This is a genomic window from Pseudomonas sp. GOM7 (assembly GCF_026723825.1).
GTDB lineage: Bacteria > Pseudomonadota > Gammaproteobacteria > Pseudomonadales > Pseudomonadaceae > Aquipseudomonas.
Genome location: NZ_CP113519.1, coordinates 3010790 through 3124268 on the forward strand (window position 1 = coordinate 3010790; position 113479 = coordinate 3124268).

General features: G+C 62.9%; 112 protein-coding genes and 1 pseudogene (2 of these 113 cut by a window edge). 53 read left to right on the forward strand and 60 right to left on the reverse strand.

Annotated features, from left to right (window positions below):
* Together sdhD and sdhC are read right to left on the reverse strand one after the other, a co-directional pair.
* On the reverse strand, positions 1–310 hold the 5' portion of the coding sequence (sdhD, locus tag OU800_RS13160; RefSeq protein WP_268177733.1) for a succinate dehydrogenase, hydrophobic membrane anchor protein. It extends 59 nt beyond the left edge of the window; only the first 310 of its 369 coding nucleotides appear in the window; its start codon is at positions 308–310; its stop codon lies beyond the left edge, outside the window.
* Entirely contained in the window at positions 304–678 is a 375-nt protein-coding gene (gene sdhC / locus OU800_RS13165; RefSeq protein WP_003240853.1) for a succinate dehydrogenase, cytochrome b556 subunit, read from the reverse strand. The genes sdhD and sdhC overlap by 7 nt, the downstream gene beginning before the upstream one ends.
* A 361-nt stretch (positions 679–1039) precedes the next feature.
* On the opposite strand from sdhC, the gene gltA reads away from it, so the two are divergent.
* Complete coding sequence (gene gltA / locus OU800_RS13170; RefSeq protein ID WP_268177734.1) at positions 1040–2320, forward strand: citrate synthase; 1281 nt, start codon at positions 1040–1042, stop codon at positions 2318–2320.
* A gap of 59 nt (positions 2321–2379) precedes the next feature.
* Here the strand turns inward: gltA and OU800_RS13175 are convergent, their stop codons facing one another.
* Together OU800_RS13175 and OU800_RS13180 are read right to left on the reverse strand one after the other, a co-directional pair.
* Positions 2380–2985 (reverse strand): START domain-containing protein, encoded by a 606-nt coding sequence (locus OU800_RS13175; protein WP_268177735.1) that lies wholly within the window; start codon positions 2983–2985, stop codon positions 2380–2382.
* A 59-nt stretch (positions 2986–3044) separates the two neighbouring features.
* Positions 3045–3296: pseudogene (locus tag OU800_RS13180) on the reverse strand (YkgJ family cysteine cluster protein); the annotation flags it as partial.
* A 309-nt stretch (positions 3297–3605) separates the two neighbouring features.
* Here OU800_RS13180 and OU800_RS13185 point away from each other — a divergent pair.
* From OU800_RS13185 to rhtA, 3 genes are all read left to right on the forward strand, one after another.
* Positions 3606–4154 carry an exonuclease domain-containing protein gene (locus tag OU800_RS13185; protein ID WP_268177737.1) on the forward strand — a complete coding sequence of 183 codons (549 nt, stop codon included), beginning with the start codon at positions 3606–3608 and terminating at the stop codon, positions 4152–4154.
* Positions 4155–4271: 117 nt separating this feature from the next.
* Entirely contained in the window at positions 4272–4553 is a 282-nt protein-coding gene (gene ppnP / locus OU800_RS13190) for a pyrimidine/purine nucleoside phosphorylase (RefSeq protein ID WP_268177738.1), read from the forward strand.
* 120 nt (positions 4554–4673) lie between these two features.
* Positions 4674–5525, forward strand: coding sequence for a threonine/homoserine exporter RhtA (gene rhtA / locus OU800_RS13195; RefSeq protein WP_268177739.1), 852 nt, complete (start codon positions 4674–4676; stop codon positions 5523–5525).
* Here rhtA and OU800_RS13200 read toward each other — a convergent pair whose 3' ends face one another.
* Genes OU800_RS13200 through OU800_RS13220 form a run of 5 tightly spaced genes read right to left on the reverse strand, consistent with a single transcriptional unit; the run spans position 5526 to position 9844 of the window.
* Positions 5526–7289 (reverse strand): ABC transporter transmembrane domain-containing protein, encoded by a 1764-nt coding sequence (locus OU800_RS13200; protein WP_268177740.1) that lies wholly within the window; start codon positions 7287–7289, stop codon positions 5526–5528.
* Positions 7290–7297: 8 nt separating this feature from the next.
* Positions 7298–7705 (reverse strand): DoxX-like family protein, encoded by a 408-nt coding sequence (locus OU800_RS13205; protein ID WP_268177741.1) that lies wholly within the window; start codon positions 7703–7705, stop codon positions 7298–7300.
* A complete protein-coding gene (locus OU800_RS13210) occupies positions 7698–8132 on the reverse strand; it encodes a thiol-disulfide oxidoreductase DCC family protein (RefSeq protein ID WP_268177742.1) in 435 nt (144 codons plus the stop codon). The genes OU800_RS13205 and OU800_RS13210 overlap by 8 nt, the downstream gene beginning before the upstream one ends.
* A complete protein-coding gene (locus tag OU800_RS13215) occupies positions 8129–8719 on the reverse strand; it encodes a DUF1287 domain-containing protein (RefSeq protein ID WP_268177743.1) in 591 nt (196 codons plus the stop codon). Before OU800_RS13215 ends, OU800_RS13210 begins: the two co-directional genes overlap by 4 nt.
* Before the next feature lie 9 nt (positions 8720–8728).
* The gene (locus OU800_RS13220; RefSeq protein ID WP_442964703.1) at positions 8729–9844 is read right to left on the reverse strand and encodes an ATP-NAD kinase family protein; all 1116 of its coding nucleotides are present in this window, start codon (positions 9842–9844) and stop codon (positions 8729–8731) included.
* A gap of 144 nt (positions 9845–9988) precedes the next feature.
* Here OU800_RS13220 and OU800_RS13225 point away from each other — a divergent pair, with 144 nt between their 5' ends.
* On the forward strand, positions 9989–10168 hold the full coding sequence (locus tag OU800_RS13225) for a PA1571 family protein (RefSeq protein ID WP_268177744.1): 180 nt from the start codon (positions 9989–9991) through the stop codon (positions 10166–10168).
* Positions 10169–10213: 45 nt separating this feature from the next.
* On the opposite strand, the gene msrB is transcribed toward OU800_RS13225, so the two are convergent.
* Entirely contained in the window at positions 10214–10609 is a 396-nt protein-coding gene (gene msrB, locus OU800_RS13230) for a peptide-methionine (R)-S-oxide reductase MsrB (RefSeq protein WP_268177745.1), read from the reverse strand.
* Positions 10610–10779: 170 nt separating this feature from the next.
* On the opposite strand from msrB, the gene OU800_RS13235 reads away from it, so the two are divergent.
* The 3 genes from OU800_RS13235 (at position 10780) to htpX (ending at position 13412) form a co-directional block, all read left to right on the forward strand.
* Entirely contained in the window at positions 10780–11991 is a 1212-nt protein-coding gene (locus OU800_RS13235) for a pyridoxal phosphate-dependent aminotransferase (protein WP_268177746.1), read from the forward strand.
* Between the two features lie 6 nt (positions 11992–11997).
* The gene (locus tag OU800_RS13240; protein WP_268177747.1) at positions 11998–12450 is read left to right on the forward strand and encodes a hypothetical protein; all 453 of its coding nucleotides are present in this window, start codon (positions 11998–12000) and stop codon (positions 12448–12450) included.
* Between the two features lie 89 nt (positions 12451–12539).
* Entirely contained in the window at positions 12540–13412 is an 873-nt protein-coding gene (gene htpX, locus OU800_RS13245; RefSeq protein WP_268177748.1) for a protease HtpX, read from the forward strand.
* Positions 13413–14210: 798 nt separating this feature from the next.
* Here the strand turns inward: htpX and OU800_RS13250 are convergent.
* Entirely contained in the window at positions 14211–14861 is a 651-nt protein-coding gene (locus OU800_RS13250) for a thiopurine S-methyltransferase (protein ID WP_268177750.1), read from the reverse strand.
* Positions 14862–15048: 187 nt separating this feature from the next.
* Between OU800_RS13250 and OU800_RS13255 the strand changes: the two genes are divergently transcribed.
* Positions 15049–15816: a DODA-type extradiol aromatic ring-opening family dioxygenase gene (locus OU800_RS13255; protein WP_268177751.1), complete on the forward strand. Its 768-nt coding sequence runs from the start codon at positions 15049–15051 to the stop codon at positions 15814–15816.
* An 85-nt stretch (positions 15817–15901) separates the two neighbouring features.
* Positions 15902–16303, forward strand: coding sequence for a transcriptional regulator (locus tag OU800_RS13260; RefSeq protein ID WP_268177752.1), 402 nt, complete (start codon positions 15902–15904; stop codon positions 16301–16303).
* A gap of 88 nt (positions 16304–16391) precedes the next feature.
* Here the strand turns inward: OU800_RS13260 and OU800_RS13265 are convergent, their stop codons facing one another.
* Both OU800_RS13265 and OU800_RS13270 read right to left on the reverse strand, forming a co-directional pair.
* On the reverse strand, positions 16392–18107 hold the full coding sequence (locus OU800_RS13265) for a DEAD/DEAH box helicase (RefSeq protein ID WP_268184315.1): 1716 nt from the start codon (positions 18105–18107) through the stop codon (positions 16392–16394).
* Positions 18108–18335: 228 nt separating this feature from the next.
* On the reverse strand, positions 18336–19115 hold the full coding sequence (locus tag OU800_RS13270) for a spermidine synthase (RefSeq protein WP_268177753.1): 780 nt from the start codon (positions 19113–19115) through the stop codon (positions 18336–18338).
* Positions 19116–19272: 157 nt separating this feature from the next.
* Between OU800_RS13270 and OU800_RS13275 the strand changes: the two genes are divergently transcribed.
* From OU800_RS13275 to OU800_RS13285, 3 genes are all read left to right on the forward strand, one after another.
* Positions 19273–20619, forward strand: a complete 1347-nt coding sequence (locus tag OU800_RS13275) for a class II 3-deoxy-7-phosphoheptulonate synthase (protein ID WP_268177754.1) — start codon at positions 19273–19275, stop codon at positions 20617–20619.
* A 163-nt stretch (positions 20620–20782) separates the two neighbouring features.
* Positions 20783–21538, forward strand: a complete 756-nt coding sequence (locus OU800_RS13280; RefSeq protein ID WP_268177755.1) for a M48 family metallopeptidase — start codon at positions 20783–20785, stop codon at positions 21536–21538.
* 52 nt (positions 21539–21590) lie between these two features.
* Positions 21591–21980, forward strand: a complete 390-nt coding sequence (locus tag OU800_RS13285) for a lysozyme inhibitor LprI family protein (protein WP_268177756.1) — start codon at positions 21591–21593, stop codon at positions 21978–21980.
* On the opposite strand, the gene OU800_RS13290 is transcribed toward OU800_RS13285, so the two are convergent.
* Genes OU800_RS13290 through OU800_RS13305 form a run of 4 tightly spaced genes read right to left on the reverse strand, consistent with a single transcriptional unit; the run spans position 21977 to position 24836 of the window.
* Positions 21977–23170 carry a winged helix-turn-helix domain-containing protein gene (locus tag OU800_RS13290; protein ID WP_268177757.1) on the reverse strand — a complete coding sequence of 398 codons (1194 nt, stop codon included), beginning with the start codon at positions 23168–23170 and terminating at the stop codon, positions 21977–21979. The two genes, OU800_RS13285 and OU800_RS13290, sit on opposite strands and share 4 nt — an antisense overlap.
* Positions 23171–23181: 11 nt before the next feature.
* A complete protein-coding gene (locus OU800_RS13295; RefSeq protein WP_268177758.1) occupies positions 23182–23631 on the reverse strand; it encodes a DUF3291 domain-containing protein in 450 nt (149 codons plus the stop codon).
* 19 nt (positions 23632–23650) lie between these two features.
* Positions 23651–24595: a DMT family transporter gene (locus tag OU800_RS13300; protein WP_268177759.1), complete on the reverse strand. Its 945-nt coding sequence runs from the start codon at positions 24593–24595 to the stop codon at positions 23651–23653.
* Positions 24596–24611: 16 nt separating this feature from the next.
* Positions 24612–24836: a DUF1127 domain-containing protein gene (locus OU800_RS13305; protein ID WP_268177760.1), complete on the reverse strand. Its 225-nt coding sequence runs from the start codon at positions 24834–24836 to the stop codon at positions 24612–24614.
* A 97-nt stretch (positions 24837–24933) separates the two neighbouring features.
* Between OU800_RS13305 and OU800_RS13310 the strand changes: the two genes are divergently transcribed.
* A complete protein-coding gene (locus tag OU800_RS13310) occupies positions 24934–25788 on the forward strand; it encodes a LysR substrate-binding domain-containing protein (RefSeq protein WP_268177761.1) in 855 nt (284 codons plus the stop codon).
* A gap of 18 nt (positions 25789–25806) precedes the next feature.
* Here the strand turns inward: OU800_RS13310 and rloA3 are convergent, their stop codons facing one another.
* The 5 genes from rloA3 to pedF form a co-directional block, all read right to left on the reverse strand.
* Positions 25807–26334 carry a retropepsin-like aspartic peptidase RloA3 gene (gene rloA3 / locus OU800_RS13315; protein WP_442964781.1) on the reverse strand — a complete coding sequence of 176 codons (528 nt, stop codon included), beginning with the start codon at positions 26332–26334 and terminating at the stop codon, positions 25807–25809.
* A gap of 183 nt (positions 26335–26517) precedes the next feature.
* Positions 26518–27447, reverse strand: a complete 930-nt coding sequence (locus tag OU800_RS13320; protein WP_268177763.1) for a quinoprotein relay system zinc metallohydrolase 1 — start codon at positions 27445–27447, stop codon at positions 26518–26520.
* 51 nt (positions 27448–27498) lie between these two features.
* Positions 27499–28248, reverse strand: coding sequence for a quinoprotein dehydrogenase-associated SoxYZ-like carrier (locus tag OU800_RS13325; RefSeq protein WP_268177764.1), 750 nt, complete (start codon positions 28246–28248; stop codon positions 27499–27501).
* A 21-nt stretch (positions 28249–28269) separates the two neighbouring features.
* Complete coding sequence (locus OU800_RS13330) at positions 28270–29142, reverse strand: substrate-binding periplasmic protein (protein WP_268184317.1); 873 nt, start codon at positions 29140–29142, stop codon at positions 28270–28272.
* 49 nt (positions 29143–29191) lie between these two features.
* Positions 29192–29614 carry a cytochrome c-550 PedF gene (pedF, locus tag OU800_RS13335; RefSeq protein ID WP_268177766.1) on the reverse strand — a complete coding sequence of 141 codons (423 nt, stop codon included), beginning with the start codon at positions 29612–29614 and terminating at the stop codon, positions 29192–29194.
* 289 nt (positions 29615–29903) lie between these two features.
* On the opposite strand from pedF, the gene exaA reads away from it, so the two are divergent.
* The 4 genes from exaA to OU800_RS13355 all read left to right on the forward strand — a co-directional run bounded on the left by exaA (position 29904) and on the right by OU800_RS13355 (position 34672).
* Complete coding sequence (gene exaA, locus OU800_RS13340) at positions 29904–31766, forward strand: quinoprotein ethanol dehydrogenase (RefSeq protein WP_442964704.1); 1863 nt, start codon at positions 29904–29906, stop codon at positions 31764–31766.
* Between the two features lie 203 nt (positions 31767–31969).
* A complete protein-coding gene (locus OU800_RS13345) occupies positions 31970–32629 on the forward strand; it encodes a pentapeptide repeat-containing protein (protein WP_268177767.1) in 660 nt (219 codons plus the stop codon).
* Positions 32630–32951: 322 nt separating this feature from the next.
* Positions 32952–33374, forward strand: a complete 423-nt coding sequence (locus OU800_RS13350; protein ID WP_268177768.1) for a DUF2231 domain-containing protein — start codon at positions 32952–32954, stop codon at positions 33372–33374.
* Positions 33371–34672 (forward strand): PQQ-dependent sugar dehydrogenase, encoded by a 1302-nt coding sequence (locus OU800_RS13355; protein WP_268177769.1) that lies wholly within the window; start codon positions 33371–33373, stop codon positions 34670–34672. Before OU800_RS13350 ends, OU800_RS13355 begins: the two co-directional genes overlap by 4 nt.
* A gap of 167 nt (positions 34673–34839) precedes the next feature.
* On the opposite strand, the gene OU800_RS13360 is transcribed toward OU800_RS13355, so the two are convergent.
* The 5 genes from OU800_RS13360 to OU800_RS13380 all read right to left on the reverse strand — a co-directional run bounded on the left by OU800_RS13360 (position 34840) and on the right by OU800_RS13380 (position 39162).
* A complete protein-coding gene (locus tag OU800_RS13360; protein WP_268177770.1) occupies positions 34840–35352 on the reverse strand; it encodes a hypothetical protein in 513 nt (170 codons plus the stop codon).
* 83 nt (positions 35353–35435) lie between these two features.
* The gene (locus OU800_RS13365) at positions 35436–36572 is read right to left on the reverse strand and encodes a protein kinase family protein (protein ID WP_268177771.1); all 1137 of its coding nucleotides are present in this window, start codon (positions 36570–36572) and stop codon (positions 35436–35438) included.
* Between the two features lie 226 nt (positions 36573–36798).
* The gene (locus OU800_RS13370) at positions 36799–37449 is read right to left on the reverse strand and encodes a response regulator transcription factor (RefSeq protein WP_268177772.1); all 651 of its coding nucleotides are present in this window, start codon (positions 37447–37449) and stop codon (positions 36799–36801) included.
* On the reverse strand, positions 37446–38711 hold the full coding sequence (locus tag OU800_RS13375; protein ID WP_268177773.1) for a HAMP domain-containing sensor histidine kinase: 1266 nt from the start codon (positions 38709–38711) through the stop codon (positions 37446–37448). The genes OU800_RS13370 and OU800_RS13375 overlap by 4 nt, the downstream gene beginning before the upstream one ends.
* 13 nt (positions 38712–38724) lie before the next feature.
* Complete coding sequence (locus OU800_RS13380) at positions 38725–39162, reverse strand: copper-binding protein (protein WP_268177774.1); 438 nt, start codon at positions 39160–39162, stop codon at positions 38725–38727.
* Between the two features lie 224 nt (positions 39163–39386).
* Here OU800_RS13380 and OU800_RS13385 point away from each other — a divergent pair, with 224 nt between their 5' ends.
* From OU800_RS13385 to OU800_RS13415, 7 genes are all read left to right on the forward strand, one after another.
* Entirely contained in the window at positions 39387–40571 is a 1185-nt protein-coding gene (locus OU800_RS13385; protein WP_268177775.1) for an ABC transporter substrate-binding protein, read from the forward strand.
* Positions 40572–40663: 92 nt separating this feature from the next.
* Positions 40664–41629: a YVTN family beta-propeller repeat protein gene (locus OU800_RS13390; protein ID WP_268177776.1), complete on the forward strand. Its 966-nt coding sequence runs from the start codon at positions 40664–40666 to the stop codon at positions 41627–41629.
* A complete protein-coding gene (locus OU800_RS13395) occupies positions 41626–42447 on the forward strand; it encodes an ABC transporter ATP-binding protein (RefSeq protein ID WP_268177777.1) in 822 nt (273 codons plus the stop codon). Before OU800_RS13390 ends, OU800_RS13395 begins: the two co-directional genes overlap by 4 nt.
* Positions 42447–43238: an ABC transporter permease gene (locus tag OU800_RS13400; RefSeq protein WP_268177778.1), complete on the forward strand. Its 792-nt coding sequence runs from the start codon at positions 42447–42449 to the stop codon at positions 43236–43238. Before OU800_RS13395 ends, OU800_RS13400 begins: the two co-directional genes overlap by 1 nt.
* Positions 43239–43432: 194 nt before the next feature.
* Positions 43433–44008 carry a PQQ-dependent catabolism-associated CXXCW motif protein gene (locus tag OU800_RS13405; RefSeq protein ID WP_268177779.1) on the forward strand — a complete coding sequence of 192 codons (576 nt, stop codon included), beginning with the start codon at positions 43433–43435 and terminating at the stop codon, positions 44006–44008.
* A gap of 23 nt (positions 44009–44031) precedes the next feature.
* A complete protein-coding gene (locus tag OU800_RS13410) occupies positions 44032–44697 on the forward strand; it encodes a response regulator transcription factor (RefSeq protein WP_268177780.1) in 666 nt (221 codons plus the stop codon).
* 43 nt (positions 44698–44740) lie between these two features.
* Complete coding sequence (locus OU800_RS13415) at positions 44741–45160, forward strand: GNAT family acetyltransferase (RefSeq protein WP_268177781.1); 420 nt, start codon at positions 44741–44743, stop codon at positions 45158–45160.
* 9 nt (positions 45161–45169) lie between these two features.
* Here the strand turns inward: OU800_RS13415 and OU800_RS13420 are convergent, their stop codons facing one another.
* Positions 45170–45874 carry a TetR family transcriptional regulator gene (locus OU800_RS13420; RefSeq protein ID WP_268177782.1) on the reverse strand — a complete coding sequence of 235 codons (705 nt, stop codon included), beginning with the start codon at positions 45872–45874 and terminating at the stop codon, positions 45170–45172.
* Between the two features lie 116 nt (positions 45875–45990).
* Between OU800_RS13420 and OU800_RS13425 the strand changes: the two genes are divergently transcribed.
* The 6 genes from OU800_RS13425 (at position 45991) to alaC (ending at position 53287) form a co-directional block, all read left to right on the forward strand.
* Positions 45991–47547, forward strand: coding sequence for a flavin-containing monooxygenase (locus OU800_RS13425; protein ID WP_268177783.1), 1557 nt, complete (start codon positions 45991–45993; stop codon positions 47545–47547).
* Entirely contained in the window at positions 47544–48425 is an 882-nt protein-coding gene (locus tag OU800_RS13430; RefSeq protein ID WP_268177785.1) for an SDR family NAD(P)-dependent oxidoreductase, read from the forward strand. Before OU800_RS13425 ends, OU800_RS13430 begins: the two co-directional genes overlap by 4 nt.
* A 377-nt stretch (positions 48426–48802) precedes the next feature.
* Positions 48803–50014, forward strand: a complete 1212-nt coding sequence (locus OU800_RS13435; protein WP_268177786.1) for a CmpA/NrtA family ABC transporter substrate-binding protein — start codon at positions 48803–48805, stop codon at positions 50012–50014.
* A gap of 17 nt (positions 50015–50031) precedes the next feature.
* Positions 50032–50610 (forward strand): ANTAR domain-containing response regulator, encoded by a 579-nt coding sequence (locus OU800_RS13440; RefSeq protein ID WP_268177787.1) that lies wholly within the window; start codon positions 50032–50034, stop codon positions 50608–50610.
* 150 nt (positions 50611–50760) lie between these two features.
* The gene (locus tag OU800_RS13445) at positions 50761–51852 is read left to right on the forward strand and encodes a polysaccharide lyase family 7 protein (RefSeq protein WP_268177788.1); all 1092 of its coding nucleotides are present in this window, start codon (positions 50761–50763) and stop codon (positions 51850–51852) included.
* 205 nt (positions 51853–52057) lie between these two features.
* On the forward strand, positions 52058–53287 hold the full coding sequence (gene alaC / locus OU800_RS13450; protein WP_268177789.1) for an alanine transaminase: 1230 nt from the start codon (positions 52058–52060) through the stop codon (positions 53285–53287).
* A 40-nt stretch (positions 53288–53327) separates the two neighbouring features.
* On the opposite strand, the gene OU800_RS13455 is transcribed toward alaC, so the two are convergent.
* Complete coding sequence (locus tag OU800_RS13455; protein ID WP_268177790.1) at positions 53328–53711, reverse strand: hypothetical protein; 384 nt, start codon at positions 53709–53711, stop codon at positions 53328–53330.
* A 155-nt stretch (positions 53712–53866) separates the two neighbouring features.
* Here OU800_RS13455 and OU800_RS13460 point away from each other — a divergent pair, with 155 nt between their 5' ends.
* From OU800_RS13460 to cobA, 11 genes are all read left to right on the forward strand, one after another.
* Positions 53867–54181 (forward strand): transcriptional regulator, encoded by a 315-nt coding sequence (locus tag OU800_RS13460; protein WP_268177791.1) that lies wholly within the window; start codon positions 53867–53869, stop codon positions 54179–54181.
* Positions 54182–54488: 307 nt separating this feature from the next.
* On the forward strand, positions 54489–55772 hold the full coding sequence (locus OU800_RS13465) for a CmpA/NrtA family ABC transporter substrate-binding protein (protein ID WP_268177792.1): 1284 nt from the start codon (positions 54489–54491) through the stop codon (positions 55770–55772).
* 12 nt (positions 55773–55784) lie between these two features.
* Positions 55785–56630 carry a nitrate ABC transporter permease gene (gene ntrB, locus OU800_RS13470; protein ID WP_268177794.1) on the forward strand — a complete coding sequence of 282 codons (846 nt, stop codon included), beginning with the start codon at positions 55785–55787 and terminating at the stop codon, positions 56628–56630.
* A gap of 10 nt (positions 56631–56640) precedes the next feature.
* A complete protein-coding gene (locus OU800_RS13475) occupies positions 56641–57432 on the forward strand; it encodes an ABC transporter ATP-binding protein (protein ID WP_268177795.1) in 792 nt (263 codons plus the stop codon).
* Between the two features lie 98 nt (positions 57433–57530).
* A complete protein-coding gene (locus OU800_RS13480; RefSeq protein ID WP_268177796.1) occupies positions 57531–58220 on the forward strand; it encodes a polysaccharide lyase family 7 protein in 690 nt (229 codons plus the stop codon).
* A 520-nt stretch (positions 58221–58740) separates the two neighbouring features.
* The gene (locus OU800_RS13485) at positions 58741–59952 is read left to right on the forward strand and encodes a nitrate/nitrite transporter (protein ID WP_268177797.1); all 1212 of its coding nucleotides are present in this window, start codon (positions 58741–58743) and stop codon (positions 59950–59952) included.
* A gap of 94 nt (positions 59953–60046) precedes the next feature.
* Complete coding sequence (locus OU800_RS13490) at positions 60047–61717, forward strand: bifunctional protein-serine/threonine kinase/phosphatase (RefSeq protein ID WP_268177798.1); 1671 nt, start codon at positions 60047–60049, stop codon at positions 61715–61717.
* A 342-nt stretch (positions 61718–62059) separates the two neighbouring features.
* Positions 62060–64516: a nitrite reductase large subunit NirB gene (gene nirB, locus OU800_RS13495; RefSeq protein WP_268177799.1), complete on the forward strand. Its 2457-nt coding sequence runs from the start codon at positions 62060–62062 to the stop codon at positions 64514–64516.
* Positions 64513–64839: a nitrite reductase small subunit NirD gene (gene nirD / locus OU800_RS13500; protein WP_268177800.1), complete on the forward strand. Its 327-nt coding sequence runs from the start codon at positions 64513–64515 to the stop codon at positions 64837–64839. Before nirB ends, nirD begins: the two co-directional genes overlap by 4 nt.
* 99 nt (positions 64840–64938) lie before the next feature.
* Complete coding sequence (locus OU800_RS13505; protein WP_268177801.1) at positions 64939–67656, forward strand: nitrate reductase; 2718 nt, start codon at positions 64939–64941, stop codon at positions 67654–67656.
* A 64-nt stretch (positions 67657–67720) separates the two neighbouring features.
* On the forward strand, positions 67721–68464 hold the full coding sequence (gene cobA, locus OU800_RS13510) for a uroporphyrinogen-III C-methyltransferase (protein WP_268177802.1): 744 nt from the start codon (positions 67721–67723) through the stop codon (positions 68462–68464).
* A gap of 112 nt (positions 68465–68576) precedes the next feature.
* Here the strand turns inward: cobA and OU800_RS13515 are convergent, their stop codons facing one another.
* The 8 genes from OU800_RS13515 to ppsA all read right to left on the reverse strand — a co-directional run bounded on the left by OU800_RS13515 (position 68577) and on the right by ppsA (position 76730).
* The gene (locus tag OU800_RS13515; protein WP_268177803.1) at positions 68577–69557 is read right to left on the reverse strand and encodes an OmpA family protein; all 981 of its coding nucleotides are present in this window, start codon (positions 69555–69557) and stop codon (positions 68577–68579) included.
* Between the two features lie 108 nt (positions 69558–69665).
* Positions 69666–70256, reverse strand: a complete 591-nt coding sequence (gene sigX / locus OU800_RS13520) for an RNA polymerase sigma factor SigX (protein ID WP_268177804.1) — start codon at positions 70254–70256, stop codon at positions 69666–69668.
* An 80-nt stretch (positions 70257–70336) separates the two neighbouring features.
* Complete coding sequence (locus OU800_RS13525; protein WP_268177805.1) at positions 70337–71161, reverse strand: mechanosensitive ion channel family protein; 825 nt, start codon at positions 71159–71161, stop codon at positions 70337–70339.
* A 1-nt stretch (position 71162) separates the two neighbouring features.
* The gene (locus OU800_RS13530; RefSeq protein WP_268177806.1) at positions 71163–71414 is read right to left on the reverse strand and encodes a CrfX protein; all 252 of its coding nucleotides are present in this window, start codon (positions 71412–71414) and stop codon (positions 71163–71165) included.
* A 49-nt stretch (positions 71415–71463) separates the two neighbouring features.
* Positions 71464–72450: a zinc transporter ZntB gene (locus OU800_RS13535; protein WP_268177807.1), complete on the reverse strand. Its 987-nt coding sequence runs from the start codon at positions 72448–72450 to the stop codon at positions 71464–71466.
* A gap of 5 nt (positions 72451–72455) precedes the next feature.
* Positions 72456–72944 (reverse strand): ribonuclease E activity regulator RraA, encoded by a 489-nt coding sequence (gene rraA, locus OU800_RS13540; RefSeq protein WP_129482420.1) that lies wholly within the window; start codon positions 72942–72944, stop codon positions 72456–72458.
* 177 nt (positions 72945–73121) lie between these two features.
* A complete protein-coding gene (locus OU800_RS13545; protein ID WP_268177808.1) occupies positions 73122–74090 on the reverse strand; it encodes an alpha/beta fold hydrolase in 969 nt (322 codons plus the stop codon).
* 267 nt (positions 74091–74357) lie between these two features.
* On the reverse strand, positions 74358–76730 hold the full coding sequence (gene ppsA / locus OU800_RS13550; protein ID WP_268177809.1) for a phosphoenolpyruvate synthase: 2373 nt from the start codon (positions 76728–76730) through the stop codon (positions 74358–74360).
* Between the two features lie 182 nt (positions 76731–76912).
* On the opposite strand from ppsA, the gene ppsR reads away from it, so the two are divergent.
* Complete coding sequence (gene ppsR / locus OU800_RS13555) at positions 76913–77731, forward strand: posphoenolpyruvate synthetase regulatory kinase/phosphorylase PpsR (protein WP_268177810.1); 819 nt, start codon at positions 76913–76915, stop codon at positions 77729–77731.
* Between the two features lie 17 nt (positions 77732–77748).
* The gene (locus tag OU800_RS13560) at positions 77749–78378 is read left to right on the forward strand and encodes a LysE family translocator (RefSeq protein WP_268177811.1); all 630 of its coding nucleotides are present in this window, start codon (positions 77749–77751) and stop codon (positions 78376–78378) included.
* A gap of 5 nt (positions 78379–78383) precedes the next feature.
* On the opposite strand, the gene prpF is transcribed toward OU800_RS13560, so the two are convergent.
* From prpF to OU800_RS13585, 5 genes are all read right to left on the reverse strand, one after another.
* On the reverse strand, positions 78384–79571 hold the full coding sequence (gene prpF / locus OU800_RS13565; RefSeq protein ID WP_268177812.1) for a 2-methylaconitate cis-trans isomerase PrpF: 1188 nt from the start codon (positions 79569–79571) through the stop codon (positions 78384–78386).
* A 206-nt stretch (positions 79572–79777) separates the two neighbouring features.
* Positions 79778–82387, reverse strand: coding sequence for a Fe/S-dependent 2-methylisocitrate dehydratase AcnD (acnD, locus tag OU800_RS13570; protein WP_268184322.1), 2610 nt, complete (start codon positions 82385–82387; stop codon positions 79778–79780).
* Positions 82388–82401: 14 nt separating this feature from the next.
* Positions 82402–83559 carry a bifunctional 2-methylcitrate synthase/citrate synthase gene (gene prpC / locus OU800_RS13575; protein WP_268177813.1) on the reverse strand — a complete coding sequence of 386 codons (1158 nt, stop codon included), beginning with the start codon at positions 83557–83559 and terminating at the stop codon, positions 82402–82404.
* A 30-nt stretch (positions 83560–83589) separates the two neighbouring features.
* Positions 83590–84477: a methylisocitrate lyase gene (prpB, locus tag OU800_RS13580; protein ID WP_268177814.1), complete on the reverse strand. Its 888-nt coding sequence runs from the start codon at positions 84475–84477 to the stop codon at positions 83590–83592.
* Positions 84474–85193, reverse strand: a complete 720-nt coding sequence (locus tag OU800_RS13585; protein WP_268177815.1) for a GntR family transcriptional regulator — start codon at positions 85191–85193, stop codon at positions 84474–84476. The genes prpB and OU800_RS13585 overlap by 4 nt, the downstream gene beginning before the upstream one ends.
* Before the next feature lie 397 nt (positions 85194–85590).
* Here OU800_RS13585 and rloA point away from each other — a divergent pair, with 397 nt between their 5' ends.
* From rloA to OU800_RS13600, 3 genes are read left to right on the forward strand one after another with little or no spacing between them, the layout of a single operon-like run.
* On the forward strand, positions 85591–86127 hold the full coding sequence (gene rloA, locus OU800_RS13590) for a retropepsin-like aspartic peptidase RloA (RefSeq protein ID WP_268184323.1): 537 nt from the start codon (positions 85591–85593) through the stop codon (positions 86125–86127).
* 5 nt (positions 86128–86132) lie between these two features.
* Complete coding sequence (rloB, locus tag OU800_RS13595; RefSeq protein ID WP_268177816.1) at positions 86133–87659, forward strand: osmotic stress tolerance membrane protein RloB; 1527 nt, start codon at positions 86133–86135, stop codon at positions 87657–87659.
* A gap of 4 nt (positions 87660–87663) precedes the next feature.
* A complete protein-coding gene (locus OU800_RS13600; protein WP_268177817.1) occupies positions 87664–88653 on the forward strand; it encodes an alpha-L-glutamate ligase-like protein in 990 nt (329 codons plus the stop codon).
* 98 nt (positions 88654–88751) lie between these two features.
* On the opposite strand, the gene OU800_RS13605 is transcribed toward OU800_RS13600, so the two are convergent.
* From OU800_RS13605 to OU800_RS13635, 7 genes are all read right to left on the reverse strand, one after another.
* Positions 88752–89900 (reverse strand): MalM family protein, encoded by a 1149-nt coding sequence (locus OU800_RS13605; RefSeq protein WP_268177818.1) that lies wholly within the window; start codon positions 89898–89900, stop codon positions 88752–88754.
* Between the two features lie 4 nt (positions 89901–89904).
* Positions 89905–91494 carry an outer membrane protein transport protein gene (locus OU800_RS13610; RefSeq protein WP_268177819.1) on the reverse strand — a complete coding sequence of 530 codons (1590 nt, stop codon included), beginning with the start codon at positions 91492–91494 and terminating at the stop codon, positions 89905–89907.
* A gap of 18 nt (positions 91495–91512) precedes the next feature.
* Positions 91513–92523 carry a transporter gene (locus OU800_RS13615; protein WP_268177820.1) on the reverse strand — a complete coding sequence of 337 codons (1011 nt, stop codon included), beginning with the start codon at positions 92521–92523 and terminating at the stop codon, positions 91513–91515.
* Between the two features lie 38 nt (positions 92524–92561).
* Positions 92562–93320, reverse strand: a complete 759-nt coding sequence (locus OU800_RS13620; protein ID WP_268177821.1) for a C39 family peptidase — start codon at positions 93318–93320, stop codon at positions 92562–92564.
* 84 nt (positions 93321–93404) lie between these two features.
* Complete coding sequence (locus OU800_RS13625) at positions 93405–93827, reverse strand: DUF6160 family protein (protein WP_268177822.1); 423 nt, start codon at positions 93825–93827, stop codon at positions 93405–93407.
* A 238-nt stretch (positions 93828–94065) separates the two neighbouring features.
* Complete coding sequence (locus OU800_RS13630; RefSeq protein ID WP_268177823.1) at positions 94066–96789, reverse strand: LuxR C-terminal-related transcriptional regulator; 2724 nt, start codon at positions 96787–96789, stop codon at positions 94066–94068.
* Positions 96786–99368, reverse strand: coding sequence for a LuxR C-terminal-related transcriptional regulator (locus OU800_RS13635; RefSeq protein ID WP_268184325.1), 2583 nt, complete (start codon positions 99366–99368; stop codon positions 96786–96788). The genes OU800_RS13630 and OU800_RS13635 overlap by 4 nt, the downstream gene beginning before the upstream one ends.
* Here OU800_RS13635 and OU800_RS13640 point away from each other — a divergent pair.
* Both OU800_RS13640 and pabB read left to right on the forward strand, forming a co-directional pair.
* Positions 99285–99590, forward strand: coding sequence for a hypothetical protein (locus tag OU800_RS13640; protein WP_268184450.1), 306 nt, complete (start codon positions 99285–99287; stop codon positions 99588–99590). The two genes, OU800_RS13635 and OU800_RS13640, sit on opposite strands and share 84 nt — an antisense overlap.
* 75 nt (positions 99591–99665) lie before the next feature.
* Positions 99666–101009, forward strand: a complete 1344-nt coding sequence (pabB, locus tag OU800_RS13645; protein ID WP_268177825.1) for an aminodeoxychorismate synthase component I — start codon at positions 99666–99668, stop codon at positions 101007–101009.
* 12 nt (positions 101010–101021) lie between these two features.
* Here pabB and thrH read toward each other — a convergent pair whose 3' ends face one another.
* The gene (gene thrH / locus OU800_RS13650) at positions 101022–101639 is read right to left on the reverse strand and encodes a bifunctional phosphoserine phosphatase/homoserine phosphotransferase ThrH (protein ID WP_268177826.1); all 618 of its coding nucleotides are present in this window, start codon (positions 101637–101639) and stop codon (positions 101022–101024) included.
* Positions 101640–101814: 175 nt separating this feature from the next.
* Here thrH and OU800_RS13655 point away from each other — a divergent pair, with 175 nt between their 5' ends.
* Positions 101815–102435 carry a phosphoadenosine phosphosulfate reductase domain-containing protein gene (locus tag OU800_RS13655; protein WP_268177827.1) on the forward strand — a complete coding sequence of 207 codons (621 nt, stop codon included), beginning with the start codon at positions 101815–101817 and terminating at the stop codon, positions 102433–102435.
* Between the two features lie 1005 nt (positions 102436–103440).
* Here the strand turns inward: OU800_RS13655 and cysB are convergent.
* From cysB to OU800_RS13680, 5 genes are all read right to left on the reverse strand, one after another.
* Positions 103441–104415, reverse strand: a complete 975-nt coding sequence (gene cysB, locus OU800_RS13660; RefSeq protein WP_268177828.1) for an HTH-type transcriptional regulator CysB — start codon at positions 104413–104415, stop codon at positions 103441–103443.
* A 270-nt stretch (positions 104416–104685) separates the two neighbouring features.
* Complete coding sequence (locus OU800_RS13665) at positions 104686–105186, reverse strand: universal stress protein (protein WP_268177829.1); 501 nt, start codon at positions 105184–105186, stop codon at positions 104686–104688.
* 169 nt (positions 105187–105355) lie between these two features.
* Complete coding sequence (locus OU800_RS13670) at positions 105356–106261, reverse strand: 5'-nucleotidase (RefSeq protein WP_268177830.1); 906 nt, start codon at positions 106259–106261, stop codon at positions 105356–105358.
* 3 nt (positions 106262–106264) lie between these two features.
* Complete coding sequence (locus tag OU800_RS13675; protein WP_268177831.1) at positions 106265–107221, reverse strand: putative 2-dehydropantoate 2-reductase; 957 nt, start codon at positions 107219–107221, stop codon at positions 106265–106267.
* A complete protein-coding gene (locus tag OU800_RS13680; RefSeq protein WP_268177832.1) occupies positions 107221–107607 on the reverse strand; it encodes a thioredoxin in 387 nt (128 codons plus the stop codon). Before OU800_RS13680 ends, OU800_RS13675 begins: the two co-directional genes overlap by 1 nt.
* Here OU800_RS13680 and OU800_RS13685 point away from each other — a divergent pair.
* The gene (locus tag OU800_RS13685; RefSeq protein ID WP_268177833.1) at positions 107606–108019 is read left to right on the forward strand and encodes a PilZ domain-containing protein; all 414 of its coding nucleotides are present in this window, start codon (positions 107606–107608) and stop codon (positions 108017–108019) included. The genes OU800_RS13680 and OU800_RS13685 overlap by 2 nt on opposite strands.
* Before the next feature lie 164 nt (positions 108020–108183).
* Positions 108184–109260 (forward strand): 3-deoxy-7-phosphoheptulonate synthase, encoded by a 1077-nt coding sequence (locus tag OU800_RS13690; RefSeq protein WP_268177834.1) that lies wholly within the window; start codon positions 108184–108186, stop codon positions 109258–109260.
* Positions 109261–109321: 61 nt separating this feature from the next.
* On the opposite strand, the gene OU800_RS13695 is transcribed toward OU800_RS13690, so the two are convergent.
* Both OU800_RS13695 and OU800_RS13700 read right to left on the reverse strand, forming a co-directional pair.
* Positions 109322–109600 (reverse strand): GNAT family N-acetyltransferase, encoded by a 279-nt coding sequence (locus OU800_RS13695; protein WP_268177835.1) that lies wholly within the window; start codon positions 109598–109600, stop codon positions 109322–109324.
* Positions 109601–109769: 169 nt separating this feature from the next.
* Positions 109770–111146 (reverse strand): GntP family permease, encoded by a 1377-nt coding sequence (locus tag OU800_RS13700; protein ID WP_268177837.1) that lies wholly within the window; start codon positions 111144–111146, stop codon positions 109770–109772.
* Between the two features lie 281 nt (positions 111147–111427).
* On the opposite strand from OU800_RS13700, the gene oprI reads away from it, so the two are divergent.
* Positions 111428–111679 carry an outer membrane lipoprotei OprI gene (oprI, locus tag OU800_RS13705; protein ID WP_003239826.1) on the forward strand — a complete coding sequence of 84 codons (252 nt, stop codon included), beginning with the start codon at positions 111428–111430 and terminating at the stop codon, positions 111677–111679.
* A gap of 418 nt (positions 111680–112097) precedes the next feature.
* On the opposite strand, the gene OU800_RS13710 is transcribed toward oprI, so the two are convergent.
* From OU800_RS13710 to OU800_RS13720, 3 genes are all read right to left on the reverse strand, one after another.
* Positions 112098–113057 carry a L,D-transpeptidase family protein gene (locus OU800_RS13710; protein WP_268177839.1) on the reverse strand — a complete coding sequence of 320 codons (960 nt, stop codon included), beginning with the start codon at positions 113055–113057 and terminating at the stop codon, positions 112098–112100.
* Positions 113058–113128: 71 nt separating this feature from the next.
* Positions 113129–113410: a hypothetical protein gene (locus OU800_RS13715; RefSeq protein WP_268177841.1), complete on the reverse strand. Its 282-nt coding sequence runs from the start codon at positions 113408–113410 to the stop codon at positions 113129–113131.
* A gap of 56 nt (positions 113411–113466) precedes the next feature.
* On the reverse strand, positions 113467–113479 hold the 3' portion of the coding sequence (locus OU800_RS13720; RefSeq protein WP_268177843.1) for an arylesterase. 593 nt of this gene lie beyond the right edge of the window; only the last 13 of its 606 coding nucleotides appear in the window; its start codon lies beyond the right edge, outside the window; its stop codon occupies positions 113467–113469.

A 113479-nucleotide genomic window follows, 5' to 3' on the forward strand; every position in this document is an offset into this window, starting at 1 on the left:
ACGCGGCCTGGAACAGGAAACGCACAATGGTCGCCGACTTGCCCAGCGCCATCGGCGTCAGGTAGTCAGTGGAGATGGTCCACATGCCGACCCAGGCGTGCACGCTCAGTGCAACCAGTGCCAGCAGGCTGAAGATGCGCATTGCGGTATGCGAGAACAGGCCGTGCCATTCGGCGTAGCCCATGCCCGGATTGCAGATCACATAGCCCAGCAGAAACAGCGTATAAGCCGCGAGAACGACCGCAGAAACGCGCTGCGCCATCCAGTCATAGAGGCCCGAACGCGAGAAATTCGTGACATTAGTTACCATATCCACACCCCCAGCAGCACGATCACGATCGCCGCAACGGCGATGACGATTTTCGAGCCCAGCTTGCCGCCTTCCAGCGTCTCACCGATGCCCATGTCCATGATCAGATGGCGCACACCGGCCACCAGGTGGTACAGCAGAGCGGACAACAGACCCCAGATCACGAACTTGGCCAGCGGGCTGGTCAGGCATTCCTTCACCTGGGCGAAGCCCTCTTCGGAAGTCAGCGACTTGTCGAGGCCGAACAGCAGAATGGCGATACCGACGAAGAGGATGACACCGGAGATACGGTGAAGAATGGACGTGTAAGCGGTGATCGGGAGCTTGATAGTCCTAAGGTCTAGGTTTACAGGTCGTTGGCTATTCACGGCTTTTTATCACACTGAGAGCCCCTAACTATCAGGGCAAAGTTGTTGGGAAGTGCACTGGTCAGGTACCCATCACCCAAGGAGTGACGACCGCCATTATATGGCCCTGAAGCCCCTGACGGTCGGGCGCAGAGTATAGACAGTTAGCAGACTAATGACAATGCAATGCCCTCCCCCAAAAAGCGCATTGCAGCCTTCGTACAAATGGCGTAAATAGCCCGCTTTTTTCGTTGAAAACCGCGCCAGAAGCCTTCTGCGACGGGGTTTTCGCAAATTGACATTCGGATTTATCCCACTATAGTGGTGCGGGCCCTGCGTGGGGGGCTGTCTGATGATTTCAAGCATAACTAGGAGGCCACACATGGCTGACAAAAAAGCGCAGTTGATCATCGAGGGCGATGCCCCCGTAGACCTGCCTGTTCTGACCGGCACCGTTGGTCCCGACGTAATCGACGTGCGAGGACTGACCTCCACGGGCCGCTTCACCTTCGACCCCGGCTTCATGTCCACCGCTTCCTGCGAGTCGAAGATCACCTACATCGACGGTGAAAAAGGCATTTTGTTGCACCGCGGCTACCCGATCGAACAGCTTGCCGAGAAATCCGACTACCTGGAAACCTGCTACCTGCTGCTCAACGGCGAACTGCCGACCCAGGCGCAGAAAGCCCAGTTCGTCAGCACCATCAAGAACCACACCATGGTGCACGAGCAACTCAAGACCTTCTTCAATGGCTTCCGCCGCGACGCTCACCCCATGGCCATCATGTGCGGCGTGGTCGGCGCCCTGTCCGCCTTCTATCACGACTCGCTGGACATCAAGAACCCGCAGCATCGCGAAGTTTCCGCCATGCGCCTGGTCGCCAAGATGCCGACCATCGCCGCCATGGCCTACAAGTACTCCATGGGCCAGCCCATGATGTACCCGCGCAATGACCTCAATTACGCGGAAAACTTCCTGCACATGATGTTCAACACCCCGGCCGAGATCAAACCGATCAGCCCGGTACTGGCCAAGGCGATGGACAAGATCTTCATCCTCCACGCCGACCACGAGCAGAACGCCTCCACCTCCACCGTGCGCCTGGCTGGCTCCTCGGGCGCCAACCCCTTCGCCTGTATCGCAGCCGGCATCGCCGCCCTCTGGGGCCCGGCACACGGCGGCGCCAACGAAGCGGTGCTGACCATGCTCGACGAAATCGGCAGCGTGGAGAACATCGACAAGTTCGTGGCCAAGGCCAAGGACAAGGACGACCCGTTCAAGCTGATGGGCTTCGGCCACCGTGTGTACAAGAACTTCGACCCGCGCGCCAAGGTCATGAAGCAGACCTGCGACGAAGTCCTGGCCGAGCTGGGCATCAACGACCCGCAACTGGAACTGGCGATGAAGCTGGAAGAGATCGCGCGCAACGATCCTTACTTCAAGGAGCGCAACCTCTACCCGAACGTGGACTTCTACTCGGGCATCATCCTCAAGGCCATCGGCATTCCCACCTCGATGTTCACCGTGATCTTCGCCCTGGCGCGCACCGTCGGCTGGATCTCGCACTGGAAGGAAATGCTCTCTGGCCCGTACAAGATCGGCCGCCCGCGCCAGCTCTACACTGGCCATGCCAAGCGCGACCTGCCCGACGACCGGGGCTGATCGCCGCTGAAAGAAAAAGGGCTGCCAATGGCAGCCCTTTTCATTTGTACCCTGGAAAACTACTTTGCCTCCGCCTTGGCCCGTAGCGCCTTGAGCGTCTGCAAGGGCGCATCGACCACGAAGCTGTTGGCCAGCCAGGACGGCACGCTGCCACCCGGCTCGGTATGGGCTTCGTAGGTCACTTCCACCCGATGCTCGCCTTCCGGTTTGAGCAGCCACTCCCCCTCCAGGCTGGGTACACGCACGTAGCCCTTCTCCTTGGGCAAACGCCCTGGGTCGCCTTCGAGCATGCGCGTCACACTGCCGTCCGCCTCCTTGCGCGTCGTCACCTCGATCACCGAGTCACGCGCCTCTACCGGCCAGGGCATCTTGAAACGGGTGTACAGCCAGCTCTTGTCGCCCTCACGTTGCAACAAGCGTTGTTCCTGGCAGCTATAGACCCAGGCACAGGCACCTGGGACATCTTCCTGCAGGGCAAGCACCTTGGGCAGATCGGCATCGATGGTCACTACGCCACGATAAGCCTTGTACTTGGAGCCCGGCACATCGGCCAGATAGACCTTGATGCCCTCCTCCTCACGCTCTAGCTGCCATTTGCGCTCGGCCGCCTGAACGCCCGAGGCGCAGATCAACACGGCCAGCAATGCGATACGGGACTTGCTCATGACCACTCCTGAATGCTGTTTTCGTTTCGACCCGCGCACGCCGACACGAGTTCATGGGGCGAGGCGGTGGCTTGTTCGAGCCAGCCCAGCAGGCGGATCGCAGCCTCACGGCTGTCGCCGCACACCGCCTCGTCGGGCTTGAAGCCACCACACACCGCCGGACGCTCGGCGCGCCCGAACAGGGCGCACAGATGCTCGGCGGACAGATGAATGCAACGCACGCCGGCCGGCTTGCCTGCAGGCATACCGGGAATCGGCGAGCTGATGGAAGGCGCGATGCAGCAGGCACCACAACCGGCACGGCAATTCACGGCCAAAACTCCTCGGCAGACCAGATCGACGGCGGCGATAGTAGCGCCTGCCGAAGCCCGATGGGAGATTTGCTGTACGCGTTGCCGCTTCAAAATCGCGTTGCAGGCACTCCACACGAACCGCTCAGAGTCTTCAGCGATCGCTGGTCAGCCATCGGATGGATCATTACGCCCAAAGGGCATGCAACCTTCGCCACGAATGTCCCTCTGATACACAGACGCCAGAGCCCATACGCCGTTTGCCGGTAGTAGAAAGCTTTTCCATACTGGCGTACCGCGACGCACGCCCCAAACCGCTAAGGAGCGCCAATGGGACACTGGCTGGTCATCGACCTGGAAGCCACCACCGATGAGGGTGGCTGGCCACTGGAAGAAATGGAGATCATCGAGATCGGTGCCAGCCTGGTAACCGCCGCTGGCCACGAATGCGACCATTTCCAGCGTTTCGTGCGTCCACAGCGCCGGCCCTGCCTGACCGATTTCTGCCGTCAGCTCACCCATATCAACCAGAGCGACATCGATGCCGCCACCTCGCTGCCGCAGGTCTGGGCGCAATTCGAGCGCTGGCTCGGCCAGCATGCGCCACGCCTGGCTGGCTGGGGGAGCTGGGGCGACTACGATCGCCGGCAATTGCTGCACGAGTGGCAACAACATGGGCTTCACAGCCTGCTCAGCGCCACGCCGCACCTGAACCTCAAGCAGGCGTTCGCCAAGGCCCGGCAACTGTCACGCCAGGTCGGCCTGAACCAGGCCCTGCAATTGTCCGGCCTGCAGTTTCAGGGGCAACAGCACCGCGCCTTGATGGATGCCCGCAACACGGCGCGCCTGCTGCCTCTGGTACTGCCCATCAAAGGGTGATGACGACACCAGAGCGCTTGGGCATACTGTCGGGCCTTTTCAGCCCAGCGGCGAGCGGTGCGTCAGCGCTGCTGTCGATTGCCTGGCCCCTTTCGCCCCCTTTCCGAGGAATCGCAGATGTTCAAGGTCAACGAGTACTTCGACGGCACCGTCAAATCCATCGGCTTCACCATGGCTGAAGGCCCTGCCACCATCGGTGTGATGGCGCCGGGTGAATACGAATTCGGCACCAGCCAACTGGAAGTCATGCACGTCGTCGCCGGTGCCCTGACCGTCAAGCTGCCGGGCAGCGAGAGCTGGGACACCTTCGCCGCTGGCAGCCAGTTCACCGTACCGGCCAACAGCAAGTTCCAGCTGAAGGTGGCCGTGGACACCGCCTATCTCTGCGAATACCGCTAAGTCATAGGGCGCCACGAAGAACCGGCCCCAGCGGCCGGTTTTTTCTTATCAGCATTACAGTTTCGGTGCGCGCGGCGCACCCTACTTCTGACACCCATTGACCCGCCAAGGACAGCCTCCATGCCCCGCACCGCCCTCTTCGCCCCTATCGCCCTGCTGGTGGTGGCCATGGTCTCGATCCAGAGCGGCGCCTCCCTGGCCAAGCATCTGTTCCCCCTGGTGGGCGCCGAAGGCACCACGACCCTGCGCCTGGTGCTCGGCGCGATCATTCTGTCGCTGGTGATGCAGCCCTGGCGGGCCAAGCTGGATCTGCGCAAATGCCAGGCCCTGTTCGCCTATGGCCTGGCGCTGGGCGGCATGAACCTGCTGTTCTACATGTCGCTGCAGCGCATTCCACTGGGCATCGCCGTGGCCCTGGAATTCACCGGGCCACTGGCCCTGGCGCTGTTTTCCTCACGTCGCCCGCTGGATTTCGTCTGGGTGATCCTGGCCATCGTCGGCCTGTGGATTCTGTTGCCGACCGGCGCCACGCAGAGCGCCATCGACCCGCTGGGCGCAGCGCTGGCCCTGGCCGCCGGTGCGTGCTGGTCGCTGTACATCGTCTTTGGGCAGAAAGCCGGCGCCCAACATGGCCGGCATACCGTCGCCCTGGGCACCTGGGTCGCGGTGCTGCTGGTGCTGCCCATCGGCGCCTGGCGTGTCGGCAGCGACCTGCTCAACGTCGATCTGCTACCCATCGCCCTGGGCGTGGCGGTGCTTTCCTCTGCCCTGCCCTATAGCCTGGAAATGGTCGCATTGACCCGCCTGCCAGCGCGCACCTTCAGCGTCCTGATGAGTATGGAGCCCGCCATCGCCGCCCTCTGCGGCCTGGCGTTTCTCGGCGAGAAGCTGCTCTGGGGTCAGTGGCTGGCCGTCGGCGCCATCATCCTCGCCTCGGCCGGCGCCGCCGCCACCATCCGCCCCCAGCGCTGATCAGGCATTCTGGCCGAACTGCAGCTCGGCCAGGCGCGCATACAGCGGGCTGCTCTCGATCAGCTCGGCATGAGTGCCAATGGCCGCCAGACGTCCCTGTTCGATCACCGCGATACGATCCGCCTGCTTGATCGTGGCCAGACGGTGGGCGATCACCAGCGTGGTGCGCCCGGCCATCAGCGACGGCAGTGCCTGCTGGATCAGGTGCTCGCTCTCGGCATCCAACGCACTGGTGGCTTCGTCGAGCAGCAGGATCGGCGCATCGGCGAGCAACGCGCGGGCAATTGCCAGGCGTTGACGCTGCCCACCGGAAAGCCCCAGGCCAGCCTCGCCCAGGTGGGTCTGATAACCCTGCGGCAGGCGCTGGATGAACTCATGGGCGTGTGCCGCTCTAGCAGCGGCCTCCACCTCCGCCTGGCTGGCATCGAGGCGGCCATAGCGGATATTGTCCTCGACCGAACCGAAGAACAGCGCCGGATTCTGCGACACCAGGGCGAAGCAGCTACGCAGCGCATCGGGATCGAGCTGATCGATGGCCACGCCGTCCACCAGAATGCGCCCGGCCTGTGGGTCGAAGAAGCGCAGCAGCAGGTCGAACAGTGTCGACTTGCCAGCCCCGGACGGCCCCACCAGCGCCAGGGTTTCACCCGCCGCCACCTGCAGGTCGATGCCATCGATGGCGTAGCTGTCCGAGCGCGACGGATAGGCGAAGCGCACACCCTGCAACTCGATGCGTCCCTGCACCGGCTGCGGCAGCGGTTGCGGCTGCTGCGGCGCGACTATGGCATTGCCGGCACGCAACAGCTCGGCGATGCGCTCGGCGGCGCCTGCGGCGCGCTGCAGCTCGCCGATCACCTCACTGAGGGTGCCGAAGGACGAGCCGACGATCAGGGCGTAGAAGACGAAGGCCGCCAGTTCGCCACCGGAAATGCGCCCGGCGATCACATCCATGCCACCGACCCAGAGCATCACCCCCACCGCCCCGAGCACCAGCACGATGACCACGGTGATCAGCCAGGAGCGCTGGGCGATGCGCTTGCGCGCCACCTCGAACGCCGCCTCGACGGACGTGGCGAAACGACGCTTGTCCTCGTCCTGGTGGTTGTAGGCCTGCACCGTCTTGATCTGCCCGAGCACCTCGCCGACATAGCTGCCGACATCGGCCACGCGATCCTGGCTCTGCCGCGACAGCGCGCGCACACGGCGGCCGAACAGCAGGATTGGCGCCACCACCAGCGGCAAGGCCAGCAGCACGATGCCGCTGAGCTTGGGATTGGTCACCACCAGCAGCACGCTGCCGCCGATGAGCATGATCAGATTACGCAGCGCCATCGACAGCGACGAGCCGATCACCGACTGCAGCAAGGTGGTGTCGGCGGTCAGCCGCGACTGGATTTCCGAACTGCGGTTGCTTTCGTAGAAGCCTGGATGCAGCTCGATCAAATGATCGAACACGCGCCGGCGGATATCGGCCACCACCCGCTCGCCGATCCAGGACACCAGGTAGAAGCGCATATAGGTGCCCGCCGCCAGTGCCAGCACCAGCACGAAGAACAGCCCCAGGGAGTGGCGCAGCGCCGCCGGCGACTGCGTGGCCAGGCCCTGATCCACCAGCAACTTGATGCCCTGGCCCATGGACAGAGTAATGGCCGCCGTGAACATCAGCGCCAGCATTGCGCCCAACACCCGCCCGCGATAGGGCGCGATGAAACGCCAAGCCAGGCGTATGGCGCCGCGCTGGCGGGAAGAAAGCATCGATGTCATGGCAGGTCTCAGGAGTCAGCAGTCGAGGGGGCTTCCGCCAGCCAGGCCACGGCGCACAGCGCCAGGGCAGCCAGGTTGGTGGAAAGCGGATTGAACGCCTGAAGCAACAGATGGGGACTCAATAGCGCGACATCAAGCAGCAGCACCAGCAATATCAAGCCCGCGACCAGCAACGGCCAGCGCTGGCGGCGTACCGTCAGCAGGGCGATACCCAGCAGGATCTCGGCAGTGCCCCCGACAGCGGCGATCAGCCCTGGCGCGAACCAGGGATGATCCGGCAAGCCATGGGCGCCAATCATCGCCACTTCGTCAGGGCTGAGCCAGAGGATCTTCGGCACCAGGCCATGCCAGAGGAATACCGCTGCCAGCGCCAGGCGAGCGAGCCAGGCAATCCGTACCAGGCGCTGCTCAGTCATGCAGAAAGCGCTCGGCGTGGTCGGCGCTGGGCAGCAGGCAGACCTCATGGCGGCCGAACAGGTGGTAGCGGTTCAGGGCAATACGCTCATAGCACCAGTCGCGCAGCGAGCGCGGAACTAGACGCAGCCAGGCCAACACCCGCCAAGGCCGGGGCAAGCGCGCAAGAATGCGCAGCAACGCGGTCGAGCGCAGATGCAGGCCCTGCTCGTCGATCAACGCCATGGTGTCGAAGTGATCGGTCGGTAAACCGTACCAGGCCAGCAACGCCTGCCCTTGGGCGGACTGCACGGACGCCAGGCGAAACTGCCGCGCAGGGTCGTGGCGGATAAGGAACTTCGCCCAGCCATTGCACAGCTTGCAGACGCCGTCGAACAGCACGACGCGCTCGCCTGCCGACAAGCCGGGTGGTAGCGATGGCTCCGTCATCGTAGGGCACTCGCCTGTTGCGCCTGCGGGCGGTATTGGCCAGTGATGCGGTAGGTGAAGAGGATGTCTTCCTCCTGCGTGCCGCGGCCGATGTTATGCAGGATCAGCGGCGCACCATTTGACGCCTGACGATCACTGACGATGCCGATATGAGTCAGGCCGCGCCCCAGATCCCAGGTGACGATATCGCCAGCCTGGTAAGCCGCAGGATCCTGACTGACCGGCAGCGACCAGCCCTGACGCTTGAACCAGGTCATCAAGTTGGGCACGCGACGGTGGTCGATATTGCTGTCCGGCCGGCTCAGGCCCCAGTTTCTCGGGTAGACGGCAAAATTGCCGCGCATGTCGCGATGCACTGCCTCCTGCAGGTCAAGCCCCTGCTGGCGCAGCGCGCGGATCACCACGTCGGTGCACACGCCGGTGGCCAGGGGCACGTCGCCGCCCGGATAGTTCAACTGGCGGTAGGCCGGGTCATAGCTCAGGGTCACGCCGACCTGCTTGCGCGCATCCAGCACCAGCCTGTCAGCCTCGATGGCCTGCGCAGCCAGGGCCAGCGCCCAGGCCAGCAGTACGACCAGCATGCGCATTGCGATCTCCTATCGACTCAGGGGGTAGAGCAACTCTTCCTTGTAACCTGCCCAGACCCGCACGGCATCGGGAAAGGCATCGTCCAGGGTCACGTCGCCGCTGTCCACCAGCAACGGCCTGCCCTCCAGCGTCGCCAGCTTGCGCTTAGTGGCGACCACGCGCAGGCGCTCCAGGCCGACGGCGCGCAGCACGCGCGGGCTGATCTGCTGGTTGCCACGGCCGATGATATGGCCCTGACCGCCAATCGCGGTCACCAGCAGATAACTCGGCCACCCCTCCACCAGGGCAAACAGCTCGGCTTCGTTGACGTCGCAGGCGATCACCTGGCCATCCTCGATCACATCCACGCCGAGCAAGGCGGTGTCCAGCCCCAGGTTCTGCGCCAGACCGTGCAAGGTCGAGCCGGGCCCGAACACATAGCGCGTGCCCGGCTCCCATTCGCTCTCCAGCCAGGCGGCCAGATCGGCCAGCACCAGCTCCTCGGACTCCATACCGCCCTGCTTGACCGCCTGCACGTAACCGCCCTCCTGCGGCACGCACAGCTCGCCATACCAACGCGCGGTCACGCGCCCCTCGCGCAGGGCAGCTTCGTCTATATCACGCACCTCGCCGCTGGCCAGACGCACCAGACCGCCCTCGACCAGGCGCGCGGTCAGTTCACCTGCTGCCCGCGGGCTGATGGCATAGACACCGGACTGGATCTTCACCCCGGCCGGAATGCCCAGCACCGGCTGCCCTTCCCTGACCACGGCACACACATCCCGAGCGGTGCCATCGCCACCGGCGAAGAGGATCAGCGCCACACCGGCATCCTGCAATTGCTGCACGGCGCGTCGGGTATCGTCAGCAGTGCTCGCGCCCTCGCCCAACTCCCCCAGCAGGCGATGCTCGAAGCCCATCTGCGCCAGAAGATCGCCCCCCATGGCGCCCGGGTAGCTGACGAACTCGATGCGCTCGCGCAGCGCCAGCAGTTGTTCCAGCGCCGTGCGCGTGCGCTGCGCGGCCTTGGGCTCGATACCCAGGGCCAGTGCCTGCTCGGCCACGCCGTCGCTGCCCTTGAGGGCAGCCGGGCCACCCAGACCTGCCAGCGGGTTGATGATCAGACCTATACGAAAACGCGACATGTATTCCTCGTTGCTCACAGGCTGGCATGCCGCCTGCTTGTACCCGTTGCGCGCTGCCAGAGTGACGGTTTTCCGTACACCACTGTCACCGCACGTTCATCCGGCGCCACTAGACTGCGCGCAGAACCGATGAGGAGACAGGCCATGAGCTTGCACAACACTGCCAATCAGCCGCAACACTCGAACAACCGTCCGCTGCCGACGCCGGTGGGCGGCTTCATCATCGATGCGCAGGGCCGCGAAGTACCGATCACCGAAGAGATGATCCAGCGTGCCTGCCAGTCGCTGGAGCAGAGCCTGCAAGGTCGCCCACAGAAACGCTGAACATCACCTTCCAGGGCTGCCGCGCCCGGCAGCCCTTTTTCCTGCCTACTCGCGCGGCACCAACTTGAGCGAGACGGAGTTGATGCAATAGCGCAGCCCGGTCGGGCGTGGCCCATCGGGAAACACATGGCCCAGATGGGCATCGCACTTGGCGCATTTCACCTCGACACGGTGCATGCCGTGGCTGAAATCATCCAGCTCGCGGATCACCCCGTCGCTGACCGGCTGGAAATAGCTCGGCCAGCCGCTGCCGGAGTCGTACTTGGCGTCGGAATCGAACAGTGCTTCACCGCAGCAGGCGCAGTGATAGACACCCGGCACCTTGCTGTCGTGGTACTGCCCGGTGAAGGGGCGCTCCGTGCCGCCCAGGCGGCAGACGTGGAACTGTTCATCCGACAGCTCATCTCGCCAGGCATCCAGGGGTTTATCGAGCTTGTCCACGGACGGCTTCCTCCTCGTAAAAAAGCCCGACCGAAACCTTTGCCAGGGTCAGGCTGCAACGTATCATTCGTGCGCAGTCTGTCACCCGTCCTGCACGCTGCCAAGGCTCGCCCCGGCGATACTTTTTGCAGCGTGATTCAGCGGGCTCTCCATCGATCGGGATTTCTCACATGCAGGTCAGCAAATCGAACAAGCTCGCCAACGTCTGCTACGACATTCGCGGGCCGGTGCTCAAGCACGCCAAGCGTCTGGAAGAGGAAGGCCACCGCATCCTCAAGCTGAATATCGGCAATCCGGCGCCGTTCGGTTTCGAGGCGCCCGAGGAAATCCTTCAGGACGTCATCCGCAACCTGCCCACCGCCCAGGGCTACAGCGACTCCAAGGGACTGTTCAGCGCGCGCAAGGCGGTGATGCAGTACTACCAGCAGAAGCAGGTTGAAGGCGTCGGCATCGAGGACATCTACCTGGGCAATGGCGTGTCCGAGCTGATCGTCATGGCCATGCAGGCGCTGCTCAACAATGGTGACGAGGTGCTGATCCCGGCTCCGGACTACCCGCTGTGGACCGCCGCCGTGGCGCTCTCCGGTGGCAAGCCGGTGCACTACCTGTGCGACGAGCAGGCCGGCTGGTTCCCCGACATCGCCGACATGCGCGCCAAGATCACGCCGAACACCAAGGCGCTGGTGCTGATCAACCCGAACAACCCCACCGGTGCGGTGTACTCGAAGGAAGTGCTACAGGACATCGTCGAACTGGCGCGCCAGCACAACCTGGTGATCTTCTCCGACGAGATCTACGACAAGATCCTCTACGACGAAGCCGTGCACATCAGCACCGCGTCACTGGCCCCGGACGTGCTCTGCCTGACCTTCAACGGCCTGTCCAAGAGCTACCGCGTGGCCGGTTTCCGCTCCGGCTGGGTGGCCATCTCCGGGCCCAAGCACAAGGCGCAGAGCTATATCGAAGGCCTGGACATCCTGGCCAACATGCGCCTGTGCGCCAACGTGCCGAGCCAGCACGCGATCCAGACCGCCCTCGGCGGCTACCAGAGCATCAATGACCTGGTGCTGCCCAACGGCCGCCTGCTGGAGCAGCGTAACCGCGCCTGGGAACTGCTCAACGACATTCCGGGGGTCAGTTGCGTCAAACCCATGGGCGCGCTCTACGCCTTCCCGAAGATCGACCCGAAGGTCTGCCCGATCCACAACGACGAGAAGTTCGTCCTCGACCTGCTGCTGTCGGAGAAACTGCTGATCGTCCAGGGCACCGCCTTCAACTGGCCCTGGCCGGATCACTTCCGCGTGGTCACCCTGCCCCGCGTCGACGACCTGGAGCAGGCCATCGGCCGTATCGGCAACTTCCTCAAGGGTTACAGCCAGTAAGCCGACATGGATCTGCAGATCGACGACTTCTACAAGGATGCGGCCAGCGGCCTGCTCATGCTCTATCAGGCCTTCCCGCGCAAGATGGCGCTGTACGTGGAAGACCTGATCGGCCGCGAGGAGCCTGACGAATTCGGCCTGCCCAGCAAGCGCCACCAGGCCTGCCTGGGTGCCCTGCTGTGGCTGGCCGAGGAAGGCTACCTGCGCTACGAGTCGACCATCGCCTATGACGCACTGGATCAGGCGGTACTCAGCGAAAAGGGCTTCCTGCGCCTGTCACGGGGCATTCCTCACGCCCTGCGTGAAGGCGAAGCACTGCCGCCGAGCGTGCGCCGGGTGCATGCCACCCTGGCCTTTCAACTGCGTGAAGCCCTGGCACAACAGCATGGGGAACGAATCGCCCGTCTCACCCGTCTGTTGTTCGAAAGCCAAGCGGGCAAGGCAAGCGACATAGTTTGAAATAGTCGCCAGTTGAAAGCCCAAGGGGTGCGCCCTTATATAGCCCGCATCGCTCGTACGTCTTTTCCCGTGAGGAGTCCGTTCACACCATGATGCGCATTATGTTGTTCCTGGCCACCAACCTGGCGGTGCTGATCATAGCCAGCATCACCCTCAAACTGCTGGGGGTCGACCGCTTCACTGGCCAGAACCATGGCAGCCTGCTGATCTTCTGCGCCGTGTTCGGTTTCGCCGGTTCGCTGGTATCGCTGTTCCTCTCCAAGTGGATGGCGAAGATGAGCACCGGCACCCAGATCATCACCCAGCCACGCACCCGCCACGAACAGTGGCTGCTGCAGACCGTCGAAGAACTGTCGCGCGAAGCCGGCATCAAGATGCCGGAGGTCGGTATCTTCCCGGCCTACGAGTCCAACGCCTTCGCCACCGGCTGGAACAAGAACGACGCCCTGGTGGCCGTAAGTCAGGGCCTGCTGGAGCGCTTCTCGCCCGATGAAGTACGTGCGGTGCTGGCCCACGAGATCGGCCACGTGGCCAACGGCGACATGGTCACTCTGGCGCTGATCCAGGGCGTGGTGAACACCTTCGTGATGTTCTTCGCGCGCATCTTCGGCAACTTCGTCGACAAGGCCATCCTCAAGAACGAGGAAGGCCATGGCATTGGCTACTTCGTCGCGACCATCTTCGCCGAGCTGGTGCTGGGTATCCTGGCCAGCATCATCGTCATGTGGTTCTCGCGCAAACGTGAGTACAAGGCTGACGAGGCCGGCGCCCGCCTGGCCGGCACTGGCGCGATGATCGCCGCCCTGCAGCGCCTGCGCGCTGAACAGGGCGTGCCGGTGCAGATGCCCGACAGCCTGGCTGCCTTCGGCATCAACGGCAACCTGAAGAACGGCCTGGCCGGCCTGCTGATGAGCCACCCGCCGCTGGAAGACCGCATCGAGGCGCTGCGCCGCCGCGGCTGATACCTCTCTCGCTACGCACAGGGCGACCCTCGGGTCGCCCTTTTTCATGGTTCTTCGGATTTCTGGGGAATGCTTGGTTGATACCGGACTGGCAATACGGCCTGTTCCGGATTGCCGCGTTTTTGCTGATATTTTTGGTTTCGCCCTCCCGGGCGAGTCACTTTTGTGGGGCAAAAGTAAGCAAACCCTCCGCCCGATCATCCGAGCTAGGCGCCCCCGCCCTGCTGCGCGAGGGTTCGTTACTCGCTTCGCTCGCCCTCCTGGGCGGGCTCTGCACGCGCCTGAACCCGAGGTAACCCAGAAGTAGCATGGAGTGCTTGAACATGGGTCAGCCTTAGGGCTGACCAAAACAACAGCCGCAAGAATGAAACTAGGCGAATGAAAGTTTTGGTTTAACTCGACAGCCACATCGCGCCTTCACAGCTACCAGAACACGCCGGGCGTACCTTGGAATGCCGGTTCGTTCAGGCGCGCGAATGGCCCCTTCAGGAGGGTGAGTGGAATCGTTGCGCAGAGGGGCGAGCGGCATGGATGCCGCGAGAGGCTTAAAGGGCCAGGGATGGCCCTTGTAAGCCGACCCTCGGAGCAGCGATGGAGCGAACGAACCCCGGCGCAGCCGGGGCCGGATGGCGGGGCCAAGCCTTTTTGCCTTCTTTTGTGGCGTTTGACAAAAGAAGGTCGCCGGGGGGCGAAACGGGAGACATCAGCAGAACGCCGATAAGCAACCTGAGCATCGAAAATCAAAACTCACTCACACAATTCTGCCAGTCCAGTGTGAGCATCTCACACAGAACCTTTTCACCGCAGATGGTAGACCACCTCATCCAACGCCTTGAGATCATGGCGAATGAACTTCCAGTTCCCCGCCAACACATCCTCACGCTGCAACTCGTCGACCACCCAGCGCCCCGAGAAATGCTCGCGCACCTCAGCATCGCCGACCGAGAACGGCGGGCCGTCCATGCGTGACTGCTCGTAGTCCAGGGTCACCAGCAGGCCCTGGCAGCCCTCCGGCAGAATCGCTCGCAGATGCGCCACATAGCGTTCACGCATGGCCGCCGGCAAGGCGATCAGTGCGGCACGATCATAAAAGGCCTGGCAGTCGAGCACATCCTCAGCACTCAGGGCGAAGAAATCGCCGCACCAGAGTTCGATATCGGCGGCACGGTAACGCTCGAATGCGCCATGAACCTCTATCTGGGGCTGCAAGCCGTGCTCGGCGAAGAACTCGCAAACGGCCTTCTGCGCCAGCTCTACCCCCAGCACCGCATGCCCCTGCCCAGCCAACCAGGCCAGGTCGAGACTCTTGCCGCACAGCGGCACCAGCACTTTCGCGCTGCTCTTTACGCCCAGGTTGGGCCAATGGCGCTGCAGATAGGGATTGACCTGGGCCTGGTGAAAGCCAATCTGATCGCGCGCCCAGCGCTCCTGCCAGAAAGCTTCGTGCATCTTTCCCTCTCAAATGGATGAACATTCACAACGGTAACGCCCAGACGCCTCGCCGGGGAAACCCTAACAGACGACGCCCGCAGGCGCCGACCAAAAGCATCGAAACAGCCGATAAGAATAGCGCAGAATATGCGTTATTCATCGATAGATAGCTCGGCGAGAATGAAGCCTCGTCACGGAGGTTTCCATGTTACCTGCGCTCTTCATCTCTCACGGCTCCCCCATGCTGGCGCTGGATTCCGGTGCCAGCGGTACGGCACTGGCACGCCTGGCCGCCGAATTGCCGCGTCCGCGCGCCATCCTGGTGGTGTCCGCGCATTGGGAGAGCGAGCAACTGCTGCTCACCGGCGCTGCCCAGCCGCAAACCTGGCATGACTTCTACGGCTTCCCGCCCGCCTTGTACGCGCTGCGTTACCCGGCCCCAGGCGCTCCCGAGCTCGCTGGCGAAGTGGCCGAGCTGCTCGGCGTGGCCGGCCTCAGCGCCGCCCTCGACCCACAGCGCCCATTCGATCACGGTGTCTGGGTACCGCTGTCGCTGATGTATCCGGCGGCCGACATCCCAGTGATCCAGCTCTCCCTGCCCAGCCGCCATGGACCGGCGCTGCAGACGCGCATCGGGCAGGCCCTGACCAGCCTGCGCGAACGCGACATCCTGTTGATCGGCTCCGGCAGCATCACCCACAACCTGCGCGAGCTGGACTGGCACGCCGGGCCGGACGAGGGCACGCCCTGGGCCAAGGCGTTTCGCCAATGGATGGTGCAACAGCTCGCTGCGAACGACGAGCAGGCACTGCATGACTACCGGCAACGGGCACCGGAGGCGGTGCGCAACCATCCGAGCGACGAGCATCTGCTGCCGCTGTTCTTCGCCCGTGCGGCTGGTGGTGCCTTCGCCATCGAGCACAGCGGCTTCACCCACGGCGCGCTGGGCATGGATATCTACCGTTTCGGCTGAACAAGGTCAGACTGCAAGCAGGTCGAACCTCTGCGGCAATGCCAGGGTCGATACCCATAGACCCTGCGCATACGGAGGTAGCGACATGAGTTTTCACTGGGATCTGATCGAACGCCTGCTGCACGAGGCACAGAACTCCGCCGGCCAGCCCTTCGCGCCACGGCGTTATGCCGAGGAGCTGGCCGAAGAGCTCAGCCAGGCCGGAAAAGGCGTCGACGACCTCGACCATTTCCGCGCGGAGGCAACCCATTACGAGGCCAGCCTGCTCAAAGGCGACTTCATCGCACCACGCCCGGAAAGTGAAGGCGGCAACGGCGAGAACTTCGTCCTGACCACTCGCGGCGCGCAGCTCCTGAGCCTGCTCGACAGCAGCATTCCCGGCAGCGAACGACCGCGTGAAGTGCTCGACCAGGCTGGCGAAGCAGCGCTGACACCCGAGGTGTTCGACCGCCTCGCCCAAGAGGCCACCCTCGGCGAAACGCAGTAAACGGCGCACCATGAAAAACGCCGCGCCCGGTCAACCGGGCGCGGCGTTCTGTGCAAGCAGCAGACCCGGCGCTACGCCGGGTAATGCCTCAGTCTTCGCGGTAGCGGCGCAGCTTCAGGGCCTTGCCGGCGACGCGAGTGTCCTTGAGCTTGCCGAGCAGGCGATCCAGGCCATCTTCCGGCAGCTCTACCAGGCTGAAGGTCTCACGGATCTGGATGCGACCGATGGCTTCGCGGGCCAGGCCGCCCTCGTTGAGGATGGCGCCGAGCAGGTTCTTCGCGGCGATGCCGTCACGAGTGCCCAGGGCGGTACGGCAACGCACGCGACCTTCGGCCAGCGGCAGCGGCGCACGACGCTCACGGTATTCACCGCGCTCGCCACCGCGTTCACCGTCACGCTCGCGACGCTCACGCGGCGCACCGCCAACACCCGGCACCAGCGGCTGCTCACGCTCCACGGTAGCCAGATCGAGCGCTTGGCCGTTGGTGGCCTTCTTCAGCAGCGCAGCGGCCAAGGCACGCGGGCTGCAGCCGATGTCAGCGGTCAGACGGTCGAGCAGATCGCCATGACTGGCTTCGGCCTCGGCCACCAGCGGCGCCAGGCTGTTGGTCAGCTTCTTGATGCGCGCATCGAGCACCTGCTGCGGGTTGGGCAGCTTGGCCTCGCCGACCTTCTGCCCGGTAACGCGCTCGATCACCTGCAGCATGCGCCGCTCACGCGGGGTCACCAGCAGCAGCGCACGGCCTTCGCGGCCGGCACGGCCGGTACGGCCGATACGGTGCACGTAGGATTCCGGGTCGTAGGGCATGTCGACGTTGAACACATGGGTGATGCGCGGCACGTCGATACCACGGGCAGCCACGTCAGTGGCGACGACGATGTCCAGGCGGCCATCCTTGAGCGAGTCGATCACGCGCTCGCGCTGGTTCTGCGCGATGTCGCCGTTCAGTGCGGCAGCCTTGTAGCCCTTGGCTTCCAGCGCGGCGGCCAGATCCAGGGTGGCCTGCTTGGTGCGCACGAAGGCGATCAGCGCGTCGAACTCTTCCACTTCCAGCAGGCGCAGCACGGCGTTGATCTTCTGATCGGCGTGGATCATCAGGTGCGCCTGCTCGATGCGCGAGACGGTCTGGGTCTTGGCGGCGATCTTGATGTGTTGCGGCTCGCGCAGGTGCTTCTCGGCGATGGCACGGATCGAATGCGGCAGGGTGGCGGAGAACAAAACGCTCTGGCGGCTTTCCGGCATGGCCTCGAAGATGATCTCCAGATCGTCCATGAAGCCCAGCTTGAGCATCTCATCAGCCTCATCGAGCACCAGGTGCTGGATGGTGGACAGCACTTTTTCATCACGACGCAGGTGATCGACCAGGCGACCCGGCGTGGCGACGATGACCTGTGCACCCTGGCGAATGGCCTTGAGTTGCGGCCCCATCGGCGCGCCGCCGTAAACGGCAACCACGCTGACACCCGGCATTTGCTTGGAGTAAGTCTCGAAGGCGGTGGCAACCTGCAGAGCCAGCTCGCGAGTCGGGGCGAGGATCAGTACCTGCGGCTCACGCTTGGCCGGGTCGATCTTCGACAGCAGCGGCAGGGCAAAGGCGGCGGTCTTGCCGGTGCCGGTCTGGGCCTGGCCGATCATGTCATGGCCGGCGAGGATCACCGGAATGGCCTGCGACTGGATCGGCGACGGCTCTTCGTAACCGACGGCGGTCAGAGCGGCGAGAATATTGGGGTGAAGTCCGAGTGCGGCGAAGCCGCCGATTTCCTGGGTCATGGGGTCTGCCTCTGTGCATCCGCAAAGACCCAGGAACAAAGGCTGCACGTGCCATGTAGGACCTTGTGGGTCACCCTGGCAGCCGATAGACGGGCATTTGCGAAAACGATGGATGAAACGTCAAGAGTAGTTCGCCGCAGCGAACCAGCAACGAAGCGGGGCTTCGCAGTAGTGACGAGGCCGTTTTGGCCGGGCGCGGATCATACAGGATTTTTTAGCCTGAGGGACAGGTTTTTCCGACGCCAAGCTGCTGTCGCTGCGTTAACTGGCCGGGCGCAGCAGATCGATCAATGGCTGCAACGAATAGCCCAGCCGGGGCGCCATCTCGCCAGCACGCAGTTGCAGCAGACCCAGATCCAGCTCCTGATCCAGGTCGGCGGGAATCAGCATCACCACGTTGCCCTCCTTCACCGGGCACTCCCAGTAATGGCGATGGAACAGGCCACGCAGCAGCGCCGCGCCCAGAGGCTTGCCGTCGTTGCCGGCCCACTGGTTGATGATCAGCCAACCGCCGGGGTTGAGCTTGGTCTGGCACTGCTCGAGAAAATTCCAGGCCAGGTGGCCAACACCCGGACCCTGGTCGGTATAGAGGTCGAGGAAGATCAGATCGGCGGTTTCCGCGCTGGGCAACAGCTCGATGGCGTCGCCGATGCGGATGGTCAGTCGCGGGTCGTCGTCGAGGCCGAGAAATTCCATGGCCAGGCGCGGCACGTCCGGGCGCAGCTCGATGGCCTCGACATCTTCCAGAGGCAGGAACTTCAGGCAGGCCTGAGTCAGGTTGCCCGCGCCCAGGCCGAGGAACAGGGCGGTCTCAGGCTTCTCATGAGCCAGGGCACCGAGCAGCATGGCGCGGGTGTAGTCGTACTCCAGCCAGGTCGGGTCGGCAGGAAAGACGCAGCTCTGCTCGATGGCATCGCCGAATTCGAGGAAACGATAGGCTCCGATCTGCACCACACGGATCACCCCGAAGGCATCGCGCACTTCGGCCAGCAGGACTTCGTCCAGCTTCTGCATCTCTTCGCTCGGCGGCAATCCCGGCATGTCCTTGCTCCTGAATGTCGTCCCTGAGCCACGCGGCCGGGTCACCGCTGCGATTGTCGGCCAAGCACTGCCGATGGTCACGCGATAATTACACGGCGAGCCGGCCGCCTTATCGGTTACCATGCGCGGCGCCTCAATCAGCCGCTAGAGATGCACCATGTCGCACGCCTGGAGCCCCGAAAGCTGGAGGGCCAAGCCCATCCAGCAACAGCCCGAATACCCCGACGCTGCCCACCTGGCACAGGTCGAACGAACCCTGGCCGGCTATCCGCCGCTGGTGTTCGCAGGTGAAGCACGCGAGTTGCGCCGCCAGTTCGCCGAAGTCACCCAGGGCCGCGCCTTCCTGCTCCAGGGCGGCGACTGCGCCGAAAGCTTCGCCGAGTTCTCCGCCGCGAAAATCCGCGACACCTTCAAGGTGCTGCTGCAGATGGCCATCGTCATGACCTTCGCCGCCGGCTGCCCGGTAGTCAAGGTCGGGCGCATGGCCGGCCAGTTCGCCAAGCCGCGCTCGTCCGGCAGCGAAACCCTCGATGGTGTCACCCTGCCCGCCTACCGGGGCGATATCGTCAACGGCATCGGCTTCGACGCCGCCAGTCGCGTGCCCGATCCCGAGCGCCTGCTGCAGGCCTATCATCAGGCCACCGCCAGCCTCAACCTGCTGCGTGCCTTCGCCCAGGGCGGCTTCGCCGACCTGCATCAGGTGCATCAGTGGAACCTCGACTTCATCGCCAACTCGGCGCTGGCCGAGAAGTACCACCAGCTCGCCGACCGCATCGACGAAACCCTGGCCTTCATGCGCGCGGTGGGCATGGACAGCGCACCACAGTTGCGCGAAACCAGCTTCTTCACCGCCCACGAGGCACTGCTGCTGAATTACGAGCAAGCCTTCGTCCGTCGCGACAGCCTCAGCGGTCGCTGGTACGACTGTTCCGCACACATGCTGTGGATCGGTGACCGCACCCGCCAGCTCGATGGTGCGCATGTCGAGTTCATGCGCGGCATCGAGAACCCCATCGGCGTCAAGGTCGGCCCGAGCATGGATGCGGACGAGCTGATCCGTCTGATCGACGTGCTCAACCCGGACAACGATCCGGGTCGCCTCAACCTGATCGTGCGCATGGGCGCGGACAAGGTCGAAGCGCACTTCCCGCGCCTGCTGCGCAAGGTACAGAGCGAAGGCCGCCAGGTGCTGTGGAGCTCCGACCCCATGCACGGCAACACCATCAAGGCCAGCAGCGGCTACAAGACCCGCGACTTCGCGCAGATTCTCGCCGAGGTGCGGCAGTTCTTCGCCGTGCACCAGGCCGAAGGCACATATGCCGGCGGTATCCATATCGAGATGACCGGGCAGAACGTCACCGAGTGCATCGGCGGCTCGCGACCGATCACCGAGGACGGCCTGTCCGACCGCTACCACACCCACTGCGACCCGCGCATGAACGCCGACCAGTCCCTGGAACTGGCCTTCATGATCGCCGAGACGCTGAAACAGGTGCGCCGCTGACTCAGCGCGCCCTGGCCAACGGCCAGGGCGCGAACCACCTCGCACTTCTTTCGTGCGATATCCGGCATAATGCCACCCCCTACGCGAGCACCCCAGCCGGTGCCTAAGACGCTACCAGCCGGAAAGGACTCGCGGCCAACACCTCCAACAAGGACGATGACCCATGCAACTGCGCACCACCCTCTCCGCTTTCGCCCTCTCCAGCGCCGTACTGCTGAGCGGCTGCCAAAACATGTCCCCCGACGCCATGCTGCAATCGGGCATGATGGCAGTGCAGGCCGCCACCCTCAGCGATGCCGAAGTCAAAAGCATGTCCGACAAGGCCTGCGCGCAAATGGATGCTTCCAACAGCATCGCCGGCCCGGACACCTCCTACGGCAAGCGCCTGAACAAGATCGCCGCCAACCTCGGCAACCAGGTCAATGGCACGCCGGTCAACTACAAGGTCTACCTCAATGACGAGGTCAACGCCTGGGCCATGGCCAACGGCTGCGTGCGCGTCTACAGCGGCCTGATGGACGCCATGAACGACAACGAGGTGGAAGGCGTGCTGGGCCACGAAATGGGCCACGTCGCCCTCGGCCACACCAAGAAGGCCATGCAGACCGCCTACGCCACCTCTGCCGCACGCAATGCCGCGGCTGCCTCGGGCAATGGCACCGTCGCCGCACTGTCATCCTCGCAACTGGGTGCACTGGGCGAACAACTGGTCAATGCGCAGTTCTCGCAAAGCCAGGAAAGCGCGGCCGACAACTTCTCCTTCGACCTGCTGACCGAACGCAACATCCCCCGCGAAGGCCTGGTCAGTGCTTTCGAGAAACTGGCCAAACTCAGTGGCGGTGAGAGCAGCATGTTCGACTCGCACCCAAGCTCCGCCGAGCGCGCCGAGAATATGCGCAATCGCCTGGCGGCCAAGTAAGGGCAAGGCTCAGGGGCTGCGCCGTGGCCCCTGAGCCCACAGGGAGACAGTCATGTCGACGCTGAGCAAATATCTGATCGCCGCTCTGCCACTCCTGCCGCTGAACACATGGGCCGATTACGACAAGCAATACCAGGACTGCCTGGACGCCAATGGCACGGTCAACAACTCCGTCGTCGCAATCTGCGCGGAAGGCGTATCGAACAAGGCGAAGCAGGAGATGAACCGCATCTATCAACAGCTTTTCCTGAAGTTCCAGGCAAGCGCGCAAGAAGATGCCCAGCAGTTGGAAGCGGCGCAAAAGGCCTGGCTGATCTATCGCAACGGCCAATGTGAATTGCAGGGCCGCCGTGTCGGCTCACCGATGTATCACTATTGCCCGATGAAGATGAATATCGAGCGCGTCAACGAACTGCAATTCCTGCTGGATAACGGCATCTAGCCGAACACCCCTCGCTGGCTAACACTCGGCGCCAACCACACCTCATCCAGCCCCAGCCAATGCGCCAGCACTTGCAGCGAATCGCTCAGCGCCTGGCGCGCCTCCTCACTCAATACCGCCTCTTCCAGATGCACGGCATGCACCGCCAGGCGTCCGGCCGCGCGCTCGCTGCGCAGATCCACTCGCGCCAGCAGGCGTTCGTGATGCAGAAATGGCAGCACGTAGTAGCCATACACGCGCTTGGCCTGCGGGGTGTAGATCTCCAGGCGATAGCGGAAGCCGAACAGCCGCTCGGTACGCTCGCGCTCCCAGATCAGAGAATCGAAGGGCGACAGTAACGCGCTGTGGCGCACGCGCCGTGGGATGTGCGGCTCACCACGACAGTAGGCAGTCTGTCGCCAGCCTTGCACCGTTACCGGCAATAGCTCGCCGGCTTCCACCAGCTCGGCGATACGCCGCTTGCTGTCACCGACCTCGAGCCGGTAGTAGTCGCGCAGATCCTTCTCGGTGGCCACGCCAAGGGCATCGGCCGAACGCAACAAGAGTTGGCGCTGCGCTTCATCTTCGGCCAGGTCGGTGTGGTTCAGCAGTTCGTTCGGGATGACCCGCTCCGGCAGGTCGTACAAACGCTCGAAGCCACGCCGCCCCGCTACCGTCACCTCGCCAGCAGCGAACAGCCATTCCAGCGCCGTCTTTTCCGCGCTCCAGTCCCACCAGGGCCCGGCCTTCTCCGTGCGCGTGCTGAGGCTGCCGGCGCCTAATGCGCCACGCTCGCGCACTGCCTGCAGCACGGCTTCTATCACATCGCGCCGTTCCACGCCGAAGCGCGCCAGGCCTGGATAGATGCCCTGTCCGTCCGCCGCTCGGCGCATGCGCCAGCGCAGCAGCGGGTAGAGTTCCAGCGGCAGTAGAGACGCTTCATGCCCCCAGTACTCGAACAAGCGTCGGCGCCGCGCACGGCCCCAGGCCAGCTCATCAAGGTGCTGCGCCTGGTAATGGCCCAGGCGGGAGAACGCCGGCAAGTAATGCGAGCGCACCAGAGCATTGACCGAGTCGATCTGCAGCACGCCCAGACGCTCGATCTGCGCCTGCAATTGCTTGTGGGCGATGGTGCCACGCGGCACACGACCGAAGCCCTGAGCTGCCAGGGCCAGGCGACGGGCTTCGGCGAGGGAAAGTGAGAGGGTCATGGCGAACCAGCCTAGCAGGCCGGCGCCGCGAACGCATGGCGAAAGCTGAAGGCCTGTTGTGTAGCACCATGCTCGCGAAGATGAGCCAGACGCTCGGCCGCCTCCACTACACTCGGACGATGCCCGGCCGGCACCCACCACAGCACCTGATGCGCCTGCTCGACACGCTCGAACCATTCACGGCGGCGCTTGAGCATCTCGGTATGGGCCGACTTGTAGACGTAATCGCTGAGGGATTGCACATCCTGCCAGACCGACATATTGACCAAGACTTCCTCACCGAAGGGGCGGATGGCCGTGGCATCCCCCGCCTCGTCCTGCAGGCGCCAGACATAGCCGGGCGCGGCTTCGGCCAGCGCATTGATACGTTCCAGATTGGCGACGAAGTCGGCCATCTCCGGCGACTCCAGCGGCGCTTTCATCCAGGCAATATTCAGTTGGGCCAAGTGATAAGTGGACAATCTCCAGCCTCCTTGCGGATCAGGGTTGCTGCGGTACACCGCGCCAGCCGGCCAGGCGTCGGCGCAGCCAGGCCTCGCTGCTGACCAGGGTAATGCCGCTGAGTACCAGCGCCGCGCCGATGACGAAGTTCAGGGTCAGCGGCTCGTCCAGCACCAGCACGCCGAAGGTCACTCCGAACAGCGGGGTCATGAAGGAGAACACCGCCATGTTCGAGGCCAGGTAGCGACGCAGCAGCCAGAACCAGGCCAGGTAGGTGAAGAACGACACCACCACGCCCTGCAACAGGATGCTGCCGATGGCCACGGGGCTCCAGCGCACCTGGCCGAGGTCGACCACCGCCAGCGCATAAGCGAACAGCAGGACGAAAGCCACTGCCAGTTGGTAGAACAGGGTCAGCCCGGCCGGCGCCTCGGACAGCCGCGAGCCGCGCACCACCACGGTGGTGGCGCCCCAGGCCATGCCCGCGCACAGCGCCAGCGCATCGCCAAGCAGAATGCCGCGGTCGATCCCGGCCCAGTTGCCGCCGACGCCGAAAGCCATCACCACGCCGCCGAAGCACAACGCGATGCCCAGCCACTGCAGGCGCCGCAGGCGTTCGCTGGGTAGCAGCAGGTGCAGGCCCAGCGCCGAGAAGATCGGCGCAGTATAGAGAAACACCGCCATGTGCGAGGCCGAGGTATGGCGCAGGCCGAGGGCGATAAAGAAGAACTCCAGCGCGAACAGCACCCCGGCCAACACGCCCGCGCGCCAGGTACAGCCCACCCAGCCCTGCCAGCCGCGCTGCCAGAGCAGCAGCAGGCCGACCAGCAAGGCGGCGATGCCCGAACGCAGGGCCACCTGCAGCATGGGCGCGATATCGGGGGCCGCCAGCTTGATCGCCACCTGCTGGCTACCCCAGATGGCACAGAGCAACAGCATCAACTGGAACAGAAACAGGTCGGCGCCCTTGCGTACCGCAGTCATCACTTCACTCCTTGGTTCATTTGCGCAGCGGATCATCCCAGAATGGCCGCTCGCTTTCCTGTATCACGTCCGCGCGGCTCAAGCCCAGATCCTTCAGCGCCGCCATATCCAGCGCGGCCAACTGACGGCGCTCACGTGCCAGTTGCTGCCAGCGACGCAGCACGCGCCAGACATTGAGCAACTTCGGCAAGCGCCCGGACGGCATGGCCGAAGCCATCGCATAACCTTTCTGACCTTTCATCTCATCGCCCTCCCTGTGGGGTTGGCGCTAGTCTCACGCCGGGCTTATGATCAATCCAACGAATGTTTCTTATGCAATCCATCTCGAGAGTTGATGAATGGCTTACCATCCCAGCATTGATACCGAATTGCTGCGCAGCTTCGTCGCCATCGCCGACACCGGCGGTTTCACCCGCGCCGCCGATGCGGTGAACCGCACCCAATCAGCGATCAGCATGCAGATGAAGCGATTGGAGGAAGACGTGGTGCAGCGCCCCTTGTTCGAGCGCGACGGCCGCCAGGTTCGGCTCACGCCCGAAGGCCAGGTGCTGCTGGGTTATGCGCGACGCATCCTCAAGCTGCATGGCGAGGTGCTCAACACCCTGCGCGAGCCACATATGGTCGGCGCCGTGCGCATCGGCACACCGGACGATTACGTGATGCGCTTTCTGCCGGAGATTCTCTCGCGCTTCGCCCAGGCCTACCCGCTGGTGCAGGTTGAGGTGCACTGCGAACCCTCCGGGCAATTGCTGCAGCGCCAGGATCTGGATCTGACCATCGTCACCCGCCAACCGGGCAAGGAGATCGGCCAGCTACTGCGCCAGGAGCGCTTTGCCTGGGCGGTGGCGCAGGGTTTCGCCCCGCACGAGCAGACGCCCATGCCGCTGGCGATGTTCAATGCCGACTGTTTCTGTCGCGAATGGGCGTGCAATGCGCTGGACGCGATGAGCCGCCCCTACCGCATCGCCTATACCAGCCCCAGCCTGTCGGCGATCTTCGCCGTGGTGCGCGCAGGATTGGCAGTGACCGCGCAACTGCAGAGCCTGATCACCCCCGATCTGCGCATTCTCGGCGAAGCCGAGGGCCTGCCGACGCTGCCGCTGACCAGCATCGTGCTGCTACGCAAGCAAGGCAGCCAGTCGCCAGTGACCGAGTGCCTGGCCGAGCATATCGTCGAGGGGTTCAGGCTCTAGCGCAGGGGGCAGCACAGCCTAAGACTTGCCGCTCGAGCACTTGGGCTCGACGGTGAACGTCCTGGAAACATCAACGGCGCCCAGGTGCTCCAGCGTGCGCCGGCCGATCAATACCGGATAGATCATCTTGCCGCGATTCTTCAGCGAGAACTCCTCGTTGTAGATGCGATCACCAATGCACATCTTCAATTTGACCACCGGGCGCCTTTCCGCACCGCCGGCGCCCCTGACCTTGACGTTCCTTTCGACACGCCGCTCGAAGGGAATGCTCAGCGTTTTTCCGCTCTTGCTGTCATTGGCTTCCACATTGAAACGCACCCAGTCCTCGCCATCCTTCTCGAAGCGCTCGAGATCCTTGGCATCCATCGACGACGTCAGGGCGCCGGTATCCAGCTTGATCTTCAGCGAAGCCCTTTCAGGCAACAGCAGCCCCTCCTCTACCCACCCATAGACGCGGGGAGATGGCGAGTTCGTCTTCGAGTGCACCGCTGGCGAAGACATCATTGCCAGCATCAGCGCTACAGCGGAAGCGGTTACAGGGGGCATGGCCATCGACAGCTACCTCGGTTGTGAAAAGTCCACCCTACTCGGGTGCAGGTCAATTTTTCGTCAAATGGCCTGCTCGCTTGTCACAAGCAAAGTAGAACCACCCTCTTGAGAGTGGCAGGGTCAGATTTCAGTTCAGTGCGGAGCGGGACGCCCTACACGCTGCCCAAAAGGCCACGCTCGTTACTCGGCGCGATCCACCCGGCTCATGGCCTGACGCTCATAGCGCGGGTAGAGATGGCTGACGCTGCGGATCAGCTCGTAGCGGCTCAGATTCACCTGGGCGAAACGCGTGGGGATTGGCGTGCGGATCAGCTCGTTCATCTCGGCGCCCTGCTCCGCGCCCTGGCGCAGCAGGCCATCGAGCCAACCCAGGTAGTCGCGCATCTGCACGAAAGGCGCGGCGTCCCTGGCCAGTGGCCCGTGACCAGGCACGAGCTGCTTCCAGGGCAGCGCTTGCAGGCGATCCAGGTCGGCCAGCCAGACGTCCAGCCCCGGCGTGTTCGGCGTGGTCAGGGCGCGCTGGTAGAACAGGATGTCGCCCGCGAACAACACCCCTGTGCGCTCGTCGAGAATGGCCAGATCCGCGCCGGTATGGCCGCTCAGCGCCAGTAGCTGCAGGCGCCGACCACCGATCTCAAGCACGCCCTCCTGCGCCTCTTCGGTGGGCAACACCACCTCGGTACCACGCATCCAGTCGCCCACCAGGCGGTACATGTTTTCCGCCATGGCATCGCCCTGCTCGGCTAGACGTTTCGTGGTGCCCGGCAAGGCGACGATAGGTACGTCGGTGAAGGCCTGGTTACCCAGCACGTGATCGGGGTGATGGTGAGTCAGCAGCACACGCAGCACCGGCTTGCCGGTGACCTTTTCGATAGCCTGATGCAGTGCCTCGCCATAGCGGCGCGAGGGGCCAGTGTCGATCACCACCACGCCGTCGGCGGTTTCGATAAAGCCGACATTGACGATATTGCCGCCGTTGTCCGCGGCGAAATTGTCGGTGCTGCCTTCCAGCAGCCAGACGCCTTCGGCGATCTGCCGGGGTAGCAGGTGGTAATCGAGGGCCTGGGCCAGGTTGGCGAGCAGGCAGGTCATCAATAGTATCCAGCGCATGGGGAGCACCCTTGGTGACTGGTGCGCGCAGCGCACCCTACGCCGCATCGTTCAGAACGCGGCCTGGAATTCGTTGCCGTTGTTGTCGCGCAGCCACAGCTCGGCGTGCTGGTCGCCACGCAGGTCGAAGGTCAGCGTCGGGTTCTCGCTGACCGCCGGGAACAGCTCCAGACGCCCCAGCACCTGGCCGTCAGGATCGCGCAGCTCGGCCCGTTCGATATAGAACTCGGGGATGCCACCGACCAGGCCGTTGTCCATCGGGTGCGACACCTGCAGGCGCAGGCGGCTGTCCTCGCCGCGCTGGAAGCGCTTGCCCAGCACCTGGCCCAGGCGCTCCTGCCAGCCGGCTTCGGCGCGCACCACACTGGGCGCGGTGCAGCCACCGCCGGCCGCCTCCACCCGTGCCGAGCCGATATGCCAGAGGCCGTCCTCGGTGAGCACCGCCGCACGAATCGGCGTGGCCTGTTCGACGCGGATGCGAATGGCCAAAGTCGGCTCCAGCGCGGCGCTGGGGGTGAAGTCGACAATACGCGGGATGGGGTTGAGCTCGGCCCAGGCGAGGATGCGTCTGACCTTGCCGCGATAGGCGCTGGCGTCGATCTGGATCGGCACCTGGCGCGCGTCCTCGGCGAAGGGCGGTACCTCGAGGCGTACCAGCTCGTCGAAGACGAAGGGTTCGCCATCGAGCAAGCGCTGGTGGTAGTAGTCCCACATCACCGAGGCCACCGGATCGGGCTCCGCCGCCTGCGTCTCCCAACTCCAGACGCACAGCGCCAGTACTATCAGGCCACGCCAATCCATCGCCCACCTCCGGCTCGCGCCCTATTGGTATTGTTCGGGCTTCTCGAAGCGCAGACCGTACTGCCCGTAGAGGCGCTCCAGCGAACCATCGAGAATCAGGTTTTCCAGTTGTTCTTCCAGGGCATAGGCCAGTTGTCGATTGGTCTCGTGCACCGCCATGCCGATTTCCCAGATCTGCCGGCCCATGTCTGGGTAGGCGTTCTCGGCCAGCGCCAGTTGCGGATCATTGGCCTCGTGCAGCAGCCAGTCCACCTCGCCGCGCAGGGCCATCACCGCGTCCACCTCACCGGCACGCATGGCAGCGCAGGCCAAGGTCGGCGACGGATAGTGACGAGCCTGCGAGCGCAGCAAGCCGTCCATCGCGGAGCTGAGGTAGAACGACGGCACGCTGTCCACCTCGACGCCAATGGGATGCTGCTGCAGGGCATTGATGCTCGGCACCTCGGCCAGGCGACGGCGGTCGAAGGCCAGTTGCCAGCGCTCGCGCTGATAGGGGCCGAACATCACCACGCGTTCGTTGACCAGCTCACCCAGTTCGTTGCGCATCTGCGCGTAGTCACGGTCGTAGGGCACGCGCAGCATCAGGTCGGCCAGCTCGCCCTGGGCGGTGACCCGGCCACGCCAGATGTAGTCGCGCAGGTCGTCGTCGAGCTTCTCGCCGGGCGGCGCCCAGATCACCTGCAGCGTTAGGCCTAACCCTTCAGCCAGCGCCTTGGCCAGCTCGTAGTCGACCCCACGCGGCTGGCCCTCCTGCTCGAAGCTGTAGGGCGGAAAGTTCTGGTACAGCGCCACGCGCAACACGCCCTCTTCCATGATGCGGTCGTAGTCGCGCACCTGTGCCTGGGCGCTACCCAGGCACAGCAACAGGCCGCTCAGCAGGATCAGGCGGCGAATGACCGCGAAGATCGTGAAGCACGAGCGCAGCAGATTTGGCATGAATCTCTCACTCCTCGACGTGCACGCTCTCCAGATAGCTGCGCACCGCCCACAGGGCTTCCTGGCTCAGGTAATCGGCCATCTTCGGCATGTACACCCGGCCATCGCGCACCGCGCCATTGATTACCCGCTCCTTGAACCACTCATCACCACTGGCTCCCGTTTCGAGCAGACGCAGGTCGGGGGCGATACCGCCGGACTTGGCTTCCAGGCCGTGGCAGGCGGCGCAGTTCTGGTTGTAGGCCGAGGCGCCGATCTCGATGGCGCGCGGGTTGCCACGGTAGGGGTTTTCTTCCAGCCATTCTTCACCCAGGGGTTCCAGGCCATCGGTGTTGACCGCCTGGGGCACCACGTCGCCGTGCGCCCAGAGCTGGGTGGACGCGGCCAGCAGCATCAGGGCCAGGGTGGATTGGATCTTCTTCTTGTTCATGGCTAGGACCTCATCGAATGCACGCCGAACAGCCCGTTTCGAGCTTGTGGCGTCCATCTTAGAAAGGCCCCCGCGCGCACCGAATCCTGCTTTGGTGGCCGCGTTCTAGTCCCTTGGTAGTAGGGCTTGGGTGGGGGTTTGGCTGATGCCTTGGCAGCAAGGCCAAGTCATGGGGCGACTGGGAAATCCTCCCGGCGAAGTCGGGAATTTTTCCGTAGGCGCGGAGGTGGCCGGGCACCACCATCGGCTTGCCACTGCGGCACTTTCAACTCCAACGGGAAGCACGACCATGACAACAAGAAACCTACCCAGCAGCCCTCGCCCCCTGGCCCTCGCCCTGATGCTGGCCGGCGGCCTGGCGCTGAGCCAGGGCGCGCTGGCCAAGCCGGTCACCTGGGAAGACATCGCCAATGACCACGCCACCACCAACAACGTGCTGCAGTACGGCATGGGCACCAACGCCCAGCGCTGGAGCCCGCTCACCCAGGTCAACGCCGACAACGTGTTCAAGCTCACCCCGGCCTGGAGCTATTCCTTCGGTGACGAGAAGCAGCGCGGCCAGGAATCGCAGGCCATCATCCATGACGGCGTGATCTACGTGACCGGCTCCTACTCGCGGGTGTTCGCCCTCGACGCCAAGACCGGCAAGCGCCTGTGGACCTACAGCCACCGCCTGCCCGACAACATTCGCCCGTGCTGCGACGTGGTCAACCGTGGCGCCGCCATCTACGGCGACAAGATCTACTTCGGCACCCTCGACGCCCGCGTCGTGGCGCTGAACAAGGACACCGGCAAGGTGGTCTGGAACAAGAAGTTCGCCGACCATGCCGCCGGCTACACCATGACCGGCGCCCCGACGCTGGTGAAGGACGGCAAGAGCGGTAAGGTACTGCTGATCCACGGCAGCTCCGGCGACGAGTTCGGCGTGGTCGGCAAGCTGTTTGCCCGCGACCCGGACACCGGCGAAGAAGTCTGGATGCGTCCCTTCGTCGAAGGTCACATGGGCCGCCTCAACGGCAAGGACAGCACCCCCACCGGCGACATCAAGGCACCGAGCTGGCCGGACGATCCCAACTCGCCCACCGGCAAGAAAGAGGCCTGGAGCCAGGGCGGTGGCGCACCGTGGCAGAGCGCCAGCTTCGATGCCGAAACCAACACCATCATCGTCGGCGCTGGCAATCCGGCCCCCTGGAACGGCTGGGCACGTACTGCCGACGGCGGCAACCCGCACGACTACGACAGCCTCTACACCTCCGGTCAGGTCGGCGTCGACCCCACCACTGGCGAAGTGAAGTGGTTCTACCAGCACACCCCCAACGACACCTGGGACTTCTCCGGCAACAACGAACTGGTGCTGTTCGACTACAAGGACAAGGACGGCAAGGTCACCAAGGCCACCGCCCACGCCGACCGTAACGGTTTCTTCTACGTGGTCGACCGCGCCAACGGCAAGCTGAAGAATGCCTTCCCCTTCGTCGACAAGATCACCTGGGCCAGCCATATCGACCTGGAAACCGGCCGCCCAGTGGAAAACGAAGGCCAGCGCCCACCCAAGCCCAAGCCGGGTGAAAGCAAGGGTGAAGTGGTGGAAGTCTCGCCGCCCTTCCTCGGCGGCAAGAACTGGAACCCCATGGCCTACAGCCAGGACACCGGCCTGTTCTACGTGCCAGCCAACCACTGGAAGGAGGACTACTGGGCCGAGGAGCCGCACTACAAGAAAGGCTCCGCCTACCTGGGCATGGGCTTCCGCATCAAGCGCCTGTTCGACGATCACGTCGGCATCCTGCGCGCCATGAACCCCACCACCGGCAAGGTCGTGTGGGAGCACAAGGAGCGCCTGCCGCTGTGGGCCGGGGTTCTGGCCACCAAGGGCAACCTGGTGTTCACCGGCACCGGCGATGGCTACTTCAAGGCCTTCGACGCCAAGAACGGCAAGGAGCTGTGGAAGTTCCAGGTCGGCACCGGGATCATCTCCCCGCCCATCACCTGGGAGCAGGATGGCGAGCAGTATATCGGCGTGACCGCCGGCTACGGCGGCGCCGTACCGCTGTGGGGCGGCGACATGGCCGAGCTGACCAAGCCGGTGGCCCAGGGTGGTTCCTTCTGGGTGTTCAAGCTGCCGAGCTGGGACAAGGCCAGCGCCCAGCGCTAAAGGCTGAACGCATGGCGCACGTAGGGTGCGCCATGCGCACCAGCTTCTCGCGTTGCAATCTCGCCCTCTGCACAGCGCCGTAGCCTGGGTTGAGCACGGCGAAACCCAGGGGCCTATTCCCCGGGTTTCGCGCCGCTCTACCCAGGCTACACAACTGCACTGCCCCATTGGTGCGCACAGCGCACCCTACATGAGGACTCGCCATGAACTACCTGCCTCTGCTTGTCCCGGTTCTGCTGCTGGTACTCGGCAGCCACGCCATCGGCGCCGAGACCGACAACGACGGCGTGCCGCAGATCAACGGCTGCCGCCTCGAACCCGACAGCAAATGCCCCAAGGCCGATCTGCGCGGTGCTGACCTACGCAACCTCGACCTGCGCCGCATGGACTTGTCCGGTGCCGATCTTTCCGGCGCCGACTTGCGCCACGCCAACCTCGACCTGGCCAATCTGGAAAAGGCCAAACTGCGCGGTGCCAACCTCACCCGCGCAAGCCTGCAACAAAGCAACCTGCGCCTGGCCGACTTCTCTGGCGCCAGCCTGGTGGCCATCGCCGGCTGGGGCCTGTTCGCCCAGGCTGCGCAATTCGAGGGGGCCGACCTGCGCGCCGCCAACCTGGAATTTGCCCGCCTCTCCGGGGCCAAGCTGCACGACGTGCAACTGCAGGCCGCCAACCTGGAAATGACCTGGCTGAGCAAGGCCGACCTCAAGGGTGCGCATCTGCAGGACGCCAACCTGCAGGAGGTGAAGCTCGGCGGCTCCAATCTGGAGAACGCCAACCTCAGCGGCGCACGAGTGCGCTTCGGCAACTTTCAGGATGCCAATATGCCCGGCTGTGTCGAGTGCCCCAAAGGCTGGGACTAAAACCCACCGTCCCCACACCCCGTAGGAGCGGCTGGGCGGCATTGCGCTTCAGCCGCGATCACACCTGAATATCGCGGCTAAAGCCGCTCCTACGCCCCACGCGAGCCCCAGGCTGAACCCCATCAGCCCCAGCGCGTAGGGTGGGCTTCAGCCCACCGACAGAGAGCACGGCTAACGGCAATCAGCACTCGCAGTGCGGTCTAACCGCGCCCCCGGCACAAAACACACTGAACCATGCCCCTTCGGGGCAATCCCTTCTTAGGTCAGAGCGAGGCCGTTCCAGGTGAGCGGCCATCCATCAACGACCCAAGAGGGATCTTCCGTGACCACCACTTCAAGCATCCACCTGAGTCCACCCAACCGCCTGCATGCCATTCTGCTTTGCGGCCAGATGCCGTTGTTTCTCGGTGCCCTGCTCAGTGATTTCGCCTACTACCGCAGCTATCAGATCCAATGGAGCAACTTCGCCTCCTGGCTGATCGCCGGCGGCATGGTCTTCGCCGGCCTGGCCCTGCTGTTCGCCCTCATCGACCTGTTCCGCGAACGCGGTAACGGACATGCCAGCACCTACTTCCTGCTGCTTCTGGCCACCTGGCTCGTTGGCCTGGTCAATGCCCTGGAGCATGCCAAGGACGCCTGGGCCGCCATGCCCTGGGGGCTGCTGCTCTCGCTCATCGTCGCCCTGCTGGCCTGCGTCGCCACCTGGGTCGGCCTCGCCCAACCACGCCTGGGAGATGACCGATGAACCTCGCCAAGCTACTACCCACCCTGCCCCTCGCCCTGCTGCTCAGCGCCTGCGGTGAAGACCCTGGCAGCCCGCAACAGACCACCGGCGCCCAACCGCAACTGCCCGAGCCCGCACGCGGGCTGCTACCGAGCATGAGCATCGCCGAACCAACGCCCTGGGGCGATCAGCAGCCGACCGTGCCGGAAGGCTTCAGCATCAGCGCCATCGCCACCGACCTGAAGATTCCCCGGCAGACCCTGGTGCTGCCCAATGGCGACATCCTCGTCGCCGAAGGCCGTGGCGGCAACGCGCCCAAGCTCAAGCCCAAGGACGTGATCGCCGGCATGATCAAGTCGCGCGGCACCACCTCGGTGGAAAGCGGCAATCGCCTGACCCTGCTGCGCGACGCCGACGGTGACGGCGCCTATGAACTGCAGACCGTCTTTGCGGAAAACCTCAACGCCCCTTACGGCCTGGCTTTGTATGAAGGCAATCTGTACGTGGCCAATCAGGACGCCCTGGTGCGCTTCGACTACAGCGAAGGCCAGACCCAGGCCATGGGCCCGCCCAGCAAGGTCACCGACCTGCCCTCGGAGATCAACCACCACTGGACCAAGGCGCTGACCGTCAGTGAGGACGGCCGCTACCTCTACGTCGGCATCGGCTCCAACAGCAACATCACCGAGCGCGGCATGGAGGTGGAAGCCGACCGCGCCATGGTCTGGCAGATCGACGCCGCAACCGGTGCCCACAAGCCCTACGCCACCGGCCTGCGCAACCCCACCGCGCTGGCCATCCAGCCGGGCACCGGCACCCTGTGGACAGTGGTCAACGAGCGCGACGAACTGGGCGAGAACCTGGTGCCCGACTACCTCACCTCGGTCAAGGAAGGCGCCTTCTACGGCTGGCCCTACAGCTACTGGGGGCAGAACGTCGACCCACGGATGAAACCGCAGAACCCGGACAAGGTGGCCAGCGCCATCGCCCCGGACTACGCCCTCGGCGCCCACGTCGCCGCACTGGGCCTGGACTTCTCCAGCGAAGTGATGGGCGAACGCTATGCCGACGGCGTATTCATCGGCGAGCACGGCAGTTGGAACCGTGAGGATCCGGTGGGTTACAAGGTGGTCTTCGTGCCCTTTGAGAATGGCCGCCCCTCGGGCGGCCCCATCGACTTCGTCACCGGCTTTCGCGGCGAAGACGGCAAGACCCGAGGCCGTCCGGTGGGCGTAACGGTCGATCCGCGCGGCGCGCTGATCGTCGCGGATGATCTGGCGAATACGGTTTGGCGGGTGGTGCGAAAAGGCGGCGAATAAGGCTGTGAGGGTGGAAACGGCAAAGCGTTTCCACCCTCGGCATCTGAGCTGCGGACATGGTGGACAAGCTTCGCGTTGTCCACCCTACATATCCCTTGCGTAGGGTGGATGACGCTTTTTTCATCCACCATTGGCGAGGCCAATGTCCGGGCTACCTGCTGCGATTGTTAGGAATCCTTTGCACTGACGAACTCCAAAATGTAGCTACCGTCATCTAAAAAGCCGAGAAGATCCTGTGCCGCATTTTGGAAGATCTCTTGAATAATGCCCTCAATGCCGTACCACTGTTCAGATCTTTCACGATCCAGATAAATTGCTTCATCCGAGAATTCTATACCTCCTTCTGCTGCGAGCTTGGCAAGCGAAAAGGCTTCCGCAAAGGTAATTGGAGTATCGAGCTTATGAGCCAAACGATTTCTAACATCATTTAAACCACGCAAAAAATCAGCTACACCTTTGCTAATTATCCCCCTAGACTCTGATGCATCAACCTTCCGCCTGAAGCTCCAATCAAAGTAACGTCCACCGTCACCCTCTTTGGGTTGAGTCTCTAGCATTTGTACTAAAATTGACTCAAGGACTAAATGTCCAGACATGAAAGCACCTAAAACCTCGTTTTCAAATAGCGAGGTTATGTGTTCAAGCTCAGGACGAACCCGATTCTCCCACGGATCTTTCACTCGAGGCTTCCTAATAATTATTAGATCACCGCCCACACCAATCCAACAGCAGAGAAGGCGACACAACTAACCACAGACATTCTTCAGAACGGAATATCATCGCTAAAAGTTGGTTCTGTATATCTCGTTATAGCATCAAGTCTTGAATGGAGGTTAGCTAGCGCAATTCTCTGTTTTTCCAAAGGCGCGCTGCGTAGAAAATGAAGAAAGGTGCGCAAAACGGATGTTGGAAAATTAGCTCGCCGGTAGTAATACTGCCCCTCAACCAATATGCGCAGAAGCGGCGCACAGTTAGGTAGTTCATCCTCCAGCATACAGTTACGATGAACTGTTTCGAGCTGAGCACGAATGCGATCTAAATCAACTGCATACTTAGCCCCTTCGGCAATTTTCGTAATATGCCCACTAACCTCATCTGCGAAATTTTTGTAAGCCTTGCGCTCTTCAAAATCAAACTCGATATCTTCAGAGAGCCGAAGACTAAGCTCATTTTTTGCATCAAAGAACGAACGCACACGCTCAGCTGGATTGCTACGACACATTCGCTCTAGGAGCGCTGCATGCTTGAACTGCTCAATTCCATTTTCAGCAATAATTTTCTGGAAGAGCTTTGCAACAAAATAAACCTCAGTCGCATGATCGTATATACCATCCGAAAACTCACCCGGCGGCTCACACCACCAGTTAAGACTAATACTCTTATCAAAATCGATGGTTGCACCTATACGCTTCCCGAAGCCCAGATCAATAATTTTTAAGGTGCCATCATTACGCACAAGAATATTCTGCGGCCTGATATCTCGATGCAAAATCCTGGTTGACTCAAGATACGCAAATCCATCAATTGCCTGAGCAAAAAGCTCATTAACAGTTTCAGGCCGAGAACTTAAATGATCCTCTATATCCAAACCCTGAACATATTCCATAAGAATATAGCCAGTCAATTTATCCGGATATAAATAATAATTAAACACACGAACCACGTTATGATGATGCACTTCGTGAAGGAGCTTAATCTCCCTAAGAAAATTTTTAAAAAGCTCTTGACGAAGCGACTCCGAGATAGGCGAATACTTCTTACAAACAAAGTCACTATCAATGAGATCATCATGAAGCAAAACGGTTTCTCCGCATGCTCCCTGCCCCAAGTGCTCTAAAAAAATATAATCCCGTCGACGAAGAAACGGAATCATTGATCCAGCGGAAGGTGATGATGCCATGGCAGCATATCTCGGGTTCTAAAAATTTATTAAAGGGCGACAGTGATTTGACACAGAATTTGCTCTAACACACCACACGGCAAAGCACAGCTTATTGCAATCAATTTACACCTAACCAACAGCTTGCGGCGAGCCTGCGGAGGATGTTCGATTTAGACCGAGCAGTAGAGTTAAAGCTATAGCAGAAAACACCTCAGCAAGCAGACCATTGCAGCCCGCCCCTCCCTCAAGCACTCTCCATCCCCACCCTTACCACCCCACTATCAATCGCCAAATGCACCAACTCCGCCTGCGAAGCGATCTGCAGTTTGTTCTTGACCAGCGTCTGGTAGTTGGACAGGGTCTTGGCGCTGATGCACAGCTTCTCGGCGATCTGCCTTGGTGGCAGGCCGCGGGCGAGCATGACGAAGATCTCGAATTCGCGCTGGGTCAGCTCGCGTAGGCGTGGGTCGAGGCCATCTGCGCTGGTGGGGTTGCAAGCAAGCTGGGTGGCCAGGGGTTGTTCGATATAGGCGTGGCCGGCGGCGGTGCGTTTGACCGCCTCCACCAGCACTTCCGGCGACGAGTTCTTGGTCAGGTAGCCGATGGCGCCGGCGTCCAGTGCCTGGCGCACCAGGGGCAGTTCGTCGTGCATGCTGAAGAACAGGATGCGCAGTTGCGGCAGGCGCTGGCGCAGGCGGCGGGTGGTTTCCAGGCCGCTGATGCCGGGCAGGCCAATGTCCATGATCACCAGGTTGGGTATCTCCTCCTGCACCCGCTGCAGGGCCTGTTCGCCGTCGCAGGCCTCACGCAATTGCACGTCCGGCAACAGCGCACGCAGCAGGCTTGCGTAGCCCTGGCGCACCACGGCGTGGTCGTCTACCAGCAAAACTTTCATGACGTTGCCTCCAGGGGAATGTTCAGGCACAACGCCCAGCCCGCTTGCGGGCGACTATGCAGGCGTAGCTCGCCGCCCAGGCTGCGGCTGCGTTCGCGCATCGAGCGCAGGCCGATGCCGGGGCGCAGCGGCAGCGCAGTGCCCTGGCCGTTGTCGCGCACCAGCAGGCGCAGGCCCTGGCCACGGCGTTGCAGGCGAATGCGCACTTCGCTGGCGTCGGCATGGCGGGCCACATTGGTCAGCGCCTCCTGCACCAGGCGATAGAGATGGGCCTTGCTCGCCAGCGGCAGGCTCGGCAGTCGCTCGCCCAGTTGCAGGCGGCAGCGAATGCCTTGCGCCTGCTGCCAGTCGGCGGCCAGTTGTTGCAACGCCGGGCCGAGTTCCAGGCGCTCCAGCACCACCGGGTAGAGGTCGCGGATCAGGCTGCGAAAGCCCTGCTGCAGGCGCTCGCAGTTGTCGTCCAGCAGTCGCGCGGTGTCCTCCACCTGTTGCGGGCGGTCGGCTATGACCTTGAGCAGGCAGGCCTGGGCGCGAATACCGCTGAGGTACTGGCCGAGGTCGTCATGCAGGGTCTGGCCGAGGCGTGTGCGCTCGCGCTCCTGCAGTTCCAATAAGGATTGGGTCAGCTCGGCGTTATCCGCCTGCACCTGCTGCAGGGTGATGGCCATGTCGTTGAAGTGCCCGGCCAGGCGCTTGGCCTCGGCCAGGCCGTGATCGCGCAGGCGGGTATCGAAGTGGCCGGCACCGACCTGGCGCAGGCCGGCGAGCAGTTCGTCCAGCACGCGGCGGGCGCGGCGCACGGCAAAGCGGATGGTGAGCAGGCTGAGGATCAGGGCGAAGGCGCTGAGCAACAGCAGTTGCAGCAGCGAGTCCTGGATTTCCTCGATTTCGTCATAGGGGTCGAGGGCAATATGCAGCTCACGGCCATCGGCCAGCGGCCAGGCATCGCTCACCAGCGTCGTCGAACCCAGCAGGCGTTCGGCGATCCAGCGCTCGACCAGACTCTTGCTCTGCGCCCTGGGCTGCTCGCCGGGGCGCAGCCAGCTCACGCGAATATGCCGCAGGTTGTCGGTCAGCTCCGGGCGCAGGCTGCCGGGGTTGGTGCGCGCCACTTCGCCGAGGTACTCGACCACTGCCTCGGCAGCCTGCAGCTCGCGCTGCACGTCGTGGCTGGCCTGGCGCAGCAGCAGCGCCAACCCGGCCAGGGTCACCAGCGCGAAGAGCAGGCTGACCACCAGGTTGATGCGACCGAGGGCGCTCATCTGCTTGACCCGGCTACTTGACCACGAAGTAGCCGAGCATGCCCTTGCCTTCCATGCCCTTGGCGTAGAAGCGGTATTTGCCCGGTTTGACCGGCAGGAAGAAGATTTCCGCCTGGCCGGCGTCCTCGAACTCCAGTTCGGTGAGGGTCATGGCCTTGACCTCCACGCCACCGGCCTCGACCTTGCGCAGGTAGATCGATGTGGCGAACTCTGGCGCCTGGAAGGCGTATTCCTTCTGCCCGTTGGAGATGATCTTGAGCTGATAGGCCTGGCCGGTTTCCAACTGGTACTCGCTCTGCGACATGAAGTAGTCACTGTCGTCGTTGCCCAGCACCAGGTCGGGCAGCGCCACCGGGCGGCGGGTCATATCGCCGGCGGCGTGCAACTGGTCGATGCCGAGCAGGCTGATGATCAGCAACAAAGGCAGCAGCAGGGCCTTGAAAATACGCATGAAGGTCACCGTTATTGTTATTGGGCGGTGCCTGCCATGCTAGGAAGTAAAGCCCCACACCGGGTTACTACCTTGGTACTACCAGGCTGGTACTTTGGGCAGGTTGGCCGCGCCAATTGGCGTGACGGACTACGACCTTCGTAGGTGGCGGGCGCTACCTTGGGCATATTTCCCGAGCTGGCCGCCCTTCCTATGCTGGCGGCATCCTCCGATGGAGCCACCCCATGCGCCTGCTCAGCCACGCCCTGCTCTGCCTGTTCGCCAGCCTCGGCCTGAGCCTGAGCCTGAGCGCCAGCGCGGACGAGCTGCAGGTGCGCATCGGCTACCTGGCGCATCAGCCACTGCGTGGCCCGCTACTGTCCAACGTCATCCCCGAACCCACCGACGCAGGGCGCCGTGGCGCCGAACTGGCGATCATCGACAGCAACAGCACCGGGCGCTTTCTCAAACAGCAGTTCGAGTTGCACAGTGCCGAGAGCGACCAGGCCGATGAGTTGCTCGCCGCTGCCGAGCAGCAGCACCAGGCCGGCATTCGCCTGTTCGTGGTCAACGCCCCGGTCGCCACCCTGCGCCTGCTCAGCGAACGCCTGCCGGACAGCCTACTGTTCAATGCCGGCAGCGCCGACGATGGCCTGCGCCGCGAGCAATGCCTGGGCAACGTGCTGCATACCCTGCCCAGCCGCGCCATGCTGGCCGATGCCCTGGCACAGTTTCTCGCCGTGCGCAAATGGACGCGCTGGCTGCTGGTGACCGGCACCACCGCAGACGACAGCGCCTACGCCGACGCGCTCAAACGCGCGGCCAAACGCTTCGGCCACAAGATCGTCGCCGAGAAGCCGTGGAGCTTCGACAACGACCAGCGCCGCAGCGCCCAGGCGGAGATGCCGCTGTTCACCCAGGCTGGCGAATACGACGTGGTGCTGGTGGCCGACGAGCGCGGCGACTTCGGCGAATACCTGCCCTACAACACCTGGCTGCCGCGCCCGGTAGCCGGCACCCAGGGCCTGACCCCCACCGCCTGGCACAAGACGGTGGAAACCTTCGGCGCCGCGCAATTGCAGAAGCGCTTCGAGGCACTGGCCGGGCGCTGGATGAACGACCGCGACTTCGCCGCCTGGATGGCCGTACGCAGCATCGCCGCTGCCGTGACCAAGCTACGCGCCGCCGAGCCACAGGCGATTCGCACTCTGGCGCTGTCCGCCGACCTGCCGCTGGACGGCTTCAAGGGCCGCAAGCTGAGCTTCCGCCCGTGGAACGGCGAGCTGCGCCAGCCTATTCCGCTGGTGCACCCGCGCGCGCTGGTGAGCACCTCGCCACAGGACGGTTTTCTCCACCCCAGCAACGAGATGGACAGCCTCGGCTATGACCGGCCTGAAGTGAGCTGCGATCTGGCGAGTACATCTGACTGATGGTGCGCACAGCGCACCCTACCCACACCGAGCCGTAGGGTGCGCCGCGCGCACCAAATGCCGCCCAAGACAACAACAAGAGGATCAACCCCATGCGCCTGACCCGTCTCGCCTGCGCCGTCGCCTTCGGCCTGGCCTGCCACTCGGCCCTTGCCGCCACCGCCTACGTGTCCAACGAGAAGGATGACAGCATCAGCGTCATCGACCTGGACAGCCTCGAGGTCACCGCCACCCTGGACGTCGGCATGCGCCCGCGCGGCCTGTTGCTGTCTTCCGACAACAAGCTCTTGTACATCTGCGCCAGCGACTCGGATCGCGTGCAGGTGATGGATCTGGCCACACGCAAGATCATCAAGGAGCTACCCTCCGGCGCCGACCCCGAGCAGTTCGCCCTGCACCCCAACGACCGCTGGCTGTACATCTCCAACGAGGACGATGCGCTGGTCACGGTGGTCGACACCCAGAGCGACGAGGTGCTGGCGCAGATCGACGTGGGCGTGGAACCCGAAGGCATGGCGGTGAGCCCGGACGGCAAGTGGGCGGTCAACACCAGCGAAACCACCAACATGCTGCACTGGATCGACACCAGCACCCAGCAACTGGTGGACAACACCCTGGTCGACCAGCGCCCGCGCCACGTCGAGTTCGACAAGGATGGCAAGCGTCTGTGGGCCTCGGCAGAGATCGGTGGCACGGTAACGGTGCTGGACGTGGACTCGCGCCAGGTGCTCAAGGTGCTGAAGTTCGCCATCAAGGGCGTGCACCCGGACAAGGTGCAGCCGGTGGGGGTCAAGCTGACCGACGACGGCAAATACGCCTTTATCGCCCTCGGACCGGCCAACCATGTGGCCGTGGTGGATGCCAAGACCTACGAGATTCTCGACTACCTGCTGGTGGGCCGGCGCGTCTGGCACCTGGAATTCACCCCGGATCAGAAGCGCCTGCTGACCACCAACGGCGTCAGCGGCGACGTGTCGGTGATCGACATCGACAACCTCAAGGTGAGCAAGTCGATCAAGGTCGGCCGCTACCCCTGGGGCGTAGTGGTGACGCCATGAACGCCCTCGAGGTGAGCGGCGTCGGTTTCGCCTATGGCGCGCGCCAGGCACTCGACGGGCTGGACTTCGAGCTGGCGCCGGGGCGCTTCGGCGCCCTGCTCGGCCCCAACGGCGCTGGCAAATCCACGCTGATCGCCCTGCTCACGCGCCTCTACGACCTGCAGCAGGGCGATATCCGTATCTTCGGCCACAGCCTGCGCGACGAACCGCGCCAGGCGTTGCGCCAGCTCGGTGTGGTATTCCAGCAGAGCACGCTGGATCTCGACCTGTCGGTGCAGCAGAACCTCGCCTACCACGCGGCATTGCATGGCATGCCGCGTCGCCAGGCACAGGCGCGTATCGACGAAGAGCTACTGCGCCAGGATCTCGCCGAGCGCCGTCACGACAAGGTGCGCACGCTCAATGGCGGCCACCGCCGCCGCGTGGAGATCGCCCGCGCCCTGCTCCATCAACCGCGCCTGCTGCTGCTCGACGAGGCCAGCGCTGGGCTCGATCCGGCCAGCCGCCTGGCGCTGGGCCGGCACGTGCGCAACCTGTGCCGTGAGCAAGGCCTGTGCGTGCTGTGGACGACCCACCTGCTGGACGAGATCGAGTCCAGCGACGACCTGCTGATCCTCCATCGTGGCGAGCGCGTGGCCTGGGGCAAGGCCAGCCAGTTCGGCGATGACCTGGCCATCAGCTTCGCCCGCCTGACCGGCGACGAGGCGCTGGGTCGGGGGCATGTGCGCGAGGCGTTGCGGCCGAAACGTGGCGGCGACCACGACGATGATGAAACAGCCGCGGTGCGCACGGCGCACCCTACGCGAGGTGCGCGCTGATGAGTGCCTACTGGGAATGCCTGCGCGGCATCGTCCTGCGCGAATGGCTGCGCTTCGTCCTGCAGCGCTCACGCTTTCTCAGCGCCCTGGTGCGCCCGCTGCTCTGGCTGCTGGTGTTCGCCGCCGGCTTTCGCGCCGCGCTGGGCATCGCCATCATCGAGCCGTACGACACCTACATCACCTACGACACCTACATCGTGCCGGGCCTGGCCTGCATGATCCTGCTGTTCAACGGCATGCAGGGCTCGCTGTCGATGGTCTACGACCGTGAGATGGGCAGCATGCGCGTGCTGCTCACCAGCCCGCTGCCACGGGCCTTCCTGCTCTCTGCCAAGCTGCTGGCCACGGCGCTGATCTCGCTGTTGCAGGTCTACGCCTTCCTCGCCATCGCCTGGGTGTATGGCGTGCAACCGCCAGCCTGGGGCCTGCTCGCCGCATTGCCGGCGCTGCTCTTGGTGGCGCTGCTGCTCAGCGCCCTTGGCTTGCTGCTGTCCAACGGCATACGGCAACTGGAGAACTTCGCCGGGGTGATGAATTTCGTCATCTTCCCCATGTTCTTCCTGTCATCGGCGCTGTACCCACTGTGGAAGATGCGCGAGTCCAGCGAGTGGCTGTACTGGCTGTGCGCGGTCAACCCCTTCACCCATGCCGTGGAATTGGTGCGCAACACGCTGTATCTGCGCCTGCATGTCGAGGCACTGCTGATCTGTGTCGGCCTGACGCTGCTGCTCACCCTGCTCGCAGTGGTCAGCTTCAATCCGCAGCACGCGGCGCTGCGCAAGGCGGGATAGGTGCGCATCCATTGGCGCCTGTGCGGTCAGGATCGCCAATGAATTCGCGCCTGCAAAAACACCGGCACGCCCCATGACAGGCTCAGCTGCCATCCCCCTACTACTTTGGTACTGCTTTTCCTCTCCATCGTCGAATTCCCAAGCCTGCGACCATGGCCTGTAATACCCGCACAAGAATAAGTAGAGAACTCGCCATGAAGTACCGTCTGCCTGTGCCTGCAGGCCTGATGCTCGTCTCGCTGCTATTGGCCAACCTGGTGCACGCCGAAGCCCTGTTCGATGCCGAGGGCTATCGCAGCGGCCAGTACCGCAGCCCCACCCCGACTCATCTGGAAGGCGTGCAGGTCCTCGATACCCCCGCGTTGCAGAAACTGCTCGCCGCACGCCCCGCTACCCGCCTGATCGATGTCTACCGCCGCCCCTGGGTGCAGAACCGCTTCGTCGAGGACACACCCCACGCCAACTTGCCCGGCAGTCTGTGGCTAGCCAATGCCGGCGACGGCAATCTGGGAAGCCTCTGGCAGCGCTATTTCGCGCACCATCTGCAGCAGGCAAGTCAAGGCGACATGCGCCAACCCTTCGTGTTCTACTGCCGCTCCGATTGCTGGCTGAGCTGGAACGCCGCGCGCCGCGCCCAGGCCCTGGGCTATCGCGAGCTGTACTGGTACCGCGACGGCGTCGATGCCTGGGAACAGGCCGGCCTGCCCCTGGTGCCGGCGCAACCGGCCGAGATGCCGCACGCTTTCCTCACGCCCGCCGCCACACCATAATCACGACAACGAGGTGCAAGGCCATGTACAAGATTCTGATTGCCGACGACCATCCGCTGTTTCGTGAAGCCATCCATAACGTCATCGCCGACGGCTTTCCCGGCAGCGAGATCATGGAAACAGCCGACCTGGACAGCGCCCTGGCGCTGACCCAGGAACACGATGACCTGGATCTGATCCTGCTCGACCTGAACATGCCCGGCATGCACGGCCTGGGCGGCCTGATGAACCTGCGCAACGAGGCACCGACCATCCCGGTGGTGATCGTCTCCGCCGAGCAGGACAAACAGGTGGTGTTGCAGGCCATCACCTACGGCGCGGTGGGTTTCATCACCAAGTCCTCGCCTCGGGCGCAGATGACCGATGCCATCGGCCAGATCCTCGACGGCAACGTCTACCTGCCGCCGGACATCATCCGCACGCAGAAGAGCGGCAGCTCGCGCCCACACCACGATAACCCTAGCATCGCCCCGGAGCTGTTGCAGGCGCTGACGCGCAAGCAATTGCTGGTGCTCGAACGCATGACCAAGGGTGAATCGAACAAGCAGATCGCCTACAGCCTGGATATCGCCGAAACCACGGTCAAGGCGCATGTCTCGGCCATCCTGCGCAAGCTGGGGGTGCACAACCGGGTGCAGGCGATCCTCTCGGCCGGTGACATCGATTTCGCCGCCTACCTGCGGCGCTGAGCGCTGTGCTAAAACGGCGGCTTCCTCATCAGGAGCCGTCTCTATGCTGATCCGCCCCTTCCAACTGGCCGACCAAGCCGCCGTCATCGATCTCTGGCGGCGCTGCGACCTGATTCGTCCCTGGAACGATCCGTACAAGGACATCCAGCGCAAGCTCGCGGTGCAACCCGAGCTGTTTCTCGTCGGCGAACTCGATGGTGCCCTGGTCGCCTCGGCCATGGCCGGCTACGAAGGGCATCGCGGTTGGGTCAACTACCTGGCGGTGTGCCCCGACAGGCGCAAGCAGGGCCTGGCGCGACAACTGATGCAGTATATCGAGGAAAAGATGCTTGCCCTGGGTTGCCCCAAGCTGAGCCTGCTGGTGCGCAATACCAACCAGCAGGCCCTGGCCTTCTACGAGCGCCTCGGCTACCAGGTCGATGCTTCGGTAAGCCTGGGCAAGCGCCTGATCAGCGACGAGTGATGGGCTGCTTCATATACGCAACTGGCCCAGGCTCTGCAGCACGCTGGCGCCAGTGAACAGCATCAGTACCTGTTCCTCGGCCAGTGCGCGAATGGCCTCGCGCCGCTGCGGCTGGCCGATGTAGTCCAGCGATAGCTCGAACAGGTTGCGGCTGATCAGCCCCGACACCTGGCGCACGGTGTCAGCACTGACGATCCCCGGCAGCAGCTCCAGCTCGAGCAGATCCTCGGCCATGTCACTGGCGAAATCGTCCATCACCTGGCGCAGCGCCTCGCGCAACACCGGCGAAGCACCATGCAGTTCACGCACGCCGATGATGAAGGCCTCGGGGTGCTCGGCGGCAAAGTCGAAGAACAGCTTCACCGTCTCGTGGCAGACCCGCCGTCCACGCCCGAGGTCGATGCCCAGCAGCTTGGGCAGCATCGCCCCCTTGTCGCTCACGGCCCGCTGCGCCGCTTCGCGGCGCAGGTCGCGCAGTGGCTGGCGCAACAGCGTGTTGATCTCTTCGATGATGGTCAGACCGAGGTCGTCGACATCGCGAAAGTGCCGGTAGAAGGTGTTGGGGTTGAGCCCCGCCTCGCGCGCCAACTCGCGCAGGCCCAAGCTGCTCAGGCTGCGATGGGTCGAGGTAAGGCGTAACGCCGCCTCCAGCAACAGACGCTTGCCAGGTGCGGCCACGGCCCGTTCGCGCAGTGAGGTATCGTCGTCCTGCATGCTGACCCCTACCTAAAGTTGGTTTGTCGATTGGCTGGATTGCCAAGGAGTATACACATGTCTACCTTGGTAGACAGATGTAGACACCCACAATAACGACAAGCAGGAGTCACTCCATGAACGCGTCCGTGTCACCGCTCCCGGCGACCCGCCACTGCAAGATCGCCATTCTCGGCAGCGGTTTTTCCGGCCTTGGCATGGCCATTCGCCTCAAGCAGGAGGGCGAAGAGAATTTCCTGCTGTTCGAGAAAGAGGCCGGCGTTGGCGGTACCTGGCGGGTGAACAACTATCCGGGGTGCGGCTGCGACGTGCAATCGCACCTGTACTCCTTCTCCTTCGAGCCGAACCCGAACTGGACGCGGATGTTCGCCAGGCAGCCGGAAATCAAGGCCTATCTCGAAGGGTGCTGGGAAAAATACCGCCTGCAGGACAAGACCCTGCTGGGCACCGAAGTGGTGGAGATTCGCTGGGACGAGCAGGCCGAACTGTGGCACCTGAAGGATCGCGCCGGCCAGCGCTACAGCGCGCAATTCGTGGTGTCCGGCATGGGCGCCCTGTCCACTCCCTCGATCCCCAAGCTCAAGGGTCTGGAAAATTTCACCGGTGAGGTCTTCCACTCGCAGCAGTGGAACCACGACTATGACCTGAGCGGCAAGCGCGTGGCGGTGATCGGCACCGGCGCCTCGGCCATTCAGTTCGTGCCGCAGATCCAGAAGCAGGTGGCGCGCCTCGACCTCTACCAGCGCACTGCGCCGTGGATCATGCCCAAGCCGGATCGCGCCATTCGCGACGACGAACGCAGCCGCTTCAAGCGCTTCCCACTGGCGCAGAAACTCTGGCGCGGCGCGCTCTACAGCATGCTCGAAAGCCGCGTGATCGCCTTCGCCTTCGCCCCGCGCCTGCTACGCCTGGCCCAGAACATCGCCAAGCGCTACATCCACAAGCAGATCAAGGATCCGGTGCTGCGTGCCAAGGTCACCCCGGACTACACCATGGGCTGCAAGCGCGTGCTGATCTCCAACGACTACTACCCGGCGCTGGTTCAGCCCAACGTCGAGGTGATCACCGACGGTATCGCCGAGATCCTGCCCCATGGCGTGCGCACCGCCGACGGCCAGGAGCGCGAGGTGGACGCCATCATCTTCGGCACCGGCTTCACCCCCAGCGACCCGCTGCCGCGCGGCACGGTGTTCGGCCGTGGTGGCGTCGACCTGCTCGACACCTGGCCCGAAGGCCCGGAAGCCTACAAGGGCACCATGACCGCCGGCTTCCCCAACCTGTTCTTCCTCATGGGGCCGAACACCGGCCTCGGCCATAACTCGATGGTGTACATGATCGAGTCGCAGATCCACTACGTGCTCGGCGCCCTGCGCCTGCTCGAAGAAGGCCAGTTGCAGAGCCTGGAACCCAAGCGCGCGGTGCAGGACGCCTTCAACCACAAGATCCAGGGCGCGGCCCGCAATACCGTGTGGAATGCCGGTGGCTGCATGAGCTGGTACCTGCACCCGGTCAGCGGACGCAACTGCACGGTATGGCCTGGTTTCACCTGGCGCTTCCGCATGCTCACCCGTCACTTCGATGCACCGGCCTACCACTTCAGCCGCAAGAACGCTGCACATCCAGCGCAGAGCAATGCCATTCACAGCCAGGAAGCCCAGGAGGCCAGCGCATGAAATCCTTCGAGAACAAGGTTGCCGCCATCACGGGTGCCGGCTCCGGCATCGGCCGAGCCCTGGCCTATCATCTGGCGCGCCAGGGCTGCCATCTGGCCCTGTCGGACGTGAATGTCGAGGGCCTGCACGAAACCGCCGAACAGGCACGCAAGCTTGGCGTCACCGTCAGCGCAACGCGGGTCGACGTCGCCGACCGCACCGCCGTCGAAGCCTGGGCTGGGCAGGTAGTAAGCGAGTTCGGCCGGGTCAACGCCATCTTCAACAATGCCGGCGTGGCCCAGGGTGGCACCGTGGAAGGCAACGACTACGCCGACTACGAGTGGATCATGGGCATCAACTTCTGGGGTGTGGTCAACGGCACCAAGGCCTTCCTGCCACACATCAAGGCCAGCGGCCAGGGCCATGTGATCAACGTTTCCAGCGTCTTCGGGCTGTTCTCCCAACCGGGCATGAGTGGCTACAACGCCAGCAAGTTCGCCGTGCGCGGCTTTACCGAATCGCTGCGTCAGGAACTGGACATGGCGCGCTGTGGGGTTTCCGCCAGTTGCGTGCACCCTGGCGGCATTCGCACCAACATCGCCAAGACCGCACGGATGAACGACAGCCTGGCCAATGTCACCGGACAGGACATCGAGAAGGCGCGCCAGCAGTTCAACGATCAGTTGCTGCGCACCACGCCGGAACAGGCGGCCAAGGTCATCGTCAATGGCGTACTGGCCAACAAGCGGCGCATCCTCATCGGTGGCGACGCCCATGCCCTGGACTGGATGCAACGCAGCATGCCGGCGGCGTACCAGCGCCTGGTCACCTTCAGCATGGGCCTGGCCGCTCGCTTCGCGCCCAAAGGCGCGCGCAAGGCACGCGAAGCGACCGAGTAACACACTGGCAACCGCTTGACCGTTCAGCTAAGCGGTATGACCTTAGGGCCCGTTGAGTAACGGGCCTTCAAAATCTTCACCGTCCCTGGTCATGATGACCTTGGACGGTGAGGTCTCAATACATGGGATTTCCCAACACACCGCAGACACCCAGCACAGCAGCTTGTCAGGCCCGGCTCCCTTAGTTTCACCTCCGAGATCCATCCCAATCACTGGCACATGCCTTGCTTCGCCAGAGGGTAAAGCGTCCTCCAATGGCGGAAAGACGCATTCGACAATGGCGTCGTACCCGCCGGCCGTGACAGGCTGGCTGGACGACGCTTTTTTATGGCCTGGCCATCCAGGTCACCCCGGATGTCGAGCAGGAACGATGCCTCATGAGTGAACATGACACCCCGCGCAATGACGCCCTGGCCTGGAGCCATGGCAGCGATGCACCGGAAAAGAGCGCCCTGAACATCGGTTTCATGGCCTTGAGCGATTCCGCCTCGGTGATCGTCGCCGCGACTCAAGGCTTTGCCGAAAAGCATGGCCTGAGCCTGCGACTGCAACGCCAGGCATCCTGGTCTGCCCTGCGTGATCGCCTGGTCAACGGCGAGCTGGATGCAGCCCACAGCCTCTACGGCCTGATCTATGGCGTGCAACTGGGCCTCGGCGGCGCACCGGCCACCGACATGGCGGTGCTCATGGGGCTGAACCAGAACGGCCAGAGCATCAACCTCTCGCATGGGCTGCAACAGGCCGGCGTGACCAGCAGTGAGGCACTGCGCAAGTACGTGCACCAGCATGAAGCAAAACTCACCTTCGCCCAGACCTTCCCCACCGGCACCCATGCCATGTGGCTGTATTACTGGCTGGCCAGCCAGGGCATCCACCCGCTGCGCGACGTGCGCAGCGTCGTGGTGCCGCCGCCGCAGATGGTCGAGCACCTCAAGGCCAGGCGTATCGACGGTTTCTGCGTCGGTGAACCCTGGACGGCCAAGGCCGTGGAAGACAATCTCGGCTGCATGCTCACTACCACCCAGGCGATCTGGCCGGATCATCCGGAAAAGGTACTGGGCTGCACGCGCAGCTTCGTCGAAGAGAACCCCAAGACGGCACGGGCCCTGATCAGCGCGGTACTGGAGGCCAGCCGCTTCATCGACGAGAGCGAGGAGAACCGCCGTGGCACGGCGCAACTGCTGAGCGGCAGTGCCTATGTCGACGCGCCGCTGTCGGCAATCCTGCCGCGTTTTCTTGGCCAGTATCAGGACGGCCTCGGCAATGCCTGGCAGGACGCCCATCGCCTGCGCTTCCACGCCGATGGCGCGGTCAACCTGCCCTATCTGTCGGATGCCATGTGGTTCATGACCCAGTTCCGTCGCTGGGGCCTGCTGCGTGATGACCCGGATTACCTGGGAGTCGCCCAGGCCGTTCAGCAACTGCAGATCTATCGCCAGGCGGCGGAAGCACTGGGCGTCGCCTGCCCCGAGCCCATGCGCGGTTGCGCTTTGCAGGGCGGCCCCTACTGGGACGGCAGTGATCCGGCCGGTTACGCCCGTAGCTTCGCCCTGCATGCCCTGGCCGACGCGCCAGCGCTCAGCGCCTGATCATCTGGAGAGCTGCCATGCTGCGTATCCTGCTGATCAATGACACACCGAAAAAGGTCGGCCGCCTCAAGAGCGCCCTGACCGAAGCCGGCTTCGAGGTGATCGACGAGTCCGGCCTGACCATCGACCTGCCGGCGCGGGTGGAAGCCGTGCGCCCCGATGTCATCCTCATCGACACCGAGTCTCCGGGGCGTGACGTGATGGAACAGGTGGTACTGGTCAGCCGCGACCAGCCTCGGCCCATCGTCATGTTCACCGACGAGCACGACCCCGGCGTGATGCGCCAGGCGATCCAGAGCGGTGTCAGCGCCTACATAGTCGAGGGCATTCACGCCCAGCGCCTGCAACCGATCCTCGACGTGGCCATGGCCCGCTTCGAGAGCGACCAGGCCCTGCGTGCCCAGTTGCAGGCCCGCGAGGCGCAACTGGCCGAACGCAAGCGCATCGAATTGGCAAAGGGCCTGCTGATGAAGATGAAGAGCTGCAACGAGGAAGAGGCCTACACCCTGATGCGCCGCCAAGCCATGAGTCGCCAGCAGAAGCTGATCCAGGTGGCCGAACAGATCATCGCCATGCACGACATGCTGGGGGGCTGAGACCTGACGGTCGGGTAAAAAACAGTCGAACCTTGCGTACCTCTCGCCACTCTCTGACTAGGCCTGTTCAGGCAGGCCTTTTCATTCAGGGAGCGTAGAGTTGCAGTCGCCACAGGCGAGCATGCGCGGCCCGGCAACGAGGACGAAAGCATGCAAGCACTCCCGTCACGCGCATTGAGCATCCAGTGGTTCGGCACTGCCCTGTGTGGCTGCCTGCTGGCCGGAAACGGCCATGCCGAGCTGTACAGAAGCGTTTCTCCGGGCGGCAACTTCGCCCTGGACAACTGGAATCTCACCGTCCCCCAGGACGCCGATGGCAGCACCGAAGGCACCGCGATCACCGCTCGCCCCGACCAGTTGACCGGCCCCTATGGTTACAAATCGCGCTGGTTTCGCACCGATGCGCAAGATGGCGCCATGACCTTCTGGGCTCCCATCAATGGCGCCACAGCCGGCGGTTCCAGCAGCCCACGCGCGGAACTGCGCGAGATGCTCGACCCCAGTAACCTGTCCATGACCTGGAGCGGCGCGGGCGAGTCGGTGCAGGACGCCATGCTCAGGGTGACGCAGGTTCCGCAGGACGGCATCGTCATCGTCGGCCAGGTTCATGGCTACCGTAGCGCGCCCTTGATCATGGTCTATTACCGCTACGATGCCGCCCGCCAGACCGGCCGGGTCATCGCCAAGCTGCAGGGACTACCGGAACAGGGGCCACCCTTTACCACCCATACGCTGGCCAACGACATCGACCTAGGCGAAACCTTCAGCTACCAGATGAGGGTCAGCAAGAACGTGGCGACGGCCTCGGCCAATGGCGGGCCGAGCGCCCGCATGCCAATGGATCCGGCCTGGAACAGTCACACCTTCTACTTCAAGGCCGGCGCCTACCTGCATATGCATGGCGACAGCGCCAGCGAAGGTGCCCGCGTCAAGTTCTATCGCCTGGCTGCCAGCCACCCCAACGATGGGCTTGCGATCACCAGCGTTGCAGCCCTGCCCAACGCCCGTGCAGGCCAGGCCTATCAAGCCCGCCTCCATAGCAGCGGCGGGCGTGGTGGAGCCACCTGGCGCCTGGTCAGCGGCCATCCCCCTGCCGGCATACAGTTGTCCCGCGACGGCACGATCAGCGGCAGCCCCGAGGCTTCGGCAGTCTCCGCCACGGCGCACTGGTTCGTGGCCCAGGTGCGCGATGTGAACGGCAATACCCTGCACAAGAAGTTCTCCATTCTGGTCGGAAACTGAGCAACGCCATCTGGTTCGGCCCGCGCCTTTGGCAGGGCCGCCCTGCTGCTGCATGTGAAGCAAGCGCTGACAAGCAACTCCCACCGTTCCACTTGCGGCTTGGCGCTTGAAGCTTGCGGCTAAAAAGGCTTATCTTCGCCGTCGGCCACAGCAGTGGCCAACGTCGCTCGGACGGTTCCGGGCGCTTACGTACCCCGAGGAAATCATGGCCGAAAACGCCAAGCGCCGCTTTGCGCGCATAGATCGTCTCCCCCCTTATGTCTTCAACATCACCGCCGAACTGAAGATGGCCGCGCGCCGTCGCGGTGAGGACATCATCGACTTCTCCATGGGCAACCCCGACGGGGCGACACCGCCGCACATCGTCGAGAAGCTGGTGCAGGTCGCCCAGCGTGAAGACACCCATGGCTATTCCACCTCCCGCGGCATTCCCCGCCTGCGTCGCGCCATCTCGCGCTGGTACCAGGAACGCTACGACGTGGGGATCGATCCGGAAAGCGAAGCGATCGTCACCATCGGTTCCAAGGAAGGCCTGGCACACCTGATGCTGGCCACTCTGGATCATGGCGATACCGTGCTGGTACCCAACCCCAGCTACCCCATCCACATCTACGGTGCGGTGATCGCCGGCGCCCAGGTGCGTTCGGTGCCGCTGGTACCGGGGGTGGATTTCTTCAACGAGCTGGAACGCGCCATCCGCGAATCGATCCCCAAGCCGAAGATGATGATTCTCGGCTTCCCCTCCAACCCCACCGCGCAGTGCGTGGAGCTGGACTTCTTCGAGCGCGTGGTGGCCCTGGCCAAGCAGTACGACGTGCTGGTGGTGCACGACCTGGCCTATGCCGATATCGTCTACGACGGCTGGAAGGCACCCTCGATCATGCAGGTGCCGGGCGCCAAGGACATTGCGGTGGAGTTCTTCACCCTCTCCAAGAGCTACAACATGGCCGGTTGGCGCATCGGCTTCATGGTCGGCAACCCGGAACTGGTCAGCGCCCTGGCGCGGATCAAGAGCTACCACGACTACGGTACCTTCACCCCGCTGCAGGTGGCAGCCATCGCCGCCCTGGAGGGCGACCAGCAATGCGTGCGCGATATCGCCGAGCAGTACCGCCAGCGCCGCAACCTGCTGGTCAAGGGCCTGCACGAAATCGGCTGGATGGTGGAGAAACCCAAGGCGTCGATGTACGTCTGGGCCAAGATACCCGAGGCCTACGCACACCTGGGCTCGCTGGAATTCGCCAAGAAGTTGCTGGCCGAGGCCAAGGTCTGCGTATCACCCGGCCTGGGTTTCGGCGACTATGGCGATGACCACGTGCGCTTCGCCCTGATCGAGAATCAGGATCGCACCCGTCAGGCACTGCGCGGCATCAAGGCCATGTTCAGGGCCGATGGCCTGCTGCCGGCGAAGAAGGCCAAGGCCGAGCAGGAGTGATGTGGAAGGGGCGCCAGCGATGGCGCCCCTTTCGTTTTGTTCAGCCGGAATAGTCCAGCGCCGTCCAGTTACGGCTAAGCCCCTGCGACAACACACACTGTGGGCTATCCAGTTCCTGATTGTGCAGCAGCGTGGTATCCCCTTCCGCTTCGCCAAGACGCTCGGTGAGCCACTGCAACCTGCCGCAATTGGGGGTTTCGATCACATAGCTGGCCGCGATGCTGGAGTGATGCCCCGGCAGATGGACCACATCCAGCACACGCCCCGCCTCTTCCACGCGTCTCCCGTCGGAAACCAACACGGCCCAGGCCTGTTTGCCGTCGATCACCAGGTAGGCGCCATTGGCCTGTGGCCGCTCCATCTGCGGCTGCGCACAACCGCCGAGCAGGGCCAATAGCACAATCGTCACAAGCATCTGTTGCATTGTTCATTCTCCTTTACCAGAACGCCCGTCAGGGGGATTGGGCGGGTGGATGTCGCTGCGATGGCCTAACTATTACGCGATACTGTTTATTTGTACAGTACTTTTCGGATAGGCTTGCAACCACTGATAAACGAGCAAGGCACAGGAGCATCATCATGCTGGACGTACTGCAAGTGAAACATCAGGTCAATCGCATGCCGCTGGAGCGCGTGCGCGCCATGGTCGAAGAGCTGCAGCGTGAAGGCCTGGTGATGGAGGGGCGCACCCCCTTCAACCGTACCCATTTCAATACCTGCTTCGCCGAAATCGAGGCGCTGCTGCAACGCGCCGGCTATCACCGGCAACTGGACGTGGTCGGCTATCAGGGCCTGGCCTATGCCCTGTTCGACCCTGCGCGCTGGGAGGCGGTGGAGGTGTTGCGCTGGCTGCGCGACTTCGTCGAGGAGTCGCGCAGCGTCCCGGCCTCCTGAACGCGCCTCAAAAACGTTCAGCGCAGGCATCGGGTGCACGGCATTGGCCCCGCACAGGGCCTTCTCGGGCGCTGCCCGCTGCGCCTCGTGCGGCGCAGGTGACTGATTTGCAAGGCAATCGCCTCGCTTATCGGGGCTGGCGGAAAAACTGGCAAGCACTTTGCTAATTCCCCTTCAGCATCCTGCGTAGCGCGCCAACGGCGGCGGGCCGAGGATCACGGACAACGGCGTCCGTCGGATCACCTTCCTCCCAGCGAGGCGATCTGACGCACGCCGTTTTTTTGCGCCCGAAAAAAGAGATCAGCCCATGACCGATCGTGATTCGAAAAAAGCCGTAGACAGCAGCCGCCGTAATTTCCTCAAGCAATCCATCGCCATGGCCGGGGCCATCGGCGGTATCGCCGCCCTGGGGCTGTCGGCCCCGGCCTCGTTGCGTAGCGCCGCCTGGGCGGCCGGCTCCGACGCGCCGGAGAAGGCCGCGCTGAAGGTGGGTTTCATCCCGCTGACCGACTGCGCCTCGGTGGTGGTGGCCGCCACCCAGGGCTTCGGCGAGAAATACGGCCTGACCATCACCCCGAGCAAGGAGGCGTCCTGGGCCGGTGTGCGTGACAAGCTCAACACCGGCGAACTGGATGCTGCCCATGTGCTCTACGGCATGATGTACGGCGCCCAGCTCGGCCTGGCCGGCCCGCAGAAGGACATGGCCGTGCTCATGAGCCTGAACCAGAACGGCCAGGCCATCACCCTCTCCAAACAACTGCGCGAGGCCGGCGTGAGCAACGGCGCGCAACTGGCCGAACACATCAAGAAAGGCGGCAGCCCGCTGACATTCGCCCAGACCTTTCCCACCGGCACCCACGCCATGTGGCTGTACTACTGGCTCGGCAGCCTGGGCATCAACCCCATGAGCGACGTGAAGACCATCGTTGTGCCGCCACCGCAGATGGTCGCCAACATGCGCGTCGGCAACATGGACGGCTTCTGCGTCGGCGAGCCTTGGGGTGCGCGGGCGATCTTCGACAAGATCGGCTTCACCGCCACCACCACCCAGCAGATCTGGCCGGATCACCCGGAGAAGGTGCTCGGCACCACCCGCGCCTTCATCGAGCAGTATCCCAACGCCGCTCGCGCGCTGATCATGGCCGTGCTCGACGCCAGCCGGTTCATCGAGGCCAGCGAGGAGAACCGCAAGAGCACGGCCAAGCTGATTGCCGGCAAGGCCTACGTCAACGCGCCGGTACAGGTGATCGAGCCGCGCTTTCTCGCCCACTACGAGGACGGCCTCGGCAACAGTTGGCAGGACGAGCACGCCATGGCCTTCTGCAAGGACGGCAGCGTCAACTTCCCCTACCACTCCGACGGCATGTGGTTCCTCACCCAGTTCAAGCGCTGGGGCCTGCTCAAGGAGGCCCCGGATTACGCCGCCGTGGCCGCCCAGATCAACCAGACCGTGCTTTACGCCGAAGCCGCCGGCGCGCTCAAGCTGGCCGTGCCCGGCAGCCCGCTGCGCAGCAGCACGCTGATCGACGGCGTGGTTTGGGACGGCAGCAACCCGGCTGCCTACGCCGACTCCTTCGCCATCAAGGCCTGACCGGAGGTGGACATGAATGCGCCCCTGAAAACACCCCTGCAGCCCGTCGCCAAGCCGCGCCTGTCGTCGCGGCTGCCCAGCGCCGCGGCCCTGGGCAACCTGTGCAAGGCCGGCATCGCGCCGCTGCTGGGTATCCTTGCCTTCATAGGCTTCTGGTCGTTGCTGGCGCAGTACAGCGAGGGCCTGCCCGGGCCGTTGAGTACCTGGCAATCGGCGCTGGTGCTGTTCGCCGATCCCTTCTACGACAACGGCCCCAACGACATGGGCATCGGCTGGAACATCCTCAACTCGCTCGGCCGCGTCGGGGTCGGTTTCGGCCTGGCGGCGCTGGTGGGCATCCCGCTGGGCTTCGCCATCGGCCGCTTCGCCTTCCTTGCCGGCATGCTCGCGCCGATCATCAGCCTGTTGCGTCCGGTCTCGCCACTGGCCTGGCTGCCCATTGGCCTGCTGGTGTTCGAGGCCGCCGGCCCGGCCTCGATCTGGGTGATCTTCATCAGCTCGATCTGGCCAATCATCCTCAATACCGCCGCCGGCGTGGCCAGCGTGCCGCAGGACTACCTCAACGTTGCCCGCGTGCTCAAGCTGTCGGAGTTCAAGGTGCTGACGCGCATCCTCTTCCCCGCCGTGCTGCCGCACTTGATGACCGGCATCCGCCTGGCCATCGGCGTGGCCTGGCTGGTGATCGTCGCCGCGGAGATGCTCACCGGCGGCATCGGCCTGGGTTTCTGGGTGTGGGACGAATGGAACAACCTCAACGTCGAGCACATTCTCATCGCCATCATCATCGTCGGCCTGGTGGGCCTGGCACTGGAGCAGACACTGCTGCTGATCGCCAAGCGCTTCGACTACGCCAGCTAAGGAGACGAACATGGACAAATTCGTGGAGCTGACCGGCGTCAGCAAGCACTTCGACACCAGGAAAGGCCGCTTCCAGGCGCTGACAGACGTCAACCTGAGCATCGCCCGCGGCGAGTTCGTGGCGCTGATCGGCCACTCCGGCTGCGGCAAGTCGACGGTGCTCAACCTGATCGCCGGCCTGCTGGAAGCCAACGAGGGCGGGCTGATCTGCAACGGCCGCGAGATCGACGGCCCCGGCCCCGAACGCGCCGTGGTGTTCCAGAACCACAGTCTGCTGCCCTGGATGACCTGCTTCGGCAACGTGCATCTGGCCGTGGAACGGGTGTTCGGCGCACGCGAAGGCAAGGCCCAGCTCAAGGCCCGCACCGAACAGGCGCTGAACATGGTCGGCCTGGGTCATGCCATGCACAAGCACCCGAACGAGATCTCCGGCGGCATGAAGCAGCGCGTCGGCATCGCCCGCGCCCTGGCCATGGAACCCAAGGTGCTGCTGATGGACGAGCCGTTCGGCGCCCTCGACGCCCTGACCCGTGCGCACCTGCAGGACGAGTTGCTGCGCATCGTCGCCCAGACCCGCAGCACCGTGGTGATGGTCACCCATGATGTGGACGAGGCGGTGCTGCTGTCCGATCGCATCGTGATGATGACCAACGGCCCGGCGGCGACCGTGGGCGAAACGCTCAGCGTCGAGCTGCCGCGCCCGCGCGATCGCCTGGCCCTGGCCAGCGACCCGCAGTACCACGCCTATCGCAGTGCCGTGCTGGAGTTCCTCTACCAGCGCCAGCAGCGCCCGGCCGCCTGACCCGATGCAACCGCCCCGGCTCATGGGCCGGGGCGGCGGAACCAATCGCTTCGCTTGTACACGAACAGGGATCCTCAACAACCAGGCAGGCAACTCCCGTGTTAGACCTCTCCACCTGGAATCTGTCGATTCCCACCGAACCGACTCCCACCACCATCAGCACCCAGCGCCTGAACAATGGCTATCAGAGCCGTTACTTTCGACGCAACGACGACGGCAGCGTGACCTTCTGGGTACCCGTCACCGGCTCCACCACCGAAGATGCCCGCTATCCACGCAGCGAGCTGCGCGAAACCCAGCGCGATGGCAGCCTCGACAACTGGCAGCATGCCAGTTCGGACAGTTACCTCAGTGCGGTACTGCAGGTCGATCAGGTGCCCAGCAAGGGCAAGGTGGTGATCGGCCAGGTGCACAGCACCGACGTGCCCGGCAGCGAGAACGACCCTCTGCTCAAGCTGCAGTATCACTATCGCCGTGGCGTCGGTCGCGTCGAACTGCTGCTGCGCGCCCGTCCGGGCGACAGCGAGGTGCAGAACATCCTGCTGGCCGACAACGTGCAGCTCGGCGAGCGCTTCGGCTACGACCTGCGGGTCACGCCCAGCGGGCGTATCGGCATCAGCGTGGCCAGTGTCGATGGCGACGAAGGCTCGCTATACCGTCAGTTGAGCAGCCGCTGGAGCACCCAGAGCCTGTACTTCAAGGCCGGCGCCTACGTGCAGGACAACTATGGGCCGGACAAGGAAGGAGGCCGAGTGACCTTCTACCACCTCAACAGTCAGCACCGCTGAGCAACTGCGTGATCCCAGCATCTGCACGATTGCGCAGCGCCATGCCCGTCAAGGCCGAAGCCACAGAGGCCCCCGCCACATACGGCTGATCATCCGCCCCGTGAGCACGCCCCGTTGCGGTGCACCGGCCTCGCCAGCGCCTCCTTTTGCGCCAGGCACGGGTGCGCCGAACGCCCTCGAACCCGCAACCGCCGGGCTTTACCCTGCTTGGCGCAGCTCTTGCTAGATCACGGCACAAGGTAGCCAACGGCGGCCACCTCCTTCACGACAAAGACGTCGCCTCACCTCGCCCTCACGGGCCGTGGTGAAGCGACGTTTTTTTTCGTGTTCGCCCCAGTGTCCGGGGCTGGCGCAGACCTCGCGATCCGAACCTGCGCTGCAACCGCTCGAACCTGCTTGCGGCCCAGGCCGCAGGGCTCTGCATCACAAGTGCGGGGCCTCCCCGGCAGGCGCGGCCGCCGTGTCCACGACCACGGTTCGCCGCGCGCTGTCGGGCTCCTTCTCGCTGATGAGGTGATCGATGAATACAAGTTTCTGGAAAGCCGGGCACGCCCCCACCCTGTTCGCCGCCTTTCTCTACTTCGACCTGAGCTTCATGGTCTGGTACCTGCTCGGGCCACTGGCGGTACAGATCGCCACCGATCTGGAGCTGAACGCCCAGCAACGCGGCCTGATGGTGGCCACGCCGATTCTGGCAGGCGCCGTGCTGCGCCTGCTGATGGGCTTTCTCGCCGATCGTCTGTCGCCCAAGACCGCCGGCCTGCTCGGCCAGGTGGTGGTCATCGTGGCGCTGTTCTGCGCCTGGCGAATCGGTATCGGCAGCTACGAACAGGCCTTGCTGCTGGGCCTGTTCCTCGGCTTCGCCGGTGCCGCCTTCGCCGTGGCGCTGCCGCTGGCCTCGCAGTGGTATCCGCCGCAGCACCAGGGCAAGGCCATGGGCATCGCCGGCGCCGGCAACTCCGGCACGGTACTGGCGGCGCTGTTCGCCCCGGGCCTGGCCGCACTCTCGGGCTGGCAGAACGTGTTCGGCTGGGCGCTGATCCCGCTGCTGGCGGCCCTGGCGATCTTCGCCCTGGTGGCCAGAAACGCCCCGCAGCGCCCCAAGCCCAAGGCCTTCGCCGATTACCTCAGGGCCCTCGGCGACCGCGATAGCTGGTGGTTCATGTTCTTCTACAGCATTACCTTCGGTGGCTTCATCGGCCTGGCCAGCGCCCTGCCCGGCTACTTCAGCGACCAGTACGGGCTGAACCCGGTCACCGCCGGCTATTACACCGCCGCCTGCGTCTTCGCCGGCAGCCTGCTGCGCCCGCTCGGCGGCGCCCTGGCCGACCGCATCGGCGGCATCCGCACCCTGCTGATGATGTACGGCATCGCTTCACTGTGCATTGCCGTGGTGGGCTTCAACCTGCCCAGCTCGAGTGCGGCGCTGGCCTTGTTCGTCGCTGCGATGCTCGGCCTGGGTGCCGGCAACGGCGCGGTGTTCCAGCTAGTACCGCAGCGCTTTCGCGCGGAAATCGGCGTGATGACCGGGTTGATCGGCATGGCCGGTGGTATCGGCGGCTTCCTCCTCGCCGCCGGCCTCGGCGCCATCAAGCAGCACACGGGGGATTACCAGCTTGGCCTGTGGCTGTTCGCCAGCCTCGGCGTGCTGGCCTGGATCGGCCTGCATGGGGTCAAGCAGCGCTGGCGCACCACCTGGGGCAGTGCCGCAGTGAGCGCTGCGCGGGTGTGAGCGAACCCTCGCTGGTTCACCTATCGTAGGGTGCGCACGGCGCACCCTACGATCCACAGCGCTTACCCAATCAACCATTTGCGGAAACCACCCCATGGCCCTGCAACTGAGCACCGGCGAAGCCAGCGCCACCGGCCCGCGCAGCGAGAATCAGGACGCCCTGCGTGTGGTCACCCCGGCGCCGGCCCTGGCCGCCAGCCGGGGCTACCTGCTGAGCCTGGCCGACGGCGTCAGCCAGTGCGCCGATGGTGGCCTGGCGGCCCGCGCGACTCTGCAGGCACTGGCGCTGGATTATTACGCCACGCCGGAAACCTGGCCCGTGCAGTACAGCCTGGATCGCCTGCTCACCGCGCACAACCGCTGGCTGCAGGCCAACGGCGGCGGTCAGCCGCTACTCACCACCCTCACCGCCCTGGTGCTGCGCGGCCGGCGCTATACCTTGGCGCATATCGGCGACAGTCGCGCCTACCTCTGGCGTGACGGCCAACTCATGCGCCTGACCGAGGATCATGTCTGGGAACAGCCGGGCATGCAGCATGTGCTCAAGCGCGCCATGGGTCTCGACCAACATCTGGTGGTGGATTACCGGGAAGGTGAGCTGCAGGTCGCCGACGCCTTCCTGCTGATCAGCGATGGCGTCTGGAGCGCACTCAGCGACGCGCGTATCGCTCAATTGCTACAGAGCAGCAACGATGTCCAAGGCCTATGCCAGGCGCTGATCGCCGAAGCGCACCGCGCCGGCAGCCAGGACAACGCCAGTGCCCTACTGGTGCGAATCGAGCGACTCCCCGAGGAAGCGGCCCTGGCCGACACCCTGGCGCAATTGGCGCACTGGCCGTTGCCACCGCGCCTGCGTGCCGGGCAACACTTCGAGGGCTGGCGGGTCGAAGGGCTGCTGGGCGAGTCGCGCCAGTCGCTGATCTATCGGGTCAGCGATGCCGATGGCCAGCCCTGGCTGCTCAAGACCCTGCCCACCAGCCGCGCCAGCGAAGAACAGGCTGGCCCGGCACTGTTGCAAGAAGAATGGCTGCTGCGCCGCGTCGCCGGTCGCCACTTCCCCGAAGTGCACGCCCTGCCACAACGCCAGCATCTGTATTACGTACAGCGCGAATACAAGGGGCAAACCCTGGAGGCACGCCTACGCCAGACGGGCCCGCTGAGCCTGGCGCAGTGGCAGGATCTGGCTCCACGCCTGATCAAGGCACTGGGGCTGCTGCACCGGCGCAATATCGTCCATCGCGATATCAAGCCGGAGAACCTGCTGCTCAGCGACGACGGTGAACTGCGCGTACTCGACTTCGGCCTGGCCTACTGCCCAGGCCTGAGCCACGACGAGGTCCATAGCCTGCCCGGCACACCCAGCTATATCGCCCCGGAAGCCTTCGCCGGCAGCCCGCCCAACCCACAGCACGATCTTTACGCCGCCGGCGTGACGCTCTATCACCTGCTGTGCGGGCACTATCCCCATGGCGAGATCGAAGCCTTCCAGCGCCCGCGTTTCGCTCAACCCGTGCCGGTCAGCCGTTACCGCCCGGACATCCCGACCTGGCTCGACGAATTGCTCGCTCGCGCCGTCGACGCCAGCCCGGAACAGCGCTTCGAGACCGCCGAGGAATGGCTGCTGGCGCTGGACATGGGCGAGCGCAGATCGCTCGACAAGCGGCCACGGCCCTTGCTGGAACGCGAGCCACTGCGGGTCTGGCGCACGGTGGCGTTGCTGTCGCTGCTCATCAATCTGCTGCTGGCGGTACTGCTGCTCAAGTAATGCACGCACCAAGGCAAGGCATTGCGCCCTAGAAAGAGGCATCCATCGGTGAAAAAAGCGCCAACTATCGCTGCCGAGAGCCTGTAAACGGGCCACTCGGCGAGTTGGCACAAGCACTGCATTGGTATTGCCACAAGGTAAACAAGGCGCCTCCTTCAACGAAGAAGGTGGCGCCCCCCGATAGAACGGGATCTGGACAAAGGCGTCCTCGCTAGGTGACTAGCGGGACGCCTTTTTTGTTTTCCGGTTCGCCATTGCTGGCGACCACGCTCAGAGCCGTCGCGGCGCGAGATCGCACCCGACAACCTTTTACCGTGATCAACGAATCAGGAGACAGCCGGCATGCAGAAACTCAAGCTGGTGATGATCGGCAACGGCATGGCGGGTGTGCGCACCCTCGAAGAGCTGCTCAAGCTCGCCCCCGATCTTTATGACATCACGGTGTTCGGCGCCGAGCCGCACCCCAACTACAACCGCATCCTGCTTTCGCCGGTGCTGGCTGGCGAACAGACCTTCGAGGAGATCGTGCTCAACGATCTCAACTGGTACGCCGACAACGGCATCAAGCTGCTGCTCGGGCGCAAGGTAGTGAAGATCGACCGCAAGGCACGCCGGGTGATCGCCGATGACGGTAGCGAGGCCGAGTATGACCGCCTGCTGATCGCCACCGGTTCCACGCCCTTCATCCTGCCGATTCCGGGCAAGGATCTGGACGGCGTGATCGGCTACCGCGACATCGCCGACACCCAGACCATGATGGACACCGCCAAGACCCACAAGCATGCAGTGGTCATCGGTGGCGGCCTGCTCGGCCTGGAAGCGGCCAATGGCCTCAAGTTGCGCGGCATGGACGTGACCGTGGTGCACCTCGGCGATTGGCTGCTGGAGCGCCAGCTGGACCGTACCGCAGGCGAGCTGCTGCAGAAGTCGCTGGAAGACCGCGGCCTGAAGTTCCTCCTGCCCAAGCACACCGCTGAATTGCTGGATAACGGCGAAGGCCGAGTGTGCGCGGTGAAGTTCAAGGATGGCGAAGTGATTCCCGCCGACCTGGTAGTGATGGCCGCCGGCATCCGCCCCAACACCGAACTGGCGGAGAGCGCCGGCATCGCCTGCAACCGTGGCATCCTGGTCAACGACACCCTGCAGACCTATGACCCGCGCGTCTATGCCATCGGCGAATGCGCCAGCCACCGTGGCATCGCCTACGGTCTGGTGGCGCCGCTGTTCGAGCAGGCCAAGGTCTGCGCCAACCACCTGGCCCAGCTCGGTTTCTCCCGCTATCAGGGCTCGGTGACCTCCACCAAGCTCAAGGTTACCGGCATCGACCTGTTCTCCGCCGGGGAATTCATGGGCGGCGAAGGCACCGAAACCATCACCCTCTCCGACCCCATCGGCGGCGTGTACAAGAAGCTGGTGATCAAGGACGACGTACTGGTCGGCGCCTGCCTGTACGGCGACACCGCCGATGGCGGCTGGTACTTCCGCCAAATCCGCGAGAACCACAACGTCAGCGAAATTCGTGACCATTTGATGTTCGGCGAAGGCGCCATCGGCGACGTCGGCCACCAGGGCGCGGACAAGACCGCCAACATGCCCGACAGCATGGAAATCTGCGGCTGCAACGGCGTGTGCAAGGGCACCATCGTCAAGGCCATCCAGGAGAACGGCCTGTTCTCCGTCGACGAGGTCAAGAAGCACACCAAGGCGGCCAGCTCCTGCGGCTCCTGCGCCGGCCTGGTGGAGCAGATCCTGATCAGCACCGTGGGCGGTGCGGCAGACGTCAAGCCCAAGAGCGAGAAGGCCATCTGCGGCTGCTCCGACCTCAATCATGGGCAGATCCGCAAGGCCATCCGTGAACAGCACCTGACCTCCATGGCGCAGACCATGGAGTACCTGAACTGGAGCACGCCCAACGGCTGCGCCACCTGCCGCCCGGCGCTGAACTACTACCTGATTTCCACCTGGCCGGGCGAGGCTCAGGACGACCCGCAGTCGCGCCTGATCAACGAACGCGCCCACGCCAATATCCAGAAGGACGGCACCTACTCGGTGGTGCCGCGCATGTGGGGCGGCGTGACCAACCCGTCGGAGCTGCGCCGCATCGCCGACGTTGCCGACAAGTACAACGTGCCCATGGTCAAGGTCACCGGCGGCCAGCGCATCGACCTGCTGGGGATCAAGAAGGAAGACCTGCCGGCGGTGTGGAAGGAGCTGGACATGCCCTCCGGCCACGCCTACGGCAAATCCATCCGCACCGTGAAGACCTGCGTGGGCAGCGAGTTCTGCCGCTTCGGCACGCAGAACTCGACCCAGCTCGGCATCGACCTGGAGCACGACCTGTTCAACATGTGGTCGCCGCACAAGGTCAAGCTGGCGGTTTCCGGTTGCCCACGCAACTGCGCCGAGGCTGGCATCAAGGACGTCGGCATCATCGGCGTGGACTCCGGCTTCGAGATCTACATCGGCGGCAACGGCGGCATCAAGACCGAGGTGGCCGAGTTCTTCGTCAAGGTCAAGACAGCCGAAGAGGTGCGCGAATACAACGCTGCCTTCCTCCAGCTCTACCGCGAGGAAGCCTTCTACCTGGAGCGCACCGTGCACTACCTGCAGCGTGTCGGCATGGAATACATCAAGAAGGCGGTGATCGACGACGAGGCCAACCGCAAGGCGCTGGCCGCGCGCCTGCACTATGCCCTGTCGTTCGAGCAGGATCCGTGGAAGCAGCGCATCGAGACGCCACAACTGAAGAAGGAATTCGACACCATCAAGGTCGTGCAACTCGAGGAGGCCACGGTATGAGCTGGCTGGATATCTGCGCCCTGGATGAGATCAACCCGCTGGGCTCGCGCATCGTCGAAGGCCCCAAGGGCGATATCGCCATCTTTCGTACCGCGGCCGACGAGGTCTTCGCCCTCGACGATCGATGCCCGCACAAGGGCGGCCCGCTGTCCCAGGGGCTGATCTACGGCAAGCGCGTGGCCTGCCCGTTGCACAACTGGCAGATCGAACTGGAATCCGGCGAGGCCGTGGCACCGGACGTCGGCTGCGCCCACCGGCACCACGTCCGGGTCGAGAACGGCCGCGTGCTGCTGGCCCTGAATACCACCGAGAAATGTGCGTAAGCCGTAGGGAGGAAAATCGCTAAGCATTTTCCACCGACACAAATGCGCAGCGGAGGACAAAACACAGCGTTGTTCACCCTGCGCCTGTAGGAGCCCGATATGGCCAGCCCCACGCAAATTACCGCCTCCACCTGCTGCTACTGCGGCGTCGGCTGCGGCGTGCTGATCGAGCACGACGGCGAGCAGATCCTCGGCGTCGCCGGCGACCCCAGCCACCCGGCCAACTTCGGCAAGCTGTGCAGCAAGGGCTCGACCTTGCACCTGACCGGCGATCTCGACGCCCGCGGCCTGTACCCCGAGCTGCGTCTGGGCAAGAGCCTGGCCCGTACCCGCACGGACTGGAACAGCGCCCTGGATCACGCCGCGGCCGTGTTCGCCGAAACCATCCGCGAACACGGCCCGAACAGCGTCGCCTTCTACATTTCCGGGCAACTGCTGACCGAGGACTACTACGCCTTCAACAAGCTGGCCCGCGCCCTGGTCGGTACCCACAATATCGACTCCAACTCGCGGCTGTGCATGTCCAGCGCTGTGGTGGGCTACAAACGCAGCCTCGGCGCCGACGCGCCGCCCTGCTCCTACGAAGACATCGAACAGAGCGAGTGCGTGCTGATCGCCGGCTCCAACATGGCCTACGCCCACCCCGTGCTGTTCCGCCGCCTGGAAGAAGCCAAGGCGCGCCGGCCGGACATGAAAGTGATCGTCATCGACCCGCGGCGCACCGATACCTGCGAGTTGGCCGACCTCCATCTGGCGATACTGCCTGGCACCGATGTCGCCCTGTTCCACGGCATCCTGCATATCCTGCTGTGGGAAGGCTTGATCGACCGCGCCTACATCGACGCCCATACCGAAGGCTTCGAGGCGCTGAAGGATCTGGTACGCGACTACAGCCCCGCTGCCGTCGCGGAAATCTGCGGTATCAGTCGTGAGGCGCTGCAGACCTGCGCGCAATGGATCGGCCAGGCACCCAGCTTTCTCTCGCTCTGGTGCATGGGGCTCAATCAGTCATCCTCCGGCAGCGCCAAGAACAGCGCGCTGATCAACCTGCACCTGGCCACCGGACAGATCGGCAAACCCGGTGCAGGCCCCTTCTCCCTGACTGGCCAGCCCAACGCCATGGGCGGTCGCGAGACCGGCAGCCTGAGTAACCTGCTGCCCGGCCATCGCGAAGCCGGCGATGCCGAACACCGCGCCGAAGTCGCTGCCTACTGGGGTATCGATGCCCTGCCGGAGACGCCCGGCCTGTCCGCTATCGAACTCTTCGATGCGGTGCACGACGGGCGCATCAAGGCGCTGTGGATCGCCTGCACCAACCCGGCACAATCGCTGCCGAACCAGAACAAGGTGCACGAAGCCCTGGCCGCCTGCCCCTTCGTGGTGGTGCAGGAAGCCTTCTTCACCACCGAGACCTGCCACTACGCCGACCTGCTGCTACCCGCCGCCAGTTGGGGCGAGAAGGAAGGCACGGTGACCAACTCCGAGCGCCGCGTCAGCCATGTACGCCCGGCCGTGCCAGCGCCCGCAGAGGCGCGGCCCGACTGGTCGATCACCTGCGACTTCGCTCGTCGCCTGGAAACCCTGCTCCGCCCCGGCCTGCCCAGCCTGTTCGACTTCACCAGCAGCGAATCGCTGTTCGAGGAATACAAACACCTGACCGCCCAGCGCGATCTCGACCTCTCGGGGCTGAGCTACGCCCTGCTGGATGGCCAGGGCCCGCAGCAATGGCCGTTTCCGGCCGATGCCAGCCAGGGCACCGCGCGCCTCTATGCCGACGGCCGCTTCCCCACCACCAGCGGCCGCGCACAGTTCCATGCCGATCCCTACCGCGCACCGAAGGAAAGGCGCGAGGCGCGCTATTCGCTGAGCCTCAACACCGGCCGCCTGCGCGACCAGTGGCACGGCATGAGTCGTACCGGTACGGCCGCGCAACTGTTCGGCCACGTCGAAGGCCCCTTGCTGGGTCTACACCCGGATGAATTGCGACGCAGGCGCCTGCAGGACGGCGATCTGGTCAGGCTGCACAGCCGTCGCGGCAGTCTGATCCTGCCGGTGCAGAGCGACGACAGTGTGCGGCCTGGCCAGGCCTGGCTACCGATGCACTGGGGCAATCGTTTCCTGCGAGGTCTGGGCACCAATGTGCTGACCCAGCCGGCCTGCGATCCACTGTCCAAGCAGCCAGAGCTCAAGCATGCCGGCGTCGAGGTGGATAAGGTCGAGCTGCCCTGGCAGTTCTTCGCCCTGGTCGAAGGCCAAGTGCAGCAACGCCTCGAGGCGCTTCGCCCGCTATTCGAGGGCTTCGCCTTCGCCAGCCTCACGCCCACAGGGCGCGAGCGCCCCGCCCTGCTGATTCGTGCCGCCAGTACCGTAGCGCCGCAGCCCGAGTTGCTGGCGCAGATCGACCGGCTGCTGCACCTGAACGAAGGCCCGGTGCTGGCCTATGACGACCCACGCCGCACCGTCGGCAAGCGTGTGCGTATCGAGGAAGGCCGCATCGTCAGCATCCGCCTGGCCGGAGAAACCGCCGCCAGCGAATGGCTCAGAAGCTTGTGGCTGGATGGCCAGGCCGACGCCGATCTGCGTCGCTGGCTGCTCGCCCCGGTCTCGGCACCGCCGGGCAGCGCCAGCACTGCGCTGCGCGGCAAGACCCTGTGCAACTGCCTGAACGTCAGCGAAAGCGCGGTGTGCGCCGGCATCGAACGCGGCCTGGATCTGAACGGCCTCAAGCAGGAACTCAAGTGCGGCACCAGTTGCGGCTCCTGCGTCCCTGAAATCAGACGCCTGCTGGCTCGACAGCCAGCGGTGACACACGCGTAGGGTGCGCTGTGCGCACCGCTGCAAAATCATTCGGTGCGCACAGCGCACCCTACGAGGTAGCAATATGAGCGCAAAAGTCTGGCTGGTGGGCGCTGGCCCTGGTGATCCCGAGCTGCTGACCCTCAAGGCGGTGAAAGCCCTGAGCCAGGCCGATATCGTGATGATCGACGATCTGGTCAACCCCGCAGTACTGGAGCACTGCCCAGGGGCGCGCATCGTAGCAGTGGGCAAACGCGGCGGTTGCCGCTCCACCCCACAGGTCTTCATTCATCGCCTGATGCTGCGTTATGCGCGCCAGGGCAAATGCGTGGTGCGCCTCAAGGGGGGCGACCCGTGCATCTTTGGTCGTGGCAGCGAAGAAGCCGACTGGCTGAACGCCCATGGCATCGAGGTGGAACTGGTCAACGGCATCACCGCCGGCCTGGCCGGTGCTACCCAGTGCGGCATCCCCCTGACCCTGCGCGGTGTCGCCCGTGGCGTCACCCTGGTCACAGCACATACGCAGGACGACAGCGGCCTGAACTGGCAAGCGCTGGCGCAGAGCGGTACGACCTTGGTGGTGTACATGGGCGTGGCCAAGCTGGACGAGATTCAGGCTGGCCTGCTCGCCGGCGGCATGAATGGCGATATGCCGGTGGCAATGATCGAAAACGCCTCGCTGCCCGCGCAGCGCGAATGTCGCAGCCGGCTCGCGGCGCTGCAGAACGATGCTGCGGCCTTTTCCCTGAAGAGCCCGGCCATCCTAGTGATTGGCGAAGTGGCCCGCGCCAGCGCCCAGATCAGCATGCCCCAGCTCCTGCATGCCTGACCGCTTCGCGCTCCTGCGAAGCCGTTGTTTGCCCGCTGTCTTCGGCGGGCTTTTTTATTTCAGAAAAAGAAAAACCCGGCCGAGGCCGGGTTCTTCGCGAAGCATCAGGGCATTACTGCTTGACCTGAGCTTCCACTTCCGCTTCAACGCGACGGTTGATGGCACGACCTGCATCGGTGGCGTTGTCGGCAACCGGGCGGGTTTCGCCGTAACCAACAGTATTTACACGGCTGCCGTCTACGCCGTACTGGTTGACCAGCACGTTACGCACGGCGTTGGCACGACGCTCGGACAGTTTCTGGTTGTAGGCATCGGTACCGACGGAGTCGGTGTGACCTTCAACGGTGGTGGTGGTCTGCGGATACTGGTTCATGAAGTCAGCCAGGTTCTTGATGTCGCCATAGCTTTCTTCTTTCACGCGATCCTTGTCGAAGTCGAACTTGACGTCCAGCTCGACGCGAACGGTTTCCATGGCCGGTTCCGGAGCAGGCTCAGGCATCGGTTCCGGCGCTGCGGCAACGACCGGAGCCGGAGCCGGCTTGCTGCCGCCACCGAAGTTCAGACCAACACCCACGCCAGCTTGCCACTCGGTGTCGCCCTGATCGATGTTGTACAGAGCGTCGACGCCGGCACGGGCGTAGAACATATCGGTGAAGTAGTACTTGGCGCCGGCACCTGCGATGGCCAGAGTCGAGTGGTTACGACCACCGCTGTTGGCGTCGCCGATGCTCTGATGGCCGAAACCGGCAGACACGTAAGGACGCAGCCCTGCACCCGGCTGACCGAAGTGGTAGATGGCCTTCAGATCGCTCAAGTTGCCTTTGATGTTCTTGCTGCCCTGAGTGCCTTCACCACGCAGGTCGTGGTACTCACCGTAGGACAGTGCCAACTCGACATCATCGGTCAGGTAGTAGCCGATGCTACCGCCGAACAGGTTACCTTCGTCATGCGCGAAATCACGCTGAGAATCGGTGAAGTAGCGATTGACGAAGCCTTCCACCTCGACTGCGCCTTGGCCTTGCGCCAGCGCGCCGAAGGAAGTAGCGGCAACGATAGAACCAATGACTACGCCCAAGGTGTTTTTTACTTTCATCCGTTAAATCCCCATCTTGATGGTTAATAAGTTCCCGTGTAACTCAAAGCGGCAACTTGGCGGCGATTTTATCAGATCTCGCCACTGCTTTAGTGTCAGTTTGCTGAATTAAGTTTCGGAATTGTCCGAAAATTTCTCCCGCAACCGATCCAGCGCACGCTTGTAGCGCATTTTCGTCGCGCTCAAGCCCATGTGCATGATGTCGGCGATCTCCTGGAACTCCAGTTCCGCAACGAAGCGCAATACCAGAATTTCCCGGTCGATCGGATTAACGTGTACCAACCAGCGATCGAGCCCGCCGCGCTCTTCGACTTTGGGGGTCTTCTCGTCGGAGGCTTCCTCCAACGGATCCAAACTCAAGGCGTCAATCAGTCGGCGCTTTCTTCGCTCTTTACGGTACTGGGTGATGCACTCGTTATAAGTGATGCTATAGAGCCAGGTCTTGAACTTGGACTTGCCCTCGAAGTTCTTCAGGCCGTAGAGCACTTTCAGCATCACTTCCTGACAGACATCGTCAGCGTCTCTTTCGTTCCCCAGGTAACGTGCGCAGACATTGAACAGCGTGCGCTGATAGCGGCGCATCAGCTCTTCGTAGGCACGGGTGATGTGAAACAGCTCGTCATGGGCGCGCGCCACCAGCTCCTCATCGGTGAGCTCGCGGGGATCGTAACGCGTGGGCAGGGTTTGAGCTTTGTTCAAAACGGGTCAGGCCGACGGACAGGACGAAAGTGCCCGGCGGGTCTACCGGCCGGGCAGCTATATAAAATAACAGATTGGCGTCAGCGACTGTTCACCCGTTGTTCGAGCATCACGCGATTGGCCACCGAAACCAGCTCGCCGGAGTCGGTCAGCAGAATGGTCTTCACCGTGCCGATCTCTTCGATCTGTCCTTCGACCTCGCCGATCTGCACTTGTTGCCCAACCTGGTACAACTCGCGCACGTAGATACCCGCCAGGATCTGGCTGGCGATCTCACGGCTCCCCAGCCCCAGGGCCAGCGCGACCGCCAGACCGACGGAAATCAGCACGATGGCGATGACGTTGTTGAGCAGGTCGGTCTTGATTTCCAGTTGGCCGATGGCCACCGAGATGCTGATGATGATCACCAGCCCCTGGGCGACGCGTCCCAGGCCGTGGGCATACTCCAGGCCCACACCTTCGGCAGCGCCACGCACCAGGCTGCTGACCAGTTGTGCCAGCAGCACGCCAGCGAGCAGCACTAGGGCCGCCCCGAACACCTTGGGCAGATACAGCGCCAGCACGTCGAGGGTTGCAGACACGCGCTGCAGGCCGAGCGATTCAGCGGCCGAAACCAGGAAGATCAGCAGTACGAACCAGTAGACGATCTTGCCGATCAGGGTGGAGACCGATACCTGGATACCGACACGCCCCAGCAGCTTGGTCATCCCGGTGCCCATCATCAGGCGATCCAGCCCCACCTTGCCTAGCAACTTGGACAGGAGGGTATCGAGCAGCTTGGCCACGACGAAGCCCAGCAACACCAGCACCAGCGCCACGAACAGATTGGGAATGAAGCCTGCCACCTTGTTCCACAGGGCGCTCATGGCGGCAATCAGGCTTTGGGTCCAGGGGTCGAGTTCCATTTCAATCGGCCTTGTCAGCGGAAGCGGAGGGTTGGGTACGGCGCGAAACCGGCGCGACATGCGCCGAGCCGTTGTTCAGGGCGATCATCAGTGCTTGTAGCCAATGCCCCATCAGGCTGAACAGATCGCCCGCACCGACCTGGCGGTTGGCGGTCTTCAGCACGCGATGCAGGCAAGCGTCGTCATCGCGGCTCGCCGGCGTCGTCTTGAGCAGATCGCGCAGGGATTCTTCAAATGGGTCGTGCATGGGCACCTCACTGGATGTCTGGGCTAGACGCCCTTGCCATGGGCCAGGTCACAGTTCATAGCCAGCGCCAACGCCGAAACAGCAGCAGTTGCGCGACAGCCAGAACCACCATCAGGCCGCAGGCAACGAAGAACCCGGTCGGGCTTTCTGCCCCCGGAATACCGCCCACGTTGATGCCGAGCAGGCCGGTCAGGAACGTCAACGGCAGGAACATGCCGGTGATCACCGTGAAACGATACATGATGCGATCCATGCGCTCACGCAAACGCTGGCTCTCTGCTTCGAGCACCAGGCTGACGCGTTCGCGAACCAGTTCCAGCTCTTCCAGGTAACGGGTCAGGCTGTTGTTCAGCTCGTTCCAGTAATCACCGTCATCCTCTACGAACCAGGGCTGCCGGCTGCGGACAAGCTGCGCATAGAGGTCTCGCTGCGGCGCCAGGAAGCGCCGCAGGCTGGCCGCACGGCGACGCACTTGCAGCATCAGGCCATGATCGGGACGATAGCGTTCGTCGCTGTCGAGACGGTCCTCTTCGGCTTCCAGTTGCTCGCTCAGCTCGGCCACCAGATCGTCGACCCGGTCAGTCAGGTGCCGGGCCAGTTCCAGCAGCAACTCGGAAGAGGTGCGCGGCCCTTTGCCAGCACACAGATCGGCGATCAGGGCGTCGGTGGCCAGCAGCGGGCGCAGGCGCAGCGAGATGACCCGCTGAGCATCAGCGAAGATGCGCACCGAGACCATGTCTTCCGGCTCGGCCCCCGGATTTCGGTTAATGCCACGCAGGAATACCAGCAGTTCGTTGTCTGGCAGCGGTAACAGGCGTGGGCGGGTGTTTTCCTCCAGCAGCAGGTCGCAACTGAATTCGTCCAGCCCGCTGCTTTCACGCAACCAGCGCTGCGCCTGCGCCTGGCCACGATCCCAGTGCAGCCAGAGGCTTTCCTGGGCGCCGAGCTGCAGTTCGTCCAGCTCGCGCCGGTCGATGCTGCGCGCCCCCCCCTGCCCGTCGAGCACGAAGGCGTGCAGCAACGCCGAATCCTGATCGACCATCGGGCTTATTCCGGCATGCTCAAGGCTTGCGGGGAGACGATGATGCCGTTGTTGTCGGCATACAGGTACTCGCCTGGCTTGAAGGTCACGCCGCCGAAAGTCACCGGTACGTTGAGGTCGCCGATACCACGCTTGTCGGTCTTCATCGGATGGCTGGCCAGGGCCTGTACGCCAAGATCGGTCTGCGCGATCACGTCGACGTCGCGAATGCAGCCGTACACGACTATTCCCGCCCAGCCATTCTTCGCTGCCTTCTCGGCCAGCATGTCGCCGAGCAACGCACGACGCAGCGAACCACCACCATCGACCACCAGCACACGGCCTTCACCGGGCAGATCGACCTGCTCCTTGACCAGCGAGTTGTCCTCATGGCACTTGATGGTGACCATCTGCCCACCGAAGGAATCACGGCCACCGTAGTTGGCGAACATCGGCTCGACCACCTGCACCAGTTCCGGGTAGGCATCGCACAGGTCTGGGGTGATGTAGTGCATGGCAAAACTCCTTTGAGCAGGGATGGGAGCAGCTAGCCTTGAGCAGGCCGCTTGATTGCGACAGCGAAAAGCGAACGTCGCCCGGCACGCAGGCCGGAGAATGACCAAAGCGCCTGGAGGCGTCACATCTTACCGGGATGCCGCCTGTGATGAAACGCCCGGCATCGCCTAGAGGCTCTACTCCGAGATATCTGGCGGTAACTGCAGATGTTGCAACCAATGCTTTACCAACGGCCAGACTTCGGTTTGCGCCTCCTTGCTGACCAGCATTTCAATATGGCCGAAGTCGCTGGAAAAGCCATTGGCCTTGCTCAGCAACAGGAAGGTCGTGCTGGCCTGGCCGCACTGCTGCAGCAACTTGCGACAGGCCCAGGCAGGATCCTGCCGATCGCCGACAGCGCTGACCGCCAGTACCGGCAGTCTGACCTCGGCCAGTCCCGCCCACCAGTCGCGCTCCGGCTCGCCGAAGCGCCCGAACAATCTCTGCCAGTGCAGGAATTCCCGCACAATGCCGATGGGTTCATCTTCCGGCCCACGCTTGAGCCGCCGCCCCGACAGGTAAGGGAACAGGCGCAGGGCCAGGCGTGCGCTCCATTGTACCGGCGGCAGCTTGAGCGGCCAGTGACCACGGCTTACCTGGCTGCCGAAAAGGCTGGCCGAACGTACCCGCCCGCCATCCAGATACCAGCCGCCGAGCGCCGCCGCCAAAACAACACCACCCAGTGAGTGACCGAGCCAATGCGCGGCCTGCCCCGTCTGCTCGAAAACGAAATCGGCGATGGCGGGCAGGTCGTACCGGGCATACTGCGCCACGCTGTTGTTGCGGTAGTCAGTGTTACGTGGCGACAAACCATGGCCACGCATCTCGGCGATCCATACATCAAAACCGGCGCGCGCCAGGTAGGCGCCCAGCCCCAGCCCCCTGGGTGAATACCAGAAACGCCGGTTGGAGAAGCTGCCATGCAACAGCACCACCGGCACACCACGCGGCGTGTCTGCAGCAGCCAGCCCCAGACGGGTCAGCGCCAGCTCGACGCTGGTATCGGGGCTGTTGTTGGGTTTGAGGCGGTAGACATCCTCGCTGAGGTCACCACGAAGCTCAGCGCTGACCAGGGCGACGGGAAAAAGCTCACTGCTGCTTTGCATGAATCGGACGACCACATGGGCAATTTGCCATGAAAAACGAAACACGAAACGGGCTGCACGCCCAGTAGGCCAAGCACGAAAAAGGGCGGGCTAACAGACCGCGTGAAAACGTAGCGAGCGAAGGTCAGGCAAGGCAAAGAACGGCGAAAAAGCGCAGTTTACGCGCTGTAAATGAGCATTTTGAGCCGTTCTTTAACGCAGCATGGCCGAGCGCAGTAGTTTTCTCGCGGTTTGTAACCCGCCCTTTCGTCACCTATTGGTGCCGCCTCAGGCAGCGCCACCCTCGGCGAGGAAGAACCAGGTGTCGAGTACCGAGTCCGGGTTCAGCGAAACGCTCTCGATGCCCTGCTCCATCAGCCACTTGGCCAGATCCGGGTGATCCGAGGGCCCCTGGCCGCAGATGCCGATGTACTTGCCGGCCTTGTTGCACGCGGCGATGGCGTTGGCCAGCAGCTTCTTGACCGCCGGGTTACGCTCGTCGAACAGGTGAGCGACGATGCCGGAGTCGCGATCCAGGCCCAGGGTTAGCTGGGTCAGATCGTTGGAGCCAATGGAGAAACCGTCGAAGAACTCGAGGAACTCCTCGGCCAGGATGGCGTTGGACGGCAGCTCGCACATCATGATGACCTTCAGGCCATCCTGACCGCGGGCCAGGCCGTTGCTGGCCAGCAGCTCGACCACTTGCGAGGCCTCACCCAGGGTACGCACGAAGGGCACCATGATCTCGACGTTGCTCAGGCCCATCTCACCACGCACCTTCTTCAGTGCACGGCATTCCAGCTCGAAGCAGTCGCGGAAACTCTCGCTGATGTAGCGCGAGGCGCCACGGAAACCCAGCATCGGGTTCTCTTCTTCCGGCTCGTACAGCTTGCCGCCGATCAGGTTGGCGTACTCGTTGGACTTGAAGTCCGACAGGCGCACGATGACCTTCTTCGGCCAGAAAGCGGCGGCCAGGGTGCTGATGCCCTCGACCAGCTTCTCGACGTAGAAGTCGACCGGATCACCGTAACCGGCGATACGTTTCTCGACGCTATCCTTGATCTCCGCCGGCAGGCTGGCGAAGTTCAGCAGCGCCTTGGGGTGCACGCCGATCATGCGGTTGATGATGAACTCCAGGCGGGCCAGACCCACGCCTTCGTTCGGCAGTTGGGCGAAGTCGAAGGCACGATCCGGGTTACCGACGTTCATCATGATCTTGAACGGCAGTTCGGGCATGGCATCGACCGAATTCTTGCGGATGTCGAAGCCCAGTTCGCCCTCGAAAATGAAGCCGGTATCCCCTTCGGCGCAGGACACGGTGACGCCCTGGCCGTCCTTGAGCACGCTGGTGGCGTTGCCGCAACCGACCACAGCCGGGATACCCAGCTCACGGGCGATGATCGCCGCGTGACAGGTACGCCCGCCGCGGTTGGTGACGATGGCGCTGGCGCGTTTCATCACCGGCTCCCAGTCCGGATCGGTCATGTCGGAAACCAGCACGTCGCCTGGCTGCACCTTGTCCATCTCGGACACGTCGTGGATCACCCGCACCTTGCCGGCGCCGATGCGCTGACCGATGGCGCGGCCTTCCACCAGTACGGTGCCCTTCTCTTTCAGCAGGTAGCGCTCCATGACGGTGGCGCTGGAACGGCTCTTCACGGTTTCCGGACGAGCCTGGACGATGTACAGCTTGCCGTCGTCACCGTCCTTGGCCCACTCGATGTCCATCGGGCGGCCATAGTGCTTCTCGATGATAAGCGCCTGTTTGGCCAGCTCGCTGACCTCTGCGTCGGTGATGCAGAAACGCGCACGCTCGGCGCGGTCGACGTCGACAGTCTTGACCGAACGACCGGCCTTGGCCTCGTCGCCGTAGACCATCTTGATCGCCTTGCTGCCCAGGTTGCGACGCAGGATCGCCGGACGGCCCGCTTCCAGGGTCGGCTTGTGCACGTAGAATTCGTCGGGGTTCACCGCGCCCTGCACCACGGTCTCGCCGAGGCCGTAGGCGCCGGTGATGAACACCACGTCACGAAAGCCGGACTCGGTGTCCAGAGTGAACATCACCCCGGCGGTGCCGGTTTCCGAACGCACCATGCGCTGCACACCAGCAGACAGGGCGACCAGCTTGTGGTCGAAGCCCTGGTGCACGCGGTAGGCGATGGCACGGTCGTTGAACAGGGAAGCGAACACTTCCTTGGTGGCGCGGATCACGTTGTCCACGCCGCGGATGTTGAGGAAGGTTTCCTGCTGACCGGCGAAGGAGGCGTCCGGCAGGTCTTCGGCGGTGGCAGAGGAACGTACCGCCACGGCCATGTTGTCGTTGCCGGCGCTCATGGTGGCGAAGGCTTCGCGAATCTGCTTGTCCAGCTCGGCCGGGAAGTCGGCTTCCATGACCCACTGGCGAATCTGCGCGCCGGTCTTGGCCAGGGCGTTGACGTCGTCGACGTCGAGCGCATCGAGGGCCGCGTGGATCTGGGCATTCAGGCCGCTCTGCTCGAGGAAGTCGCGATAGGCCTGAGCCGTAGTGGCGAAACCGCCGGGAACCGAGACGCCGGCGCCAGCCAGGTTGCTGATCATCTCGCCGAGGGATGCGTTTTTGCCCCCCACATGCTCTACATCGTGGACGCCGAGCTTATCGAGGGAAACTACGTACTCTACCAAGGTGATCTCTCCACTAACGGTGTTGGAAAAGCTCAGTGGGCTGCGCAATGTCGAACGACCAGAGTCGCGCGATTGTGGCCTTGCCCTTGAATAAGTAACAATGCCGAAACCCCCATGGGCCCGGCGAAAAACGCGGCCTATCATAGCCAAGAATCGATCTCAGCTTAAGGCCTTTGGCGCAAATGAAACGAACCGCTTTCTTCATCTCCGACGGCACCGGCATCACCGCCGAAACCCTGGGCCAGAGCTTGCTCGCGCAGTTCGAGAATATCCAATTCACCAAACTCACGCGTCCTTATATCGACAGCGTCGATAAAGCGCGCGCCATGGTACAACAAATCGATGCGGCCGCCGAAAGGGACGGCGCACGTCCGATCATCTTCGACACCATCGTCAATCGCGATATCCGTGCGATCCTCGATACGGCAAATGGTTTCATGATCGACATCTTCTCCACCTTTCTCTCGCCACTGGAACAGGAGCTGAGCTCGCACTCCTCCTACTCCGTCGGCAAGTCGCACTCCATCGGCCAGAACTCCAACTACATGGAGCGTATCGAGGCGGTCAACTTCGCCCTGGACAACGATGACGGTGCGCGCACTCACTATTACGACAAGGCCGACCTGATCCTGGTCGGCGTGTCGCGCTGCGGCAAGACGCCCACCTGCCTGTACATGGCCATGCAGTACGGCATCCGCGCCGCCAACTACCCGTTGACCGAAGACGACATGGAGCGCCTGCAACTGCCCGAGTCGTTGAAGAAGTACCGCGACAAACTGTTCGGCCTGACCATCGACCCGGATCGTCTCACCGCCATCCGCCACGAGCGCAAACCCAACAGCCGCTATGCCAGCTACGCCCAGTGCGAGTTCGAGGTGCGCGAAGTAGAGAACCTGTTCCGCCGCGAAAACATCGCCTTCATCAACTCCACGCATTTCTCGGTGGAGGAAATTTCGGCCAAGATTCTGGTGGAAAAAGGCGTGGAGCGCCGTCTCAAGTAACCTCGCGCGAGCCCAACATGACACTCAACGACGCCCTGCTGTTCGCCCCGGTCGCCCTGCTGATCGCTATAACACCGGGGCCCAACAATTTCTGCTCGATGAACAATGGCATCCGCCATGGTGTGGGCACCGCAGTGCTGGCCACCACTGGGCGAGTCGCCGCCTTTGCCTTTTTCCTCTCGATTTCGGCTGTCGGCCTCGGCGCGATGCTGCTGGCATCCGAGCGAGTATTCACTGCAATCAAATGGATCGGCGCCGCCTACCTGCTGTACCTGGGCATCAGCGCTTGGCGCAGCCACGCCTTCGCCCCGAGCGAGCAGCAAGGAGCGCTACCCTCACGGCGCAACTTGTGGCTGGCGACACGCCAAGAGTTCCTCATCGGCATCAGCAATCCCAAGGCGATCTTGTTGTTCGCGGCGATCTTTCCGCAATTCATCCGCACCGATCAGCCAGCCACCGAACAGTTTCTCTACCTCGGGGCGACCTACCTGCTGGCTGAATACGTGGCCTCGCTGCTATACGCACTATTCGGTCTGCAGATTCGCCGCCTGATCCGTACCGCTCGCGGTGTACGCAACCTCAACCGCACCACCGGCGCCTTCTTCGTGGGTGCCGGTGGCCTGTTGCTGGGCACCAGCCAGCACTGAGCGACTCAGAAGCTGTCGCCCGGCACCCGCACCCAGCCTTCCATCAGAATGCGCGCACTGCGACTCATCACCGCCTTGGTCACTGTCCACTGACCATCGACCCGCTTGGCCTGGGCGCCGACACGCAGGGTGCCGGAAGGATGGCCGAAACGCACCGCCTCGCGTTCGCCGCCACCGGCAGCCAGGTTGACCAGCGTGCCGGGAATCGCCGCCGCCGTGCCGATGGCCACCGCGCAGGTGCCCATCATGGCGTGGTGCAACTTGCCCATGGACAGCGCGCGCACCAACAGGTCGATATCACTGGCCTTGACGTCCTTGCCGCTTGAGGTGCAGTAATCCTTGGGTGGGCTGACGAAGGCGATCTTCGGGGTGTGCTGACGGGTCGCGGCCTCCTCGGCCGTCTTGATCAGCCCCATGCGCAGTGCGCCGGCAATGCGGATCTGCTCGAAGCGCGCCAGTTGCGCCGGGTCGCCATTGATATCCTCGCGCAGCTCGGTGCCCCGATAGCCGATGTCCTCTGCATTGACGAAGATGGTCGGGATGCCGGCGGTGATCATGGTGGCCTTGAAGGTGCCGATGCCAGGTACCTCCAGATCGTCCACCAGGTTGCCGGTGGGGAACATCGAGCCGCCCTCCTCGCCGTCATCGGACGGGTCGAGGAATTCCAGCACGATCTCGGCCGCCGGGAAGGTCACGCCGTCCAGCTCGAAGTCGCCAGTTTCCTGCACCTGCCCATTGCTGACCGGCACATGAGCGATGATGGTCTTGTGGATGTTGGCCTGCCAGATGCGCACCACGCAGGTGCCGTCCTCGGGAATTCGCGTGGGGTCGACCAGGCCGGCATGAATGGCGAAGGCGCCAGCCGCGGTGGACAGGTTGCCGCAGTTACCGCTCCAGTCGACGAAGGCCTTATCGATGGAGACCTGGCCGTAGAGGTAGTCGACATCGTGATCGGGCTGAGTGCTTTTCGACAGGATCACGCACTTGGAGGTGCTTGAGGTTGCGCCGCCCATGCCGTCGATCTGCGCGGCGTACGGATCGGGGCTACCGATCACGCGCATGAACAGTTTGTCACGGGCCTCGCCAGGCACCTGGCAGGACTCGGGCAGATCCTGCAGGCGGAAGAATACGCCCTTGCTGGTGCCGCCACGGATATAGGTGGCGGGGATTTTCACTTGAGGCAGATGAGCCATGAGTGCAGTCCTGAAGTAGCCCGGATGCAATCCGGGGAGAATCATTCAACCTTGCCCCGGATTTCATCCGGGCTACGCGCTTGTCTCCCCTCTCCCGCTTGCGGGAGAGGGGCCGGGGGAGAGGGTCTATCAGACAACACCGAGCCGCCTGCACCACCCTCTCCCCAGCCCTTTCCCATGAATGGGAGAGGGAGCAGACCGCGTCATCACGCCACCGCGCCTTCGAGGAAGTCCTTTGCAAAGCGCTGCAGCACGCCGCCAGCCTGGTACACGCTGACATCGGCAGCGGTATCCAGGCGGCAGGTCACCGGCACCTTGACCGTCTCGCCGTTACGGCGATTGACCACCAGGGTCAGGTCGCAGCACGGCGAGATCTCGCCCTCGATGTCATAGGTTTCAGTGCCATCCAACCCCAGGGTCAGACGCGTGGTGCCCGGCTTGAACTCCACCGGCAGCACGCCCATGCCCACCAGGTTGGTGCGATGGATGCGCTCGAAACCTTCGGCGACTATCACTTCCACACCCGCCAGACGCACGCCCTTGGCCGCCCAGTCACGGGACGAGCCCTGGCCGTAGTCAGCACCGGCAACGATGATCAGGTTCTGCTTGCGGTTCATGTAGGTCTCGATGGCTTCCCACATTCGCATCACCTTGCCTTCGGGCTCCACCCGGGCCAGCGAGCCCTGCTTCACCTGCCCGTCGACCACGGCCATTTCGTTGACCAGTTGCGGGTTGGCGAAGGTGGCGCGTTGCGCAGTCAAATGGTCGCCACGGTGGGTGGCGTAGGAGTTGAAGTCTTCTTCCGGCAGGCCCATTTTCGCCAGGTACTCGCCAGCGGCCGAATCCGCCAGGATAGCGTTGGACGGCGACAGGTGATCGGTGGTGATGTTGTCCGGCAGGATCGCCAGCGGGCGCATGCCCTTGAGCGTACGCTCGCCGGCCAGCGCGCCTTCCCAATATGGCGGGCGGCGGATGTAGGTGGACATCGGCCGCCAGTCGTACAGCGGGCTCTCTGCCTCCTGCACGCTGCCCAGGTCAAACATCGGAATATAGATCTGCTTAAACTGCTCGGGCTTCACGCTCGCCGCGACTATGGCGTCGATTTCCTCGTCGCTCGGCCACAGATCCTTCAACGTAATCGGGTTGCCATCGGCATCGGTGCCCAACGCGTCCTGCTCTATATCAAAGCGCACGGTGCCGGCAATCGCATAGGCCACAACCAGCGGTGGCGAAGCGAGGAAGGCCTGCTTGGCATAGGGATGGATACGCCCGTCGAAGTTGCGGTTGCCCGAGAGCACGGCGGTGGCGTACAGGTCGCGATCGATGATTTCCTTCTGGATCTTTGGTTCCAGCGCGCCAGACATGCCATTACAGGTGGTGCAGGCGTAGGCGACGATGCCGAAGCCGAGCTTCTCCAGCTCCGGCAGCAAACCAGCCTCTTCAAGATACAACTTGGCGACCTTTGAGCCCGGCGCGAACGACGTCTTCACCCAGGGCTTGCGCACCAGGCCCAGCGCATTGGCCTTCTTCGCCACCAGGCCAGCAGCGATGACGTTGCGCGGGTTGGAGGTATTGGTGCAACTGGTGATAGCGGCGATGATCACCGCGCCGTCAGGCATCAGGCCCTGGGCTTCTTCGCCCTTGCCGGCCTGCAGCTTGTCTTCGTCGGCGATACCACGCTCGGCTAGCGCCGAGGTCGGCAGGCGGCGATGCGGGTTGCTCGGGCCAGCCATATTGCGCACCACGCTGCCCAGATCAAAACGCAGCACGCGCTCGTACTCGGCGGTTTTCAGCGCGTCGCTCCACAGGCCGAGGGTCTTGGCGTAATTCTCCACCAACGCCACCTGCTCCGGTTCACGCCCGGTGAGCTTGAGGTAGTCGATGGTCTGGCCGTCGATATAGAACATCGAGGCCGTCGCACCATACTCGGGGCACATATTGGAGATGGTGGCGCGGTCGCCGATGGACAGGCTGTCGGCGCCCTCGCCGAAGAACTCGACCCAGGCACCGACCACGCGCTCCTTGCGCAGGAACTCGGTCAGTGCCAGGACGATATCGGTGGCGGTGATGCCAGGCTGGCGCTTGCCGGTCAGCTCGACGCCGACGATATCAGGCAGACGCATCATCGATGGATGGCCAAGCATCACCGCCTCGGCCTCCAGGCCGCCGACGCCGATGGCGATCACGCCAAGAGCATCCACGTGCGGTGTATGCGAGTCGGTGCCGACGCAGGTGTCGGGGAAGGCGATGCCGCCGCGCGCCTGGATCACCGGGCTCATCTTCTCCAGGTTGATCTGGTGCATGATGCCGTTGCCGGCGGGAATCACGTCGACGTTCTTGAACGCGGTCTTGGTCCAGTCGATGAAGTGGAAGCGATCCTCGTTGCGGCGATCCTCGATGGCACGGTTCTTCTCGAAGGCGTCCGGGTCGAAGCCCGGCGCCTCGACGGCCAGGGAGTGGTCGACGATCAGCTGGGTCGGCACCACCGGGTTGACCTTGGCCGGGTCACCACCTTTTTCTGCGATGGCGTCACGCAGGCCGGCCAGGTCGACCAGTGCGGTCTGGCCAAGGATGTCGTGGCAGACCACGCGCGCCGGGTACCAGGGAAAGTCAAGGTCGCGCTTGCGGTGGACTAGCTGCTCCAGCGAGGCGGTCAGATCCTGCGGATCGCAGCGGCGCACCAGCTGCTCGGCGAGCACGCGCGAGGTGTAGGGGAGCCTCGCCCAGGCGCCGGCCTGGATCGCCTCGACCGCCTCACGGGCGTCGAAGTAATCCAGCGCGGTGCCGGGCAGGCGCTTGCGGTATTGGCTATTCACGGTGTCATTCATGGTTATTTACGATCCTTGAGCGGCACGAACTTCAGGTCTTCGGGGCCTGTGTAGTTGGCGCTCGGGCGGATGATCTTGCCGTCGATGCGTTGCTCGATAACGTGCGCGGACCAGCCGGCGGTACGGGCGATAACGAACAGCGGAGTGAACATGGCGGTGGGCACGCCCATCATGTGGTAGCTCACGGCGCTGAACCAGTCGAGGTTGGGGAACATCTTCTTGATCTCCCACATCACGCTTTCCAGTCGCTCGGCGATGTCATACATCTTGGTGTTGCCCTGCTCCATGGACAGCTCGCGGGCCACTTCCTTGATCACCTTGTTGCGTGGGTCGCTGACGGTGTAGACCGGGTGACCGAAGCCGATCACCACTTCCTTGCGCCCTACCCGCTCACGGATGTCAGCCTCGGCCTCGTCCGGGCTGTCGTAGCGCTTCTGCACCTCGAAGGCCACCTCGTTGGCGCCGCCGTGCTTCGGGCCGCGCAGCGCGCCGATGGCGCCGGCGATGCAGGAAAACAGATCGGAACCGGTACCGGCGATCACCCGCGAGGTGAAGGTCGAGGCGTTGAACTCGTGTTCGGCGTAGAGGTTGAGCGAGGTGTGCATGGCGCGCACCCAGGACTCGCGCGGCTTCTCGCCATGCAGTAGATGCAGGAAGTGGCCGCCGATGGAGTCGTCGTCGGTATCCACCTCGATGCGCTTGCCGTTGTGGCTGTAGTGGTACCAGTACAGCAGCGCCGAACCCAGGGAAGCCATCAGCTTGTCGGCGATATCGCGGGCACCCGGGTGGTTGTGGTCATCCTTTTCCGGCGCCAGGCAACCGAGCACCGATACGGCGGTGCGCATCACGTCCATCGGATGCGCCGAGGGCGGCAGTTGTTCCAGAGCCGCCTTCACCCCGGCCGGCAGGCCGCGCAGGGCCTTGAGCTTGGCCTTGTAGCCGGCCAGCTCGGCGACGTTGGGCAACTTGCCGTGTACCAGCAGGTGGGCAATTTCCTCGAACTCGCAGCGGTTGGCGAAGTCGAGCACGTCATAGCCACGGTAGTGCAGGTCGTTGCCGGTACGGCCAACGGTGCACAGCGCGGTGTTACCAGCGGCGGTACCGCTCAGAGCGACGGATTTCTTAGGCTTGAAGCCAGGGGTGGTTTCGGTGGCACTCATGGTTATCTCCTCGAATCCTTGTTCTTGTCTTTATTTCTTGCCGGCAGCGAACAGCGCGTCGAGCTTCTGCTCGAAGGCGTGGTAGCCGATGCGGTCGTAGAGTTCGGCGCGGGTCTGCATCAGCTCGATCACGTCCTTCTGATGGCCGTTCTGGCGGATCGAGGTGTAGACACTTTCCGCCGCCTTGTTCGCCGCACGGAAGGCCGACAGCGGATAAAGCTGGATGGCCACGCCGACCGAGGCCAGTTCGTCGCGGGTGAACAGCGGCGTGGCACCGAATTCGGTGATGTTGGCCAGCACAGGCACCTTCAGCGCCTCGACGAAGCGCTGGTAAGTGGGCAGGTCATAGGCCGCCTCGGCGAAGATACCGTCGGCACCCGCCTCGACGTAGGCTTGGCAGCGCTCGATGGCGGCGTCCACCCCCTCGGCCTGAATAGCGTCGGTACGGGCGATAAGGAAGAAGTCAGGATCGGTCTTGGCATCAGCGGCAGCCTTCACGCGGTCGCACATTTCCTCGGTGGAAACGATCTCCTTGCCCGGACGGTGGCCGCAGCGCTTGGCACCGACCTGATCCTCGATATGCGCGGCAGCGGCACCTGCCTTGATCAGGTTCTTGATGGTGCGCTCGATGTTGAAGGCACTTGGGCCGAAGCCGGTGTCGATGTCCACCAGCAGCGGCAGGTCGCAGACATCGGTGATGCGGCGCACATCGGTCAGCACGTCATCCAGGGTGTTGATGCCCAGGTCTGGCAGGCCCAGGGAGCCGGCCGCCACGCCACCACCGGACAGGTAGATAGCGCGGAAACCGGCACGCTTGGCCAGCAATGCATGGTTGGCGTTGATCGCGCCGATCACCTGCAGCGGTTGCTCTTCGGCGAGGGCCTGGCGGAAACGCTGGCCGGCGGAAAGCTGGGTCATGAATCACCTCGGGTCTGGGATGAAGTGACGAGCGCCTCCTGATAGTGGCGCTCGATATTACGCTTGGAGGCGCCGATATGACGGCGCATCAGCAGTTCGGCCAGTTCGCCGTCACGTTCGGCGATGGCATCGAGAATGCGGTGGTGTTCGGCGAAAGCCTGGTGCGGTCGATTGGGCGTAGCGGAAAACTGCAGGCGGTACATGCGCACCAGTTGGTACAGCTCGTCGCACAGCAACTTGGCCAGAGTGCGATTGCCGCTGCCCTGGATGATCCGGTAGTGGAAATCGAAATCGCCTTCCTGCTGGTAGTAGCCGACGCCGGCCTTGAACGCGGCGTCCTGCTCGTGCAGCTCCAGCACCCGGCGCAGTTCGTCGATCTCGCCCTGGCTCATGCGCTCGGCGGCCAGGCGGCAGGCCATGCCTTCGAGGGACTCGCGAATCTCGTACAGCTCGATCAGCTCGCAATGGCTGAGCGACACCACCCGCGCCCCCACATGTGGCACCCGCACCAGCAACTTCTGCCCTTCCAGGCGATGGATCGCCTCGCGCAACGGGCCACGGCTGATGCCATAGGTGCGTGCCAGTTCGGGCTCGGAGATCTTGCTGCCAGGGGCGATCTCGCCGCGCACGATAGCTGACTGGATCAACCGGAAGACATGCTCGGCCAGGGTTCCAGAGTCTTCCTGCGCTTCTTGAGCCTCAATGACATTAAGCATATTGTCGACACTAAATTCTGAAAACAGCCAAATAGATACGCCAAACCAGCAGCCACGTCAAAGAAAAAAGCACTATTGTCGACAATGATGCAGATGCGTAGCCCCTTCCCCGTATCATGCCCATCGCCCTGTCGAAGCCTCGCCCTGATAGCTGCCCAGCCCGCCACAAGGCAACAAGCCCTGGCCTGGTTTCTTGAAGCCAACGACATGGCAGTTGCGCAATCGGTTACACCACCTGCGTTACAAGCAATTGTCAGCGGTCTTGCAGCACATGCTAGAATTCCTCGCATTTCGCCGCTGGCCCAGTGCCACTGCCTGCATCAATACGGCAGACTTGCGCTGCGACCGTTGCTCACTGGCGTATGGACAGTCCATCGCTTTACCTACTCAAGGACTCATGAGACTCCAGCTTCTAGCCTCCCTGCCCTGTCTGTTTGCACTGCTCAGCCCAAGCATGGCCGTGGGCAAGTCCATCTATGGCCTGAACGAGTACGTCCATATCGAAGAACTGGATTTGCTGGTTGCCGCCAAGCTCGACACCGGCGCCAAGACCGCCTCGCTCAGCGCTCGCGACATCAAACGCTTCAAGCGTGATGGCGAAACCTGGGTCAGCTTCATCCTGGCCATCGACGATACCCACGAGCGCACCTTCGAGCGCCCGCTGGCCAGGATCAGCAAGATCAAACGCCGCGCCGGCGACTATGATCCCGATGAAGACAAAACCTATACCGCACGCCCCGTAATCGACCTCGAACTGTGCCTGGGCCAGACCCTGCGCACGATAGAAGTGAACTTGACCGACCGAAGCGCATTCCAATACCCGCTTCTGATCGGCTCCGAAGCACTCAAACGCTTCGGTGCCATGGTCGATCCAAGCCTTAAATATGCCGCCGGCAAGCCTGGCTGCATCAACGACGCAACCCCTGGCGAGTAATTCCCATGCGCTCTCTGAACCTGCATCTGAAAGTCCTGATCACCCTGTTGGTGACCCTGGGCGTTCTGATTACGGCATATCAAATCTTCATTCTCGGCATCCCGGTCACCGAGGATGAAACCGATGACCTGTGGAACATCGACGCCAAGGTCGAATTCCAGGCCAACCCGCGCGAGCCGGTGAAGTTGCAGATGTTCGTGCCGCCGCTGAGCCAGGATTACGTCAGCCTCAACGAGAGCTTCATCTCCAACAATTACGGGGTCAGCGTCAACCGTGTCGACGGCAACCGCCGCGTGACCTGGTCGGCCCGACGTGCCAGCGGCAAGCAGACTCTTTACTACCGTCTGGTGCTGACCAAGCGCTACAGCGGCGAACAGACTCAGGTCAAAGGCCCTATCTTCCGTGACAGCATGGTGGTCGAAGGCCCCGAGAAGATCGCCGCCGAAGCCCTGCTGGCGCCGATCCGCCAGCACTCGGCGGATGTCGAAACCTTCATCAGCGAGACCATCAAGCGCGTCAACAATAGCAATGACGACAACGTCAAGCTGCTACTCGGCGGCGACGCCTCCACCGCCAACAAGGCCAAGGTGGTCGACCTGCTGCTGTCCATCGCCCACGTACCTATGGAGCGCGTGCACACCATCCGCCTGCAGGCCGAGGTGGCGCAGTCGCCGGAACTGTGGCTGCGCAGCTTCAACGGCCAGAAATGGCTATACTTCAACCCGGAAACTGGCGAGCAGGGCCTGCCGGCAGACCGACTGGTGTGGTGGATCGGCGACGACGATCTGATCAACCTCGAGGGCGGCAAGCAGGTGCAAGTCAGCTTCAGCCTGAACAACAGCGAGATGAACGCCATCCGCCTGGCCAAGCTGACCGACGAGAACACCGACGCGAGCTTCCTCGAATACTCGCTCTACGGCCTGCCGCTGCAGACCCAGCAGACCTTTATGATCATGGTGATGATCCCCATTGGCGTGCTGGTCATCCTCATCTTGCGTAACCTCGGCGGCCTGCAGACCCTCGGCACCTTCACCCCGGTGCTGATCGCCCTCGCCTTCCGTGAAACCCAGCTAGGCTTCGGTATCTTCCTATTCACCGTGATCACCGCGCTAGGCCTGTCGCTACGCTCCTATCTGGAGCACCTCAAGCTGCAGATGCTGCCGCGCCTGTCGGTGGTGCTGACCTTCGTTGTGGTGTTGATCGCCACCATCAGCCTGTTAAGCCACAAGCTGGGTCTGGAACGCGGCCTGTCGGTGGCCCTGTTCCCGATGGTGATTCTGACCATGACCATCGAGCGCCTGTCGATCACCTGGGAAGAGCGCGGTGGTAGCCATGCCTTCAAGGTCGCCATCGGCACCCTGTTCGCCGCCACCATCGCGCACCTGCTGATGACCGTGCCGGAACTGGTCTACTTCGTGTTCACCTTCCCGGCCATCCTGCTGATCCTGGTGGGCTTCATGCTGGCGATGGGACGCTACCGCGGCTACCGCCTGACCGAACTGTTCCGCTTCAAAGCCTTCCTCAAGGACTAAGACCATGTTCGGCCTGATCAAGACGTGGAAGGCCCTTGAAGCCAAGGGCATCATGGGCATCAACCGACGCAATGCGGACTACGTGCTGAAGTACAACAAACGGCACCTGTACCCCATCGTCGACGACAAGATCATCACCAAGGAGCGGGCCATCGAGGCCGGCATCGACGTACCGGAGCTGTACGGCATCATTGAAACCGAGAAAGGCATCGACAAGCTCGACGAGATCATCGCCGGGCGCAACGACTTCGTCATCAAGCCGGCGCAGGGTGCCGGCGGTGACGGCATCATGGTGATCGCCGATCGTTTCGAGGATCGCTTCAAGACGGTATCCGGCAAGATCGTCAGCCACGAGGAGCTGGAACAGCAGATTTCCAGCATCCTGTCCGGCCTGTACTCCCTTGGCGGGCACCGCGACCGCGCGCTGATCGAGTACCGCGTGACCCCAGATACCATCTTCAAGAGCATCAGCTACGAAGGTGTGCCGGACATCCGCATCATCGTGCTGATGGGCTACCCGGTGATGGCCATGCTGCGTCTGCCTACCCGGCAGTCCAACGGCAAGGCCAACCTGCACCAGGGCGCCATCGGTGTCGGCGTGGATCTGGCCACCGGCGTCACTCTGCGCGGCACCTGGCTGAACAACAAGATCAGCAAGCACCCGGACACCACCAATGCGGTGGATGGCGTGCAACTGCCTAACTGGGACGGTTTCATGAAGCTCGCCGCTGGCTGCTACGAGCTGTGTGGTCTGGGCTACATTGGCGTGGACATGGTGCTGGATCAGGACAAGGGCCCGCTGATTCTCGAGCTCAACGCCCGCCCTGGCCTGAACATCCAGATCGCCAACGACTGCGGCCTCACCAAGCGGACTCATGCCGTCGAAGCGCGCCTGGAAGAACTGAAAGCCAAGGGCATTCAAGAGAACGCCGAGGAGCGTGTACGCTTCTCCCAGGAGCTGTTCGGCAACATCGTGCTCAAGCAGGACGATTGACCCCTGTGGAGCGGGTTGCCCCTCGCCAGAGCCTGCAACCCGCCGTAGCCCGGATGCAATCCGGGACCTGCAAGCGCCCCTCCCCTTAGGCTCAGCCCCTAACGCACGATCGCCAGCTCGAATTCACCTTCGTCGCCATGGGCATGTCGCTGCATGCCCGCCTCGTCCACGGCCAGCGCCTGCAGAGGCCGTTTGAACGGCTTGTTGTCGAGGGTCTGCAGACTGCGATCCTCGTCCGTGGTGAGCAGCAACACGTAGCGCTCGCCCTGCTCGGCGCGCACCTTGACCGTGCCCTCGATGAAAGCATAGCGGTACCAGGTTTCCGGATGGAGCTGGTACACCGCATCACTGACCAGGCGCGTCGGTCGCTTGGCCTCATCGAGAAACAACAGTGAGGGATACACCACCTGGCGATTGGCGAAACTGCGTACGCGCAGACCGTAGGTCTGGCGCGACGCCGGTAGACTCAAGGCCGCGTAATAACTGCGCCCCATGGGAAAGTCGAAGCTCGGCGAATAGCGGCTCAACTCTTCGTAACGCGGTTCCTCGACAGACAAGGGAGTGAAATCACTCTCGCGCATCTGCCCACAGCAACGCTGCAGCAACTCGGCATACAGGCCTTCACCGCGGGTCTCGCTGCCCTCCAACAGCGCCTGCATCGCCGCACTAGGCTGGCCATCGAGCGTCGGCAGTTTGCTCGCCACAGGCTCGAACTTAACCTGCCGTCCTTCGCTGTAATGCACCGCCTGCGCCCCGCTCGGCTTATTCTGCCGACCAGGTGCCAACACCGGCGAGTTGTGCATCTGCCCCTTCTCATCGACCCAGGTGTAGTAACGGCTGTCGGACTGGCTGCGGGCGAAACCACGCCCCTCCAGCTCATCGGCGTCGATGTAGTCGCCGACTCGCTCTCCCGTACCCAACAACTGGTCACGCTCCCCGCCTTCGCGGTTGCGCTCGCCCAGATAGAAGCTGTTGTGCAACTGGCCACCGCTGTCGACCCAGGTGTAGTAGCGCCGCTTGCTCTCGCCCGTGTCCGGTGCACTGCCAGGCCACTTGCCACTCTCCCCCAGCCGCGCCTGATCGCTGAGTTCGGCACGACGCTGCGCGCTGCGCTGCTGCTCGGCGAAGCGTTCGTCGACGAAGGTGTTGTGCACCCGACCGTGGTCATCCACCCAGGTCAGGTAACGGCTGGCTGCCAATGACGGCAGGCAGGCCAGCAACAGCCAGGCCAACAGCAGCAGGCGCATGATGTCAGAACCTCGTGGTGTAACTGAGGGAGAAGATATAGGCCTTCACCGTCGTCTCGATGTTGAGCCCCGCATAAGGGTTATAGACGAGATTGTCCAGACCTTCGCAGTTGGCGTTGCAGCTACTGCCCGCCGGGATGCTCTGCTTGGAGACGAAGTAGTTGAAACCCGCCTCGATGGTGGTGTCCTTGTCCCAGCGATAAGCGAAACCGAGCCCATAGAGATCGGCGTCGCCCACAGGGGCCAGCACGTCGGCCTTGTTCTTGGGAATCGCCGAGGGGCGGTACTCGTAACCAGCGCGCAAAGCCAGACGGTCGTTGACCTCGTACTGCACGCCGACGCCCCAGCTCCAAGTGTCACGATAACCTCGGTCGAGAATGATGGTGCGGTCGGTAGCGTATTCACTGCTGAAGGTCTTGGCGATGCGCAGGATATCCAGCTCACGATCGAACTCGATTTCAAAATTGTTCCAGTCGCTGTAACCGACCCAGCGCAGGTCGAAGTTGAACTGCCACTTGTCGAAGGGCCGCACCTTGATGCCGGTGCTGAAGGAATCCGGATAGGTCAGCTTCAACGAAGCGTTACCGCTCTCCTCATTGGCACCATAGGGAAACAGAGGGCTGAAGATGGCTCCGAACAATGAACCTTGCAAACCGCTCCAGAAGCCTGCCCAGTCCTGAGAGTACTCGATGCGATACTTGCCCTGCAGATGCATCCGCGCTTCACTCTGGTAGGTCGCGCCCCAAGCGAACCAGTCGGTGGGCTCCCAGAGAATGCCCAGATTGTAGGTGGGTGACAGGCTCTGCTGCAGGTCGAGCTGGAGATTGGCCAGGGAGTCGAATGGACCGACCTTACCACCACAGACGTTGATGATCGGCCCCACCAGTTCGCCCAGACCAGGCAGGCACAGCGTCTCCTTGAGCATGCGGGTCAGGCCAGTGAGCAGGCCAGGGTTGCGGAAATCCTGATTGAGTGCCATGGCCTGGTGCGAGAAGCCAATCGATAGCCCCAGCGACAGCTCGTCGTTGACCTGATAGGCCAGCGATGGCGAGAAGTAGGTAATGCGCTGCAAGGATACCTGACGGCCCTGGAAGCGCCCCGGATCGCTGTCGGAGTCTCGCGAATAACCCAACGCCATGGGAGCATAGACGTTGGTGGCGAAAGTGAACTTGGAACCCGGTGGGTTGATCGAAAGCCCTGCCAGCGGCGCCGCCAGCAGCGGCATCTCGGTCATCCCCCCGAGGCCTGGCAGATACATGGCCGGCGTCGTGGTGCGGGTGCTGGAGTTCTTGTATGGATCGTCGTCGTAACCAAGGAAATTATAGCCTTCACGCGGATCGAACTTGGCGCGGATGTCCATGACGCCGCTGATCATCTTCAGCGTGGTCATCCGCCCCTTGAGTTTGCTCAAGGCAGCCGGGTTGTAATGCACTGCGTCGATGCCAGTCGAGTCGGCCGTTACGGCGTTGCCCATGGCCATGGCTTTGGGGTTGCCGATGGTGAGGTTATTGGCCAGTTGCGCCTGCGCCGGCAACCACCAGCCAAGCGTCAGACCCGCCAACAGCAGGGGCTGCAGCATTGCACGAGAAGTCATGAGAGTCGTACTCGCTGCTTATTGTGGCTTCAGGCCCTTGATGTCCAGAGGCAGGGAGAACCCCAGCAGGACATCGGGGGAATCTTCAGTCATACCGAAGCCGGCGTTGATGTTGACGATACGATCCGGCGAGGTACGCAGGCCAAGAGAGAAGTTCATCACCGCGCTGGTCTGCTCGGTGCCCTCGAACTTGGCGTCGGCGAAGGTGAAAGTCGGTGCCAGGTTGTGCGACATCTGGAACGAGGTGGCCAGGGACACATCGTAGGACAAGGCATAGGCGAAGCCCATGCTGAGCGCCAGGCTCGCCCCCGGATCTACCGAACGCAACAGACGCCCACCGCGCACCTGATCGACGTTGCGCACCGGCATGTTGTAGGTGTAGCCGAGCGAGCCGAACAGCACCACCGGATCAACCACGTAGGACAGGTTGGCGCCAAACCCCAGGTTGTAATAGCCGTTTCCGGTAGACAGGCCGCTATCCGTCTTCACGTCGTAAGGGCTGTCCCCAGTGGGCAGGCCGAGCGTGGCGAACAGGGTGGTGACCGGCTTGCCCCGCTCCGACGACCAGGGCTGCCAACGCAGACTGAGCGACAGGTCACCCAGGCTGTGGGTATCGATGTCGCGCTCGGTGTCATATTTGGCGACGAAGGGCACGCGCATGCTGAACGTCAGATTGTCCCAGACGCCATAGTCGAAGGTGAAGGAGTTGGTGAAGGTGTGCTGCGCTTCGCTCTGGCCGACGACACTGAACACGTTGTTACCAGTACGCACCGTCTGGATCTGCGTGTCGCGCAGCAACGAATAATCGAAACCGTAGGTCAGGGTGCGCTCACCCTTCTTGAGCAGGGTGTAGCTCTTTTCCGCCGCCTGGAATACTTGCTCCAGCGCCTTGGCGCTGTCGGCGTCATCCTCTTTCTTGGTCAGCGCCTCACGCGCGTCGTCGACCGTAGCCTGCTCCGCAAACACCTGCTGCGTCTGTGCAGCGAGCAGTAGCACGAATGCCAGCCGCGCATATACCGAAAATCCCATGACGCTGCTCCCAGATCGTTATTGTTATGCCGGGTAAATCACTTGCGGCGGATGTACTGAATATCCCCTCCCGAGCCCAACTGGTCGGCTTGGTTGGTGGAGAACTTGGCCATTTGTGGAAACTCGCGAAAGGCCAGCAGGCTGATGGTGCGATCATCGATGATACGTAGATCGCGCTCACTCAGAGCCAGTGCATTGGGCGGCTCGTTACCGCTGGGAAAGATCACGAACAAGACGTTCTGATCCCAGATTTCCTCGAAGCGCACCCGGGTGAAACTGATGTTGCCCAAAGCCGGGTCGGCCACGAAAACATGATCGTTATAGACGTCACGCACCACGACGAAATGCTTGAAGCCCGCATAATGGATCGGCACGATGGCCGGATTTTCCAAGGATTCCAGATCACTGAAGGAAGCACGAAAGCCACCGCTCTTGTAACCCAGCGCCGTCACGAAACGCTTCATGTCGAGCAAGGAAAAGCCGCGGCGTTCGACGATCTTTTCCGCTTCGCCGAAACGCAGCAAACCTTCCATCACCTGGCGTTCCTGCAGGTTGCGCCCCAGGAAGTAGTCGAGCAGCGTGGTCAAGGCAGCGGAACCACAGCTATAGTCGTAGGCTTGGCGGGTAACGTTACGAAACTGCAGCTGGCTCATCGGTTCCAGTACCACCGATTCACGCTGCACGGGATTCAGGGCGGCCTGGCCGATATTGACGGTGCCGGCGGGTGGCGGCTTGGTGTCGACAGCCTCGGTAAAACCGAACAGGCCGATCAGGCTGCCCACGAGGATTTCGATCATCTTGCTATCCGACGACTAGCAAACAGAAGTGGCGACCCGAGCCACACCTTGCACTCAGGTCGCCGCATACCATTCAAGCAGAGATCAATGACCCCAGACCTTGACGGTAGAACCAGCCATGTTGAGGTTGTTGATGGCGAGGCCACCGATGGTGCTATCGCCCACCTTCACAGCACCAACGCTGACCTGACCATTGATGGTCGGCAGGCCGATCTGCAGCTTGTTGTCAGCCACGTCGATGGTCAACGGCGCGTTGTCGTCGATGTTGAAGCCCGACAGGGTGACGGTATTCAGGCTCAGGGTGTTGCTGCCGTCGGTCACGTTGTCTGCGGTGTCGGTGTAGACGACGGAGCCGATGGTGGCATTGAAGTTACCGGAGATGCTGATGCCTGCCTGACCGGTGACGTCTGCCAGGGCAGAATCATCCAGCGCTTTCAGGTCAGCATGAGCGGCGAAGGGGAGCGCCACGACGGCAACGGCAAGAGCGATTTTCTTCAGGGTCATCATTGTTGTTATCTCCACAGTTCAAATGGGGGTTCCCCGGGCTCTGCCGGTGACGTCCTGTCACGAGCAGCCTGACCGGCAGATGCCGGTCTCCAGACCTGCCACGACTTCCCTAGGTGTGCCAGGCTTGGACTCTCGAAGCACATTGCGCTTCGCGATGGCTACAAGCTACTAATCTGCCGGCGCCCTGCCAGCCCATCCAACGAATGGCGCGAAGGCTTTGCCGCGCGCCTTACAGAACTCAGGCCTCACTGAGCAACCCCAGACTTTTGCCCTTGAGTACGGCCTGGGTTCGGCTGCGCACCCCGAGCTTGGCGAACAGATTGTGCAGGTGCCACTTGATGGTGGCTTCCGACAGGTGCACGGCCTGGGCGATATCACGATTCGACAATCCAGCCGCCACGAGCCGCAGGATCTCTCGTTCGCGCGGGCTAATATCTTGATTTTCCTCGAAATCATGAGGATCTACAGCCAGGCGGCGACATTGCTCACGCATCAGTTCAGGCACCTGCGGCCAGGCGGCGGCACGTTTGGGTAGCGCCTCGCTCCAGGCGTCCCACAGGGGCAGCAGCCACAGGGCTTCGTCCTGGAACAAGCGACGGTAACCGCACTGCCAGGCTTCTTCCAGAGTGTTGCCGAACAGCTCGAAAGCCTTGTCGCTGTTACCTTTTCGCCAGTACGCAACAGAAAGTAACAGCGCCAGACGCAAGCGCCGATCACGCTGATGGTCGGCATCCTGCTTGGCAAGACAGTTCTCCAGGCTCACCAGGGCCTTTTCCACACGCCGCTCGAACAGGGCCAGGCGGGCTTCGGCCAACGCCCAGGCGGTATGCGCATCGCCATAACGCTCGATGGGCAAGGGCGCGATATGCCGCTCCATCTGCAATAGAATGCGTTGCGCCTCGTTAGGTCGCCGCAACCACAGCAGAAACTGCACCTTGCAGCCCATGACGATGGCAAACACCCGCTCGTAACCGATTCCCTGCAAGCCACCGAGCCATTCATCGAGTTGCGCCAGGCCCTGCTCGGGCTCCCCTGCAAAGAAACGCGCCCGAGCCATCACCAACTGACCACGGCTGATCAGCTCGACCGGCGTCGCCACATCGCGCCAGGTCGTGGCCAGGGGCAGTTCGGCGAGGATGGCGGCATGCCGATCCTGCTCGTACAGCAGGTCGGCATAAGCCAGTGCGAGCGGCCCACCGACCCGGCTGCGGCGCCCGAACACCTGATCGACCCGTGCTCTGGCACGTTCGGCCAGGGCACATCCGCGCTCGAGCTCGCCATGCTCCTTGCAGATCAGCGCCTCGATCAGGCTGGACATCACGTGCAGATATTCGCTTTCACACTGGCGCAGGTTGTCACGCACCACGGCGATGGCCTTGGCCGCCTCGCCGAACTCGCCCAGCAAGGCAAGTGCCGCCGCCTGCACGCACGCCAGGCTGGCACGAAAGACCGGCTGATTCTGCGGAACCAGCGCCAGCCAGTGACCAGCGACCTTGAGGCAAGCCTCAAGCTTGTCCTGATAGAGCAGCACCAGCGCCTTGAGCACCTGGGCAGCGGCGAGCAGTTCGAGCAGGCCGAAGTGCATGCCCTGGCCACGGCCCTGGGTCAGGCGCACGCTGACCTCCTCGATCAGGGCCTCGGATTCGGCGAATTTCTGCTCGAAAGCCAACTGCCAGGCATAGAAGATCTGGAACACCGGCTGCTCGCTGATCACCAGCGGTGGAATGTCCTTGAGAATGGCGAGGATGCCGTACACCCGGTTGCTGGCGATCAGTTTCGCGCCCTGGCGCTCCAGCAGCTCGGCGGCAAATGCGTAATCGCGCGCGCGCAAGGCATACTTGATGGATTTGTCGGCCAGGTCGTGGCTTTCGCACCAGCGTGCCGCTGCGTGCAGCAGATGCGCCGGGTCGCCCCGCTTGACCAGGCGCCCCTGGAGAAAATCGCTGAACAAGTGATGGTAGCGGAACCACTCGCCCTGCTCGTCCAGCGGAATGACGAACAACTGCTCGCTCTGCAGACGCTGCAGCATTTCCTCGCCATCCTGACGGCCGGTCAGGGCATTGCACAGCTCGGCGTTGAACTCATCGAGCATGGAGGTCTGGTCGAGAAACAACTGCAGGCCTTCCGGCAGTCTGGCCACCACGTCTTCGGCCAAGTAGTCGGCAATATCCCGCTCGGCACCGGACAGGCCGGCGAGGAAAGCACTGCGATCAAGTTGCCGGGGCAAAGCCAGCGCCGCCAGGTGCAATGCAGTGATCCAGCCCTCGGTGCGATCATGTAACTGATCCAGCTCCTCTTCGCCAAGCTCCAGTCGCTTGACCTCGCGAAAATAGGCGGCTGTCTCCGTGCGATTCAAGCGCAGATCATCGGCCAGCAGCCAGAAGGTGCCGCTCTCGAGCATGGGTTTGCCGTCGAGAAAGCCAGGCTGGTAGCGGGTACTGACCACTATGTGCACATGCTCGGGCAGGCGCTCGAGCAGATATCGCGCCCGTTCCGCCAAAGCGGGATAACGCAGCCGGTGGAAGTCATCGAGCATCACGTAGAGGTCATGGTCGATGGCCTTGAGATCTTCGGCAAAGGCATCGAGCACGGCCAGCAGGTTCCAGTTCAGGTCGCCTTGCAGCAGGCGTGATGCACTGTTGCCGACATTCGGGCAGACGGCTTCGATGGAAGCGATCAGGTACTGCAGCAAACGCGGCGGCTCACTGTCCACCTCATCGCACGAGAGCCAGGAAACATGCGCCCGTTCGGCCTGTAAGCGCTGGCGAAACTGGCTCAACACGGTGCTCTTGCCAAAACCGGCCGGGGCACTGAGCACCAGCAGACGCTGATTACGCGCGGCCATCAGGCGCTCGAGCAACGCCTCACGCTCGAGCAGTGGAGCCCCTTCGGCGTGCGGAGGGTGCAGCTTGGTTCGCAACAGGGCGAAGGTTTGCAGGCTCGATGAAAGTTGTTCGGTCATGGTTCGAGTAGGCTCAGTTCACGGGCGCGACGGATGGCTTGGGTACGGTTACGCACCTTGAGCTTTTCATAGATGTTGTGCAGGTGCCATTTGACGGTACCGAGCGCCAGCGCCAGTTGCTGGCCGATTTCGTCATTGGACAAGCCCTTGGCTGCCAGGCAGACCACCTCCCGCTCACGCTCGGTCAGCCCCTCCTCCAGCATGTCCATGGCCTGTTGCGCCTCGCGCCCAGGCCAGATGCCCAGAAGACTGCGCAGAAAGCCTTGCAGGGCCGGTTGGCGCTCGGCTGCTTCCAATTGCTGCAGTAACTGACGAATAGCCTCGCCCTCCTCGATGAACACGCTGCGCGCCCCTTCGCGCTCGGCGCAGATCAAGCATTGCACCAGCAGGCTCTGGGCCCGCTCCTGATACCCCAGGCGCTGGTAACTCAGCGCAGCCAACAGATCCAGGCGCATGCGCTGCAGATCATGCAAGCCATCTTGCAACTGGGTACGCAGTTGCGCCAGCTCGTGCAGGGCCTCACTGTAATGGCCGCGGGCCTGCTGCAGACGGATGCGCGTCAGCCCCAGCACCCACAGCACAGGGTTGAGGGCACGCGACTGATAGGGCTCGGCCAGCTTGTTCCAGTCCACGCTCTTGAGCCGTTGCTCAGCGCGTTTGCAGCGATCTACCTGGGGTTCCTGCAGGATCAACGCAATCTCTTCGCCTACCGCCTGCACGTAAAAACGCCAGGACTGATTACGGGCCGCCAGGTTCTGCATCAACACCAGGGTGGCGCTGGCCTCCTTGCTCCCCCCCTGCATGCGCTGCACCCGGGCCAGGCAGAGCATGGCCTGGGCATAGAGATCGATGGGGTTGATCACGTCGATGGTGGCGAGCGCCCAGCGCAGGCGCTCCTGCAGTCCGTCGAAACGCCCCTGTCGGTAATCGATCAAGGACTCGGTGATGGTCGGCAGCACCAACGCCCGCGAGCGTTGGTCGAACCAGCCGGTGAAACGCTCACGCAACTGCTGGAAGAGCAATTGCGCCTGTTTCAGGCCACCCTGCTCCATGCACAGCAGCACCTCGACATTGGTCAGTTGCATGTCGAGATAGTGACCTTCGAGGAAATGATTGCGCTGTTGCGCCAAGGCCAACAGACGTCTTGCCGGTTCGGTCTGGCCCAGCATTACCAGCGCCAGGGCGCCGACGATGAGAATGGCCACCTCGAGAAAGGCCGTGTGTTGCCCCAGTTGTGCCTCGATACGTCGCGCAAGAAGCACGCAGGTGTCCAGATCATCCTTCTGCAGGGCGATCACCGCCTTGATCGCCAGGGTGGCCAGCAAGCGCTCGCTCAATGGCCCGCTGTCACGCGTCGCCCCCCAGCGCTCGAGCAATTCGTCGAGCAGACGGTAGGCTTCGCCCAGACTCAGGTCAGTGGCACGCGTCCAGACATCGGCCAGTACCAGCACCGGAAAGCGGCTCGCCACCTCGTCAGGCACCTGCTTACGCCACCTGTAGAGCAGGCCGAGCTGCCCCCGGTTAATCAGTTCCAGGCCGCAGCCGTCGAGCAAGGCGGCGAGCATTTCCGGGTCTTCCGCCAGGCTGGCATGCTCGATGGCCAGATTCTGCATGTGATGGTTGGTGAACCATAGGCTGGCATTGAAGTGTAGCTGGCGAAAACGCTCGGGATCTCGTTCGCGTAGACGAGCGCGCAGGAACTCGGCGAACAGGTTATGGAAGCGATACCACTGCCGCTCACGATCGAGCGGCAGCAGGAAGAGCTGCATCGCCTCCAGCTCCTCCAGCAGTTGCTGGCCATCCTGACGTCCCGTCAGGGTATTGGCCAGATCGCCGCTTAGCTGCCGTGCCACACCCAGCGCCAGGAGCTGTTCCTGACGCTCTGCCGGCAATTGCTCGAACACCGTATGCAGCAGGTAGTCACCTACGGCATGCTGATTGCTGCCCAGCTCGAGCAAGGACGCCACGGGTTGTGGCTGGTTACGCAGCCATAGGCTGGCCAGATGCACGCCGATCATCCAGCCTTCGGTATGCGCGTAGAGCGACTTGAGCGCAGCGCAGTCCAGGTGCACGCCGGCATGCTCGAGATACTGGCTCATCTCTTCGGGGCTCAGACGCAGTTCGTCGGCTCCCAGTTCGAGCAATAGCCCCTTGGCACGCAGTGTCGCCAGATTGAGCGCCGGTAACGAACGACTGCCGGCAGCGAGCATGAAACTGGCAGGCGCCAGTTTGACCATGCGGTTGAGGGCTGCCAGCAGGTCGGTGTCCTGAATCAGATGCAGGTCATCAAGCACCAGCAGCATGGGGGTCTGCACCCGCGCCAGGTCGCTCAGCAAAAGCTCCATGGCCGCTGCCACCGGCACGCCCATGGGGTTGCACAGATAGCCGAGTGCATCCTGGCCCAAGCCTGGTACGGCCTGACCGAGGGCATCGATCAATTGCTGGAGGAAACGCGACGGATCATCGTCATCGCAACCCAGCGACAGCCATACCACTTGCACACCCTGCTCCTGGCGGCGAGCGGCAAAGTCAACCAGCGCAGTGGTCTTACCAAAGCCGGCAGGGGCACAAAACAACACCAGGCGGACATGGGGATTGGCCGCAAGGGCTGCATCGACCCGTGGTCGTGCCATATAGAAACCAGTAGCTGCCTGGGGCGGCGAAAGTTTCGAGCGCAGCAGGCCTCCAGTGGCTGGATCCTGTACTTCATCCATAGCCTGAACCCCTTCGTCGTTGTTATTCTGGAGCAAAAAATCAGCGCGTCGCGACCTCATACTAAACAGCCATCAGCGCTCAAGTAAACTGCTGGCAGACGCTCTAGGATGAATGTTGTCGGCACATTACAATCGCCGCTTCGCCTCATCCGACATGCCGTCATGCTCACCTGCCAAATTCATGCCTTGCCCTACCAGCCCGATCCCAGCGGCTATTTCCAGCGCCTGCGCCAGGCTCCGGGTGCCGTACTGCTAGATGCTGGTCGACCGCTGGCGACTCGCGGACGCTATGACCTAATGAGCGCCTGGCCATTGGCAGAACTGGCACCCATTGCCGACGAATCGGCCAAGGCCTTTCTTCAACGCCTGCGTCAGGCCCTACATGAACTGGGTCAGGCCCAGCTTCCCGAACACCTCGAGCTCCCCTTTGCCGGCGGGCTGATCGGTTATCTGGCCTACGACTTCGGCAGACGCCTGGAGCACCTAACCAGCATAGCCGAGGATGACCTGCACCTACCCGACGCGGGCCTTGGCCTGTACGCCTGGGCGCTGATCAGCGACCATCTGTTGGGCACCAGCCAGCTTGTCTTCCACCCCAGCCTGCCAGGCGACGAACGGCAGCGCCTGCTGACCCTGTTCAACGCCCCGGCCACCCCCGAGCCGGCGCCATTTCGTCTCCTGCAGCCCTTTCGTGCCGATCTCGCAGCATGCGATTACCAGGCGGCCATCGAACGCATTCAGGCCTATATCCTGGCCGGTGACTGCTATCAGGTGAACTATACGCAGCGTTTCCAAGCTACTTATCAAGGCGATCCCTGGGGCGCCTACCTGGCCTTGCGCCAGGCCTGCCCCACGCCTTTCGCGGGTTTCCAGAGTCTGAGCGGCGGCGGCGCCATCCTCAGCCTGTCGCCCGAACGCTTCCTCAGAGTCAGCCAGGGCCAGGTGGAAACCCGCCCGATCAAGGGCACCCGCCCGCGAGCGAAAGATCTCGCCGAAGATCGCGCGCACGCCGATGAGCTGCTGGCCAGCGGCAAGGATCGGGCGGAGAACCTGATGATCGTCGATTTGCTGCGCAACGACCTGGGACGTAGCTGCCGCATTGGCTCGGTGCAGGTGCCGGAGCTGTTCGCGCTGGAAAGCTACCCCAACGTGCATCATCTGGTCAGCAGCATCACCGGCACGCTGGCCGCCGGCAAGGATGCACTGGATCTGATTGCCGGTGGCTTTCCCGGCGGTTCCATCACCGGCGCACCGAAGATCCGCGCCATGCAGATCATCGAAGAGCTGGAACCGACCCGTCGCAGCCTCTATTGCGGCTCGCTGCTCTATCTGGATGTGCGTGGCGAGATGGACAGTTCAATCGCCATTCGCAGCCTGCTGGCCAAGGATGGCCGCATCAGTTGCTGGGGCGGCGGCGGCATCGTCGCCGACTCGCACTGGCAGGCCGAGTACCAGGAATCGATCACCAAGGTGAAGGTGCTGCTACAAACGCTCGAAGAGCTATAAGCCGCTACAGGCCTATAGCTGCAGTTTACGGTTAGAAGCGGCGAGGAATGCCTGCCGGAGATCCTCATAGGTATGCACCGCCGGGAACTGCGGAAACTCGCGGATCACATTGTCCGGCGCATGGAACAGGATGCCGGCGTGGGCCTCGCTGAGCATGCTGGTGTCGTTGTACGAGTCGCCGGCGGCGATCACCCGGTAATACAGGCTCTTGAGGGCGATGACCGCCTGACGCTTGGGATCTTTCTGACGCAACTGGTAGCTGACCACAGAATCATTCTCGTCGGTGATCAGGCGATGGCACAGCAGGGTCGGAAATCCAAGCTGACGCATCAGTGGCTGGGAGAATTCATAGAAGGTGTCGGAAAGGATCACCACCTGAAAGCGTTCGCGCAGCCAATCTACGAAAGCCACGGCACCCGGCAGCGGCTCGAGCGTGGCAATCACGTCCTGAATGTCCCTGAGCTTGAGTCCATGTTCCTCGAGGATGCGCAGGCGCTGCTGCATCAGCACGTCATAGTCGGGGATGTCGCGGGTAGTCACCTTGAGTGACTCGATGCCGGTTTTTTCCGCGAACGCGATCCAGATTTCCGGAACCAGTACGCCTTCCAGGTCGAGACATGCGATCTCCACAGGACACTCCTCGTTCGGGCTGGCCAAGTAGCGGCACTCTAGCGGCTCACCTGGAGGCGTGCAACGTACTGCTTATAACTAACGAACAGGTCAACCGCAGCCTTAGTTATTTAGCTGCATAACCAGCCTTTGCTACCATCGACGCCCTCACGTATTACGACCTGGAGTCCTCAGCATGCAACTCGATCTGGACGCGCTCAACGCCGAGTACGGCAAGCAACCGGAAAAGCTGGTGCAATGGGCCATCGGCCTGGGCAAGCCGGCCATCTGCACCACCAACTTCCGTCCCTTCGAGGCGGTCATCCTGCACATGGTCAGCCAGGTCAAACCGGACATTCCGGTGGTCTGGATGGACAACGGCTACAACACCGAGGCCACCTACCGCTTCGCCGACGAGGTGACGCGCAAGCTTGGCCTCAATCTGATTACCTACCTGCCCAAGCGCTCACGCGCCCACCGTGAGGCGCTGGAAGGCCCGGTACCGGCTCTGGACGATCCGCGCCATGCCGCCTTCACCGAGGAGGTAAAACTAGAGCCCTTCACCCGAGCCCTGCGCGAGATGAATCCCGGCGTCTGGTTCACCGCGCTGCGCGCCACCGATACTGCCGTGCGTGCACAGATGGAGCCCATCAGCATCAACCCGGATGGCCTGATCAAGGTCGCCCCGCTGCTGCACTGGACGTCCAAGGATCTTTACCAGTATCTGGTCGCCCATGACCTGCCGAACGAGTTCGATTACTACGACCCGACCAAGGGCGAAGACAACCGTGAGTGCGGCCTGCACCTGAGTCACTGATCGCTACCTCGCAACGAAAAATGGCGCCTGTAACGGCGCCATTTTTTCAGGTTTTTCGCGGAATCTCGGGAAAGTCAGTCTTGATAACGGACTGGCAAGTTTGTGTGTGGTCTCGTTGTCTTGGTTGGTGTTCTGGACGCCGCTTCGGTGTGTTCGGAAACTCCTTGTTTCGCCCCCTCGGGCGACTCACTTTTCTTTGAACTCGGATTGCCGCCCAGCGCAAAGAAAAGTAAGCAAAAGAAACGCACCCCCGCCATCCGGAACTAGGCGTCCCCGTCATGCTTCGCTCGACTTCCCTCACTCCGGCATCGCTCCGGGGTCGGCGTACATGGGCCATCCCTGGCCCATTACGCGGGGCCGCCATCGGTATCTCGCGGCATCCATGCCGCTCGCCCCCTGCGCAATGCCTACGTTCGGCCTCCTGAAGGGGGAGTTAGCGCGCCTGAACGTACATTGGTTCCGGGCATGCCCGGCGTGCTCTGGTAACAGTGAAACCATGGCGTGGCCGCCGGGTTAAACCAAAACTTTCATTCGCTTAGTTTCAGTTTGCCGGCTTGTAGCCGGCATCCCGGTCAGCCCTAAGGCTGACCTCATGTGCAACCACTCCGTGCTACTTCTGGGTTACCGCAGGTTCAGGCGCGTGCAGAGCCCGCCCAGGAGGGCGAACGCAATCGTCGTGGAAGAGGTTGAGCGGCATGGATGCCGCGAAAGCCGCGATGGGCCATGGATGGCCCACCGTCGGTGGGCCGCATCCGGTCGGGCCTCTGGAACGGCGATGGAGTGAGCGAACCCTCGCGCAGCGAGGGCCGGATGACCGGGCGGAGGGTTTTGGTTACTTTTGCCCGTCAAAAGTGACTCGCCCGGGAGGGCGAAACCAAAAACATCAGCAAAAACGCGGCAATTCGGAACAGGCATAAGAAGAACCAACACACAAACTTGCCAGTCCTGTATCAACCAAACATTCCCACAAAAATGCGAAGAACATTTTTCATGGGTTGCGAACCTTCAGTGCATCGGCAGTTCGACACCCTCGAACAGCTCTTCCAGTTCGGTCTTGTTGTGGCACTGCACGGCCTTGGCCAGCATGTCGCGGGTCAGGTGCGGGGCGAAGCGCTCGATGAAATCGCACATGAACCCACGCAGGAAGGTGCCGCGGCGGAAGCCGATCTTGGTCACGCTGGGCTCGAACAGCTCGTCGGCATCGAGCACCACCAGATCCGGATCGAGCCTGGCGTCCACCGCCATCTTGGCCACGATGCCCACTCCCAGCCCCAGGCGCACGTAGGTCTTGATCACGTCGGCGTCGGCGGCAGTGAACACTACTTTGGGTGTCAGGCCGCGATGATTGAAGGCCTCGTCCAGCTTGGAACGGCCGGTGAAGCCGAACACGTAGGTGACGATGGGGTGCTCGGCCAGAGCTTCAAGGGTGAGCTTGGGCAACTTCGCCAGCGGGTGGCCCTGCGGCACCACCACACAGCGGTTCCAACGGTAGCAGGGCATCATGATCAGATCGTTGAACAGCTCCAGACCCTCGGTGGCGATGGCGAAGTCGACAACGCCATCGGCAGCCATCTCGGCGATCTGGGTCGGCGTGCCCTGGTGCATGTGCAGGGATACGTCCGGGTACTGCTTGATGAAGGCGCTGATCACCGGCGGCAAGGCATAGCGCGCCTGGGTATGGGTGGTGGCGATGGACAGCGTGCCCTTCTTCTCGTTGGAGAATTCCTGGGCGATCTGCTTGATGCTCTCGACCTTGCGCAGGATTTCTCCTGCAGTGGTGATGATGCGCTCACCGGCAGGAGTGACGCGTGTGAGATGCTTGCCACTACGAGCGAAAACCTCAACGCCCAGCTCATCCTCCAGCAGACGTATCTGCTTGCTGATCCCTGGCTGCGAGGTATACAGACTCTGCGCCGTGGCCGACACGTTGAGATCGTGATGCGCGACTTCCCAGATGTAGCGCAGTTGCTGAAGCTTCATAGATTTCCCTCAAAGCTGAACGGCCCGCTCGTGATGGCCGGCATTCATATAACCATATTATTGGTTTATGGCCTAAATATAGATTGTTTTTCTGCTTAGCAGGCTGTTGAAAAACTACCTACGTTGCCATTGCTGCGTTAAAAACAGCCTCAAAATGCTCATTTACAACACGTAAACCGCGCTTTTTCGGCTGCTTTTGCCTTGCACTGGCTGCCTCGCCTACGTTTTTCAACGGCCTGCTAGAGCCTGAGCACGAAGACGTCAGCTTCCTCAGATTTCGCCATGGGTTCGATGCTGCAACATGGGCACCAGATACACCGGTACCTCCGATAGCTGCAACAGCCGTGACGCCGTGCGTCCCAGCGGCACGGCCATTTCCGCACCATGGCTGTGACTGCCTACGACCAGCAAATCCACCCCGAGTTTCTGTGATTCTTCGAGAATCACCGTGGGCGGATCTCCCTGAATCACCCGCACCGCCCGGATCTGATCTAGATCCTGCGCAGCATCGCCGAGCTCGTCGCGAAAACCTTCGAGCACGCGCTGCTCGATGCTCGACATCACCGTGCCCAGTCCATTGCTGCGCAGCTCCTTGAGCGTGTCGTCATCGAGATAGGTTTGCAGCACGGACTCGGCGAACAAGCCCATCGGCTCCACGGCATGCACCACATATAGATTGGCATTGAAGCTGCGCGTCAACGCCAGCGCATGTTGCAGCACATAAGAGGCATAGAGCCCAAGATCGGTGGCGTAAAGTATCGAGCGGATCATGTGCGGCCTCCTTGACTACTCTGACTTGGGCCCATCAATGAGAGTAGCAGCGCAGCGGATAACGCAAGGTTGGCCAAGCCATTCAGGACGAATGGCTATAAGTCATCGACGCAAGGACAAGCCTCGTAACGGTACGCCCCCTCGAGGGAAGGCCTGCTCGCACAGGCACTCAGGGAATCGGCTCATTGCTCACGCCATGGGGCACGTGCCCCGTTGCCACCACCTGCCGCGCGGCCTCGCAGTGCCCCGTCTGATCATCGAAGAACACATCGGCGGCAAATGCCTCCAGCACCGCGGACTTGTCCAGGCCACCGAGGAAGAAGGACTCGTCGAGGCGGATGTTCCACTCACGCAGGGTGCGAATCACCCGCTCGTGTGCCGGCGCCGAGCGGGCCGTGACCAGGGCTGTACGAATCGGGCAGGCATCCTCAGGGAAGGCCTGCTGCAAGCGGTGCAGCGCCGCAAGAAAGGGCTTGAACGGCCCGCCTGGCAAGGCCTGTCGGGCGGCGTCACGCTCATGGTTCTGAAAAGCGTGCAGCCCACCACTCTGGTAGACCCGCTCGGAATCGTCGGAAAACAACACGGCATCGCCATCGAAGGCGATGCGCAGCTCATTGCTCGCTGCCCGCCGCGAACCACCGGAAAGCAGCGTCGCCGCCCCGAAGCCGGCCTTGAGGGCACTGCGCACGTCATCGGCATGGGTGGAGAGAAACAGATGGCAACCAAACGCTGCCAGGTAGGGGTCGGGGCTGCGCCCACCGACGAAGGCAGCGCGGGAGATGCCCAGGCCATAGTGCTGAATCGAATTGAAGGCGCGCAGGCCGGTATCGGCACTGTTGCGCGACACCAGGATCACCTCGACGCGCTGCTCGCTGAGCCGAGCATTGAGCCCCAGCAACTTCTCCACCAGAGGGAAGGCATCACCGGGCATCAGCACTTCGTCCTCGTGCTCGATCTGGTAACGCCGGTAGGCTTCAACGCCTTCGCTTTCATAGACCTGGTGGCTCTCGCTGAGGTCGAACAGCGCCCGCGAGGAGATCGCCAACACCAGCTTGTCGCCCAACCCCTTGCCCATGACCTATGCCTCCTGCCGCGCCTGCAAGAACTGCAGAGCCTGATACAGTGCGCGCACCTTGGGCATGTCCTGCCCTGCCGCAGCGGCAGCTGCCAGCGGCGTGGCGTAGATGGCCTGCAGTTCGGCCGGGCGGCGCTGGGCGAAATCGTAGTACATGCTCGGCAGATAATCGGGCATGCGCTCGGTGGCCGCCAGCAGCTTGTCGGCATAGTTCTCCGGCATGTCGTGACCGAGCGCCTGTGCGGCCTGCACCACCTCGAGCATCAGGTCGCGGATCAGCGCACGGCTGCTGGGATTGCCCATCATCGCCTTGGTATCGGCATCGAGCAGTACCGAAAGGCCGTTGTAGGGCACGTTCCACACCAGCTTCTGCCAACGGGTCTGTTCGAGTTTGGCCATGGCCTGCGAATCCAGACCCGCCTTGCGAAACAGTTCCGCGCCCTCGTCCACCAAGCTACGCCGAGCCTCGTCATCCTCGGCTGGGCCACTGTGGTAGGCCAGGTTGATGGCGCCCAGGGCCTGATGCTCGATTACCCCTGGCGCACTGCGGTGAACGCAGATGTAGCACAGGCCACCGAGCAGATGCAGGCCGTCGTCCAGCAAGGGACGCAGCGCCGTCTCCACGCCCAGGCCGTTCTGCAGCAACACGACGCGCGCACCCGGCGCCGCTGCCTGATTGATCAGCGGGGCCAGTTCGGCATTGGCCGTGGTCTTGGCGCCCACCAGCAGCCAGTCACAGGCCGGCATGTCCTCGGCATGGCGATAGGCCTGCACCGGCTGCAGATGCAGCGCACCATGCACCTGGCTGTTGAGCTGCAGGCCATTGGCAGCCACGGCCGGGTACTCACTGCGCAGGAGAAAATGCACATCGAAACCAGCACGTGCCAGCAGCAGGCCATAGAAGCCACCAATGGCGCCAGTGCCAATGATGCCGATACGTGGCGCGGGATTAAGGGTCATCAGGGAAGCTCCTCAGCCGGGCGACGCAGGGCGTGGCCGACGGCAGTGATCAGTTCGGAAGACGTGAGAGGTGCCGACAGGGCGCCATGAAATTGACCGTTTCGCACGATGAACAATGCAGGCAGATGAAAGACTTCGTAACGCGTCACCAAACCGGCATTGTGCCCGGCATCGATCCAGCACAGGCGATCCACCGGAAGGCCCATGCCAGGCAGGCTCTGCCGTGCCCAGCGACAACTGGCACAGCCCATGCTAGTGAAGATCAGCAGCGATATGCCGTCGAGGTCGAGCAAGTGTCGGTCGGCATCCAGATCGGTCAACTCCAGTTGTATGGCTATACTGGAGTCACTGATATCACTTTGCCTGCAGTCGAGGTCAGTGCTCATGCGTAAATTTCTGCGTCATCCCAGCGACATGCCGGTGGAACTGGTTCTGCGCAGGCAAGCCAATATCCCGCGACAAAGACTGCACAATATCAGCCTCGGCGGGGTGGCGTGCAACTCGAGTCGCGCCTTTCGCCGCGGTACCGCAATAGAGATGCGCATCCCGCTGCTGGGCGAACAGGCCCGTTACCCAGGCGTCGTCGCCTGGTGTCGGCGTCAGGCCGACGACTATCTGGTCGGCATCGCCTTCACCGACGAGGACACCCTGTTTCGCGCGCGTATGGTCGAACAAGTGTGCCAGATCCAGCATTACCGGCAGCAGCTTGAACGGCACCAGGGCGCCCCCGTCTCCATCGAACACTGCGCGCAGGAATGGATCGCCCAGCATGCCGCCGGCTTTCCGCAATTGTCCTGAAGAGTCCGTCTATCGACCTCATTGGCCCTTCGCCCCATTGTCGCGCCGCGCCTTACGCGCTAAGGTTCGGCTCCCCCTGCTTGAACTGGCCGTGTCTACCATACCAGGGGAACGCTGGCGGCCTGCACCCGTGACCCGACGACCCTGACCTGATGACAAGCACGATGGCTGATTTACCGATCAACGACCTCAACGTCGCCTCCAATGAAACGCTGATCACCCCGGATCAGCTCAAGCGCGAAATTCCCCTGACCGATGCGGCGCAAGAGACCGTCGCCAACGGTCGCCAGGTGGTGCGTGACATCCTCGACGGCAGCGATCACCGTCTGTTCGTCGTGGTCGGCCCCTGCTCCATCCATGACATCAAGGCCGCACATGAATATGCCGAGCGCCTCAAGGTGCTGGCTGCCGAGGTTTCCGACACATTGTTCCTGGTGATGCGCGTGTACTTCGAGAAGCCGCGTACCACCGTGGGCTGGAAAGGCCTGATCAACGATCCCTACCTCGACGACTCGTTCAAGATCCAGGATGGCCTGCACATCGGTCGCAAGCTGCTGCTCGATCTCGCCGAGATGGGCCTGCCCACCGCCACCGAAGCGCTCGACCCGATCTCCCCGCAATACCTGCAGGATCTGATTAGCTGGTCGGCCATCGGCGCCCGCACCACCGAATCGCAGACCCACCGCGAGATGGCCTCCGGCCTGTCCTCGGCCGTCGGTTTCAAGAACGGCACCGATGGCGGCCTGACGGTGGCCATCAACGCTCTGCAATCGGTATCCAGCCCGCACCGTTTCCTCGGCATCAATCCCCAGGGTGGCGTCTCCATCGTCACCACCAAGGGCAACGCCTATGGCCATGTGGTGCTGCGCGGCGGCAACGGCAAACCCAACTATGATTCGGTCAGCGTTGCCATTTGCGAGCAGGAACTGACCAAGGCCGGCATCCGCCCGAACATCATGGTCGACTGCAGCCACGCCAACTCCAACAAGGATCCGGCCCTGCAACCGCTGGTGATGGAGAACGTCGCCAACCAGATCCTCGAAGGCAACAACTCCATCGTTGGCCTGATGGTGGAAAGCCACCTGGGCTGGGGCAACCAGTCGATTCCGAAGAACCTCTGCGACCTCAAGTACGGTGTGTCCATCACCGACGCCTGCATCGACTGGGACACCACCGAGAAGGCGCTGCGCAGCATGCATGCCAAACTCAAGGATGTACTGCCCAAGCGCCAGCGTAGCTGAGCGCTTCATGCGCAAACGAAAACGCCGGGCATTGCCCGGCGTTTTTCTGTGCCCTGAACGTTCAGCTCACCTGATGGCGCTGGCGACGCTCCAGGTAGCGCTCGACGTAGGAGCAGGACGGGATCACGGTATAGCCTCGGTTTTCGGCATAGCGCAGGGCGTGCTCGGTCAAGGCTGCGGCGATGCCACGGCCGCGCAGGGAGTTGGGCACGAAGGTGCGGTAGATATCCAGCGTCTGCTTGCCCAGATCCATGTAGGCCAGGTAGGCGCGATCACCGTCGACGGTGGTCACGAACTGATGACTGGCCTCATCGTGATGAATGGATAACGCTTCGCTCATATCAACTCCTCTGTCCGTCGTACGCTTTCTCCGAAGCGCCTCGGTGCAGCGGCAACCTTCTGCTACTCGACGGCCAGCGGCCGGAAATGCCTGAAACCTGCCCTGCAACAATCTGCAATCCTTGCAGCTTAGCAGGGCACGTGGGTAACAGTCATGCGTAATCAACCACTTACACAAGGCTCAAGACGGCAATACAGGCCAGGCAGGCGACCACAGGAATCAGCACGGTGATGACGAAGATATCCTTGTAGGCCTGCTTGTGGGTCAGGCCCATGATCATCAGCAGGGCGATGACCGCGCCGCAATGCGGCAACGAATCGAGCCCACCGGCGGCGATATTGGCGATACGGTGCAATATCTCCGGCTCGATGCCCATTTCCAGATAACGCGGTGCCAGCGTCTGCATGAAGATTTGCAGGCCGCCCGATGACGAACCAACGATACCCGAAACCACGCTGACCGAAGCGAATACCGAAAGCAACGGCGGCAGCTCGACCGAGACGATCCACTGAGCGAACTGGGCGAAACCCGGCGTCTGCGTTACCACCCCACCAAAGCCGATCACAGCCGCGGTGTTGAGCAGCGGCATGATCGCATCATCCGCGCCCTGCCCCAGCGTCTGCAACAGGTTGCGGCGCAACGCCGGGAACATCAGGATCGCCAGGCCGGTAGCCAGCACCAACGCCAGACTGGGCCAGAGGATCGGTTGCGCCTGACTGAACGCCAGCAGCCCGCCGAGCATCCCATCGCCCGCCACGACCATACCGGACAGCGCCAAAAGACGCGGCAGCAAAATGATGCCCAGGACGGCGACGATCGGCATCACCGCCATCCCCCAGTGCGGCCCGCTGCCAGGCGTGCCGGCCAAGTGCGCCATGCGCTCGTCCTGAGCATTGGCCTCGAAGCCCTCGCCGCGCTCACGGGCCAGGCGCCACTCACGCTGCAGGTAGGCCATGCCCAGCCCGACCATCAGCAGGCTCGCCAGCAGGCCGATCCAGGCTCCGGCGAACAGATCAGTGCCCAGAGCGCTGGCGGCAATTACGTTATGGATCGATGGCGAGCCCGGCAGCGCGGTCATGGTGAAGCTTCCCGCGCCAAGAGCAATGGCGCCACAGAACAGGCGCTTGGGCAGATTGGCCTCGCGCATCAGGGAAATCCCCAAGGGGTACATGGTGAAGATCACCACGAACACCACCACACCACCATAGGTCAGCACTGCGCAGACCAGCATTGCCACCCACAGCGTGCGTTGCGTGCCCAAGCCACGCGTAATGGCCTGAGCAATGCTGCTGGCAGCCTGGCTGGCAGCCATCACCTTGCCGAAGATGGCGCCACAGAGAAACAGCACGAAGAACTTGCCAGCGAAGGTAAAGGCTCCCAGTGGGCCAAACGGAAAATACTCCAGCAATGCCTTGGGCACCTGCACCGCATTGGTCAAGGCCACCAGGATCGCGCACAGCAGCGCAGCGATGAAGATGTTCACCCCACGCAGCGCCATGAAGATCAACAGCGCCAGCCCCACTAACAAGCCCAAGTTACCCAGCATCTTTTAAGCCCCTTATTGTTGTAGTTGGATTGCGCTGGCCTTGCGGCATCGCCGACCTAACCTACTGCACCCTCTTTAAGTCGAGCCAGCGACTTTTTGTTTGTTTTTTGTACAAACCACTGCAGCGGCGCGTGCTGCGTCACTCAGAGAGTGAAAAAAAGATGTCACTCTTGCCTTCACTCAGTTTACTTACTGGAACTAACAGGTAGTATGTACGCCGGCTAATTTCCCAAAGTAGGGAAATTGCTTTTTATGGAAAACTCCACCTTAAGGGGAACACGATGAACAACGTTCTGAAATTCTCTGCTCTGGCTCTGGCCGCTGTTCTGGCTACTGGCTGCAGCAGCATGTCCAAAGAAACCGAAGCTCGTCTGACTGCTACCGAAGACGCTGCTGCTCGCGCTCAAGCCCGTGCCGATGAAGCCTACCGCAAGGCCGATGAAGCTCTGGCTGCTGCTCAGAAGGCTCAGCAGACCGCTGACGAAGCCAACGAGCGCGCTCTGCGCATGCTGGAAAAAGCTAGCCGCAAGTAATAGCGACGGGCTTTTCAGAAAGCCGATCCGGGCAACCGGGTCGGCTTTTTTGTTGCCTGCCATCCCTGGCGGCAACCCTTCGGGCCGTCGCAAGCGACGTCAAAAATTGCTCCTGGCAATTTTTTGTTGCCTGCCCCGCCTTGGTGACACCCTTCGAGCCGTCGCAAGCGACGTCAAAAATTGCTCCCGGCAATTTTTTGTTGTCTGCCCCGCCTTGGTGACACCCTTCGGGCCGTCGCAAGTGACGTCAAAAACTGCTCCCGGCAATTTTTTTGTTGCCTGCCCCGCCTTGGTGACACCCTTCGGGCCGTCGCAAGCGACGTCAAAAATTGCCCTCGGCAATTCGTCCCATCCCTGGCGGCTAGGCAATAAAAAACCCGCCGATGCGAACATGGGCGGGCTTTTCGGGGCATCAGGCTCAGAACGACGGCTGTTCGCTGCTAGCAACCACGCCACCACTGGCCTGGGCGATGACCACCGGCAAGCCATCTTCGGCCGCGACGACTTCACGCACGCTGTCCCAGTCCAGGCGCAAGCCAGTGAGATCGTCACGCTTGAGCAACGCATTGATCACCGCAGTGTGCTTGTCCACCACCGAGGGCTCGCCTTTTTCGTTCAGCGGGGCGTGCGCCTCCAAGTACACCTTGCCGCCACTGAGGCCGAACTTGTAGGGCTCGTTGATGATACGCACCGGCGTATTTACCGGCGCCATCGCCGCCAGTTCCAGGACGTTGTGGTTGAACATGCGGAAGCAGCCATGGCTGACCTGCATGCCGATACCGAACTTCTTGTTTGAACCGTGGATCAGGTAGCCAGGGAAGGACAGAGACATCTTGTAAGGGCCCAGCGGGTTGTCCGGCCCCGGCGGCACCATGGTCGGCAGCGGATCGCCGTCTGCCGCATGCTCCTCGCGGATGGACTTGGGTGGGTACCAGGCCGGGTTTGGCGTCTTGGCGGTAATGCGCCCGGTGCCAAGCGGAGAGCCCCAACCCTCACGGCCGATGCCGAGCGGGAAGGTGTACACCACGTTCTTGTCTTTCGGGTAGTAGTACAGGCGGTACTCAGCGAGATTGATCACGATCCCCTCGCGTGGGCCAGGCGGCAGGATGAAGCGAGTCGGCAGGACGACCTCCTTGCCTTCGCCCGGCAACCAAGGATCGACACCCGGGTTGGCCGCCACCATTTCCAGATAGCCCAGGTTATTGGCCGTACCCAGATCGGCGAAGGTGTCCTCGTACTTGGCCTTGACTACCTGCACCTGACCGACGATGTCCTCGCCAGGAGGAGGCAGGGGAAATTCGAGCGCCTGAACGGCAGTACTGGAGCACAGAGCCAGCACAGCGAGACAACGGTTGACCGCAGAGAATCGCGACAACATCCGGGAATCCTTGATGGGTTGAAAGTTGAGTGAAGTCGATTGTACACCGCAGCCTGAAGCCTAGGCAGCCATCAGCCATCCGCCCAGTTGGAGCACAGGCCCTGACGCTGCGTCTGCAGCATCGCCAGACAATCCGGGCAGAGGCGCCGATCGCGCAGCGACTCGCTTTGCAGCGCTCGCCAACGGGGTTGCGCCGGCAACAGTCCACCACACAGAGTACGGTCGGCATGGCCGCCCAGGCGCAACTGCCGAGCCACCAGGTGCAGACGCACTTCGCGACAGGCGAACAGATCGAGCTGTTCGTCCGGCTCGATAAGCTGGTAGGCATGAATAGACCAGGCAGGACGCGGCATCTGTAGCTCCGGGGCGGGGTCGCCACATTAGCCGAAAGGCCCTGGCGGGAAAAGCCTCAGAGCAGCGGC

Bases quoted from the DNA above. Each gene is read 5' to 3' on its own strand.
- gltA (WP_268177734.1), top strand. From the start codon at position 1,040: ATGGCTGACAAAAAAGCGCAGTTGATCATCGAGGGCGATGCCCCCGTA.
- OU800_RS13175 (WP_268177735.1), bottom strand. From the start codon at position 2,985: ATGAGCAAGTCCCGTATCGCATTGCTGGCCGTGTTGATCTGCGCCTCG.
- OU800_RS13185 (WP_268177737.1), top strand. From the start codon at position 3,606: ATGGGACACTGGCTGGTCATCGACCTGGAAGCCACCACCGATGAGGGT.
- ppnP (WP_268177738.1), top strand. From the start codon at position 4,272: ATGTTCAAGGTCAACGAGTACTTCGACGGCACCGTCAAATCCATCGGC.
- rhtA (WP_268177739.1), top strand. From the start codon at position 4,674: ATGCCCCGCACCGCCCTCTTCGCCCCTATCGCCCTGCTGGTGGTGGCC.
- OU800_RS13200 (WP_268177740.1), bottom strand. From the start codon at position 7,289: ATGACATCGATGCTTTCTTCCCGCCAGCGCGGCGCCATACGCCTGGCT.
- OU800_RS13205 (WP_268177741.1), bottom strand. From the start codon at position 7,705: ATGACTGAGCAGCGCCTGGTACGGATTGCCTGGCTCGCTCGCCTGGCG.
- OU800_RS13210 (WP_268177742.1), bottom strand. From the start codon at position 8,132: ATGACGGAGCCATCGCTACCACCCGGCTTGTCGGCAGGCGAGCGCGTC.
- OU800_RS13215 (WP_268177743.1), bottom strand. From the start codon at position 8,719: ATGCGCATGCTGGTCGTACTGCTGGCCTGGGCGCTGGCCCTGGCTGCG.
- OU800_RS13220 (WP_442964703.1), bottom strand. From the start codon at position 9,844: ATGTCGCGTTTTCGTATAGGTCTGATCATCAACCCGCTGGCAGGTCTG.
- OU800_RS13225 (WP_268177744.1), top strand. From the start codon at position 9,989: ATGAGCTTGCACAACACTGCCAATCAGCCGCAACACTCGAACAACCGT.
- OU800_RS13235 (WP_268177746.1), top strand. From the start codon at position 10,780: ATGCAGGTCAGCAAATCGAACAAGCTCGCCAACGTCTGCTACGACATT.
- OU800_RS13240 (WP_268177747.1), top strand. From the start codon at position 11,998: ATGGATCTGCAGATCGACGACTTCTACAAGGATGCGGCCAGCGGCCTG.
- htpX (WP_268177748.1), top strand. From the start codon at position 12,540: ATGATGCGCATTATGTTGTTCCTGGCCACCAACCTGGCGGTGCTGATC.
- OU800_RS13250 (WP_268177750.1), bottom strand. From the start codon at position 14,861: ATGCACGAAGCTTTCTGGCAGGAGCGCTGGGCGCGCGATCAGATTGGC.
- OU800_RS13255 (WP_268177751.1), top strand. From the start codon at position 15,049: ATGTTACCTGCGCTCTTCATCTCTCACGGCTCCCCCATGCTGGCGCTG.
- OU800_RS13260 (WP_268177752.1), top strand. From the start codon at position 15,902: ATGAGTTTTCACTGGGATCTGATCGAACGCCTGCTGCACGAGGCACAG.
- OU800_RS13270 (WP_268177753.1), bottom strand. From the start codon at position 19,115: ATGCCGGGATTGCCGCCGAGCGAAGAGATGCAGAAGCTGGACGAAGTC.
- OU800_RS13275 (WP_268177754.1), top strand. From the start codon at position 19,273: ATGTCGCACGCCTGGAGCCCCGAAAGCTGGAGGGCCAAGCCCATCCAG.
- OU800_RS13280 (WP_268177755.1), top strand. From the start codon at position 20,783: ATGCAACTGCGCACCACCCTCTCCGCTTTCGCCCTCTCCAGCGCCGTA.
- OU800_RS13285 (WP_268177756.1), top strand. From the start codon at position 21,591: ATGTCGACGCTGAGCAAATATCTGATCGCCGCTCTGCCACTCCTGCCG.
- OU800_RS13290 (WP_268177757.1), bottom strand. From the start codon at position 23,170: ATGACCCTCTCACTTTCCCTCGCCGAAGCCCGTCGCCTGGCCCTGGCA.
- OU800_RS13300 (WP_268177759.1), bottom strand. From the start codon at position 24,595: ATGACTGCGGTACGCAAGGGCGCCGACCTGTTTCTGTTCCAGTTGATG.
- OU800_RS13305 (WP_268177760.1), bottom strand. From the start codon at position 24,836: ATGAAAGGTCAGAAAGGTTATGCGATGGCTTCGGCCATGCCGTCCGGG.
- OU800_RS13310 (WP_268177761.1), top strand. From the start codon at position 24,934: ATGGCTTACCATCCCAGCATTGATACCGAATTGCTGCGCAGCTTCGTC.
- rloA3 (WP_442964781.1), bottom strand. From the start codon at position 26,334: ATGCCCCCTGTAACCGCTTCCGCTGTAGCGCTGATGCTGGCAATGATG.
- OU800_RS13320 (WP_268177763.1), bottom strand. From the start codon at position 27,447: ATGCGCTGGATACTATTGATGACCTGCCTGCTCGCCAACCTGGCCCAG.
- OU800_RS13325 (WP_268177764.1), bottom strand. From the start codon at position 28,248: ATGGATTGGCGTGGCCTGATAGTACTGGCGCTGTGCGTCTGGAGTTGG.
- pedF (WP_268177766.1), bottom strand. From the start codon at position 29,614: ATGAACAAGAAGAAGATCCAATCCACCCTGGCCCTGATGCTGCTGGCC.
- exaA (WP_442964704.1), top strand. From the start codon at position 29,904: ATGACAACAAGAAACCTACCCAGCAGCCCTCGCCCCCTGGCCCTCGCC.
- OU800_RS13345 (WP_268177767.1), top strand. From the start codon at position 31,970: ATGAACTACCTGCCTCTGCTTGTCCCGGTTCTGCTGCTGGTACTCGGC.
- OU800_RS13355 (WP_268177769.1), top strand. From the start codon at position 33,371: ATGAACCTCGCCAAGCTACTACCCACCCTGCCCCTCGCCCTGCTGCTC.
- OU800_RS13365 (WP_268177771.1), bottom strand. From the start codon at position 36,572: ATGGCATCATCACCTTCCGCTGGATCAATGATTCCGTTTCTTCGTCGA.
- OU800_RS13370 (WP_268177772.1), bottom strand. From the start codon at position 37,449: ATGAAAGTTTTGCTGGTAGACGACCACGCCGTGGTGCGCCAGGGCTAC.
- OU800_RS13375 (WP_268177773.1), bottom strand. From the start codon at position 38,711: ATGAGCGCCCTCGGTCGCATCAACCTGGTGGTCAGCCTGCTCTTCGCG.
- OU800_RS13380 (WP_268177774.1), bottom strand. From the start codon at position 39,162: ATGCGTATTTTCAAGGCCCTGCTGCTGCCTTTGTTGCTGATCATCAGC.
- OU800_RS13385 (WP_268177775.1), top strand. From the start codon at position 39,387: ATGCGCCTGCTCAGCCACGCCCTGCTCTGCCTGTTCGCCAGCCTCGGC.
- OU800_RS13390 (WP_268177776.1), top strand. From the start codon at position 40,664: ATGCGCCTGACCCGTCTCGCCTGCGCCGTCGCCTTCGGCCTGGCCTGC.
- OU800_RS13395 (WP_268177777.1), top strand. From the start codon at position 41,626: ATGAACGCCCTCGAGGTGAGCGGCGTCGGTTTCGCCTATGGCGCGCGC.
- OU800_RS13400 (WP_268177778.1), top strand. From the start codon at position 42,447: ATGAGTGCCTACTGGGAATGCCTGCGCGGCATCGTCCTGCGCGAATGG.
- OU800_RS13405 (WP_268177779.1), top strand. From the start codon at position 43,433: ATGAAGTACCGTCTGCCTGTGCCTGCAGGCCTGATGCTCGTCTCGCTG.
- OU800_RS13410 (WP_268177780.1), top strand. From the start codon at position 44,032: ATGTACAAGATTCTGATTGCCGACGACCATCCGCTGTTTCGTGAAGCC.
- OU800_RS13415 (WP_268177781.1), top strand. From the start codon at position 44,741: ATGCTGATCCGCCCCTTCCAACTGGCCGACCAAGCCGCCGTCATCGAT.
- OU800_RS13420 (WP_268177782.1), bottom strand. From the start codon at position 45,874: ATGCAGGACGACGATACCTCACTGCGCGAACGGGCCGTGGCCGCACCT.
- OU800_RS13425 (WP_268177783.1), top strand. From the start codon at position 45,991: ATGAACGCGTCCGTGTCACCGCTCCCGGCGACCCGCCACTGCAAGATC.
- OU800_RS13430 (WP_268177785.1), top strand. From the start codon at position 47,544: ATGAAATCCTTCGAGAACAAGGTTGCCGCCATCACGGGTGCCGGCTCC.
- OU800_RS13435 (WP_268177786.1), top strand. From the start codon at position 48,803: ATGAGTGAACATGACACCCCGCGCAATGACGCCCTGGCCTGGAGCCAT.
- OU800_RS13440 (WP_268177787.1), top strand. From the start codon at position 50,032: ATGCTGCGTATCCTGCTGATCAATGACACACCGAAAAAGGTCGGCCGC.
- OU800_RS13445 (WP_268177788.1), top strand. From the start codon at position 50,761: ATGCAAGCACTCCCGTCACGCGCATTGAGCATCCAGTGGTTCGGCACT.
- alaC (WP_268177789.1), top strand. From the start codon at position 52,058: ATGGCCGAAAACGCCAAGCGCCGCTTTGCGCGCATAGATCGTCTCCCC.
- OU800_RS13455 (WP_268177790.1), bottom strand. From the start codon at position 53,711: ATGCAACAGATGCTTGTGACGATTGTGCTATTGGCCCTGCTCGGCGGT.
- OU800_RS13460 (WP_268177791.1), top strand. From the start codon at position 53,867: ATGCTGGACGTACTGCAAGTGAAACATCAGGTCAATCGCATGCCGCTG.
- OU800_RS13465 (WP_268177792.1), top strand. From the start codon at position 54,489: ATGACCGATCGTGATTCGAAAAAAGCCGTAGACAGCAGCCGCCGTAAT.
- ntrB (WP_268177794.1), top strand. From the start codon at position 55,785: ATGAATGCGCCCCTGAAAACACCCCTGCAGCCCGTCGCCAAGCCGCGC.
- OU800_RS13475 (WP_268177795.1), top strand. From the start codon at position 56,641: ATGGACAAATTCGTGGAGCTGACCGGCGTCAGCAAGCACTTCGACACC.
- OU800_RS13485 (WP_268177797.1), top strand. From the start codon at position 58,741: ATGAATACAAGTTTCTGGAAAGCCGGGCACGCCCCCACCCTGTTCGCC.
- OU800_RS13490 (WP_268177798.1), top strand. From the start codon at position 60,047: ATGGCCCTGCAACTGAGCACCGGCGAAGCCAGCGCCACCGGCCCGCGC.
- nirB (WP_268177799.1), top strand. From the start codon at position 62,060: ATGCAGAAACTCAAGCTGGTGATGATCGGCAACGGCATGGCGGGTGTG.
- nirD (WP_268177800.1), top strand. From the start codon at position 64,513: ATGAGCTGGCTGGATATCTGCGCCCTGGATGAGATCAACCCGCTGGGC.
- OU800_RS13505 (WP_268177801.1), top strand. From the start codon at position 64,939: ATGGCCAGCCCCACGCAAATTACCGCCTCCACCTGCTGCTACTGCGGC.
- cobA (WP_268177802.1), top strand. From the start codon at position 67,721: ATGAGCGCAAAAGTCTGGCTGGTGGGCGCTGGCCCTGGTGATCCCGAG.
- OU800_RS13515 (WP_268177803.1), bottom strand. From the start codon at position 69,557: ATGAAAGTAAAAAACACCTTGGGCGTAGTCATTGGTTCTATCGTTGCC.
- OU800_RS13525 (WP_268177805.1), bottom strand. From the start codon at position 71,161: ATGGAACTCGACCCCTGGACCCAAAGCCTGATTGCCGCCATGAGCGCC.
- OU800_RS13535 (WP_268177807.1), bottom strand. From the start codon at position 72,450: ATGGTCGATCAGGATTCGGCGTTGCTGCACGCCTTCGTGCTCGACGGG.
- rraA (WP_129482420.1), bottom strand. From the start codon at position 72,944: ATGCACTACATCACCCCAGACCTGTGCGATGCCTACCCGGAACTGGTG.
- OU800_RS13545 (WP_268177808.1), bottom strand. From the start codon at position 74,090: ATGCAAAGCAGCAGTGAGCTTTTTCCCGTCGCCCTGGTCAGCGCTGAG.
- ppsR (WP_268177810.1), top strand. From the start codon at position 76,913: ATGAAACGAACCGCTTTCTTCATCTCCGACGGCACCGGCATCACCGCC.
- OU800_RS13560 (WP_268177811.1), top strand. From the start codon at position 77,749: ATGACACTCAACGACGCCCTGCTGTTCGCCCCGGTCGCCCTGCTGATC.
- prpF (WP_268177812.1), bottom strand. From the start codon at position 79,571: ATGGCTCATCTGCCTCAAGTGAAAATCCCCGCCACCTATATCCGTGGC.
- prpC (WP_268177813.1), bottom strand. From the start codon at position 83,559: ATGAGTGCCACCGAAACCACCCCTGGCTTCAAGCCTAAGAAATCCGTC.
- prpB (WP_268177814.1), bottom strand. From the start codon at position 84,477: ATGACCCAGCTTTCCGCCGGCCAGCGTTTCCGCCAGGCCCTCGCCGAA.
- OU800_RS13585 (WP_268177815.1), bottom strand. From the start codon at position 85,193: ATGCTTAATGTCATTGAGGCTCAAGAAGCGCAGGAAGACTCTGGAACC.
- rloA (WP_268184323.1), top strand. From the start codon at position 85,591: ATGAGACTCCAGCTTCTAGCCTCCCTGCCCTGTCTGTTTGCACTGCTC.
- rloB (WP_268177816.1), top strand. From the start codon at position 86,133: ATGCGCTCTCTGAACCTGCATCTGAAAGTCCTGATCACCCTGTTGGTG.
- OU800_RS13600 (WP_268177817.1), top strand. From the start codon at position 87,664: ATGTTCGGCCTGATCAAGACGTGGAAGGCCCTTGAAGCCAAGGGCATC.
- OU800_RS13605 (WP_268177818.1), bottom strand. From the start codon at position 89,900: ATGCGCCTGCTGCTGTTGGCCTGGCTGTTGCTGGCCTGCCTGCCGTCA.
- OU800_RS13610 (WP_268177819.1), bottom strand. From the start codon at position 91,494: ATGACTTCTCGTGCAATGCTGCAGCCCCTGCTGTTGGCGGGTCTGACG.
- OU800_RS13615 (WP_268177820.1), bottom strand. From the start codon at position 92,523: ATGGGATTTTCGGTATATGCGCGGCTGGCATTCGTGCTACTGCTCGCT.
- OU800_RS13620 (WP_268177821.1), bottom strand. From the start codon at position 93,320: ATGATCGAAATCCTCGTGGGCAGCCTGATCGGCCTGTTCGGTTTTACC.
- OU800_RS13625 (WP_268177822.1), bottom strand. From the start codon at position 93,827: ATGATGACCCTGAAGAAAATCGCTCTTGCCGTTGCCGTCGTGGCGCTC.
- OU800_RS13630 (WP_268177823.1), bottom strand. From the start codon at position 96,789: ATGACCGAACAACTTTCATCGAGCCTGCAAACCTTCGCCCTGTTGCGA.
- pabB (WP_268177825.1), top strand. From the start codon at position 99,666: ATGCTCACCTGCCAAATTCATGCCTTGCCCTACCAGCCCGATCCCAGC.
- OU800_RS13655 (WP_268177827.1), top strand. From the start codon at position 101,815: ATGCAACTCGATCTGGACGCGCTCAACGCCGAGTACGGCAAGCAACCG.
- cysB (WP_268177828.1), bottom strand. From the start codon at position 104,415: ATGAAGCTTCAGCAACTGCGCTACATCTGGGAAGTCGCGCATCACGAT.
- OU800_RS13665 (WP_268177829.1), bottom strand. From the start codon at position 105,186: ATGATCCGCTCGATACTTTACGCCACCGATCTTGGGCTCTATGCCTCT.
- OU800_RS13670 (WP_268177830.1), bottom strand. From the start codon at position 106,261: ATGGGCAAGGGGTTGGGCGACAAGCTGGTGTTGGCGATCTCCTCGCGG.
- OU800_RS13675 (WP_268177831.1), bottom strand. From the start codon at position 107,221: ATGACCCTTAATCCCGCGCCACGTATCGGCATCATTGGCACTGGCGCC.
- OU800_RS13685 (WP_268177833.1), top strand. From the start codon at position 107,606: ATGCGTAAATTTCTGCGTCATCCCAGCGACATGCCGGTGGAACTGGTT.
- OU800_RS13680 (WP_268177832.1), bottom strand. From the start codon at position 107,607: ATGAGCACTGACCTCGACTGCAGGCAAAGTGATATCAGTGACTCCAGT.
- OU800_RS13690 (WP_268177834.1), top strand. From the start codon at position 108,184: ATGGCTGATTTACCGATCAACGACCTCAACGTCGCCTCCAATGAAACG.
- OU800_RS13695 (WP_268177835.1), bottom strand. From the start codon at position 109,600: ATGAGCGAAGCGTTATCCATTCATCACGATGAGGCCAGTCATCAGTTC.
- OU800_RS13700 (WP_268177837.1), bottom strand. From the start codon at position 111,146: ATGCTGGGTAACTTGGGCTTGTTAGTGGGGCTGGCGCTGTTGATCTTC.
- oprI (WP_003239826.1), top strand. From the start codon at position 111,428: ATGAACAACGTTCTGAAATTCTCTGCTCTGGCTCTGGCCGCTGTTCTG.
- OU800_RS13710 (WP_268177839.1), bottom strand. From the start codon at position 113,057: ATGTTGTCGCGATTCTCTGCGGTCAACCGTTGTCTCGCTGTGCTGGCT.
- OU800_RS13715 (WP_268177841.1), bottom strand. From the start codon at position 113,410: ATGCCGCGTCCTGCCTGGTCTATTCATGCCTACCAGCTTATCGAGCCG.